We start from the raw sequence: 90,430 nt of genomic DNA on the forward strand, positions 1-90,430 counted from the left end.
TCTAGCCCCAAACAAGAAAGAGGAGGAAACGCGATGGCGGGTGCCGGACGATATCGCCGCTGGTTGCCGGCGCTGCTTGCGATTGCCGCGATGGCGATCGGGCATGGTGCCGCTCGCGCGCAGACCAACGAAAGCGGCGATCTCTCGATCGAATTGATCGATCCCAAGGTCCTGCGCGTCTGTGCCGACCCGCGGAATCTGCCGTTCTCCAACGAGAAGGGCGAAGGCTTTGAGAACAAGCTCGCCGAACTCTTTGCCCAGAAGCTGCAAAAGAAGCTTGAGTTCACCTATTTTCCGCAGGCGACCGGCTTCGTGCGCATGACGCTCGGCTCGCACCGCTGCGACGTCATCATGGGCTTTCCACAGGGCGACGAGCTGGCCCAGGGCACCAATCCTTATTATCGCACGGCCTACGCATTGATCGCGAAGCAAGGCAGCGGCCTCGACGATGTGACTACGCTCGAGGACGAGCGGCTGAAGGGCAAGCATATCGGCGTGGTCGCCGGCACACCGCCCGGCACCAATATGGCCGCGGCCGGCCTGATGGCGAATGCAAAACCGTATCCATTGATGATCGACACGCGCATCGATTCCTCGGCGGAGGCGATGATCAGTGATCTTGCCAAGGGCGAGATCGATGCCGGCGTGTTGTGGGGGCCCATGGCCGGCTTCTATGCCAAAAAAGCCAATCCGCCGCTGCACGTCACGCCGCTGGTGAAGGAAACGACGGGTCCGAAACTCGTCTATCGCATCGGCATGGGCGTGCGCCCGGCGGACCAGAACTGGAAACGCCAGCTCAATCGCCTGATCCAGGAGAATCAGGGCGAGATCAACAAGATCCTGCTCGACTTCGGCGTGCCGCTTCTGGACGAGAACGACCGACCAATCGGCCCGGAGACGGCGGCGAAATCGCCATGAGGCGCTGGCTCACGAGCCTGGTCGTTGTCGCAGCGTCGCTCGCCGTAGCGGCCCATGCGCAGCAGCAGGTCCCCGAGCCGCAAGAATACCGCACCGAGAATTACCGCGCGCTGGTGCCGGCAACGCTTGCCGGCGCCCGCGTGCTCTCGACCGCGGAAGCCGAGGCGATCTGGCGCGACAAGACCGGCGCCTTCGTCGACGTGCTGCCGCGTCCACCTAAGCCCGCCAACCTGCCGGAAGGCACGGTGTGGCGCGACAAGCCGCGACACAACATCCCCGGCAGCATCTGGCTGCCCGACACCGGCTATGGAAAAATCGCCGATGTCACTGAAGACTATCTTCGCCGCGGCCTTGAGCGTGCCTCTGATGGCAACAAGGCGGCGCTGCTCGTGATCTATTGTCAGGAAAATTGCTGGATGTCGTGGAACGCAGCCAAGCGCGCGCTGACCTACGGCTATTCCAACATCGCCTGGTATCCCCTGGGGTCCGATGGATGGGAGCACGCAGGCTTACCACTCGTCGAAGCCAAGCCGGAGCCGCGGACGGGTGAAGAGAAATAAGCCCTGCGACGACTTCACTCAGACGAAGCTGAACCTCGGCCGCGGGGGCCGAGGTTCAGTGTGATCACATTATTGCTTCTTCAGATCGGTGATGGTCTTGGTGCCGCCGCCTTCGGAGGCGGAGAAGTTCACCTTGTCGCCGGCGTGGAAGGGTTCAAGCTTGTTGGTATCAGTCACCTTGAACTCCTGGATCGCGCCACTGCCTGCGCCGACCGTGCCGCTCTGCGTTTGCTGGATCGAGATAGTGCTATTCAGCCGGTCGATCTTGGTGATGGTTCCCGTCATGTTTTGTTGAGCCGAAGCCGCGGTTGCAAAGATTCCGAGGGCCGTCGCGCCCGCCAAGATGATCGTCGTTGTTCTCATCAAAACTCTCCGGGTTTCGAGATGGCTTGAGCGACAAGACGCTGGAATCACATTTGGTTCCGGCATCAAGTCGGCGGAACCGGACATAAAGGTGAGTTATACTGACCTTTTTGCGCCGGAACCGGCGGCGCTACTCCATCTCTTGCTGGATCGTGCGGCCAAGCGCGAACAGGCGCTGGTCGATCGTTGTCGGTACTTCGCAGACAAATCTGACCACACGTTGGCGGTCCTCGAAGATCCGAGTTTCCCACAGGAGGGTGTTGCTGAGTTCGTCGACCTTGGCCTGATCGGGCGAGGACGCGTTCTGCAGCGCTTGCAGCGCGAGCGTGTCGGCGCGGACCTTCTCGGCCGCCTCGCGTTGCTTGCGCGTCACCCGCTCGATGCCGCTCATGACCGAGGAACGCTGGGCATTGAGCGAATCGAACAGGCCGGCGAACAGCAGCTTGCCGGCGGTGGTTTTGTCGGCCGCAGAAGCCGTGAGGAAATCCGTGATCGCCTTTTGGGCATCCTCAAGCGGCGTGCGCCGCGCCGCCAGTTTCTCCACCAGCGCGCTGATCTTGGGGTCCTCCTTCCATTTGTTCTGGACGTCGTCGAGCGGCGGTCCCGCCCACACCGCCGCGAGCGAAATCTCCGGCACCTTGGCCTGCGCGCAGGGCCAGTTCGGATAGCGCGGATCGGCGGCGCGACCGACCCCGGTCGATGCCGCGATGACAAGCAATGCTCCGATCGCAATCCGCCCGATCATGTCTCCCCTCCGGCAGGCCCACGCCGCGCCAATCCGCGCGAGGGATCGTAGGCCAGGATCGCGCCGATCATGAAGACCGCCGTGCAGCCGACGACGACGAAAAACGAAATCCAGTTGATCTGGCCATACAGCGCGAAGCGGATCAATTCGACCGCGTGGGTGAATGGATTGAACTGGCAGACATAGTAAAGCATCGGGCTGCCCTCCTGCACCCGCCACAGCGGATAGAGCGCGGATGAGGCAAAGAACATCGGAAAGATCACGAAGTTCATGACGCCGGCAAAATTCTCGAGCTGCTTGATCCCTGAGGAGATCAGCATGCCGAGCGACCCCAACATCAGCCCTGACAGCACCAGCGCCGGCAGCGCGGTGAGATAGCCGATCGGCGGCGGCGTGATGTCCCAGAGCCATGCGATGACGAGGAAGGCATAGACCTGCAACAGCGAGACCGCGGTGCCCGCCAGCAGTTTGCAAAACAGCAGGTAGCCGCGCGGCAGCGGGCTCACCAACAGCGTGCGCATATTGCCCATCTCGCGGTCATAGACCATCGAGAGCGAGGATTGCATGCCGTTGAAAAGCTGGATCATCGCCATCAGTCCCGGCGCGATATAGACCTCGTAGAGGATGTAGGTCTCGTAGGGCGGGATGATCGAGATGCCGAGCACCTGGCGGAAGCCGGCAGCGAAGATGAACAGCCACACCAGCGGCCTGACCAGTGCCGAGACGAAGCGTTCGCGCTGATGCAGGAAGCGCAGCGCCTCGCGCCATACGATGCCGTTGAGGCAGGTGATGTATTCGCCGAAGGAAAAGCCGCGTCGCGACGGCGTGACGGTGGTGGAGCTCATGATGCCTCGCTCCCGGCTTTGCCCACGGCCCCGGTCAGGCGCATGAAGGCGGTGTTGATGTCCTGCGCGCCTGTGTCCGCGATTACGCGCGAGACCTGGCCGCGCGCCAGCACCTTGCCCTGATGCAGCACCACCAGGTCATCGCTTGCCGTGATCTCGTCGAACAAATGCGTGGCCCAGAGCACGCCGATGCCTTGCTCGGCGACGAGCTGCCGGACGTGGTTAAGGATGTCTGAACGCGCCTTGACGTCGAGGCCGACGGTCGCCTCGTCTAATAGCAACAGGCGCGGCCGGTGCAGCAGCGCACGCGCGATCTCCAGCCGGCGCATCTGGCCGCCGGAGAGGTCGCGCACCTTGCTGCCGGCGCGGTCGGAAAGCGCGATGCGCGCCAGCACCTCGCCCGAGCGCAGCCGCGCCTCGCGCCGGCCGATGCCGTGCAGGGCGGCGTGATAGAGCAGGTTCTGCGTCACCGAGAGATCGAGGTCGAGCGTGCGCGGCTGGAACACGACGCCGAGCAGCCGCAGCGCCTCGCCCGGCGCGCCGCTGATATCGTGGCCGAAAATGCCGATGCGCCCGGCCTGGATGCCGAACAATCGCGTGATCAGCGAGAACAGCGTGCTCTTGCCGGCGCCGTTCAGGCCGAGCAGCGCCGTAAAGCTCGCCGGCGCGACGTCAAAGCTCACATCGATCAGCGCGCGGCGCGCACCATAGGAATGGCTGACGCTTTCGATCGACAAGGCGGCCACGCCGGCGGGATCCTGGCGCATCAAGATGTCAGGCGATGGTTTGTCAGCGATGGGTTTTTGGGTTGCTGTCATTGCGGTGCAATCGTAACGCCCCAGGGAAGTTCGCCAACCTGGATGGTCTTGATCACTTTTTGCGCGGCGACGTCGATGACGGAGACATCGTTGGACACGCCATTGGTCACCAGCAGGTATTTCTCGTCCGGCGTGAACGCCATGTGCCAGACGCGCTGCCCGACCAGGAGATATTTGGTCACCTTGTGACTGACGGCGTCGACCACCGCGATGCGGTTGGCGGGACCGAGTGCGACGAAGGCGGTCTTGTCATCCTTGGTCATGCCGATGCCGACCGGCTGGATCGCTTCGCTGCGCAGGCCGGGAATGCTGAAGGTGACCTTGCCGGTCACGACGTGCTTGACGGGATCGACGATCGACACCGTGCCGCCGATCTCGGAGGATACCCACAACTCGGAGCCGTCATGCTTGAACTCAGCGAAGCGCGGCCGCGCATCGACCAGCACATTGGCGACGATCTGGCGCGTCGACGTGTCGATGAAATGCGCCATGTTGGTGGTCTCGGAAGTGTTGATCAGGATCTTGCCGTCCGGGCTGATCGTCATGCCCTCCGGTTCAACGCCGACCTGGACATCGCCGATGCGGGCGCGCTTTTCGAGATCGATCACGGTCACCGTGTTGTCGTTCTCGTTGGCGACATACATGATCTTGCCCGCGGCATCCTGGGTGAACAGTTCCGGATCGGGCCCGGAGGGCAGGGTGTCCACCACCTCCTGCTTCTTGGCATCGATCACCTGGATGGTGTCGTCGTCGCCGACCGCGACCATCACGAACTTGCCGTCGCGGCTGAACTCGATGCCGCGCGGCCGCTGGCCGACCTTGATGGTTTTTGTCACCGTCCAACTATCGGTGTCGATCACGGAAACTGTGTTGCCCTTCTCGTTCGAGACATAAGCCATGAAGGCGGAAGCGGGGGCGGCGGCCGCGAGCCAAAGGACCGTTCCGGAAAGCAGACAGCGGCGCCACATGCGCGATCTCTCCTTCATTGCAGTTTGCATTTTGTCTCGGGGCGGTCGACGCCGAGCGTGTCGAGCTCGGAGACCTGGTGCAGGAAGCCTTCCTGCGGCGACACCGAGACGACCATGCGCCCGTCGACCAGAAGAATCGGCTGGCGAAGCTGCAGGTTCCAGTCTCGCAGCGTCAGCCGCGTGCCCTTGAACGCCGCCACCGAGAAATCCGGTCCCTTGAGGAAAGCAAAGAGCTTCTTCGGGTCACCGGAGTTCGTGCGCGAGGCGGCTTCGCCGATCATGCGCGCGGCGGTCCAGGCCTGCATGTCGAGTGCGGTCATCCGCCGCGAATTCAGCTTCATGAAGCGGTTCTGGATCTGGACCGCGCCCCATTGATCCTGCGCTGCGTCCCAGCTCGTCGGTACGAGCCCGGCCGAGCCCGCAACCGGCCGCGGGTCCCAGGTGCGGTAAGGCAGATAGGACGCGAAGACCTCGCTTTCATCAGCGGCAACCAGCACGTCATAGGCCGGGATCTGCTGAGTGAAGACCGGCATTTGCCGCTGGATGAGCGTCACGCCGCTGTCGGTGCGGCGGGCGCCGCCGGTGTCTTCGAAAGTCTTCTCCTGCACGACCTTGGCGCCGAATCGCGTCGCGGCGCGTCGCAGGGCATCGGCATAGAGCTTGTCCTTGTCATGTGAGCCGACCACCAGGAACCAGCGCTTCCATTGCTTCCACACCAGATATTGCGCCAGCGCATCCGCCAGCATCGAACGCGTCGGCGCGACGTGGATCACGTTGGCGCGGCAGTCCTGCTCGCGCAACCGGTCGTCGATCGCGCCGGCGTTCAACAGCACCGTACCGCGATCGCGCAACGCATCCGCCGCCTGCAGCAGCGCATCCGGTGGAAGATCGGCGATGATGAAGCCATTGCGATCGGCAAGCGCAGTCGCGGCCTTCGCCACGTCCTCGCCTTCCCTCAGCCGGACCTCTTCCAGGTTGAAACGCTGGTTGAGGAATTTTCCCGTGGTGTTGTTGTCCTCGACCGCAAGCCGTACACCGGCGATGCCGTCATTCTCGGCGGGCTGCTCGACCAGCGACAGCCTCTGCTGAACGCCGGCGCGGCCGAGATAGCCGATGCCGATCTCGATCGGCTCGGCGGCACGCACGGGCGTCGCCATCGCGATCAGACCGATTGCGGCGACCAGCCATCGGACCATGTTTCCTCCCGACGCCTCCTCGCCTTGACCGGCGATGGAGCTGCTCTTGGATTGCAAGATGACTGAATTGTCCTGGCTTGCAACCCCGCATTTTGTCGTTGCGACGCTCTCGATTCCGCCCGATCACGATCATGAGAGCGCGGTTTTCCGTCGCGGCAATGATGTCGAATGCCGGCGTACCCGCAAGCGCAATGGAAAGGGTTCAGGCCGCCAGCCGTGCGGCGTGCCAGCGCAAGTGATCGCCCATGAAGGTAGAGATGAAATAATAACTATGGTCGTAGCCTTCTTGGCGTCGGAGCAGGAGTGGGATCTGCGCCTGCGCGCAGGCCTGTTGCAGTAGTTCCGGGCGAAGCTGTTCAGCCAGGAACGAGTCGGCATCGCCAACGTCCACCAGCAGGTCGGAAAACCGCGCGCCGTCCTCGATCAGCGCCACTGTATCGTGCTTGCGCCATGCGTTTCTGTCGTCGCCGAGATAGCCGCCGAGGGCCTTGATGCCCCAGGGCACCTGTGACGGCGCCACGATCGGCGCAAAAGCGCTCGCCGCGCGATAGCGGTTGGGATGGCGCAGCGCCACCGTCAGCGCACCGTGACCGCCCATGGAATGGCCCATGATGGACTGCCGCACGGGATCGATCGGGAAATTCGCGGCGACGAGCTGCGGCAATTCCTGGGTCACATAGCTCCACATCCGGTAGTTCTCGGCAAACGGCTCCTGCGTGGCGTCGACATAGAAGCCGGCGCCAAGCCCGAAGTCGTAGGCGCCGGCAGGATCGCCGGGCACGCCCTCGCCGCGCGGGCTGGTGTCGGGCGCGACGAAGATCAGGCCGAGATCGGCGCAGGTGTCGCGGTATTCGCCTTTCTCGGTAACATTGGCATGGGTGCAAGTCAGGCCGGAGAGATAGTACACGACCGGCAGCTTCGCGCCCGCCGGATGCGGGGGAACATAGACCGAAAAGGTCATGTCGGTCTTGGTTTCGCGGCTGGCATGCTTGTACACGCCCTGGATGCCGCCATGGGATTTGTTGGTTGAAACGGTTTGAATCGTCATCTCTTGAACTCCGGCGCTGTGCTTTGTTGGCGCATGATCTTTTCGGAAAACCGCTGCCTACATGTCCGGATCATGCGTGCGCGATCTTCAGGCGACGCCGCTCTCGATCGCCAACCGCACCAGTTCGGCTGAGGTGCGCACACCAAGTTTCTGGCGCATGATCGAGGAGGTGTTGGCGACGGTCTTGTAGGAGGAATGAACCAGCCAGGCGATCTCGGAGAGCGTCTTGCCGGCGCTGAGCAGGCGCAGGATCTCCTTCTCGCGCGGATTGAGCTTCGATAGGGGGCTCTGCGCCGCGGCGGGGCCGGCAAAGGCCACGCGCCGCGCGATCGCGGGCGGCAGATAGACGCCGCCATTGCCGACTTCGCGGATCGCCTCGACGAGATCGTTAGGATCGCCGGTCTTCGCCACATAGCCCTTGGCGCCAATCTCGATGGCGCGGGCGGCGAACACCGGATCGTCGTTCATGCTGAACATGATGATGCGCGCGGAATCGTCCCGCGCCAGCATCCGCCGTGCCAGTTCGAAGCCGGAAACGGTCGGCAAGTTGATGTCGACCACGGAGATATCGGGACGTTCGGCGACAAAGACGCGTTCGCCGCTTTCGGCGTCGCATGCTTCAAGCAATTCGATCTCCGGTTCGTCGGCGAACACGGTGCGGCAGCCGGAAGCGACGATCGGATGGTCGTCAACGATCAGCACGCGCATGCTTGAAGCCCTGGATAGCTGCGTCAGTCCGTTGCTGCACCGCATCAGAATACACGAGCGCGGCTCGCCCGCGGGCTCGCTCATGCATCTCCAGCGCGATTGCTGTACCCTTCGATTAGACAGACGCGGTATTTGTCTGTCAACGCTCCTCTTGATTGAGGAACCGAACGCGGGTGATCGTGGGCAAAGGCGATGTGGCAGAAACTTTCCTTGCGCGGGCGGATCAACCTGCTGCTGGCGCTCGTCCTCGCGCTCGGTCTCGCCATCAACATCGCCCGGCTCGTCGTCGAGGCCGGGCCCCGGGTCCAGGCCGAAGACCAGAGCGTCATTCGCCTGGCGCGGGAATTCGTCACCACGATCGTTGCCGGGTTGAACGAGGCGCCGGATCCCGATGCCCGGCTCGACCAGATCGTTCGCGATCTGAGCCGGCTGCGTCACGTCAGCATCGCGCGGCAGGATGGCGCGACCGCAAAGTCCGAGCAGGACGAGGCGATTGACAGCCGCGACGAAGCGCGATCGCCGCCGGCCTGGTTCGTCGCGCTCGTCCATCCGGAGACAACTTCCGTTAGCGTACCGATCTCGATCCGCGGAAAATCGGAATCGCTCGTGATCACATCGCATCCGAATGACGAGATGGCGGAGATCTGGGACGGCATCATCACCCAGCTCGCGGTCGGTTCCGCGATCGTCGTCGTGCTCTTCCTGATCATCAGGAGCGTTGTCGGCCGCGCGCTGGCGCCGCTCGAGTCGCTCTCGCAAGCCATGGCGAAGATCGAGGCCGGGCAATACGATGTTCGGGTGACGCCGGGTGGTGCGCCGGAACTGGCTGCGATCTGCGCCAAGCTCAATCACCTCGCGGCCACGCTGGGCGAGGCGATCGAGGACAAGCGGCAGCTCGCCGAACGCGCGTTTTCGCTGCAGGACCGGGAGCGCAAGGAGATCGCGCGCGAACTGCACGACGAGCTCGGCCCGCATTTGTTCGCGTTGCGGGCGCATGCAAGTGCGTTGATGCGGCTACCTGATGCACGCGAGGCAAGTCCGGACCAGGTGCGAAAGCACGGCGGAGCGATGCTGGAGCAGGTCAATGCGCTGCAGCAGTTCACGCGCCGGATATTGGAGAAGCTACGGCCGGTCGGACTCGCCGAGCTCGGACTTCACGAGGCGCTTTCTGCCCTGTTCCGCCTGTGGAAGGAATCGCATCCGGAGGTGGTGATCGAAACCAGCATTTCGCCTGCACTTGGCGAGACCGGGGAGACCGCCGATCTCACGGTCTACCGCGTCGTCCAGGAGGCGCTAACGAATGCCTTCCGCCACGCTGGCGCGACCGCGGTCAAGGTCAGCGTCGAGCCGGCGGAGCAGCCGGACAGTCTGCGAGGAGATCGCGGCTGCGTGCGGGTGCGGGTCCGCGACAACGGACGCGGCTTGAGCGCCGATCACCAGTTCGGCTTCGGCCTGACCGGCATGCGCGAACGCCTGTTGGCATTGGGTGGCTCGCTGACGGTTTCGTCCGCTGATGGCGTGACGGTGGAAGCGCTGGTCCCTACGGGCGCGCGCTCCTAGAGCGTGATGACTTTTCTTCGAATCGTCATCCCGCTCTAGCTCTTTGTTTGAGCATGATCTTTTTCGGAAAACCGGTCTCCACTTTTCCGGATCATGCTCTACACGACGTGAAAGTTGGACACTGAATCGTTTGCGAGCTGGGCGACAAGGTGCAGTTCCCAATCGATATAGGCCTGCATTGCAGCCGCCGCATTGTCTGTTCCCTCATACGGGCGCTTGTAGACATCCTCAGGTTTCGAGATCCAGGAATGCCGGTCCCGCTCCAGCGGCTGATTGCTGCCGGTCCAGGCGCGCGTTCCGCCTTTCAGCACGACCACTTTGCGCTGGGTCGAGGCGGTCGCATCCGCAAGCGCGAACATCGCTTCGTCGCCGTCGGCGCTGGTGAGAACGATCGCTCTCTCCCCGGGCAGCCGCGGCAAATCCTCGCTGAAGCGCGAGGCCAGTACGAAATGTGCGCCAGGGATATGGCCCGCGGCATAGGCGGGGCTGCGCGCCAGATCGATGACGGTCCAGTTGTCGCGGTTTGCGATCAGCTCCGCCACGTCGATCGCGCCGCCGGAGGTTGGCGGCACTGGACGGCGCGGTGGTCGAGTGCCGGCCTCGGTCGCCTCAATCACGTCCGGCCCGACGACGTGAGCCTCCCAGCCCATCTGGATCAACCAGGATGCGGCCATGCGGGCGCGAACGCCGTCGTCATCGAACAGCACGAGCCGCGATCCGCGTACGGCAATCCATTCATCCGTGGCCTGTACGAGCTGCCCTCCCGGTGCCGAGGCGAAGCCGGGCGGATGTCCGCGCTCGTATTCCTCAGGCGTCCGCACATCGAGCAAATAGAGCGTACGTTCATTTGCTTGCGCGAGAAAGCGATCGAATGTGCTGCGGTCAAGCACCGGAACGCCGACGCGCTCCGCCCATTGCGCCGCGCTGGCTCGTGTCGCGGAATAAGTCGCTTCGGGGCGCTGAAGGAACCGGTCGGTCCGGCCTCGTTCGACCGCGTGCCCGGCCAAGGTCCAGCCGATCGTGCCGTTTCGCAGCGCGAAGATTTTGTTCGGGAGCCCCGCATTGATCAACGACTGCGCGCCGATGATGCTGCGCGTCCGGCCGGCGCAATTGACGATGATGGTGGTGCCCGGCGCGGGCGCGATTTCCCTTGCGCGAAACGCGAGCTCACCGCCGGGAACGCTGACGCCGCGCGGAATGCTCATGGTCCGGTATTCCTCGAACCGGCGGGCGTCGAGCACGACCAGATCGGGCTCCGTCTCGATCAGGGCCTTGACCTCGTTCGCCGACAGGGAAGGCGTGTGGCGGATCGCCTCGACCAGTTCGCCGAACGCCTTGCTCGGCACGTTGACGTCGCGAAAGACTTCACCGACCGTCCGGTAGGCTCCCAGGCCGCCGTCGAGGATCGAGACATCGGTATAGCCGAGTGCCGAAATGCGTTTCGCCGCCCGCTCGGCATATCCTTCGCCGTCGTCGTACACGGCAATGGGGGCGCCGAGCCGGGGGATCAGATCGAGAACACGCAACTCGATCTGCGAAAGCGGCAGGGAGACGGCGAAGAAGGGATGCGCCAGCGAATAGGGGCCTTCCTCGCGCACGTCGAGCAGCGCCACCTCCTCGCCGGCCCGCCAGCGCCGGCGCAATTCCGTGGGCGTAACGAGTGGCGCGGCATCGGACGGCTTCGGCTGGGTGCCGGGGATTGGCTTCATTGGTGCATCCAGAGAGGACTTCGAGAGGATCGGCATATAGCAGATATTGCCGATGGCCGATGGCGCCGGCCGAAGCGGGTCGGGAATTTTCCCGGAACTTTCGGGAACACTTGCAGGTAGCGGACTGCTCGTCCTGCACTCTAGTATCGCTCGAACCGGCGACAACGGCCGGACGGTGGGTGGAACGGGTGGACAAATGGGCGTGCGGGTGCTGCTTGTCGCATCGATTGCGGCAGGTGTTGTCGTTGTCGTCGGGAACGAAACGGGATTCGCCCAGAGCGGGGGGCAGCAAGTCGAGACATTGCCGCCGGTGGAGGTGACGCCTGCGGACCGCGCCAGGCGCGGCCGTCCTCCGGCGGCTCCTGTACGCGCGCGGGCAAGATCGCCAAGAGTTGTGTATGTCCCGACCGCGCCGACGCCGACCTCGGATTCGGCCGCTGCGATCGAAGCGGACAAGATTCCTGCGGCGGTCAATGTCGTCGACACCAAGGAAATCCAACGAACCGATTCGCTCAATATCACAACTGCGCTCGACCAGCGCGTGCCGGGCATCATCGTCAACGAGGTCGCCGGCAATCCCTTCCAGCCGGACGTCCAGTTCCGCGGCTTCGTGGCGTCTCCGGTGGCAGGCACGCCGCAGGGTCTTGCGGTCTACCAGAACGGGGTACGGGTCAATGAAGCCTTCGGTGACACGGTCAACTGGGACCTGATCCCGACCAGCGCGGTCAGGTCCATCGATGTCGTGACCAACAATCCGGCCTTCGGTCTCAACGCGCTGGGCGGCGCGGTCGTCGTACAGATGAAGGATGGTTTTTCCTATCAGGGCGCCGAGATCAACACCATGGGCGGCTCGTTCGGCCGCATCCAGGGGGCGGCGCAATGGGGCAAGCAGATCGACAATTTTGCCGTCTATGGCGCGCTGGAAGGTCTGCACGACAACGGCTTTCGCAACTTCTCTCCTTCCGACGTCCGCCGCTTCTACGGCGATGTCGCCCACAAGAACGACGTCAGCGAATTCCATCTCAATATCGGCCTCGCCGATAACAAGTTCGGCGCGGCGGCAACGGTGCCGGTTGAATTGCTGCAGCGATATTGGGGTGCGACCTACACCACACCGCAAACCTCCACCAACAAGGTCGGCTACTTCAACCTGACGGGAAAGGTGGAGGCGACCCCGACCTGGACCATCGAGGGCGCCGCGCATCTGCGGTTCTACAAACAGAAGACGCAAGACGGCAACCCGACGGAGACGCAGCCCTGCGAGGCCGATGCCGGGCTACTGTGCTTCAACAGCGATGATGTTCCCGCGAACGGATTGAATGGCGCCCAGCTCGCCAATCCGTTTCCAGCGGGCGCGGTGCTTGGCGAGAACGACCGCACCACGACGAAGTCGACCACTGCCGGCATGCAACTGCAGGCGACGAACGCAGATCAACTCTTCGGCCATGACAACCGCTTCACGATCGGTGCCAGCTTCGACACCAGCGTCACGAACTTCACCGCGAGTGCGGAGCTCGGCACCATCGGCCCGAACTACGTCGTCAGCGGCAGCGGCATCTTTCTCGGCCAGTCCGGCGATCCCGTCTCGATCGGCCCGGTCTCGCTGCGCACCACCAATCAATATACCGGCATCTATGCGCTCGACACCTTCGACGTGACGAAGGCATTCTCGATCACCGCGGGCGGCCGCTTCAACGATGCGCGCATCAGGCTTGAAGACCAGATCGGCACCGAGCTGAACGGCTACAGCACCTATGACCGCTTCAATCCGCTCATCGGCGGCACCTACAAGATCACGCCGGAGCTGACCGCCTATGCCGGCTATTCCGAAGCCAACCGCGCGCCGACACCGCTGGAGCTTGGCTGCGCCGATCCCGCGCGCCCCTGCATCGTCGGCGCCTTCCTGGTCTCCGATCCACCGCTGCAGCAGGTGGTGTCACGCACCGTCGAGGCCGGCCTGCGCGGCACCAAGGAATTGAACATCGGCACGCTCTCCTGGAAGGTCGGCGGCTTCCGCACCACCAACAACGACGACATTCTCGCGATCCCGAGCCCGGTGATACAGGGCTTCGGCTACTTCCAGAACGTCGGCTCGACGCGGCGCCAGGGCGTCGAGGCCGAGATCCAGGTGAAATCATCCGCACTGCAGATGTATGCGAGCTATGCCTTCGTCGACGCCCGCTTCCTGGACGCGCTGCAGATCGGCTCCAATAGCCCCTTCGCCGATGAAAACGGCAACGTCCAGATCCTGCCCGGCAACCAGGTTCCCGCAGTTCCCCGCCATCGCATCAAGGCCGGCTTCGACTATGCGCTCACTGATCAGTTCAAGGTCGGCGCCGACGCGATCTACGTCAGTGGCCAGTATTTTGTCGGCGACGACTCCAACCAAGCGCCGAAGCTCGCGTCGTACGCTGTGTTCAATGCCCACGCCTCCTACCAGCTCACTAAGAACGTCCAGATCTATGGCCGCATCGATAATCTGCTCGACAGCCGCTATGCGACCTACGGCACCTTCTTCCAGACCGACAATGTGCCCAATTTCGCCGCTGGCGGCGTAGCGTTTACGGATCCAGCCTCGGTCAGCCCGGCGCGTCCGCGCGCCTTCTATGCGGGAATGCGGGCGACGTTCTAACCCCAATACCTGCAGGCCACCCAACCAAGGGCAAGCGCCGCACTGACCCAGACGAGGATGATGACGGCCATCGCGGTGCGGCTGGCCGGAGGCGAGGCTTCGCTCGCTTTGTCGCGGCACTCGACCATGATCTCCTTCGGAACCAGCGAGATCACGAGCCAGATGCCGAGCGGCACCAGCACGAGATCGTCGAGATAGCCGATTACCGGAATGAAGTCGGGAATGAGGTCGATGGGCGAGAGCGCATATCCGGCGACCGCAACGGCAAGCAGCTTCGCATACCACGGCACCCGCGGGTCGCGGGCGGCGAGATAGACGGCGCGGCTGTCGCGCTTGAGCGTGCGCGCCCAGGTCTTGATACGGTCGAGCATAGGGCCCCGCGGCGGAGTTCGCCGGCACCACCAGCATCGCCAGCATCGCTTGGCGATGCGGCACCTCGCGCCACTAGAGATGGATCACCCCGCGCCGCGCCGCATGCGCCACCGCATCGGTGCGGCCGGTGGCATCGAGCTTGTCGAGCAACGAGCTGACGTGGAATTTGGCGGTGTGCACGGAGATCCCGAGCTGCCGCGCAATCGCCTTGTTCGAGGCGCCCTCGGCCATCAGCGCCAGCACGTCGCGCTCGCGCGGCGTCAGCTCGATCTCGGATCGTTCGCTCGCAGGCTGATCCCGCGAGACCAGCGCGAGGCTCGCCGCTTCGCCCGGCGCGGCAAGGCGCAAGCCTGCGACGCCGCCGAGCAGCGACGCGAGCCGGTCCGCCAGCGCGGGATCGCCGACGTCGATGGCGATGACGAGGGGAGGCGAGGTCTGTTCGCTCACGTCTCCGGCCTTTCCCCGACCGTCAGCTTGACCCGCACCGGCTCGCCGCCACGCTGCACCGCGACGTCGACGGTGGCGCCGACGCTGTCGGGCCCGAGCGCCCTGAGCAGCGCCCGTACGCCGGAAATCTTCTCGTCGTTCCAGCCGACGATCACGTCGCCTTGCCGGATGCCGGCGGCCGCGGAGGGACCAGTCTTGTCGACGCTCATCACCATCGCGCCGATGCCGTCGTCGAGCTTGACCGGCTGCAGGCCGAGCCCGAGATAGCCGCGCGCGATCCGGCCATGGGTCTCCAGCCGGCTCGCCACGCGCTCGATGGTCGCGGCCGGAATGACAAGAACGCGCCGCGCGCCGAGCACGGCCATGCCGATGGCATCGCCGGAGGCATTGAGCGCGAGCCCACCCTCGTGACTGGGCCTCAGGCGAACGTCGAGCTCGATGCGCGCATCGATGTCGCCGCCGCGCAGGCTGCGCCAGGTGCCGCCGACCAGCGATATCAGGCCGAGCGCCGCCGCGGGCACGCCACGCTCAGCGGCGACGACCAACGCCAGCGATCCGAGCGCTGGCACCGCCGATGAAAGCTTGATCGACGCGACGTTGGAGGTCTCGACCCGCAACAGCGCGACATCGGTGGTGTGATCGCGTCCCGCGATGGTCGCAGACCGCTCCGTTCCGTCGGCAAAGCGGACGATGACCTCGCCCTCTTCGGCCAGCGCCTCATCGGCGGTGACGACCAGACCCGCTTTCCAGACAAAGCCCGAGGCGCGCGAGCGGTGCGAGTGCACGGAGACGACTGCAGGTGCGGCGCGTGCGACGACGTCGGCCATCGCGCCGGAGAATGTGGCAAGCACTGAGGGATCGGACATGGCAAACTCCGTTGGCAAAACTCCGTTGGATTTTCCCCAATCTGGGCATGCTCCCGCGCCGTTGGAAACTGCCCGGGTGGGCAGGCGTGAACGGCCGCGCCAGAACGGTATCCTTCTTGCATCAGATGTGCATTGCGGCCCTCGAAACGAGGCCTGGCTTCCCGATTCTCCTTTCTGACTGGAATTCCCGATGACTGACCTGCTGATCCGAAATGCCCGCTTGCTGCGACAGGGCGACGCGCTTGTGGACATCGCGATTTCGGATGGCGTCATTGCCGAGATCGCACCGCGCCTCGGCAGCGATGCCCGCCTGACGCTGGATGTCGGTGGAAACCTGGTCACGCCGCCTTACGTCAACGCGCATCTGCACCTCTGCAAAGTCTGGACGCTGCCGATGATGTCGGAAGCGGCGCTTGAGGCCTATCACGGCGGCGGCATGAGCGAGGCGGCGAAGGCGATCGATCTCGCCGCCGCGGTGAAGGAGAAATACGACGCGTCCTGGATCATTCCGAACGCCAGGCGTGCGGTCGCGCTGGCGGCGCTGCATGGCAATTTGCATATCCGTGCGTTCGCCGATGTCGACACCAAGGCGCGGCTCGAGGGCGTCAAGGCGCTTGTGGCGGTCCGCGAGGAATTCCGTGGCATTGTCGATCTCCAGGTCGTGGCGTTCGCGCAGGACGGGCTTGCGCGCGAGCCGGGTGCCGACCGATTGATGCGGGAGGCGATGGCGATGGGCGCCGACGTCGTCGGCGGCATTCCCTGGATCGAATCCAGCGCAGACGACATGCAGGCCCACATCGATTTCTGTTTCGATCTCGCCGCCGAGTTCAACGCTGATATTTCGATGTTGCTGGACGATGTCGGCGATCCCAACATGAAGACGCTGGAAGCGATGGCGCGCCAGGCGATCGCGCGCGGCTATCAGGGACGCGCGCTGGCGCATCATTGCCGGGCGATGGCGCTCTATCCAGAATCCTATTTCGGCGAATTGACTGAGCTGTTGCGGCAGGCGCGCGTCAGTATCGTTAGCGATCCCCACACCGGTCCATTGCACGCGCGGGTCAAGGAACTCTTGCAACAGGGCGTCAACGTCTGCCTCGGGCAGGACGATATCTCCGATGCCTACTATCCATTCGGCCGGAACAACATGCCCGAAGTGGCGTTCCTCGCCGCGCATCTCCTGTGGATGACGAAGGAACAGGACATCGATACGCTCCATGACATGATCACGTCGCGCCCGGCAGCGGCGGTCAATCTGGCCAAGTATGGCATCGAGGCGGGCTACCCCGCCAACCTCGTCGTGCTTGATCATCCCGATGTCACGAATGTGCTTCGCTTTCACGCGCCTCCGGCCGCAGTCGTCAGCCACGGACGCATGATCGATCTCGCGTACATGCGCGATGTCGCACAGCTCACGAGATGATGTTTCTCGATGCAATCGATGCTTGCATTTTAAGAATCATTCTTGGAACGATTCTTGAAAGTTATAGAGGTGTTCTATTGGCGGCGGCCTCCACTCCTCGCCTAAGCGTGATCGCGCTGGCGCGCCGTGCTCATTGCGGCGCGTAGGGGTCAAGCTGCAGTCGGGGTAGTGGATTGAAGGTTCTTCGTGGGTTGGCTGTCGCCGCGTCGGCGACGGTATCGTCTCTTGCATTGGTGCCCCAGGTAACGTTCGCGCAGTCGAGTTCTTCGCAAACTACGCAGCCGCTACCGCCGGTCGAAGTTCGGGCGCTAGAAACGCGCCGCCGCGCGGCGCCCGTGGCGCAGCGCCGTGTTCAGCGCGCCACGCAGATCACGCCGCCGCGCCAGGTGCAGCCGCCACGTCGCAATGCGACCGTGGTCGAGAATCCGCGCGGGCCGATCGAGGGCTATGTTGCCGGGCGCAGCATGACCGGCACCAAGACCAACACCCCGATCATGCAGACGCCGCAGGCGATCTCGGTGATCGGCAGCGAGCAGATCCGCGACCAGAAGCCGGGCAAGCTCGACGAGATTCTGCGTTACGCGCCGGGAGTTGTGGCCAGTACCTTCGGCGCGGATAACCGCAACGACTGGTTCCTGATCCGCGGCTTCAAGTCCGACGATATCGGCCTGTTCCTCGATGGCTTGCAACTGTTCTACACATCTTACGCGAGCTGGAAGCTGCAGCCGTTCAACCTGGAGCGGGTCGAAGTCCTGCGCGGGCCTTCGGCGGTGCTTTACGGCGGCTCAAGTCCGAGTGGCATCGTGAATGCCGTCAGCAAGATGCCGCCAGCCGAACCGATCCGCTATCTTGAAACCGGCGTCAACAATTTCGGCAACGCCTATGTTGCTTTCGACTTCGGTGGGCCGGTGCAAACGCAGGCCAGTAACGGCCAATTACTCTATCGCGTGGTAGGCCAGGTCCAAAATGGCGGTACGCAGGTCGACTTCACCCCCAACAACAATTACTTCATTGCGCCGTCCGTGACGTGGAGGCCCGATGCCGACACCAGTTTCACCGTGCTCGCATCAGCCTCGTATAACCAGACGCGCAGCCAGAACTTTCTGCCTTACGTCGGCACCGTCGTCGACGCGCCGTTCGGCCGCATTCCGACACAACTGTTCGCTAGCGATCCCAGCATGGATACCTTCAAGCGGGAACAGGAAATGCTCGGCTATCAGTTCGAGCGCAATCTCTCCGACAGCGTCACGTTCCGGCAGAATGCACGCTTCGCCCATGTCGACGTCACTCTGGCGACGCTATACGGCCTCGGCTATGCCACCACGCCTGCCGCAGCCAATCTCGCGCGCGGCAACTTTGTGACCCGGGGCATCGCCAACCAGGCTGATCTCGACAGCCAGCTCGAATATCGTTTCGCCACCGGGCCGCTTCGCCATACTATGCTGTTCGGGCTCGACCTGAAGCATTACAGCCTGGATGATTGGCAGGGCTTTGGCGCCGCGATGCCGCTCAACCTGGTCAACCCGGTCTACACGCCGACTGCACCCTTCAACGGAGCTCCTTACCAGGATGCGGCGCTGACTCAGAAGCAGCTTGGCACCTATATACAGGATCAGATCAAGCTCGACCGCTTTACGCTTGTGCTGAGCGGCCGCAACGATTGGGTTGCAACCAACAACGACAATCATATTGGCCTGGCTCAGAATCGTGACGACAGCCGGTTCAGCGGCCGTGTCGGCTTGATCTATAATTTCGACAGCGGCTTCGCACCCTATGTCGCTTATGCGACCAGCTACAATCCGATTGTCGGCCTCAACGCCGCGAACCAGTTGCTCTTGCCCGAAACGGGCGAGCAGACCGAGATCGGCTTGAAGGTCCAGCCTCTCGGCTTCAACGGCCATTTCGGCGTCGCCTTGTTCGATCTGAAACGCCAGAATGCGCTGACGACAGATCCAAACAACACTCGGCTGCAGACCCAGAATGGTGAGGTCACCTCGCGCGGCGTCGAAGCCGAAGTCGTCGCCAATGTCATGCCGGGCCTCAAGGTGATCGGCTCCTTCACCACCTACAATCTATTCATCAGCAAGGACCTGAACCCCGCTTTGATCGGCAAGGCGCCGACCAATACGCCACAGAATGTGGCGTCGACCTGGGCGGACTATACGTTCCAGGATGGGCCGCTGCGCGGGTTTGGCTTTGGCGGCGGCCTGAGATACATCGGCGAATCCTTTGCCGACACTGCCAACACGCTGACTGTGCCAGCCGTCTTCCTTGGCGATGCGGCGGTTCACTATGAATGGCAGAACTGGCGGGCCGCCTTGAATGTCGTCAATGTCTCCGACAAGATCTACGTTGCAAGCTGCTCGTCGCCGACCGCCTGCTTTTACGGCGACCGGCGTCGGATCACGGCAAGCCTTTCCTACAAATGGTAAAGGAGTACGAAGCTGAAGGCGCGCACCGTCAGGCTCTGGTCGCTCGTCCACACCTGGACCAGCCTGGTCTCGACCCTGTTCCTGCTGCTGTTGTGCCTTACCGGCCTGCCGCTGATCTTTCACCACGAGATCGACGAGGTGCTGGGCTACGCGCCGCAGCCAGAAGCCGCGGCCGGCCTGCGGCCAGTGCCTCCGCAGCGGATCGTTGAGGCTGCACTCGGCGCCGACGCCGGCCGGGTGATGCAGTACGTCTCCTGGGACAAGGATGAGCCCGGGCTCGTGATGGCTTTCACCAACGATGCCGTTGACGGCAAGCCGGACAATGCGACGGTGCGCGCCTTCGACGCGGTCTCGACCAAGCTGCTTGGCCCGGTCGGCACCGGCCCGATGCTGATCGTGCTGAAGCTGCACACCGATATGTTCGCGGGCCAGGCCGGCAAGCTGTTCCTCGGCGGCATGGGGCTGTTGTTCGCGGTCGCGATCATTTCGGGCGTTGTATTGTACTGGCCGTTCACGCGTCGTTTGAGCTTTGCGACCATTCGCAAGAACAGCTCGCGTCGCGTCAGTTGGCTCGACTGGCATAATCTGATCGGCGTCGTCACCATCGCCTGGGCGCTCGTGGTCGGCTTGACCGGCGTCGTCAACACCTGGGCGGAACTGATGCTGGCGCAGTGGAAGTCGACCGAGCTCGCCGCGATGGTGGCGCCCTATGCCGGCAAGCCGCCGCCGGCGCGTCTCGCGTCGTTGGACGATGTCGTTGCGCAGGCGACCAAGGCTGCGCCGGGCATGGAGATCGCGTTCATCGCGTATCCCGGCACGCCCTTCACCTCGTCGCATCATTTTGCGGCCTTCATGCGCGGCGACACGCCGCTGACCTCGCGCCTGTTGAAGCCGGTGCTGCTCGACGGCGAGACCGCAGCGGTTGCCGATACCCGCGCGCTGCCGACCTATCTCCAGGCGCTCTTGGTCTCGCAACCGCTGCATTTCGGCGATTATGGCGGGATGCCGCTGAAGATCATCTGGGCGGTGCTCGACGTGCTGACGATCGTGGTGATCGGCAGCGGTCTCTATCTCTGGCTCGCGCGACGCAGCAGGAAGGCGCATGCCGCTACCGCGCGGGCGGATGGTTCCGTGGCGCTCGCGTCGCGATGACTAGTCGCACTGACCGCTCGCCCCGTTGGCTCAGCGTATTCGGCGCGCCGATCCTTGTCGCCGTGTTGACGTTGATCGGGCTTCTGGCTGCACTGATGTGGGGCGATTTCGGCCGCTACCTCTCATGGGTGACCGTCGCCGTGCCGGTGATCATATGCCTGTGGACGTGGCTGCGCGTCCGCATGTCCTCTCGACCCTCTGATCATTGAATCGACCATGCTCGTTGGCCTCATCAGAACCCGCGCCGGGGCGGCCCATGGCACTGGACCTGAAGAACGCTTAGATAACCCTGACTGAACAGGCGAGGTGAATCGAATGAGCGATTTGCAGGAAGATGCGGCGCCGCGGTCGGCCGGTGGGATCGCGAGCTATCACGCCCATGTCTACTACGATCCGGCGACGACGCGGCCGGAGGCCGAGCGCTTGCGGACATGGATTGGCGAGCGCTTTTCGGTCACGCTCGGCCGATGGCACGACGTCAAGGTCGGGCCGCACGATCAGGCCATGTACCAGGTCGCCTTCGCCACGGAGGTGTTTGCCGAGTTCGTTCCGTGGCTGATGCTCAACCATGGCAGTCTCAGCATCCTCGTGCATCCGAACACGAGCAATCCGCGCCGCGACCATCTGGCTGATCCGCTCTGGATCGGCCGGCCACTCACCGTGCACGGCGAGAAGCTGCCGGAAGAGAGCGAACTCGAGCAGGCACCCGCGCCGAATACGACGCCGCATCTTCGGCCGTGAGTTTTGTAGTTTCGTAGGGTGGGCAAAGCGACTTCTGGCTAAAACCTATCAACACCTGACGGCGGAAGCGTGCCCACCGTTACAAGCGGAGCGCTTGATGGTGGGCACGGCGCTGACGCGCCTTTGCCCACCCTACAAGTTCGCGCATCAATTCGCGCTGTCGATCAGGTTTTCGAGCAGCCGCTTCAACTCGTTGGTGGACTTGTTGCCGTAGTTCTCGACGATATGCGCTTCCTGGCTCATCGCGAGCGAGTTCAATCGCTGGCACAGAATTTTTCCGCGCTCGGAGCAGAACATCAGCACCTTGCGGCGGTCCTTCGGATCCTGGACGCGGTAGACGAGAGCGTCGGACACCATGCGGTCGATGATCTTGGTCAGCGTCGGGTGGTTGAGCAGCACGGCTTCGGCGAGCTCGCCCATCGAACGTCCGTTGCCGTCGAACAGGACTTTCAAAATTCGCCACTGCTCGACCGGCACACCCTCCTTGGCCAGCCGCGATTCAAGCTGCCGGTTGATTTCCCGGTTGGCTTGCGCGAGCAGGTAGGCGAGATGTTCCGTGAGAGGGGTATCTTGGCTTGGCGGTTTGGCCACGATTGAAGACTTTGTTTTGACCCTGATGAGTGAATGACTGGCGCTGATTGCCCGTTCTATATGCATGGCAATTGTTGAAGTTTCAATATTTTCGCCTAGGATATTTGTCGAACGGGTGGAAACCGGCGGCGGGCGCATCGATGCGTCGTGCTCGAAGCATGATCCGGAAAAGTGGATACCGGTTTTCCGACAAGATCATGCTCGAACAAAAGACGGGCGAAGTGTCGGACAGGAGTGGGCGTGCTCTCAACAGTCAGCGTCAACAGCGGCGGCGCCCCCATGCCGCCCTTCGTGTTCAAAGGCCTGTCGGCGCCGACGACCGATCCGTCCTGGCATCCCGCTGATGTCGGCTTCAGCAAGCGAGGTGGCGCGCACAACAAATTGAGGGTCGCGAACTTCCTCACCTTCTCCGGTTCGCCGGGAATCTGGGGGCCGGCCACCACCAACGCGGTGTTGCTCGCAGTCTCCGAGATTAATCGTCGCGGCGGCATTCTGGGCCGCGAGATCGAATTGACGATGTTGGATGCGGGCGGCCCGATCGAGGACGTCGTGCGCCGTGCCGCAGAGGCGGTCGCCTTCGACGAGGTCGATGTGATCATGGGCTCGCATATCAGCGCGGTCCGCGTCGCGCTGCGCAAGGTCACCGGCGGCCGGGTGCCCTATATCTACACGCCGGTCTATGAAGGGGGCGAGCGCACGCCGGGCGTCATGGCGATCGGCGAGACGCCGCGCTGGCAGAGCAGACCCGCGATCCATTGGCTCGCCGACGTCAAGAAGGCCTCGCGCTGGTATCTGATCGGCAGCGACTATGTCTGGCCGTGGCAATCGCATCGCGCGGTCAAGAAATACATTGCCGAGTCCGGCGGGCAGGTGGTCGGCGAGGAGTTCGTCCCCGTTGGCGAGGACAATCATTTCGCCCATCTCGACCGCATCCGTGCCGCGCGTCCGGATGTCGTGCTGATCTCGCTAATCGGAACCGACAGCATCACCTTCAACCGTGCCTTTGCCGAGAGTGGCTTGGCGGCAACGACGCTCAGGCTGGCCGGCGCGATGGATGAGACCGTGCTGCTCGGCATCGGCGCCGACAACACCGAGAACCTGTTCTGCGCTTCCGGCTATTTCATCGGCATCGGCTCGCGCGCCAACGACGACTTCCTCAGTCAGTATCACGCCACCTTCGGCCCCACCGCGCCGCCAATCGGTTCGGTTGCGCAGTCCAATTACGAGGGCCTGCGGTTCCTGCAGACCGCGGCCGAGCGCGCGGGCTCGCTGGCGTTCAAGCCGCTGCTCACCGCGGGGCGCAACATCGTCTATACCGGCGCGCGCGGGCCGGTGACCATTCGGAGCGGCCGCGCCGAGATGCCGATGTATCTCGCCGAAGCCGACGGCCTCGATTTCAAGCTGATCAAGACGATCTGACGCACGGACGGAATTGCGCCCGCGCGCCGCCTTATAAAATAATCCTTGAAAAGGAAAATATTTCCGTCAGTAATACTGCGGCGGCTTCGGGTGGGACCGCATCGTCTTCGCATGCATTCCGTGGCCGCGCGCAACATCAAACTTCCAGGGAGAGTGTCTTGTCCGTCGTGCTTCCGACCCCAACGCAACTTCGCGCGGTCGCCGCGCAATGCGGCCTCGCGCTTTCCGACGAAGACGTCGCTTCGTTCCGCGGGCTGATGCAAAGCTCGGTCGACGCCTACAACCTTGTCGCCGCGATGCCCGACGAGGTGCCGCCTGTGAAATATCCGCGCACGCCCGGCTATCGGCCGAGCCCGGAAGAGAATCCGCGCAACGCCTGGTACCGCAAGGCGACGGTGAAGGGCGCAGACTCCGGCAAGCTCAAGGGCAAGAAGGTCGCGCTGAAGGACAACATCATGCTCGCCGGCGTGCCCATGATGAACGGCTCGGCAACGCTCGAGGGCTATGTCCCCGATTTCGATGCCACGATCGTGACGCGCATGCTGGATGCCGGCGCGGAGATCGCCGGCAAGGTGCATTGCGAATCCTTCTGCATCTCCGGCGGCAGCCACACCAATTCCACCGGGCCGGTGCATAACCCCTACAAGATGGGCTATTCGGCCGGCGGATCGTCGTCAGGCAGCGGCGTCGTGGTGGCGCTTGGCGAGGTCGACATGGCGATCGGCGGCGACCAGGGCGGCTCGATCCGCATGCCGTCCTCGTTCTGCGGCACCTATGGCATGAAGCCGACCTGGGGGCTCGTGCCCTATACGGGCGTGATGCCGATCGAGGTCTTCGTCGATCACACCGGCCCGATGACGGCGACGGTGGAAGACAATGCCTTGTTGCTCGAAGTGCTCGCCGGTGACGACGGCTACGATCCCCGCATCAAGGCGCCGAAGGTCGATGAATATACCAAGGCGCTCGGCCAGGGCGTGAAGGGGTTGAAGATCGGTGTGCTGAAGCAAGGTTTTGAGCAGGCCGGAGCGGAGCCTGCGGTGAACGAAAGCGTCCGCGAGGCGGCGAAGCGCTTCAAGGACCTCGGCGCATCGATCAGCGACGTCTCCATTCCGATGCACCTGCTCGGCCCCGCGATCTGGATGCCGATCGGCACCGAGGGCATGACGCAGACCATGATGTACGGCGACGGCTACGGCCTGAGCCGTCCGGACCTCTACTCGACCTCGCTGATGGATTTCCACCGCGGCTGGCGGCGGCAGGCGGATTCGCTCTCGGAAACCACCAAGCTGTTGCTGCTGTTCGGCACCTACATCAACAACACCTTCGGCCCGCGCTATTACGGCAAGGCGGTCAACATCTCGCGCCGGCTGACGGCCGCCTATGACGCGGTGTTCAAGGACTATGATCTCCTGCTGCTGCCGACCACGCCGATGAAGGCGACGCCGCTGCCGCCGGCGAACGCGAGCCGCGAGGAGTATGTGGCGCGTGCGCTGGAGATGATCTCCAACACCGCGCCGTTCGACATCAGCCACCACCCCGCGATGTCGCTGCCGTGCGGCATGGTCGATGGCCTGCCGGTTGGCTTGATGCTGGTCGGTCGCCACTTCGAGGAATCCACCATCTACCGCGCTGCGCATGCCTTCGAGCAGTCCGGCGACTGGAAGAAGATGTGAGGGAGCTAGCGTTGCACTTCGGCCGGATCGCGATGCATGGGTAGTGCATTCGTCGCCGCTTTCGAAATCCTGAGCTTCGGCGCGATCATCGTCCTGGTCGTGCTGGGGCTCGGGATCATCGCCAGCATGATGGGCATCTTCAACTTTGCGCAGGGCGAGTTCGTCCTGCTGGGTGCCTACATCACCTATCTCGCCTATAGCCATGGCCTCCCGGTCTGGGTCGGCATGGCGGCCGCGCCGTTTCTGGTCGGCGCGCTCGGCTTCGTGCTCGAGGCGCTGATCATCAGACGCTTCTACGCAGCCCCGATCGTCGCGATGCTCGGCACCTATGCGCTCGGCCTGATTATCCGCGAATGCGTGCGCGGCCTGATTGGCGGGCTCTATCTCTCGGTGCCGGAGCCGATCGGTGGCTCGATCGATCTCGGCACCGTCCACATCTCGGCATGGCGCTTCACCATCGTCGTGATCACGATCCTGGTGATGATCGGCTGCTATCTCCTGCTCTCGCGCACCACTTTCGGCCTCCGGGTGCGTGCCACGCTGGAGAATCCGGCGCTGGCGCGAGCCTCCGGCATTTCCACCGCCGCGATGTACGGCACCACCTTTGCCTTCGGTGCGGCGCTTGCAGGGCTCGCCGGCGCGCTGCTGGTGCCGGTGTTCAGCCTGTTCGCCGATCTCGGCATCCGCTTTTTGATCCAGGGCTTTGTCGCGGTCATGGTCGGCGGCGTCGGGTCGTTCATCGGCCCGGTCGCGGGCGCGGCCGTGATCGGCACGCTGAGCGCGGCGCTGCCGTGGGTGATGGCGCCGGTGATCGCCGACATCCTCATCTTCGTGCTTGCCATCGTGTTCATCAAATTCCGGCCGCAAGGCCTGCTTTCGGGAAAAGGGGTCTAGTCTCATGCGTAGCGATTATTTGAAATTAAGCCGGCGTCGTTTCCTGCAAAACTTTGCCTTTGCCTCCACCGCGATCGCGACCGGCGTGGGAAGCTGGGTGATCCGTCCCGAATGGGCCAATGCGGCCGAAGGCCCGATCAAGGTCGGCATCGCCACCGACTTGACCGGACCGATCGCCTATGCCGGCAATGCCGACGCCAATACGGCCAAGATGGTGGTCAAGGAGATCAACGATGCCGGCGGCCTGCTTGGCCGTCCGATCGAGCTCTTCATCGAGGACACCGCGTCGAACGAGTCGGTCGCGGTCGGCAACGTCCGCAAATTGATCCAGCGCGACAAGGTGGATCTCGTGCTCGGCGGCATTACGAGCTCGATGCGCAACGCAATCAAGGACCCGATCGTCGCCCGCGGCAAGACGCTCTACATCTATCCGCAGCTCTATGAGGGCAAGGAGTGCACGCCTTATCTGTTCTGCACCGGCCCGACGCCTGCGCAGCAATGCGACGAGTTCATCCCCTGGCTGATCAAGAACGGCGGCAAGCGCTTCGCACTGCCAAGCGCCAACTACGTCTGGCCGCATACGCTGAACGTCTACGCGCGCAAGGTGATCGAGGCCAATGGCGGCGAGGTGATCTTCGAGGAATATTACCCGCTCGACCAGGTCGATTTCAGCGCCACCGTCAACCGCATCATCTCCAATAAGGTCGACGTCGTTTTCAACACGGTAATCCCGCCCGGCGTCGGTCCGTTCTTCAAGCAGCTCTATGAAGCTGGCTTCCTGAAGAACGGCGGCCGGCTATCCTGCGTCTACTATGACGAGAACACGCTCAACATCAACCAGGCCAACGAGATCGAAGGCCTCGCGAGCTGCCTCGACTATTTCAAGGTGCTGACCAAGGACGATCCGGTCAGCGCCAAGATCCAGGCGACCTACGAGAAGGACTTCCCCGGCAACTTCCTGTTCGCCGCCGGCAGCGCCGCGACAGGCACCTACCGCGGATTGAAGCTATGGGCAGCCGCCGTCAAGGAGGCCGGCAAGGTCGATCGCGATTCCGTTGCGGCTGCGCTGGATCATGCCAAGATCGCGGAAGGGCCGGGCGGTCCCGCCGAGATGGTGCCGGGCAAGCGGCACTGCAAGATGAACATGTACACCGCCGTCGCCAAGGGCGGCGTGTACGAGATCGTGGCCCGCAGCAGCGGGCTCGTCGACCCCAAGGAATGCTGAGTCAAGAATGGGCGCAACCGAGCAGGCGGTTCGTACGGGGATCGACGAACGGCCGGACATCTCGAAGGCTGAACGCGGCGCGACCGCCGCGCTGGCGTCACAGGCCAGAACGCCGCGCAGGGTCCTGCCGATCGTGGAAGTCCTGGCGCTGCTGGTCGCAGTCTTCCTGCCGCTGGTGCTGCAGGATTATCTGACCGTCTTCGCCACCCGCGTCATCATCCTCGCGCTGTTCGCGCTGTCGTTCGACCTCGTCTGGGGCTATGCCGGCATCATGAGCTTTGGCCAGGCGCTGTTCTTCGGCTCGGCGGGCTACGGCGTGGCGCTGCTGGCGCGCGATCTCAACGTCACTTCGATCTTCCTGGTGCTGCCGGCGGCGATGCTGATCGGGTTGATATTCTCGCTCCTGCTCGGCTGCTTCCTGTTGCTCGGCCGGAATCCGTCGAGCATGATCTTCGTCGCGCTCGGCACCCTCACCGGGTCCTATGCCGCCGATCGCCTGGCGCGCGGCTGGTATTATCTCGGCGGGCAGAACGGCATTCCTTCGATCCCGCCGATGTCGCTCGGCAGCTACGATATTACGGAGGGGCCGGTCTATTACTATCTCGCGCTCGGCATTCTGCTCGTCGTCTATCTGCTGTGCCGCTTCCTGGTGCGCTCGCAATTCGGCCTTGCGCTCGCAGGCCTGCGCGAGAACGAGCAGCGCATCGCCTTCTTCGGCTACAAGGCGCAGCATCTGAAGGCGATCGTCTTTACCGTCGGCGGCACCATCGCGGGCCTCGCCGGTGGTCTCTATGCGTTTCACGAGGGGTTCGTCTGGCCCAACATGCTGGGCGTCGTGATCTCGACCCAGGTCGTGCTCTACGTCCTCTTCGGCGGATCGGGCACGCTGATCGGCGCCGTCATCGGTGCCGTGATCATCGAGGGCGTCAGCTTCTGGCTATCAGACAATTACCGCGACATCTGGCCGATCCTCCTCGGCGTGTTGCTGCTCCTGGTGATCCTGTTCCGCCCGCTCGGCCTGATCAGCTTCGTGCTCGGCGAACGCGAGCGCGTCGGCAGCTTCGGCGGAAAGACGAAGGGGAGCAGCCATGCCGCTCCTTGAAGCCACCGGCATCAAGAAGGTGTTCGGCAAATTGACCGCGCTTGACGGCGCGGGGCTGACGGTCTCCGAGAACGAATTTCACGGCCTGATCGGCCCGAACGGTTCGGGCAAGAGCACGCTGATGAAATGCGTCGCCGGCGCCGAAACGCCGACCGAGGGCACCGTGCACTTTGCGGGCAGCGACATCACCGCGCTGTCGCCGACCGAGCGCGCCCGCGCCGGCATGAGCCTGAAATTCCAGATCACCAGCGTGCTGCCGTCGCTGACGCTTTACGACAACATCCTGCTGGCGCTGCAGGCGCAATGCTCGCTGCTCGACCTCGTGCTGTCGCGCACCCGCGGCATATTGCACGACCAGGTCATGGCGATGCTCACTCAGTTCCGCCTCGCCGATCGCGCCCATGACGCGGCGGCGACGCTGTCGCATGGCCAGCAGCAATGGCTGGAGATCGCGATGGCGCTCGCCGGCAAGCCGCGGCTGTTGCTGCTGGACGAGCCGACCGGCGGCATGAGCCTGGAGGAGCGGCGCGTCACCGGCGAATTGCTGCAGCCGATCAAGTCGCATTGCTCGCTCGTGATCGTCGAGCACGACCTCGATTTCATCCGCGACATCTGCGATCGGCTCACCGTGCTCGACCAGGGTCGGGTGCTTGAGAGCGGCACCGTCGCCGAGATCCAGGCGAGCCCGGACGTACAGGAGATCTATCTGCGCCGTGCCTGACAGCCAGTTCCTCGATATCATCAATCTCGACGCCGGCTATGGCCGCAGCCAGGTCCTGTTCGACGTCAATATGGGCATTCCCTGGCGCGGCGGTGTCGCCGTGCTCGGCCGCAACGGTGCCGGCAAGACCACGCTGATGAAGACCATCGTCGGCGAACTGGGCCTGTCCAATGGCGAGCTCAAGTTCGACGGCAAGGATATCGGCCGCCGCCCGACCGAGGAGCGCGTGCGGCTCGGCATCGGCTATGTGCCGCAGGAGTATTCGGTGTTCGCGCGGCTGTCCGTGCGCGATAATCTTGCGGTCGGCGCGCTCTACAATCGGGACGCCGCCGCCATCGATCGGGTGCTGGCGATCTTTCCGAAGTTGGCCCAGCGACTGGACCAGCCCGCCGGCACGCTATCGGGCGGCGAGCGCAAGATGCTGGCGATCGGCCGCGCGATGCTCGGCGACCCGAAACTGCTGCTGCTGGATGAGCCGACCGAGGGCGTCTGGATCGGTGTGATCGAGGAGATCACCGAGCGCCTGATCGAACTGGCGAAGGACATCGCGGTCGTCATCGTCGAGCAGCACCTCGACCTTGCGCTGCGGGTGGCCGACTACGCCTATGTCCTCGATCGCGGCCGCGTCGCGCTGCAGGGCCCGGCCGCCGCCATCAGGGACGACCCGGAACTGCTGCGGTATCTGGCTCCCTAAGCCCGGCTTGCGCGGGCCTTTCCGTCATCACTTTTCGGGGGTGACCGGGTATTTGGTCTCGATTGTGCCCAAGTCTTGTTCCGTGATATCCCCGGTCATTCGGTGAATCCCTTCTGGAGCCCGTCAGAGGCTCCGGTGCGCCGAACCGGGGTTAGATGGGTCATATTGGGACAGGTGCAGCCGAGCGCCCGCGGGGTGGTGCTCGATGGGTGGGCAAGGCGACATTTTCTGTCGCCTCGTTTGCGTTGGCGTCTGCCCTTGCCGTCTGGATCACAGAGATTAACCCCTTGGATTTGCTGCGCGGTTCGGCCTTGGCGAACACGTCCGCGGCGATTTCCTTCAACGATCGGTTCGGGGCGCGCTCGACGCTCGATTCCGCCTTTATCTACTATCCCTCGCGCCCGATGCTTCGTGGCAGCCGTAACGATTTCAATGCGGAATTCGCCCATATCCAGGGTTCGCTGACCGAGCAGCTTCGCGACACCCAGACTGATGAACCCGTGCAAGCCAGCCCGCCCAACCCGGCGCCGTCTTCCACGGTCGCCGCGATTCCGCTGCCGCGGTCGCGCCCGGTCGATGCGAACCTGCAGGTCAAGAACGATCTGCCGCCCGCTCCGGCACCCGTCGCGCAGGCGGAGGAACGCTCCATTTGGCAGAAGATCACCGACTGGGTGCCAGGACGGGTGCAACTGGCGTCCCTCGAGCCGAATGGCGGAATCCTTCCCGGCACCGGGCCGAGCCTGACGACGCTCGGCTATGACAGCACGACCGCTGTCTATGACATCACGGCGCGCACCGTTTACATGCCTGACGGCACCAAGCTCGAGGCGCATTCGGGACTTGGCAGCCTGATGGATGATCCTTCCCGTGTGACTGCCCGCAACGCCGGCGCGACGCCGCCCGGCATCTACGAGATGAAGCCGCGCGAGAAGCTGTTCCATGGCGTGCCGGCGCTGCGCATGACCCCGGTCGATGGCACGGATACGTTCGGCCGCGCCGGCCTGCTGGCCCACCCCTACATGCTCGGCCCGAACGGCGATTCCAACGGCTGCGTCTCGATCAAGAACTACGACCATTTCCTGAAGGCCTACCGCAACGGCGAAATCAAGCGGATCGTCGTCGTGGTCCGGCTCAACGACCGCCCACCGCAGGCCGCAGCCACGCGCTCGGCATCGCAGTCGTAAGGCCCAATCTCTATCCGCCGCCTACGGGCGCAAGCGGCGGATGTGATCGCATCAACCGCCGATCTCTTTCCGCACCAGCGCGGCGGCGTCGCACATCGACTTCAGCTTTCCGAACGCAACGTGGCGCGGCATGTACTTCATGCCGCAGTCGGGCGCGACCACCAGCCGTTCGGCTGGCACTTGCTTCAGGCCATTGCGGATGCGTCCCGCGACCGTCTCCACCGACTCGATCTCCGGATTGCCGAGGTCAAGCACGCCAAGCATGATCTTCTTCGACGAGAGCTCCTTGAGCACGCCGAGATCGAGCTTCGGCTGCGCGGCCTCGATCGAGATCTGGTCGGCCGTGGTGTCGTTGAGCTCGCCGAGGAAGGAATAGCCGGCCGGCTTGTTCGAGCCCGGCACAACCGCGGCATAGCCGAAGCAGAGATGCACGACGGTGGGCACCGTGATGCCTTGAAGGGCGCGGTTGATCGCCTTCACGGCATAGCGCTTGGCGAGGTCCGGATTGTTGCGCACCCAGGGCTCGTCGAGCTGGATCACGTCGGCGCCGGCCTTCTGCAGGTCGAGCGCCTCGGCGTTGACGGCTTCCGCGAAGGCCATCGCGAGTTCCTCATCGTCCTTGTAGAACTCGTTCTTGGCCTGCTGGCTCATGGTGAACGGGCCGGGCAGGGTGATCTTGGCCGCGCGGTCGGTGTTCTGCCGCAGGAACTGCATGTCATGCAGCTCGACGGCGCGCGTCCGCTTCACCGGGCCGACCACGCGCGGCACCGGCGTTTGCGTGCTGCCGGTGCGAGCGGTGATGACAGCGGGATTTTCGTCATCGATGCCTTCGAGCGCGGTCGCAAAGCGGTTGGAATAGCTTTCGCGGCGGATCTCGCCATCGGTCACGATATCGATGCCGGCGCGCTCCATGTCTCTGATGGCGACGATGGTTGCATCGTCCTGCGCTTCTTCCAAGTGCTCGGCCGGCAACCGCCACATCGCATGCAGGCGGGTGCGCGGCACGACCTTTGACAGCATGGCGCGATCGACCAGCCATTCCGGCTGCGGGTAGCTGCCGACCACGGTGGTCGGCAAGAGATGCGTCGGGAGGTTCATGATAGTCTCCTTGTTGTTCTTGGTTCGGCTTCAGGCCGCACGCGTCGCTGCGGCCGCGGCTTCGTCCTTGACGGGATTGCGCAGCACGCCGATGCCGGAAATCTCGACCTCGACCACGTCGCCTTCCTTCATCCAGAGCGGCGGGTTGCGATAGGCGCCGACACCGCCGGTGGTGCCGGTGACGATGACGTCGCCGGGCGCAAGCTCGGTGAAGGTTGAGCAGTAGGCGATCAGGGCAGGGACGTCGAACACGAGGTCCGAGATCGGTGCGGCCTGCACCTCGACGCCGTTGAGGCGGGTGGCGATGCTCTGCTTGCTGATGTCTGATATCTCATCCGTCGTCACCATCCACGGGCCGAAGGCGCCGGTGCCGACGAAATTCTTGCCCGGCGCGAACTGCGAGGTGTGGCGCTGCCAGTCGCGGATGCTGCCGTCATTGTAGCAGGCGTAGCCGGCCACATGCGAAAGCGCAGCCTCGCGCGAAATCCGCCGGCCGGCCTTGCCGATGATGACAGCCATCTCGCCTTCATAGTCGAAACGCTCGGACTCCAGCGGCCGGATCATCGGCTGGCCGGCGCCGACCTGGCTGTTGGCGAAGCGGGTGAAGATCATCGGATGCGGCGGCGTCGGATGGCCGCTCTCGGCAAGGTGCGTGGCGTAGTTGACGCCGATGCAGAGGATCTTGTCGGGATCGGGCACGGTCGGCAGCAACTCGACCTCCTTGAGCGCATAGTCCGCGCGTTCGCCCTGCAGCTTCTTCAGCTCCTCGAGCGAGCCTTTCGCAAGCAGCGCCTTCAGCGTGGGAAAGTCCTTCAGCCACTTGCCGGCGTCGATCACGCCGGCGTCGGTGACGGTGCCGTAGCTTGCGACATTGGCCGCCTTGAAACTTGCGATCTTCATGATTTGACTCTTTCTTCGATGGAGGAAACGTAGGCGTCGATAGGCAGCACGATCTCGCCCGAACGGATCGGGACGCAGTCGGGCGGAAACTCCTGGCGGAAGCGGGCACCAAGGGCGGCGGCGCGATCGAGGAAATCCTCGAGATGCTCCATCGCGCCGGTCGGCAGGTCGTGCACCACCATCAACGTCCAGGGCTGCGAACGGCATTGATCGAGTGCGCGGTCGACCCAGCCGTCCGGATCGTTCCAGTCGCGCGGGATCGCATTCCAGAGCACGCAGCTATGTTTGTTGCGCTTGAGGTAATCGACCACGGACGGCTTGAGCAGCCGGTTGTCGAGATTGCCGCCGCCGCCGAACGGCCGGAACCAGCGCTGCGGATGGGCGAGGGCGCCGATCGCGGCCTGCGTGCGGCCGATCTCGTTCTCCGCCGTATCCGCATCAGGTTGCAGGCCGAGCGGAATGCTGTGGGTGAAGGTGTGGTTGCCGATCCAGTGGCCGTCGTCGTGAGCGCGGACCGCAAGCCTGCGTCGTGCGGGATCGCCAAGCTTTTCGCCGATCACGAAGAACGTCGTCTTGATGTCGCGCTCGCGCAGGATGTCGAGCACGCGCGGCGTGACCTCAGGCTCCGGGCCATTGTCGAAACTCAGTGTCAGGTCGAACACGCTGGCATCCCTTACGTCGCTGGCTGCACGGCACCGGACCCGATGTCGTCGGCGGCGCTCTGGCCGGCGCGGGTGCCGGTCTGCCAGATCGCGGCCTTGCGCTCGATCCACTTGATCAAGGCATTGAAGGCCATCGCCATGAACAGCACCAGCAGCACGCCGGCAAAGACATGCGGGCTGTCCAGGATGGTGCGGTAGCGCGAGATCAGGTAGCCGATGCCGGCGGACGAGATCAGCATCTCCGACACCACCACGCCGACGATGACGAGCGCGCCGCCGACGCGCAGGCCCGACAGCACGGTCGGGATCGCCGCCGGGATGATGACGCGGACGAGGCGCTGGCTCATCGTTGCGCCCATGCTGCGCGCGGCAAGTATGAGCTGCGGGTCGATGGTCTGGATGCCGGCTGCGGTTGCGAGCATCGTCGGCAGGAAACCGTAGATCGAGGCGAAGGCGATCTTGGATTCCGTGCCGATGCCGAGCCACACCGTGAACACGGGATAGAGGATCACCAGCGGCACCGCATAGAGGCTCGAGACCATCGGCATGATCAGCACGCGCGGCCGCGGCACGCTGCCAACGATGGCGCCGAGCAGGATGCCGCCGCCGCAGGCGAACGCCATCGAGATCGCGACCTCGTAGAGCGTCACCGCCAGCGCGTGACCATATTCCGGCGCCTCGTTCCATCCGGCCCTCAGCGTCGAGGAAAGCGACGGCAGGAACAGTTCCGGAATGAGGCCGGTGCGCGGCAGGATTTCCCACAGCGCAACCAGGCCGATCACGATCAGATGCCGCAGCGTCTTGGCGCTCATCGAAGCCTCACGCCGATTTGCGGATATGCCGCCAGATGCGGTCGCGCAGCGTGCCGAAGGCATCGCCGCTCAGCATCTCATAGGTGCGCGGCCGCGGCAGCGGCACCTGCAGATGGTCGACGATGCGGCCGGGCCGCGCCGACATCACGATCACTTCGTCGGCGAGGTAGACCGCCTCGGTCAGGCTGTGGGTGACGAACACGACGGTCTTGCCGGTCGCGGACCAGATGCGGAGCAATTCGTCGCCCATGGTCATGCGGGTCTGCTCGTCGAGCGCGGCGAACGGCTCGTCCATCAACAGCACCGGCGGATCCTGCACCAGGCCGCGGGCGATCGAGACGCGCTGCTTCATGCCGCCGGACAATTCATGCGGATGACGTTTGCCGAAACCATCGAGCCCGACCAGCTTCAGCGCCTCCTGCGCCTTGGCGCGGCGTTCGCTCTTGGCGACGCCGCGCAGCGCCAGCGGAAACTCGACATTCTCCTCCGCGGTCAGCCATGGAAACAGGCTCGCTTCCTGGAACACCACGCCGACGCGGTCCGGGTCGGGCTTGGGGATCGGCGCGCCGTTGATGGTGATGGTGCCCGTGGTCTGCTGGCGCAGGCCGGCCATCATCATCAAAAGCGTCGACTTGCCGCAGCCGCTCGGGCCGACCAGCACGACGAAGCGGCCCGGCTTGATCTCGAGCGAGACATTGTCGAGCGCGACCACGTCCTGCGTCGACGTCTTGAAGACTTGGCCGACATTTTTGACCTCGATCGCGCCGGCGCGCGGCGGCGGCTTTAGCGGTGTCACGTTCGCCAATGGCTGCATCGCGTTTCCACCCATCTGATCAGTTCGTTGAAGGTCATCGCGATCGCCGCGACCATCACCACGCCCGCCAGCAATTGCTTCATCTGGAAGTTCTCGCCCCAGGTCGCGATCTGGTGGCCGATGCCGTCGCGCGAGGCGTACATTTCAGCGAGGATGACGCCGGTCAGGTTGAAGATCATGGAGATCCGCAACGCCTCCAGCAGCACCGGCAGCATGCTCGGCAGATAGACGCGGAACGCGGTCTGCGCGGGCGTCGCGCCATAGGAGCGGGCGACCGTCAAATGCTCCACCTTCACCGACTCCACCGCCGTCGTGGTCGACATGATCACGATGAAGATGGTCGAGAAGAAACCGAACCCGACCTTCTGCGAGAAGCCGACGCCGAACACCAGGATGAACATCGGCAGGAAGATCGATTTCGGGATGCTGAAGGCGAAGAACAAGAGCGGCTTTGCCACTTCCGCAAAGTAGCGGTTTTCCGCGATCAGGAACCCGATCAGCGCGCCTGAGGGGACCGCGAGCGCGAACGCGGCCAGCACTTCGGTCGCCGTCACCATCAGATCCTTGCGCACGGCGGCGCGCTGCAGGAGATCGCCGAGCGTCACCAGCGTGTCGGACGCCGACGGCAGCAGCCGCGGATTGACGATGCCGGTGCGCGACAGCAATTCCCACAGCGCAAAGATCGCGACCACGATCGCGATCCGCGCCAGCTTTATGGCAAGTGTGCCCTGCATCTCAGAACTTCGTCGGCACCGGCTTGAACTTGGTGGAGATGATCTCCTCCACCGGCACGATGTCCTTGAGCCCGCCGAGCTTGGCGAGATCGAGCGAAAGCTGCACGGCGGCGGGCACGTTCGCGGCACCCATGTTGCCGTCGGTCTCCAGCTTCAGAATCGTGTTCTCATATTCCAGCGCGGCGATCTCGGCCGGCATCTCGTAAAGCTCAGAGATCAGCTTCACCGTCGTGTCGCGGTTGGCGCGCATGAATTGCAGCGCGCCGTAGAGCGCGTTGACGGCCTTCTGCACCACCTCGGGCTTGGCATCGGCATATTTGTCGAGCACGATCCAGCCGGCGCTCAGATTCGGCGGCACCGCCGTGGCGTAGTCGAGAATGGTGCGTGCCTCGCCCGATTTCGCAATCTGGAAGCTGAGCGGCGAATAGACCACGGCGGCATCGACATTGCCCGCGAGCAGGTTCGGCACCAGGCCGCCACCGCCGACCGGCACGCGGGTGAATTCGAGCTTCTTGTCCTGCGCGGTCCACAGCGCGAGCAGGTCGGAGCCGGAGCCGGCCGAGGTGATCGCGACTTTCTTGCCGTTCAGATCCTTCACCTCGAGCGTCGACTTGACCGGCACCATCAGTTGCCAGCCGAAGCTGCCCATCGCGGCGTTGGCAACGAGTTTCGACATCACGCCCTTCTTGCGTCCGGCTGACACCAGCGAGGGCGGATCGAGAATGATGTCGGCAGCACCTGCCGCCATCGCCTCGAAGGTCTCCGCACCGCCGCGGTAGATGGTCAGTTCGGCGTTGATGCCTTCCTTTTCGAACAGCTTCTGCCGCACGGCGGTCTCGGCGATCGTCGTCGGCCAATAGGTCTTGGTCGGCAGTCCGACGCGAATCGTCTCGGCCGCGGAGGCGGCGACAGGCGCAGCGAGCACGGTGACGGCGACGAGCGACGCCAGGGCATGGCGGCGGGACATGGGCATAGTTCTGTTTCCTCCGGGATGGCTGTTTGTTTCCGGGAACTGCTCCCGGCCTTCAGTTCGTGCCGTTCACCTCCGAGATCCGGGGCGCGGCGAGCTCGACGAATTCCATGGTGACCGTGAAGTGCTTGGACAGCGCGATGACGGCGGCATCCGCGTCGCGCCTGCGTACGGCTTCGACAATCGCGGCGTGCTCGGCTTCGACATCGCGCGGCTTGCCGACCTCGCGCCGGATCGACAGCCGGCGATAGCGCTCACTCTGCTCGTGCAATTCGTCACGAAAGCCGAGCAGCCACCGCGAGCCGCAGGCATTGACGAGCGCGCGATGAAAAACGCGGTGGCGCACCACCCATTCTTCATAGTGCACGCCCGGCTGATCGGGATAGCGGTAGGGCACCGCCTTCAGCGCCTCCCAGGCGGCCTCGACAGCCGCGAGCCAGGCCGCGTCGCCGCGTTCGATCGAACGCCGCAGCGCCAGTCCTTCGATATCGATCCGCGTCTGCGTGACGTCGGCGAGATCGGCGAGCGAGACCGGGCTGACGCGAAAGCCGCGCTGGTCGGAGGCCTGCACCAACCCATCCGCCACCAGCCGCGACAGCGCCTCGCGCACCGCTGCGAGGCTGACGGAAAACTGTTTGGCGAGACCCGCGATGTGGAGCTTCTGGCCGGGCAAGAGCCGGGTCGAAAGGATGTCCGCGCGCAGCCGCTCCTGCACCGCAACGTCAGGCTGCGCGGCCGCTCTTCGCCAAATCCCTCACGAAAACTCAACTCGATGCCGTTCATGGCGGTGGAGATTGACGGGCTCGACCATTGCCGTCAATCGAAAATCGATTTTTTCCGTTCTAGAGTTCCACGATGTGACGACGTGCCTTGCGGTGTCCGACGTGACTGGCCCTGGTATCGCGGATGCCATTTCGCAGTCGCAAAAGATCTGGCCGCTCTTGAAGACAGAGCAGGGCGACGCGTCAAGCGTCCGCGGCGTCACCATAAATGGACAGGCGGACGGAGCGGCGGGGCAAGTTGGAGCGGGTTGGCGTCCAATCTAGGCCGCGTGGATCGAGCGCTGCATCTTGTCGAGCAGAGCAGGGATCTGTTCGGCCGGAACCGGCCGGCCAATGAAATAGCCCTGGGCTTCGTCGCAGTTCGTCTGGCGCAGATATTCGAGCTGGTCGGCCGTCTCAACGCCTTCCGCCACCACGCCGATGCGCAGCTCCCGCGCAAGCCCGATCACGGATTTGACGATTGCGGCGCAGTCGGGCTGCACCAGCATGTCGCGGATGAAGGATTGGTCGATCTTGATGCGGCTGAAAGGCAGTTTGCGCAAGTATGTCAGGGAGGAGAAGCCGGTGCCGAAATCGTCGAGCGCAACCGTCACTCCCAAATCCAACAGCGAGTTCAGGATCGACAAGGCCGATCCATACTTTGCGATCAGCATCGATTCCGTGATCTCGATCTCGAGCCGATCGGGGCGCACGCCGGCTTGCGCAAGCGCCTGCACGATCGTCTGCAGGATGCCGGCATTGTTGAACTGCACCGCGGAGAAATTCACGGCCACGCGGATGTCGTCGGGCCATTCGGCAAGCGTCAGGCAGGCGCGGCGGACCACCCACTCGCCGATCTGGTGGATCAGCCCGGTCTCTTCCGCGATCGGGATGAAGTCGCTGGGCGAAACCAGTCCGCGCTCGGGATGCCGCCAGCGCAGCAGTGCTTCGAACCCGGTGATGCGGTTCTCGCCGATCTCGATGAATGGCTGATACACCAGGAACAACTCGTCGCGCTCGATTGCCCCTTCCAGATCCCGCCGCAACGCCAGGCGATCGCGCGCCGACTTGTCGTCGCCGGGTTCGAAGAAGCAGATCGTGCCGGGTCCTGCCTTCTTGGCGCGATACAGCGCGATGTCGACATGTTTCATGAGGTCGTGGGGCGTATTGCCGTCGCGCGGCGCCAGCACGATGCCGACGCTGGTTGCCCCGAACGCTTCGCGTCCATCGATCACGAACGGATCGTCGAAGGCGGCAACGAAACATTCGGCGATCTCGAAGGCGTCTTTCGGCCTGGTCAGATTGGCCATGATCAGCGCGAACTCGTCGCCACCGATGCGTGCAACATGTTCGGTGGTGCGGGTGCAGCGTTGCAGTCGCGCAGCCGCCTGGACCAGAAACTCGTCCCCGGCGGGATGGCCGAACTTGTCGTTCACCTCCTTGAAGCGATCGAGATCGAGCAGCAGCACGGCAAACTCCTCGCCGGTGCGTGCCAGCCGGTCAAGCGCGGCTTCCAGGGTTTCGTTGAAGGCAATTCGGTTGGGCAGCCCCGTCAGCAGATCCCGCCGCACGGTCCGCTCCGCCTCGAGCTGGGTGATGATGCGCCGTGTGAATTCGAAGGAATTAACGAACACGGCGCGGAGCAGCACGAAGCCATAGATCGCGAGCAGGATTGCAACCAGCAGGTAGACGAAGTCGCCAATCCTGTACAGGCAGATCGTGGAGCCGATAAAGATCGGCGTGGTAAAGGCGATGGTGGCGATCGGAATGCTGGCGAAGGCGAGCGCGCCGCCCGCAAGCATTCCGGCGCAAAGACAGGTAATCACCAGTTGGCCGCCGTTGGAGGCGTTGGCAAAGAACGCCACTGGAACGATCGCCCACGCGGATCCCAGCACGAGTGCGTTTTGTACCAATCGATGCATGGTGCGGCGAGAGACGAACTGCGGCTTTGCAATTCGTCGCGACGCGCGTGACTGCCATCCGAGCCATATCGCGCCGCCGGCCACGGTCGCGGTCCAGATGGTGGCAGGAAGCCAGTCCGCCGAGTGCCAGAGCGCGATCGCAAGTATGGTCGCGTTGCAGACGTTGGCCAGCATGAAGCCGACGGCATGGCCGAGCACAAGCGACATCTGCTCAGAGCGGATATAGCCGGCGCCCGTCTCGTCCGTTGCCGGTCCGCCGAACGCGGCGAGATCGCCGGCGAACAATTTTGAGAAATATGAGCTCAGATACGTCCGCATCCCTCGCCCTGCAGGCTTGGCCCCAAGGCGGGCGCCGATTGCGGAACCTCGCCGCAAAGCTTTGACAAACTGTGAATTATGGAGGGTGCGGACATCGCAACAAGACGTTGTGATAACCGCGTGCGCGTGCATCGCTAACAAATCGATACAAATGCGCTTGACGGCGATCGGGCGCGGCGCTGCCGGCGGAGCGGCCAATCGAGCGTGGCAGTCAAGGCCCTCAGGCGAAGGCGCATGGCGATAAGTCTTTTCAAATTGTAGCTTTGTCTGTACCACCACAGAAAATAAAAACCTGGGGGAAACAAATGAACAATAACAGCGACAGCTTGGAATTCGATTACGTGATCGTGGGCGCTGGTTCCGCCGGTTGCGTGCTCGCCAATCGCTTGAGCGCCGACGGCAAGAACTCGGTGCTGCTGCTGGAGGCGGGACCCAAGGATACCAACATCTGGATCCATGTGCCGCTCGGCTACGGAAAGCTGTTCAAGGAAAAAACCGTCAACTGGATGTACCAGACCGAGCCCGAGCCGGAACTGCACGGGCGTCAGGTGTTTCAGCCCCGCGGAAAAGTGCTGGGCGGTTCGAGCTCGATCAACGGTCTGCTCTATGTGCGCGGCCAGCACGAGGATTACGACCGCTGGCGCCAGCGCGGCAATGCCGGCTGGGGCTATGACGAGGTGCTGCCCTATTTCAAGCGGGCGGAAGATCAGCAGCGCGGCGCGAACAAGTATCACGGCGCGGGCGGTCCGCTGCCGGTGTCGGACTGGCGGCATCACGATCCGCTGTCGGAAGCCTTTGTGAAGGCGGCGGACGAGGTCGGCATTCCCACCAATCCCGATTTCAATGGCGCGACCCAGGAGGGCGCCGGCTTCTTCCAGACCACGACGCGGCGCGGCCGCCGCGCCAGCAGCGCATTCTCCTATCTGCGCCCCGCGATGAAGCGCGGCAATCTGCATGTCGAGACCTCGGCGCTGGCGCAGCGCATCGTCTTCGAAGGACGCCGTGCGCGCGCCGTCGAATTCAAGCAGGAGGGGCGTGTTCGCACGGCGCGTGCCCGGCGCGAGATCCTGGTCTCCGGCGGCGCCTACAACTCACCGCAATTGCTGCAACTCTCCGGCGTCGGGCCGGCGGAGCTGTTGAGGAAGCACGGCATCGAGGTCGTGCTTGACCAGGCGGGCGTCGGCAATGATCTGCAGGATCATCTGCAGGTGCGGCTGATCACGCGCTGCCTGCAGCGTGTCACGCTCAACGACGTCGTCAATCATCCGCTGCGCCGCCTTTGGGCCGGTGCGCATTATGCGGCCTTGCGGCGCGGACCGCTGACGATCGCCGCCGGCACTTCGGGCGCATTCTTCAAGACCGATCCGCGGCTGGCGACGCCGGACATCCAGATCCACTTCATCCCGTTCTCGACCGACAAGATGGGCGAGAACCTGCACACGTTTTCGGGCTTCACCGCCTCCGTCTGCCAGCTCCGTCCCGAAAGCCGCGGCTCGCTTCGCATCAAAAGCGCGGACCCATCAGTGCCGCCGGAAATCCGCATCAATTATCTTTCGACCGAGACCGACCGCCGCGCCTTCATCGACGGCCTCCGCATCCTGCGCAAGATCCTCGCTGCACCGGCGCTGAAGGCCTATTGTGCGGAAGAGATCGAGCCGGGCCCGAAGACGGTTAGCGACGAGGATCTGCTCGATTTCTGCCGCCGCACCGGCTCAACCGTCTATCACCCGACCTCGACCTGCCGCATGGGCAACGATGCGCTGGCCGTCGTCGACCAGCGGCTCAAAGTGCGCGGCATCGAAGGTTTGCGCGTGGTCGACGCCTCGATCATGCCCGACCTGATGTCGGGTAACACCAACGCGCCGACGATCATGATCGCGGAGAAGGCGTCCGACATGATTTTGGAGGATGCGCGTTAGTTTTGCGTAGCCCGGATGGAGCGAAGCGCAATCCGGGACTCTTCATTGCGGCGCCGAACCCCGGATTACGCTTCGCTCCATCCGGGCTACGGGCTGACGCATCCAGAAATTCCGCTGTCATCATCCGCGAAGGCGGATGATCCAGTACACGCAGGCCTCTCGGTTGTAATGAGTGCTGGCGCTTACTGGATGCCCCGTCGGAGCCTGTCATCGGGCTCGCCGAAGGCGAGACCCGGTGGCGGCGCATGACGGTGGGAGGGGAGTTCAGTCTCTAAACGCCCGCACCCGCTGCACCATCTGCTCGACATGGGCGATCGGTGTCTCCGGCTGGATGCCGTGGCCGAGGTTGAAGATCAGCCGGCCCTTGCCGTAATTCGCCAGCACATCGTCGATTGAGCGATCGAGCGCGTCGCCGCCGGCGATCAGCGCGAGCGGATCGAGATTGCCCTGCACCGCGGCGCGGCTCTGCACGCGTTCGCGGATCATCGCCGGCTCCGCGGTCCAGTCGATGCTGACGGCGTTGACGCCGGTTGCTTCCACATAGGCGGGAAGCATGCCGGCAGCGCCACGGGGAAAGCCGATGATCTTGGCGTCAGGCACCTGCCTACGGACGCCCTCGACGATGCGGCGCGCCGGCTCGATCGACCAGCGTTCGAATTCGCGCGGCGGCAACACTCCGGCCCAGGTGTCGAACAACTGCAGACAGTCGGCGCCGGCTTTCAACTGACCGACGAGATAGTGGATCGAATTCTCCACCAGCACGTCAACAATGGCGGCAAACGCTTGCGGGTGCCGATAGGCCATCATCCGCGCCGGTGCCTGATCGGGCGTGCCCTGGCCTGCGACCATATAGGTCGCGACCGTCCATGGCGCGCCGCAGAAGCCGATCAGCGCGATCCTGTCGTCGAGCTCGCGCCGCACGCGACGCAGCGCTTCATAGACCGGCTCGAGCTTCGTGAAGTCCGCATGCGTCGCTAGCGTCTTCACTTTTTCCGGCGTATCGAGCGGATCGAGCCGCGGGCCTTCGCCGGCCTCGAACCGCACCGAACGTCCCAGCGCATAGGGAATGACGAGGATGTCGGAGAAGATGATGGCCGCATCGAAGTTGAAGCGGCGGATCGGCTGCAGCGTGACTTCGGCGGCATAGTCCGGCGTGAAGCAGAGATCGAGGAAGCTGCCGGCCTTGGCCCGCAACTCGCGATATTCGGGCAGATAGCGGCCGGCCTGCCGCATCATCCAGATCGGCGGGACCGGCTGGCGCTTGCCGGCAAGCACATCAAGGAGCGGCTTGGAAGAAGCTTGGGAATCTTGGGACAAGAAAGGTTCCTGCTGAAACGGCTGACATTTTGACGCTTCTGATACACGGCGCGTCGCTTCCGGCCAAGGCAGATCTGGAACTCCCGGAGAGCACGGTGCGTTGATTGGGCGCAAATGGAGGGAGCATATGGCTGAGAAATTCAATCCGGCGCCGCATGACAAGCATGCCGATGACCCGCGCGAGGCGCTTGCTGCCGATCGCGAGACGCACGAGAAGCTCGAGGCCGGCCTGGAACACACCTTCCCGGCGTCTGACCCCGTGAGCGCGGCCCAGCCCTCGCCGACCAAGCACGATGGCGAGAGCGAAGACCCGTCGCTCTGGGAAAAAGTGAAGGCGGTGTTCCGCTAGCTGTCGTCCTCGCGAACGAGCCTCCGTCGTCCTCGCGAAAGCGAGGACCCATAACCACAGGATCTAGTATTGAACTCGGAACGGCGTCCTGAGTTTTCTTCGAGCACCGGTGGTTATGGGTCCCGGGTCAAGCCCGGCACGACGGCCACATTTCAATAATGCGGCGGCCGCTCGTTGATCGGGGCGGCCGTATTGCTTTCGGCTTCCTGCAACTGCTCGCGCAATTCTGCCACCTGCCGCGTCAGCGCATCGATCTGCTTCCATTGCGCGGTGATGGTCTCGTTCAGCGTCTCGATCGTGTCGTCCTGATAGGCGATCCGCGTTTCCAGCGCATCGATGCGCTCGGCGAGTGTCTTCATATCAGTCGTCTTCGCGTCAGTCATGGGCGGTCTCTTTTCCGCGCTCGCGCAAGCCGTGGCCGAGCGCGACCCGTTCGTCGAATACGAAACATTCACCGCGCCAGCGGCTCTCCTGCTTCGGCATCTCTTCCAGATATTTCAGGATGCCGCCCTTGAGGTGGTACACTTCACCGAACCCGTGCGCGAGCAAAAAGCTGCTCGCCTTTTCGCAGCGGATGCCGCCGGTGCAGAACATCGCGATCTTCCTGTGCCTGGCCGGATCGAGCTCGCGCGCGGCAAAGTCCCTGAACTGTCCGAAACTCTTGATGCCGGGGTCGACCGCGCCCTCGAACGTGCCCAGCGCGACCTCGAAGGCGTTGCGGGTGTCGATCACAAGCGTGTCGGGATCCGCGATCAGCGCATTCCATTCGGCCGGGTCGACATAGATCCCGACCTGCCGCGTCGGATCGACGGAGGCATCGCCGAGCGTGACGATCTCCTTCTTCAGCCGCACCTTCATTCGCTGGAACGGCATCTCGGCGGCCGCTTAGAATTTCAGCTCCAGCCTGTCAAGCCGGCCGCCGAACAGCGCGCCGTGCCCCAGTTCCGCAATAAAGGCGTCGATCGCCTCAGCGCGTCCCGCGATCGTGCCATTGACGCCCTCGCTCGCCAGCAGGATGCTGCCCCTCAACCCGAGACCCGCAGAGATTGCGTGCAAGGGGTCGCGCAGCTCCCGGTAATCGGGCAGGCTGGCGAATTGGTAGAAGGCGGCGACTTTCAGCGGCATGGCGCGGATTTATCAGGCGGTTGGGCCAGCGAAAACCCTTAGTCGGATTTCCCGGCGCAACGCAGCTCTGGCATGCCAGCCATTGCCGAGAACGGCACGAATATGTCATGTAGCTCCCGCCCCGCCGGGAACTCCAATGCAGAACAACCAAGCGAGCTACCTTTAATGAGAAACTTCCATTTCGCCGGCCGCTCCACCGTCCACTCCCTCAACGGAATGGTGGCGACGTCGCATCCGGAGGCCGCGCTGGCGGCGATCGACGTGATGCGCGAGGGCGGCACGGCAGTGGATGCGGCGATCGCCGCATCGGCGCTGCTTGCGGTGATCGAGCCGCAATCGACCGGCATCGGCGGGGACTGCTTTGCGCTGGTGCAGCCGAGAGGCGAGGGCAAGATTACGGCCTATAACGGTTCCGGCCGCGCGCCGATGGCGGCGACCGCAGAATGGTATCTCGAGCGCAAGATCCATTCGGTGCCGCTCACTTCGGCGCATGCGGTGAGCATTCCCGGCGCTGTCGACGCCTGGCAGACGATCCTCAATGATCACGGCAAGTTCGGCCTCGACAAGCTGCTGCAGCCGGCGATCAAGGCCGCGGAAGAGGGGTATGTCGTCGCGCCCCGCATCGCCTTCGACTGGAAGAACCAGTTCGAGAAGCTGAAGAACGGCACCAACACCGAGCGCTATCTGCTGCCGCACGGCAAGCCCGCAGTCGCCGGCGACGTGATCCGCCAGCCCGAGCTCGGCAAGACGCTGCGCGCGATCGCGAAGGACGGTCCGAAGGCTTTCTACACCGGTGAGATCGCCGAGGACATGGTCGCGACGCTGCGCAGCATCGGCGGCCTGCACACGCTGGACGATTTCGCTGACCATTCGACCGAGGTCACCGCGCCGATCGGCACCATCTACAAGGGCTACGACGTCTGGCAGTGCCCGCCGAACGGCCCGGGCATCACGATGCTGGTGATGCTCAACATCCTCTCGCGTTTCGATCTCACAAAATTCCCCGCGCTCAGCGTCGAGCGTTTCCATCTCGAGGCGGAGGCCGCGCGCATCGCCTACATGATGCGCGAGCAGTACATCGGCGATCCCCGGCACGTCCATGTCGACGTCGCCGGCATCCTGGCCAAGGAATTCGCCGACGAATACATCAAGAACATCCGGATGGACCGGCTGCTAGAGCTGCCCAATGTCGCGCCGCCGATGAATCCGTCGACGGTCTACATCACCGTGGTCGACAAGGACCGCAACGTCTGCTCCTTCATCAACTCGATCGCGCATTCCTTCGGCTCGGCGATCGTCTCCAACAAGACCGGCATCCTCTTGCAGAACCGCGCCGGCGGCTTCCGCATCCAGCCCGGCCATCCCAATTGCATCGCGCCGGGCAAGCGTCCCTTGCATACGATCATCCCGAGCCTTGCGACCAAGAACGGCCGCGCGATCATGCCGTTCGGCGTGATGGGCGGGCAGTACCAGCCGGTCGGCCAGACCCGTGTGCTGACCAACATCCTCGACTATGGCTGCGACGTGCAGGAAGCGATCGACATGCCGCGCGGCCTGCATTACGAGGGCGTCTATCAGCTCGAGGACAGCGTGCCGGCCGCGATCGTCGAAGGCCTGAAGAAGATCGGGCACAAGACCACCAGCGTGGTTGCTCCGCTCGGCGGCGGACAGGCGATCTGGATCGACTGGGACAAGGGCACGTTGACGGGCGGTTCCGATCCGCGCAAGGACGGCTGCGCGCTCGGCTATTGATGCTGGGCGCCAATCCGAAAGGTGGTAACATGAACTTCACTCGACGCAGCGTCGTCAAGACCATCGCTGCCGCCGCGGCCGCGATCTCCGTTCCGGCCCTGTCGAAGATGGCATCGGCCCAACCAGCAGGAAAAACCGTGACGACACCTTCAGGATTGCAAATCATCGACACCGTGGTCGGCACCGGTCCTTCACCGAAGCCCGGCCAGATCTGTGTCATGCATTACACCGGCTGGCTCTACGAGAACGGCCAGAAGGGCAAGAAATTCGACTCGTCGGTGGATCGCAACGAGCCGTTCGAATTTCCGATCGGCCAGCGCAAGGTGATCACCGGCTGGGACGAGGGCGTCGGTACGATGAAGGTCGGCGGGAAGCGCACCCTCATCATCCCGCCCAATCTGGGCTATGGCGCGCGCGGCGCCGGCGGCGTGATCCCGCCGAATGCGACGCTGTTATTCGACGTCGAATTACTAGCCGTGAAGTAGAGGCCCAGCTCTCTCCGTCATGGCCGGGACAAAGCCGGTCATGACGGGCAGAAGCGAGTAGAGCATCTGTTTCGTCTGGCCTATGACCGCGAGTTTCTGTAGCGTTACCGCGACAGTCTTTTTGAAGGCAGCAGAGATGAGCGGTACCCACGATCACTCCCATTCCCACGACCATGACGAACGCTGGAAGCACGACGGCGTCCGCGTTATTCCCGGCAACCAGCTCGATCCGAACGTGCCGTCGACGGCCGGCATGGACCGCAAGGCCGCGATCAACTTTGCCCGCGTCGGCGCGCAGAAGCTGTGGGCCGGCACCGTGACCATCAAGCCCGACGCCAAGACCGGCGCGCATCATCACGGCCATCTCGAAAGCATCATCTATGTCGTGAAGGGCAAGGCGCGGATGCGCTGGGGCGAGCATCTGCAATTCACGGCCGAAGCCGGCCCCGGCGATTTCATCTTCGTGCCGCCCTATGTGCCGCATCAGGAGATCAACGCCAGCCCGGACGAAGTGCTCGAATGCGTGCTGGTCCGCAGCGACGGCGAGGCGGTCGCGATCAATCTCGACATCGAGCCGGTGGAGAAGCCGGAGACGGTGCTGTGGGTCGATCCCGTCCACCGCCATCCCGATGAGAAGAAATGACGGCGAAGCCGCGATGTCATTATTGGGACGCTCGCGGCGATGATGGCGTTAGAATTGCCGCGAGCGATACTGCTCGTACTCCAGCCGGCAGGCTGAAGCCATGCAGGAGGTCGATGGCATGGTCTTCGGCCATGCCTCGCAGTTCGACGAAGGTCTTGTCGGGCTCGGTGTAGGTATCGAGGATTCTCTGCGCAACCCGTTCGGCCTCGTCGACGATCCCGGCGGATGACAAGACCCGCATCCGCGAGATCTTGGCATAAATCCCGACCAGATCTGAAATGTCGGGTTTCTCGTGCTGGAGCGCGTCGATGTAGCATTTCGATGCGATCTCGATGAATTCGCGATAGATGTCCTGCCGGCGCAGATTTTCGCCAGCAGACCATTGTGAATGCGCCATGGTGCGCTGGGTGAACCACGCCGCCGTTGCCGAGGTCAGGCCTCCGATGGCGGCACCGGCCAGTGCTGCAAAACCCGAGATCAAGGACGCGTCGGTCATGTGACGATCATGGCTGGACGATGTGCTTCGAAAGATGCTTCCGTCGTTGTCGACGTCGCGGTCGGTTCAGGAAGTCCAGGAAGCGCTGATCTTGGGGGCCTGGGCCGACCCTGCTTCAAGCCCGGTCTTCCAGTGCAGGCACTTGGTGGTTCGCCCGATCCCGGGGTTGAAGGCATTGCAGGGGTCCAGCGCCTTGTAGTGTTCGACCAGCGCAGGCTTCGCATGATAGAGATGGCCGACATTATGCTCGGCTGGATATTCGGCACCGCGCTGATCGAGCAGTTTCCACATCTGCTCCTCGATCGCCAGACAGTCATGTCCTTTCGCCACGATGTAGTCCTGGTGGAAGACGTGGCAGAAGAAGTGGCCGTAATAGAGCTTGTGCATAAGCTTTGCATCGATGTCGGGCGGCAGGCTTTCGCACCACTGCTCATCATTGCGGCGCAGCGCGACATCAAGGGCGACAATGTCTTCGACCTCGCGGGCGTGGACGGCGCGATAGCGCACCGCAGCGCCCGCAGCGGCGAAGCGGTGGAGCATCGCCTTGGCGCCTTCGTCCTTGGTGCAGGTGAAGAAGTCGCCGTTCTCTGAGGGAAACATCGACGTCAGATATTGCTCGGCTTCCTCGATGCCGTCATCGCCCATCTGCAGGATCAGGTGATGTTCGAAGCGGTCGCGATAGTCCATCATTCGCTTCGGCAGGTGACGCGGAAACAGCGAGCTCGCAAATTGCATGATCCTGTCGCTGAGGTGTCCCGGCAGGAAAGCCAGGCGCTCGCAAATGCCGTCAAAGCGTCCCTTGATTGCGAACAGCATCGGCAGCCAGGCAGTGCCGAGATAGTGGATCGCCAGAAACGTGTCCTTGCCGTATTTTTCCGCAATGTCGAAGGCCGTGCGGTGCAGATATTCGCCGGAGATCGGCAACGACTTGAAGCTGGCCAGGACGTGCCGGCGGATCGTCTCGAGTTCGGAAGGATCGTTGGAGCCGATATAGAAGGCACCGGTTCGCGCGGTCTTGGCGAAGGTATCGAGCCGCACCGCCATCAGCATGACCTTGCCGGCGCTGCCTGACGCCTCGAACAGCCGGTGCGGATCGGCGTTGAAGCGGGCGGCGGTCGGCGCATCGATGTCGCGGACATGAGTCGCATAGTCATGGTCGGATGCGAGCCGGTTCGAATCGTTCGCGACGTCGGCCTCGGTGAAGGCTCCGCTTTCGAGCCTTTCCAGCATCGCTTCCGAATCATTGCCGAGGTTGATGCCGAGATGGTTGACAAGGTGAACGTCGCCGGCTTCGTCCATCCGGGCGAACAGGGCGAGTTGTGTGAAGGCGGGGCCGCGGTGGATCAGGGCACCGCCTGAATTGTTGCAGATGCCGCCGAACACGGAGGCGCCGATGCAGGACGAGCCGATCACGGAATGAGGCTCCCGCTCCAGCGGCCGGAGCCGGTCCTCGAGCTGATAGAGCGTCGCGCCCGGCAGGCACACCACCTGCTTGCCGTCGTTGATGAGGTGGATGCCGGCGATCCGCATGGTGCTGATCAATACGATGCCACGGTCATAGTCGTTGCCGTCGGGCGTGGAGCCACCGGTAAGACCGGTATTGGCGGCCTGCATGATCACGATCTTGTTGGCGGCGACGCAGGCCTTCAACACCCGCCACTGCTCGACGAGGGTGCCGGGACGGACCACTGCGAGGACCTGACCATGCCCGAAACGGAAGCCGGTGCAGAATCTGCGGGTGCTCTCCATGCCGGTCAGCACATGGGATCTTCCGACGATACCGGAAAGACGCTTAAGAAGGGCGGCGTCATCCGTGACGCTCTCTTCGCCGTCGTCGGTCGAGTTGGGCAGCAATCGAACAGCAGACTCCATGGCTGAAGGCTCCAGTTATTGTAACGCAGCCGCTGCCTCTATTCGTAAAGCCGCCTTTTCCTGAATGTCAAAAACCAGGGGTGGGATTTCTGCGCCCATGACGCAAGCGTGATGCAAGACTACCGTGCAAACAGAAAAGGCGAGGCGGAGATGCCTACCGAATAGGCGCCGGATCGGCAGCGCAGCACAACGTTACGTGGCGCTGCCGATCCGCAAAGCTCACGCAAAAACGCGGTGGTCAATCGTCCCATTTGGCACCACGTAGCCGTAGCGCATGTTCGATGGCTCCGGCCCGGCCTTCTCGTACTCGGCTCGCATCATCGCGAAGCGGTCGCCCTTCAATTCCAGCATCGCGCGCTTGGGCTGGATGTCGTAGAGGCGGGCATTGTTGTCGCCGAAGATCGCGCGTTTCACTGGTCCGTCCGCAGGACCGAGCGGCGCATAGCCGAATTTCTTCTGCATCGCCTCGGGGATTTCCAGCCTCCTCAGACCTTCGATCTGCCATTGCGGTGCACCGGTCCACAGCGAGTCCGAGCCCCAGCAGACATGGTCGACGCCGAGCCCCTTGATCAGCGTGCCCATCAGCGCGGCACAGACATTCGGCTCCGCCACCAGCGTGGTGGCAAACAATTGTCCGACATCGCCATAGACGTTGTTGACGCCATATTGCGCCGGGATGTCCGCAAGGTCAGAGGTCCAGGCGATGCGGCCGGTGCGCTCGAACTCGGCGAGCGCCACCTTGGGGTCGCCGCCGACATGGCGATAGGCGGAGTGATAGATGATGAAGTTGAGCTGCGGCCAGTCCTTCGCGGCTTGCCCGACATCGGCGACGTCGGCGAAGCCGCGCAGGTTCGGGTATTGCTTCTCGATGCCCGGAGGGAACAGTCCCTTGTGCACGCAGACATTCTTGATGCCCGCCTTCACCATTTTCTCGTAGCCCTTGTAGGCGACCTTCTCGTCGTCCATTCGCCACGGATAACGGCTGATCTCCTTGTGGGTGTTGTCGCCGATCGTGTAGCCCTTGCAGGACTCCGGCTTCAGCGCCAGCGCCGCGTCGAGCTTGTCGAGCCAGCCGGGCTGGCCGGGCGTGAAGATCGCGTGACAGAACACCCGCCGCGAGCCGGCCTCGTCGTTGATCTTCTTGCGCGCGTCCGCCATCTGCTCGTTGGTCAGGAACCAGTCCTGCTCGATGTCAGAGGGCGCCGACGAGATCAGCGCGATCTTGGTGTCAGAGTCGAGAAACATCTCCTTCTTGTAGTTGTTGAACTTCAGATCCTCGATGGTCTGCTCGTGCTCGCTGATCTGCTTGTTCCAACCCGCCTTGCCGACCGCCTTGCGCATCTCGACAAAGCCCATGATGCGGGTGTCGTCGCGCAGGAAATGCGTGTGCATGTCCATGATGAACTGGTCTTTCAGCGCGTCCGCGCGCTCCTGCGCCATCGCAGGCGTTGCGGCTTCGGCCTTGCTCACCGCGAAGATCGGTCCATAGACCTCGTTCATCGCCACGAAGGAGGCCGCCATGCCGGCTGCGGTCTGGAAGAATCTCCGGCGGTCCATGCCTTGCTTGGCGCCGATCTCCTCGGCCATCGCGAGCAGCCGCGCCTCGACCTCGCGTTGCCGTTCGTTCTGCGGGTCGGGATAGAATTCGTCGCTGGAGACGATCTGGGTCGGGATCGGTGTCGGGTATTGGCAAAGTTCCGACGGCATCAAAGCTGCAAGTTCTTCTTCGGTGAGGTTGCTGCTCATGAAGTGCTCCCTGGATTGCGCCGGATTTTCTCCGGTCTCGCGGCAGCAAAGACTAGGCTCAGTTTTGCAAAGCGTCCGCGACTTCTTCCCGCGGCAATGTTCACAAACGCGTGCGCCGGGTTTTGCGACGCGCGCGGACGGCGCGATGATTTCCAGCTCTCTCGCAACGCCGCGCCAACACTGCTAAAGTCGTGACCAACGATCGGACAGAGAATCCGAAACCACCGGGGAGACAAGCGATGGCGCGTTCGGAACATACGGTCCCACGGCGCACGGTCATCAAGGGTATCGGCGCCGGTATGGCCGTCGGCACAATCGGCGCGTCGCCGATGCGGGCCGAGACGCCGGTTCCGCCGCGAGGCGGGGAGATCTGGAGCAGCGAATACTGGGCGAAGAAGGGCGACGTTCCGCTTTGGATGTACCGCAAGCGAATCGGCGCCCCGAAGGCCGGGGAGCCGTCACGGCCGGTCGTGTTCTTCGTTCACGGCTCGTCGGTGACCTCGCGCGTGTTCGACGTCAGCGTGCCCGGCAAGGGCGAATATTCCGTGATGAATGAATTCGCCCGCTATGGGTTCGACTGCTGGACCATGGACCACGAGAATTACGGCAAGTCGGGCCGCACGTCGGGCAATTCCGATATCGCCAGCGGCGTCGAGGACCTGAAAGCCGCGGTCGAGGTCATCGCCGGTGCGACCGGCCGGCAGAAGTATCATTTCGTCGGCGAGTCCTCAGGCGCGCTGCGCGCCGGCGCCTACGCCATGGCCGCGCCCGAGCGGATCGATCGCCTGGTGTTCACGGCATTCACTTACAAGGGCGAGGGATCGCCGACGCTGGCAAAGCGCGGCGAGCAGCTTGACTATTACCGTTCGCACAACATGCGCAAGCGCGACCGCGACATGATCCGCTCGATCGCGACCCGCGACAAGCCCGGCACCTCCGACCCCGCCGTGATGGAAGCGCTGGCGGATGCGGAATTGCAGTTCGGCGACCAGATCCCGACCGGCACCTATCTCGACATGACCGCCAATCTGCCGGTGGTGCATCCCGAAAAGGTGCTGGCGCCGGTGCTCCTGATTCGCGGCGAACATGACGGCATTGCGACGGTCGCCGATCTCGAGGAGTTCTTCAACCGGCTGCCGAACGGCGACCGCCAGTTCGTCATCCTCCCCGGCACAGCCCATTCGGTGGTGCTCGCGATAAACCGGCAATTGTTCTGGCACGTGACGCGGTCGTTCCTGACCATGCCGACGCCGATCGCGACATGAGGCGGTCTTCTTTCCCCGTCATTGCGAGCGCAGCGAAGCAATCCATCTCTCGGCACGCGGAGGCGTGGATTGCTTCGCTGCGCTCGCAATGACGGGTGGGTTCCCGCCGCAGAAATTTTTTCGCCCCCCTTGTCGGACTCCCGCCCGCCCATCCGTCCTTGGGCCGGACCCCATGCAAAGGAGCCCCTGATGTCCAAACTGATCTTCGTGAACCTGCCAGTCACTGACCTCGCCCCCGCGACCGCCTTCTATCAGGCGATCGGCGCGGCCAAGAATCCGCAATTCTCCGACGATACCGCTTCCTGCATGGTGTTCTCCGACACCATTCACGTCATGCTACTCACGCATGACAAGTTCCGGCAATTCACGCCCAAGAAGATCGCAGACGCAAAAACATCGAGCGAGGTCCTGATCTGCCTCTCGGCCGACAGCCGCGACGCCGTCGACGACATCGTCGGCAAGGCCAGCGGCGCCGGCGGCAGTGCCGACCCCGGGCCGAAGCAGGATTTCGGCTTCATGTACGGCCGCAGCTTCGAGGATCTGGACGGTCACATCTGGGAAGTGATGTGGATGGATGTCGAGGCGGCCACCAAGGCCGCAACCGCCGGCGCTTGATCGTCGATCACGTAAAGGAGTTTCTCATGTCCAAGATTACCCCTTGCCTGTGGTTCGACGGCGAAGCCGAGGAAGCCGCCAAGCTCTACGTTTCGCTGTTGCCGGATTCCCAGATCGACACAGTCCAGAAGAACATCATCGATGGTCCCGCCGGCAAAGCCGGTACAGTGCTGTTGGTGGAGTTCACATTGGCCGGTCAGCGCTTCATGGCGCTGAACGGCGGGATGCGAATGGAATATACGCACGCCGTCTCTTTCGTGATCGACTGCGCCGACCAGGCCGAAGTCGACCGGCTCTGGGACGCGCTGCTCGCCAATGGCGGCAAGGCCGAGCAATGCGGCTGGCTGAAGGACCGCTTCGGCGTCTCCTGGCAGATCGTGCCGAGCGTCCTGCCCAAATATATCGGCGGCCCCGACAAGGCCGGCGCACAGCGCGCGATGCAGGCCTTGCTCGGCATGGTCAAGCTGGATATCGAAGGCCTGCGCCGCGCGTATGAGGGCAAGTCAGCGGCGTGACACCAGCGCAAATGCGAAGGGTGGGCAAAGGCGCTCTTCGCGCCGTGCCCACCCTCAGCACTCTATTCGTGATGGTGGGCACGCTTCCGCCTTCGCTCTTCGAGCTACGGCGGACAAGTCGCTTTGCCCAGCCTACGCGTCTCAGTCCTACGACGTCGATTTCTGGTGACGGTCGACGCGAAATAGTTCAATGCGGTGGACAGAAAAATCGGCGGCGCTCACAATTGGCTTTCTTGCTGCACCGCGATCGCCGAAGATATCGTGCCTGAATCACCTTCCGTTTCATTCGCGCGCACTGTTCTCACCGCGGCAAGCATCTTTATCGTCGCGCATCTCCTGCTCCTGATCGGTGTGACCGCGCCGGAAAAATTCTACTTCGACGAGGTGCATTACGTGCCGGCGGCGCGGCAGATGCTGGAGCCGGTGATGCGAGAGCCGATGCTCAACCCGATGCATCCGCCGCTCGCCAAGCAGCTCATCGCGCTGTCGATCAGGATTTTCGGCGACAATCCATTCGGCTGGCGCTATCCCGCCGCACTGTTCGGAGCGCTTGCGCTGGTCGCGGTCTATCTCGGCGGACTGGCGCTGTTCACCCGGCAGTCATCGGCGATCGCGGCAATGCTAATCGCGGCATTCAACCAGATGCTGTTCGTGCAGTCGCGGATCGCGATGCTCGATATTTTCGCGCTCGCCTTCAGCCTGTTCGCGATCGCGGCGTTCGCCTACGGCTTCAGGCGGGCGCGGCCGCAGCTTTACTTTGCGCTTGCCGGGATCGCATCCGGCCTCTCTGCCGCCTGCAAATGGAGCGGCCTGTTCGTGCTCGCAACCTGCATCGCGATCGTCGCCGTGATTCGGCTGATGCAGGGCTGGCGCACGCAGTTCGCCGATCCCAAGCCGGAGGACTGGTACCGGCCCGACCTCTGGCCCGATTTTCGTCCCCGTCACTTTGCCGCATGCTTCGTGCTGTTGCCCGCGATCGTCTATCTCGCCAGCTTTGTTCCGCTCTGCGGATTTTCGTTTCCCGATATCCTGGAGGCGCAGCGCCGCATCTTTGCCGACAACACCACCACCGCGATCGCCGGCCACACCTATATGAGCCCATGGCCGTCCTGGCCGTTCCTGGTGCGCCCGGTCTGGTATCTCTTCGACAAGCTCGGTGACGACCGTATCGCCGCAGTGGTGCTGCTCGGCAATCCCCTGATCCTGTGGCCGGCGCTGGCCGCGCTCACCGTGGCCTTGCGCGACTGGATCGTGGTGCGGCGGGCGGATGCGTTCCTGGTGCTGGCGTTCTATTTTGGTCCCTATCTCGCCTGGGCATTGCTGCCGCGCACGCTCGGCTTCATCTATTACTACCTGCCGGCCGCGACCACCGCGAGCTTTGCCCTGGTCTACGCGCTGATCCGCAGCCGGACTCCGCGCTGGCTGCTATGGGCTTTCGTCGCCATCGGCGCGCTGGGCTTTGCGGTCATGCTGCCGATCTCGGCGGCCTTCATCGGTACCTCGACGGCGACGTTCAACCACCTGATGCTGTTCCGGGGCTGGATCTGAGCTGTCGCGGCGGGCTTGACGTGCCGCACCCCCTCATGGATTTTGGCATGCAAAGGTAGGTCCATCGATCTGCTTCAAGGCAGTGGAACGACCGTCATGCTGGAGCGTCTCTTCGATTCGTCAACGCTTTCCCCGCACGGAATTTGCCTGCTGTGGGAACCTGGACTGATCTGGCTCCACGTCATCTCTGATGCGGTGATCGCGGCGGCCTACTTCTCCATCCCCGTGGCGCTCGCCATCTTCGTGTCGAAGCGGCGCGACGTCGCGTTCGGCTGGGTCTTCTGGGCTTTTGCGCTTTTCATCCTGTTCTGCGGCTTCACCCACGTGCTGTCGATCGTCACGCTCTGGGTGCCGATCTACGGCATCGAGGGCATCGTCAAATTGTTGACGGCGGCCGCGTCCATCGTCACCGCCGCCATGCTGTGGCCGCTGCTGCCGAAGCTCTTGGCGCTGCCCTCGCCGTCGCAGCTCCGCGAGGCCGAGGACTTGCTGCGACAGTCGCAGCAGGTGACTGGCGGCGTGGTGCACGATTTCAACAATCTCTTGACTGTTATCAGCGGCAACCTCGAAATCGCCGCGCGCAGCGTGCAATCGGACGGCGGCGTCAAGCGCGACCGGCTGGCGCGCGTGATCGGCAATGCCTCGACCAGCGCGCAGAGGGCGGCGCTATTGACACAGCAGCTCCTCACCCATGCGCGGGGCGAGCCGCCCGATCTCAAGCCCGCCTACCAGGCGCCTCTAACAACCGCCAACCCGGTCAAGGCGGACAGCGCGCCGGTGGTCGGCAGTGCCGGCAACGAGACGATCCTGGTGGTCGAGGACGAAGACAGCGTGAGGTCCTTCCTTGTGGAGACTCTGCAGGACCTCAACTACAAAGTCCGTGAAGCCGCCAATGGCTCAGCCGCGCTGGCACTGTTCAAGAGCGGGCGGTTCCATGTCGACCTGCTGCTCACCGACATCATCATGCCCGGCCTGAACGGCCGCGAACTGGCCGACGAACTGCACCGTATCCAGCCTAACCTGAAGGTGCTGTTCATGACCGGCTATGCGGGTAACGCCGTCGGCGACCAGGATCGGCCCGACGACGACGTATCGCTGTTGCAGAAGCCGCTGACGCAGACCGTGCTCGCGGCAAGGATCAGGGAAATGCTCGACAAGCCGTAGCCCCGTAGCCCGGATGAAGCGAAGCGTAATCCGGGTCCATCTCGCCGTGTCTCGAACATTTCCCGGATTGCGCTGCGCTTCATCCGGGCTACGGCGACTACATCACTGCGACGCCGTCTTGGCTTCCATGTTGACGACCTGAACCCGGCGGTTGGTCGGATCGAGCGGTGCGTTCGGATCTTTCGGCTTGCTCTTGCCGTAGCCGACGGTGACCAGGTTGGAGCCGTTGATGCCGTAGCGCTCGGCCAGGTATTTCTTGATCGTGTCGGCCCGCCGCTCGCTGAGCTCCTGGTTGTAGGCTTCGCTGCCGACTGCGTCGGTGTGGCCGGCGACCACGAAGGTCGAACCCTTCAGGCTCGGATTCGACAGCGCCTTGCCGAGTTCCTGCACGGCCTGTGCCGAGCTCTTGCTGATCTCGGCCGAATTGAAGTCGAAATGGATTTCGAGGTTGATCTGCGGCTTGGTCGCGGCGAGCTCGGCAATCTCCTCGCGCTCGCCGAGCGAGAGCGAGCGGGTCGGACGGTTGCGCAGGCTGTCGACGAACTTGGTCTCCTTGGCGGTCGCCGCGGTGTCGACCTGCTCTGGGCCGGTCGACAGGCCGCGGGTCAGCGGCTTGGATTTGAGGGCGTTTACGATCTGGTCGGCCCGAACGACACTGTCGCCGGCGAACGCCAGGCCCGCAGTCATCGACAGCGCGGCGCCGATCGTCAGGATGGAAACTCCATGAAAGCGGGTCATCGTCTTAAATCCTCTTTAAGTATGCGCTGGCCGGATTGGCTCTCGCCTGACGCTTTGATGCTGCGACGATAGGTCAGGTTCAAAGCCCGGAATGTGACCCAGATCACGTTGACGATCTATAGGGATACCCCTATATTCAGTTGTCGGGAACAAGACGCCAAGTCAAAAGTCCTGCATCTTTCTCGGTTCCAGTCTGAAGGATCTGAGGCGATTTCCGGCATAGGTGCAAAACCGGGTCGGCTATGCACTACATCAGGTCCGGAACGGAGATGAGCCGTTGGCTGCAAAGGCGCTGAAGGGCTTCGGCGGCCGAACCGTTTTGGAGCTTGTTGACGATTTTGACACCGATACCTATCGGACCGTTTACACGGTCCGGTTCGCGGATACCGTTTATGTGCTTCATGCCTTCCAGAAGAAGGCAAGAAAAGGGATCGCGACGCCGCAGCGAGATATCGAGCTGATCAAAGCGCGTTTGCGTGATGCTGAATCGCACTACCGGACGCATTTCGGCAAAGGGCAAGAACGATGAGCAAGCGGAAGCTGGAAGCCTATCAGAGCAGCGGCAACGTGTTCGCAGACCTCGGTTTGCCGAACGCGGAAGAACGGCTGCTAAAGGCCAATATCGTGAACGAACTGCATCGGCTGATCAAAGATCGCGGGCTTACTCAAGTGAAAGCAGCCAAGCTCATCGGTATCCATCAGCCGGATCTGTCCCGCCTCCTGCGCGGCGATTTCGAGGACTACTCGGCGGGACGTCTCATGAAAATGCTGACGGTGTTCGAGCAGGATGTCGAAATCACCATGAAACCAAGCCGCAAGTCCGGCACGCCAGGACGCATCATCTTCAAATCGGCCGCTGCCTAGTGACGACGCCATCTGCGGTGATCATGCGCTGGCAGGTGCGGAAATAGAAAGGGCGGCCCGAGAAGGCCACCTTTCGGTCATGGACAATAGATCAGCTGACGACCGCGACCGCTGGTCGCAGTTCGCTTCTGCTTCATCCCACTGCAATACAGGAAAAATAACTTTTCGCCGGAAACGCGGCCGCGAGCCAACGCGCATTGTGTTGGCCGGTGTCACGCCGGTTTCATTCCAAGGGAGATTTTTCCGATGCAACGATTGATCCTGGCTGCTGCGTTTTCGGCTGTTGTCTTTGCGCCTGCTTCAGCAAAGCCGATGGCCTGCACGACGGAGAACATGGCCAAGTCGACGGCCTCGATGAACACGATGCCGGAAGGGCCCGGCAAGATGGCGATGGCCAAGAGCATCAGCAAGGCCAATAGCGAAATGAGCAAGGGCAACATGCGCGGCGCCTGCAAGCACTACCTGGAGGCCCGGGCGGGCAAGTAATCCTCGAGACCGGTTTACGGCTTTGGCCGCGCCATCTGGCGCGGCCTTTTCTGTGCCCTGCGACAGAATCCCGCTACATTGCGGGCGATGCCCCGCCCGATTCCATCCCACCCCCTGAGCAGGACCGACGCCCGCCGCATCTGGCTGCGCGCCCAAAGGCTCGACACGCCCGTGCCGTTCGGCGATGGGCCGGCCGCCGTGGCCGCTGCGGTTGAACATCTCGGCTATGTGCAGATCGATACCATCAACGTGATCGAGCGCGCCCATCATCACATCCTCTACAGCCGCATCCCCGATTACCGCCGCGCCGATCTGCGCCACGCCCAGAGCGTCGACAGGAGCGTCTTTGAGTACTGGACACATGCTCTCTCTTATGTGCCGGCCGGGGATATCAGCTTCTTCCTGCCGGCGATGCGGCAGCACAGGCGGGAGGGCCACAAATGGTTCAATTCGGTCACGCCTGCCGACATGCGCAAGGTGATGCGCCTGATCCGCCAGGGACCGCTCACCATCCGCGACATCGACGACGACGTGCTGGTGGAAAAGGAGCATCTCTGGCAGAGCCGCAAGCCGTCGAAGCGCGCGTTGCAGCTCGCCTTTTACACCGGCGTGCTCACGATCAGCGAGCGCAATGGCATGCTGAAGACCTACGACTTGACGGCGCGGCATTTCGGCTGGGACAAGCCGCCGAAGCCGGCCTCGCCGCGCGAGATCACCGCTTATCTGCTCGACCGCGCGCTGCGTTCGCAGGGCGTCGTCAGCCTGGATTCGATCTGCCATCTCGATGCGCCCAGCAAGAAAGCGGTGCGACTCCTGATCGAGACCCGCCTTCGCCGAGGGGAGCTGGTGCCGGTCGCGCTCGAAGGCGCCGGCAAGCAGGAGCATTGGGCGCGTCCGGAGGCCCTGCAGCCGGTGGGCGAGGGCGATCCCGCGCTGGTCCACATCCTCTCGCCGTTCGATCCGCTCATCATCCAGCGCAAGCGCACCGAACTGTTCTTCGGTTACGGCCACCGCTTCGAGGCCTATGTGCCGAAGGACAAGCGCCTGTTCGGCTATTTTGCCCTGCCGGTCCTGGTCGGCGACGAGATCGTCGCCGCCATCGACCTGAAGACAGACCGGCCGAACAAGAAGCTCCTGATGCAGAAATGGAGCTGGGTCGGTAGCGCGGCCAAGCGAGGCGCCCGCAAGGCTCTCAAGCCCCGCATCGAAGAAGAACTACACAGATTCGAGCGCTTCCAATTCGCTAACTGAATTGAGGGTGCGCAGAGCCATTGGCTCGCAATGACGGATGATGTCCGTTCGCCACTTTCTCCGCTGTCATTCCGGGATGCGCCGCAAGGCGCAGGCCCGGAATCCATTGCGCCACGTGCGCCGGCGGAGCCATGGATTCCGGGTTCGATGCTGCGCATCGCCCCGGAATGACGACAGCGAGTGACTAACTCGCCCTACTGAGTTTCGTCTCGGGAACCCGCGGCCTCCCGGCCGGTTAGTTTGTTGCGACTAATTTCAGGGAGGCATTATGGGCAAGGATAAATCGATTCTCGACAAGATCACGGATACGGTGAAGGGCGTCGCCAGCACCGCCAGCGAGGCATTGAAGCCGGACGAGACGGACATGAAAACCGACGAGCGCACGGCGACCTATGTCCCGCTCGCCGCCGACGGCCTCGTCTCCGATCCGATGGTGCCGCCGATGGTAACGGCCCCGCCGCGCAAGCGGCGCGCCGCACCGAAGCCGGCGGCAGCGAGCGCAAGACGGACGGCGGCCGCGGCAAAGAAGGCCGTGAAGAAAAGGTCGGCCAGCAAAGCTGGCAAGAAATCCGCCAAGAAGCGCTCGGCCAAGGCGGCCAAGAAGACGGCGAAGAAGACCAAGGCCGCGAAGAAGACGCGTAAAGTACGGCGGTAGGCTTCAACTGCAGCGGTCATGCACTGTAGCCGTCATGCCCCGCGCAGGCGAGGCATCCAGTAATCACCGGCAGCAGTGATTGAGCTGAGCGGCCGCAGCTTACTGGATCGTCCGCCTTCGCGGACGATGACGGCAGCTATTGGCTCTTGGCGAAAGCTAACACCGCACAACGATCCAACGCCACGCCCAGCAAAATGCCCGCGGCATAGGCGACGATGTTCCATGCCGAGAAGATGCGGCCGAGCAACAGCGCGCCGGCGGTCGTCAGCCTGAACGCGTCGAGCCACGGTGTATGCACCAGCCGAAACAATTCTACGCCCACCGCGATCGCGAGCGCGATCAAGGCCACCGTCCGCCGTGACCATCCCGCTGCGGCAATCGCGACCAGGAGGAACACCATCGTCCCCCACAACAGCGAGCCGCCATACTTCACGACGAACGCCGGAAGCCCCACGCCGAAGCCGAACCGGCGCAGCGCCAGCCCGGCGATGATGATCGAAAGACAAAATAGGATGCGCACAATCATGATCGGGAAAGCCTCGTGGGAGACGGAGCTAAAGCTTAGGCCCCCGCCGGGCGCAAGCTCGCACCCGAGGTCGCTACGCTCCATACGCGCCCCGCGGACGAGCCCTTGTCACAATTCCGATTGACACCGTGCGCCCGATGCTCAAAACCCCAAGGCAATAGCAATAACAGCCCTCGGGGGGACACCCATGAGCCAGACCACCACACTTGCCGCCGCCGCGAGTGCGAAGAGCGAGATCGAGACCTCGACCATCCGCGCCATCTCGGCGCGCCTGATCCCGTTCCTGGTGCTGGCCTACTTCTTCTCCTATCTCGACCGCGTCAATCTCAGCTTCGCCGCGCTGACCATGAACGCGGACCTGAAGTTCTCGCCGCTGGTCTTCGCCTGGGGCGCCGGTATCTTCTTCATCGGCTATTTCATCTTCGAGGTGCCGAGCAACCTCGCGCTGGAGAGATTCGGCGCCAGCCGCTGGATCGCCCGCATCATGGTGACTTGGGGCGTGATCTCGGCGCTAATGGCGACCGTCAGCGGCGAGCGGAGTTTTCTTGTGCTGCGCTTCCTGCTGGGCGTGGCGGAAGCCGGCTTCTTCCCCGGCATCATCCTCTATCTGACCTATTGGTATCCGGCCGAATACCGCGCCCGCTTCATGGCCGCGTTTGCTGTCGCCGTTCCCGTGTCCACCGTGATCGGCGCGCCGATCTCCGGGCTTTTGCTTGGGCTTGACGGCGTGATGGGGCTGAGGGGCTGGCAGTGGCTGTTCATCATCGAGGGCATCCCCTCGGTCCTGCTCGGCATCGTCACCTGGTTCTATCTGACCGATAAGCCGGAGAAGGCGAACTGGCTGACCGCGGAGCAGAAGGCGTGGCTCAAGGCAAAGCTTGACGCCGAGGCCGCGGCCAAACAGGCGGTGCGGCATTTCACGCTCGGCGAGGCGCTGTCCTCGCCCAAGGTGATCACGCTGAGCCTGATCTATTTCGGCTTCGTTGGCGCGCTCTATGGCATGCAGTTCTGGCTGCCGCAGATCGTGAAAGCGTTCGGTCTCACCAACGCGCAGACCGGCTTCGTCACTGCGATCCCCTATCTGTTCGGTACCATCGCAATGGTGTTATGGGCGCGGCACTCCGACGCCAGCCGGGAGCGCGTCGCCCATGTCGGCGGGCCGCTGTTGCTCACGGCGCTCGCGCTCGGCGTCTCCAGCTACCTCACCGATCCCATCATCACCATGGTCGTGCTGACGGTTGCGGCGATCGGCATCTTCTGCACCTTCGCCGTGTTCTGGACCTTGCCGACCGCCTGGCTCTCCGGCACCGCGGCAGCCGGCGCGATCGCGCTGATCAACTCGATCGGCAACCTCGCCGGCTTCGGCGGACCCTATCTGATCGGCTGGGTCAAGGACGCCACCGGCAACACCTCGACCGGCCTGCTGGTGCTGTCGCTGCTGCCGCTCGCCGCCGGCCTCCTCACCTTCCTCGGCGGCCACGAGACCAAGACCGAGTTCGCCAACGCGAAGTAGCACAAAGCATTGGTAGGGTGGGCAAAGCCAACGGGTCGCGCGAACGCGCGCCCGATGACAGGCTCCGCGTGCCCACTATCCACGAGCGGTGCAAGAAGGGTGGGCACGCTGCGCTTTGCCCACCCTACGATTCCTCGCCATCGCGTAGCCCGGATGAAGCGCAAGCGTAATCCGGGGCCGGTCTATCCATACGGCCAGAACCCCGGATTGCGCTGCGCTCCATCCGGGCTACGCGCCATCGCCCCCTTGCCCGCCGTCAATCACGCCCTATCTCACGATTTGGTGTTTACTGACGATTATTGACATTCGTCAGTGATCAATCAATACTCTTCATCAGACATCAGCCCGATGGAGAGACCGATGTTCGCCCATTCTATTTTCGCGAATTATTACAAGCTTTTAGCTGGCACGCTGCTGGCGCTGGCGGCGATTTCGCTGGCCGGCTGTGACGAAACGGTCGCCGAGAAAGCCGATCCCGGGCGTCCGGTCCTGGTCTCCATGGTGCATTATGAGGCCGAAACGCCCGAGCGTAGCTTTGTCGGCACGATCAAGCCGCGCATCGAGAGCGACATGGGCTTTCGGGTGGCCGGCAAGGTCGCAAAGCGCCTCGTTGAAGTCGGCCAGACCGTCGATATCGGCCAGCCGCTCGCCACCCTTGATGAAGTCGACCTGAAACTGCAGGCAGAGCAGGCCGAAGCCGAACTTCGCGCCGCCACCGGCGTGCTGGCGCAGGCGGCCGCCGCCGAGCAGCGCGCCAAGGATCTGCGCGCCAAGGGCTGGACCACGGATGCTCAGATGGACCAGGCGCATGCGGCCGCAGACGAGGCCCGCGCCCGCCTCAACCGCGCCGAACGCTCGGTCGAGCTGACCAAGAACTCTCTTTCTTATGCGACGCTCGTTGCCGATACCCGCGGTGTCGTCACCTCGACCCTGATCGAGCCCGGCCAGGTCGTGGCCGCCGGCCAGACCTCGATCCGCGTGGCGCGGCTCGGCGAAAAGGAGGCGGTGGTCGCGATCCCCGAGACCTTGCTCGGCCGCGCCAAGACCGGCGTCGCCACCGTGACGCTGTGGTCGGAAGCGGGCAAGAAGTACGCCGCGAAGCTGCGCGAGGTCGCCCCCTCGGCCGATCCCGCCACCCGCACCTATCTCGCCAAGTTCTCGCTGCCGGAAGCTGGCGATGACGTCTCGCTCGGCATGACGGCGACGCTGACGCTCGCCGATGCCGAGACCGAGCGCGTGGCGAAGCTGCCGCTGTCGGCGCTGTACAGCCAGGGCGGCGATCCCTCGCTCTACGTCGTCAACGATGCCGGCGAGATCTCGCTGAAGCCGGTCAAGGTGAAGGCCTATGAGAGCAATTGCGTCGTGATCGCCGGCGGCGTCGAGGAGGGCGCGAAGGTGGTGGCGCTCGGGGTGCAGAAGCTCGACCCGGCCCAGAAGGTCCGCGTCGTCGCGTCGCTGTCGTTCTGATCCGTCGGCTGTAAGCGGTTTTGGATATTGGAGGGTGACATGAAGCGCTTCAACCTGTCGGGCTGGGCGGTGAGCCATCCGACCCTGATCCTGTTCCTGATGATCGCGCTCGGCGCCGCCGGCTTCTTCTCCTATCAGAAGCTCGGCCGCGCCGAGGATCCGTTCTTCACGGTGAAGGTGGTCAACGTCTCCGTGATCTGGCCCGGTGCAACCGCGAACGAGATGCAGACCCAGGTCGCCGACCCCATCGAGAAGAAGCTGCAGGAACTGCCGTTCTTCGAGAAGGTGCAGACCTATTCCAAGCCGGCCTTCGTGGCGATGCAGGTGACATTCCGCGATTCGACGCCGCCGAAGGACGTGCCTTATCTCTTCTATCTCCTGCGCAAGAAACTGGTCGACGTGCAGGGCCAGTTGCCGCAAGGCATCCTCGGCCCGGTCGTCAACGACGAATTCTCCGACGTCGATTCCATCCTCTACATGATGACCGGCGAGGGCGCTGACTACGCGCAGTTGAAGAAGGCGGCCGAAGGCTTTCGTCAGCGGCTGCTGCGCGTGCCGGGGGTGACCAAGGTCGACTTCTACGGCACCCAGGACGAGCGCATCTATGTCGAGTTCTCGCACGCCAAGCTCGCCACGCTCGGCATCACCCCGCAAGCGCTGTTCGACTCGCTCGCCAAGCAGAACAACGTAACCCCGGCCGGCACGGTCGAGACGTCCTCGCAGCGCGTCCCGCTGCGCGTCACCGGCGCGCTCGATGGCGCCAAGGCGGTGGCCGAGACGCCGGTCGAGAGCAACGGCCGCGTGTTCCGATTGGGCGATATCGCAACGGTCACCCACGGCTTCGTCGATCCGCCGAGCTTCACCGTGCGCCAGGAAGGCAAGCCCGCGATCGGCATCGGCATCGTGACCGCCAAGGGTGCCAACATTCTCGAGCTCGGCAAGGACGTCGAGAAGGCGACCGCCGAATTCATGAAGGCGGTGCCGCAGGGCATCGACGTCGAGCAGATCGCCGACCAGCCCAAGGTGGTCGAGCATGCCGTCAGCGAGTTCGTGCATTCCTTCATCGAGGCGCTCGCGATCGTGCTGTTCGTTTCCTTCCTCGCGCTCGGCTGGCGCACCGGCATCGTGGTGGCGATGTCGGTGCCGCTGGTGCTCGCGATCGTCTTCATCGTCATGAACGCGATGTCGCTCGACCTGCACCGCATCACTTTGGGTGCGCTGATCATCGCGCTCGGCCTGCTCGTCGACGACGCCATCATCGCGGTCGAGATGATGGTGGTGAAGATGGAGCAGGGCTGGGACCGCTTCCGCGCCGCATCGTTCGCGTGGGAATCCACGGCGTTTCCGATGCTGACGGGCACGCTGGTCACCGCGGCCGGATTCCTGCCGATCGGCTTTGCCAATTCGGCGGTCGGCGAATATGCCGGCGGCATTTTCTGGATCGTCGCGATCGCGCTGGTCGCCTCCTGGTTCGTCGCGGTGATCTTCACGCCCTATATCGGCGTAAAGCTGCTGCCCAACATCAAGGTGCACCACAACCACGATCCGCACGCGATCTACGAGACCCGGCTTTACCGCGGTTTGCGCGCGGTGGTGCAGTGGTGCGTCAATCACCGCGTCACGGTGGTGGCATCAACGGTCGGCGTGTTCGTCGCCTCGATCGTCGCCTTCGGCCACGTCCAGCAGCAGTTCTTCCCGCTCTCTGAGCGCCCCGAGCTGTTCCTGCAGCTTCGCCTGCCGGAAGGCACCGCCTTCAACGTGACCGAGAAGGCCGTCAAGAAGGCCGAGGACCTTTTGAAAGGCGACAAGGATATTGCGACCTACACTGCCTATGTCGGCCAGGGCTCGCCGCGCTTCTGGCTCGGCCTCAACCCGCAACTGCCGAACGAGGCCTTTGCCGAGATCGTGATTCTGTCCAAGGACGTCGAGGCGCGTGAGCGCATCAAGGCCAAGATCGAGAATGCGGCCGCCAACGGCGCGTTGAACGAGGCGCGCGTGCGCGTCGACCGCTTCAATTTCGGCCCGCCGGTCGGCTTCCCCGTTCAGTTCCGCGTGATCGGTCCCGACGCAAGCAAGGTGCGCGATATCGCCTACCAGGTGCGCGACATCATGCGGCAGAACCAGAACGTCAAGGACGTGCAGCTCGACTGGAACGAGCAGTCGCCCTACCTGAAGCTCGTCGTCGACCAGGACCGCGCCCGCGCGCTCGGCCTGACCCCGCAGGAGGTCTCGCAGGCGCTGTCGATGCTGATCTCGGGCGCGCCGGTCACGACCATCCGCGATGGCATCGAGAAGGTCGGCGTGGTCGCCCGCGCCGTGCCGTCCGAGCGGCTCGATCTGGGACGCGTCGGCGATCTCACGATCACCTCACGCAACGGTGTCGCCGTCCCGCTTCAGCAGATTGCAAAAATCGAGTATGCGCATGAGGAGCCGATCCTGTGGCGGCGCAACCGCGACATGGCGATCACCGTGCGCTCCGACGTCGTCGACGGCGTGCAGGCCCCTGATGTGACCAACCAGATCTCGCCCAAGCTCAAGGAGATCCAGAACCATCTCGAGCCGGCCTACCGGATCGAGCCGGGCGGCGCGTTCGAGGAATCGGCCAAGGGCAATGCGTCGATCTTCGTGCTCTTCCCGATGATGGTGCTGGTGATGCTGACGCTGTTGATGATCCAGTTGCAGAGCTTCTCGCGCCTGCTACTGGTCTTCCTGACGGCGCCGCTCGGCATCGTCGGCGCGTCCCTCGGGCTCAACGTCGCCAACCAGCCGTTCGGCTTCGTGGCGCTGCTCGGCCTGATCGCGCTCGCCGGCATGATCATGCGCAACACCGTGATCCTGGTCGACCAGATCGAGACCGATGTCGCCCACGGCCTGACCCGGAAGGAGGCGATCGTGGAGGCCACCGTCCGCCGCGCCCGCCCGGTGGTGTTGACCGCGCTCGCCGCGATCCTGGCGATGATCCCGCTGTCGCGCTCGGCGTTCTGGGGCCCGATGGCAATCACCATCATGGGCGGCCTGTTCGTCGCGACCTTCCTGACGCTGTTATACCTGCCGGGCCTTTATGCCCTGTGGTTCCGCAAGAGCCTGGAGGAGAGCGGCGCGGGCGAGAAAGCCGCTTCGGCGGCGCAGCATGACGGCAATGCGCGCCCGGCAATTCCGCTTGCTGAAGCGGCTGAATAGTTGAACAGTGAAGACATAATTGAGTCCCGACAAATGACGCTGGTTTCGGAACATATCGAGAGTGACACCCGGGAGCGGATTCTCGTGGTGGCCGAACGGCTGTTCCGCCAGATCGGCTACCAGAAGACCACGGTCGCCGACATCGCCAAGGAGCTCCGGATGAGCCCGGCCAACGTGTATCGCTTCTTCGATTCGAAGAAGGCGATCCACGAGGGCGTGGCGCGGACGCTGATGGGCGAGGTCGAAGTCGAGGCGCAGAAGATCGTGCGGGCACAGGGCCCGGCGACTATTCGCCTGCGCGACCTGATGAAGACCGTCAACCGCATGAACACCGAGCGCTATGTCGGCGACTCGAAGCTGCACGAGATGGTCGAGATCGCGATGCAGGAGGACTGGGACGTCTGCGTCGCCCATATGGAGATGATCGCCTCCACCATCGGCCAGGTGATCGGGCAGGGGGCGGCCTCGGGCGAGTTCGATGTTCCGGACGTGCACCTCGCCTCGCTCTGCGCCACCACCGCCATGATGCGCTTCTTCCACCCGCAGATGATCGCCCAATGCGCCACCAAGCCGGGCCCGACCATCGACCAGATGATCGATTTTGTGATCGCGGGCCTCTCGCCGCGTGGTAAATTGACGAACTAACATCATCCTGGTCATTCCGGGGCGATGCGAAGCATCGAGCCCGGAATCTCGAGATTCCGGGTCTGGTCCTTCGGACCATCCCGGAATGACGGCGCATCCTCGAGGAATTCAGCGTGACCGCGAAAGACCTGCATTATTACGAGCCGAAGAACGGCCACGGCCTCAAGCACGATCCCTTCAACGCCATCATCGCCCCGCGCCCGATCGGCTGGATCTCCTCGCGCGACGCCAAGGGTAACGTCAACCTCGCGCCCTACAGCTTCTTCAACGGCTTCTGCTACGTCCCGCCGATCATCGGCTTCTCCTCCACCTCCTGGAAGGACAGCGTCGCCAACATCCAGGAGACCAGAGAGTTCGTCTGGAATCTCGCCACCATGGATTTGGCGAAGCAGATGAACGCAACCGCCGCCCACGTCGCCCACGATATCAGCGAGTTCTCGATCGCGGGATTGACCGCGGCGCCGAGCAAGATCGTCAACGTGCCGCGGGTGGCGGAGAGCCCGGTCTCCTTCGAGTGCAAGCTGACCCAGATCGTCCAGCTCCAGGACGCCAATGGCGAGAAGGCGCAGGCCTGGCTCACGTTAGGGGAAGTCGTCGCCGTCCATATCGACAAGGCCATGATCAAGGACGGCGTCTACCAGACCGCCGCCGCCCGCCCCATCGTCCGCGCCGGCCGCCGCGCGACTATTTCGAGATCCGGCCCGAGGCCATGTTCGAGATGGTCCGCCCGGACTAGCCGCGACCGTGTAGCTGTAGGGTGGGCAAAGCGCAGCGTGCCCACCACCGCGAGCCGAGTGTTGATGGTGGGCACGCTACGCTTTGCCCACCCTACATTTTCTTCGTCCGGAACTGGCACTGTATCCTCGCCGTTATCTCGATCGACCGCGTCAATTCGCGCCAATTTGCCAGCGAAGCGTTCACTTCTGTCGGCCACTTTCCGCTAAAATATGCCGGAACGCGTCGCCGATCTCGAGGATACTGCCATGAGTTTCCGCCGCGATGTCATCACTAAGCCGATCTTCGGGTTCGCCCGCGGCGTGATGCCGGCCATGTCGGACACCGAGCGCGAGGCGCTGGAAGCCGGCGACGTCTGGTGGGACGCCGACCTGTTTTCCGGCAATCCCGACTGGTCGAAGCTGCTGGCCTATCCGCAAGCCGAATTGACGGAAGAGGAAAAGGCCTTCCTCAGCGGCCCCGTCGACGAGCTCTGCAAAATGCTCGACGAATGGAAGATTTTCTGGGAATGGCGCGACCTGCCGCGCGAGGTCTGGGATTTCATCAAGCGCGAGAAATTCTTCGGCATGATCATCCCGAAGGAGTTCGGCGGCCTCGGCTTCTCGCCTTACGCGCATTCCGAGGTGGTGCGAAAACTCTCCTCGCGCTCGCTGACCGCCGCCGTCACCGTGATGGTGCCGAACTCGCTCGGCCCCGGCGAGCTCCTGATGCGCTTCGGCACCAGGGAGCAGCAGGAGAAATGGCTGCCGCGCCTGGCCTCCGGCCGCGACATCCCGTGCTTCGGCCTCACCAGCCCCGAAGCAGGGTCGGATGCGGCCTCGATGGTCGACACCGGGATCATCTGCAAGGGCAATTTCGAGGGCAACGAAGTGATCGGCCTGCGCCTCAACTGGCACAAGCGCTACATCACGCTCGGCCCGGTCGCCACCTTGCTCGGCCTCGCTTTCAAGGCTTACGATCCCGATCATCTCGTCGGCGACCAGGAAGAGCTCGGCATCACCGTTGCACTGATCCCGACCCACCTGCCTGGCGTCGAGATTGGCCACCGCCATCTGCCGGCAATGCAGGTCTTCCAGAACGGCCCGAACTGGGGCCGCGACGTCTTTATCCCGCTCGACTACATCGTCGGCGGCAAGGAGCGGCTCGGTGAGGGCTGGAAGATGCTGATGACGGCGCTCGCCGCCGGCCGCGGCATCTCGCTGCCGTCATTGTCGGCCGCCGGCGCCGCCTATGCCGCGCGCACTACCGGCGCCTATGCCCGTACCCGCGAACAGTTCGGCATCTCGATCTCCAAATTCGAAGGCGTCGAGGAGCCGCTGGCGCGGATCGTCGGCACCACCTATTTGCTCGACGCCGCGCGGCGGCTGACCTGCGCCGCGCTGAACGCCGGCCATCACCCCGCGGTCATCTCCGGCATCATGAAACTGCACGCCACCGAGCGGATGCGGATCGCGATCGACGACGCCATGGACATCCATGGCGGCAAGGCCGTGATCGACGGCCCGCAGAATTATCTCGGCAATCTGCATCGCGCGGTGCCGGTCGGCATCACCGTGGAAGGCGCCAACATACTCACCCGCAATCTCATCGTGTTCGGCCAGGGTGCGATCCGCGCGCATCCGTACCTGCTGGAGGAGATGACAGCGCTCGGCGAAGCCGACCGCACCAAGGGCCTGGATGCCTTCGACAAGGCGTTGTGGAAGCACATCGGCCACACCTTCAAGACCCTGTTCCGCGCCATGGGCCGGAGTTGGACCTTCGGCTTGTTCGCGCCGGCGCCCGATGCGGGCGATGCCACGAAATTCTACCGCCAGCTCTCGCGCTATTCCTCAGCCTTCGCAATTTGCGCCGACATGGCGCTGCTCACGCTCGGCGGCGCGCTCAAGCGCAGGGAGATGCTCTCGGCCCGTTTCGGCGACATCCTCTCCGAGCTCTATCTGCTCTCCGCCGCGCTGAAGCGCTGGCAGGATGAAGGCCGGCAGAAGGAAGATTTCGCCGCGCTCGAATGGTGCATGGCGAGCGGCTTCAAAACCATCGAGAACCGTTTTGCGGAGATTCTCGCCAACCTGCCGAACCGGTTCGTGGCTGTAATCCTGAAGTTCTTGATCCAACCGTTCGGCGCCCGTGTGCTCGGCCCCTCCGACCGCGTCGTGCATCAGTGTGCCGCCCTTGTGCTGGAGCCATCGGACGCGCGCGATCGAGTCACCCCCGATCTCGCCTTCGTCGAGGACGACGGCGGCGTGGCGCGGCTGGAAAAGGCCTTCCGCCTGGTCGCCGCGACCGAGGATATCGCGAAGCAGATGCGCGCCGCGCGCCTGCGCGATCCGGATGAAGCGGTGAAGAAGGGCGTCATCACGCAATCCGATGCCGATAAGCTAGTCGCCGCCCGCGCGGCGGTCGCCGCGGTGATCGAGGTCGACGATTTCGCGCCCGAGGCGCTGTCGCCGATTTACAGGAAGGGTGCCGACGTGCATCAGTTCTTCCAGGAATTGGGAGAGCAGAGGGCTGCGAGCTGATGGCGCGACCGGTCTTTATCGTCGACGGCAGCCGTACGCCGTTCCTGAAGGCGCGCTCCGGTCCAGGGCCGTTCACGCCTGTTGACCTCGCCGTGCAATGCGGCCGGCCGCTGCTGGCGCGGCAGCCGTTCGCGCCCGATAGCTTCGACCAGGTGATCCTCGGCTGCGTCAATGTCATTGCCGACGAGATGAACCCGGCGCGCGTCGCGGCGCTCCGGCTTGGCATGGGCGAGAAGATGGTCGCCTTCACCGTGCAGATCAATTGCGGCTCCGGCATGCAGTCGATCGACACCGGCTATCGCTACATCCGCGAAGGCACAGCCGATCTCATCCTCGCCGGCGGCGCCGAGGCGCTGAGCCATGCGCCATTGGTCTGGCCCAACGCCGGCGTGCGTTGGTTTGCTGGCCTTGCCGGCGCCAAGAGCATGGGTGCGAAGATCGCCGCCTTCTTCAAGCTCCGTCCCGGCTATTTCAAGCCGATCATCGGCCTGGAGCGCGGGCTCACCGATCCCATCACCGAGCTCAACATGGGCCAGACCGCCGAGGTCGTCGGCCATCTCTTCGGCATCACCCGCGCGCAATCGGATGCCTATGCCGCCGAGAGCCACCGCCGCCTGGCAAAAGCGCAGAGCGAAGGCTGGCTGAAGGGCGAAGTCGAGACGTCGTTCTCGCGCGACGGCAAGTTCTACGATCACGATGACGGCGTCCGCCCGGACTCGACGCCGGAGACGTTGGCAAAACTGAAGCCGGTATTCGAGCGGCCGTGGGGACAGGTCACCGCGGGCAATTCCTCGCAGATCACCGACGGCGCCTCCTGGGTGATCCTCGCGTCCGAAGAGGCGGTGGCAAAGCACGGGCTGAAGCCGAAGGCCGTCATCCTCGACAGCCAGTGGGCGGCGCTCGATCCTGCTATCATGGGGCTCGGCCCCGTGCTGTCAGCGACCGCGCTGCTGAAGCGCAACGAACTGACCCTGCAGGATGTCGAGACCTGGGAGTTGAACGAGGCCTTTGCGACACAGGTGCTCGGCTGTCTTGCGGCCTGGAACGATGAAAAATTTTGCCGCGAAATTCTCGGCCTCGAGGGCGCGGCGGGCGAGATCGATCGAGCGAAGCTGAATATCGATGGCGGCGCCATCAGCCTCGGCCATCCCGTCGGCACCAGCGGCAACCGCATCGTGCTGCATCTCGTCAACGCCATGAAGCGGCTCGGCACGCGGCGCGGCATCGCCACCGAATGCATCGGCGGCGGGCAGGGCGGCGCCATGCTGATAGAGACGGTGTGATCATGGATTCGCAGATCATGAACATCCTCGCCGACCGCGTGCTCGAACTCGGGCCCGTGCCGGAAGCCGGTCCCTACAAGCATTTCAGGCTGACGCGTGATGGCGACGGCATCGCCTGGCTCCTGTTCGACCGCGAAGGCGCCAGCGCCAACACGCTGAACGCCGAGGTGCTCGAGGAATTCGATGCGGTGCTGTCTTCGCTCGAAAGCCAGCGTCCGACCGGCCTCGTCATCCGCTCGGCGAAGAAGAGCGGCTTCATCGCCGGTGCCGATGTCAATGAATTCCGCGGCGCCAGCGATGCGCGCTTGGTCGAAGCCGAGATCGGCCGCGCGCATGCGGTCATCAACCGGCTCGAAGCGCTGCGCGTGCCGACGGTCGCCGTGATCCACGGCTTCTGCCTCGGCGGCGGCCTCGAAGTCGCGCTGGCCTGCCAGTCGCGGATCGCCATTGATGGCGCGCGCTTCGGCTTTCCCGAGGTGATGCTCGGCCTGCATCCCGGCTTAGGTGGCACCGTGCGCTTCACGCAGCTCGTCAATCCGATGCAGGCGATGAGCCTGATGCTGACGGGCAAGACCATCGATGCGCGCCGGGCCAAATCGCTCGGCCTAGTCGATGCGGTGACGCAGGAGCGCCATGTCAGGAACGCGGTGAAGGACGCGGTGTTCGGCCGCCTGAAGCGCGCCAGGCCCGGGTCGGTCAACACGCTCCTGAACTTCGGCCCGGTGCGCGGCTTTCTCGCTTCGCGCATGCGCAGCGAGGCCGCCAAGGCCGCGCCGCAGGCGCACTATCCCGCGCCTTACGCGCTGATCGATCTCTGGGAAAAATACGGCAGCGAAAAGTCGGCGATGCTGAATGCGGAAAAGCGTTCCTTCGCCGAATTGATGGTGACGCCGACCGCGCAGAACCTGATCCGCGTCTTCTTCCTGCGCGAGCAGATGAAGAAGCTCGCAGGCAGCGGCAACAGGATCGCGCATGTCCACATCATCGGCGCCGGCGCGATGGGCGGCGATATCGCCGCCTGGTGCGCAGGACAGGATCTGCGCGTTACGCTGTCGGACATGAAGCCGGAGCCGATCGCGGGCGCGATCAAGCGCGCCGACGATCTCTACAGGAAGATCATCCGCAAGCGCACGGACGTGCGCGATGCGCATGATCGGCTGATCCCGGATATGGACGGCGAGGGCGTGCGCAACGCCGACCTCATCATCGAGGCGGTGCCGGAAAAGCTCGAGCTGAAGCAGAAGGTCTATGCCGGCATCGAGCCGAAGATGAAGCCGGGCGCAATCCTTGCGACCAACACCTCCAGCATCCCGCTGCAGGATTTGCGCGCGACGCTGGAAAAGCCGGAGCGCTTGCTCGGCCTGCATTTCTTCAATCCGGTCTCGCGATTGCAGCTCGTCGAGGTCGTCAGCCATGACGGCACCGACGCCGAGCTGTTGAAGCAGGCGCTTGCCTTCGTCGGCGCCATCGACCGCCTGCCGCTATCAGTGAAGAGTTCGCCCGGCTTCCTCGTCAACCGCGCGCTGACGCCCTACATGCTGGAAGCGATGCTGCTGCTGGATGAGAAGGTCGATAAATCAGTCATCGATGCGGCCGCGAAGAAATTCGGCATGCCGATGGGGCCGATCGAGCTTGCCGACCAGGTCGGCCTCGATATCTGCCTCGACGTTGGCGACATGCTGCGCTCGAAATTCGGCGACCTGTTGCCGCCGACGCCAGCCTGGCTGCGCGAAAAGGTGACGAAAGGCGAACTTGGCCGCAAGACGGGCAAGGGTTTTTACGTGTGGAAGGATGGTAAGCCAGACAAGACGTCCGCTGTGACATCGACCGCCGAGCCGACACAGGAGATGATCGACCGCCTGGTGCTGCCGATGTCGAATGTCTGCGTCGCCTGCCTGCGTGAAGGCATCGTCGACAATGCCGACGTGGTCGACGGCGCGATGATCTTCGGCACCGGCTATGCCCCGTTCCGTGGCGGTCCGCTGAATTACGCCCGCACGCGCGGTGTCGAGAATGTAGTGTCCACCTTGCAGGCACTCGAGCAGAAGTTCGGCGGCCGCTTCGCGCCCGATGCCGGCTGGGAGAGTTTCAAGTGACTGACACGACCGTTCCGATGGCGCAAAACGAGCCGCAAGGCGATCTCTGCATCCGCACGCTGGCGATGCCGGCGGATACCAACGCCAATGGCGATATCTTCGGCGGCTGGCTGCTCAGCCAGATGGATCTCGGCGGCGGCGTGTTCGCCTCGAAGGTCGCGCGATCGCGCACGGTGACGGTCGCGATCGAAGCGATGAATTTTCGTAAAGCCGTCTATGTCGGCGATCTCGTCTCCGTGCACGCCAACCTTGTGCGGATCGGCCGCACCTCGATCACCGTCCATCTCGAAGCCTGGGTGCTGCGCCGCAAGGAACGGCAATCGATCCTGGTCACCGATGGCAATTTTACTTACGTCTCGATCGACGACCATGGCCAGCCGCAGCCGATCCAGCGCGACGGCGCCACGCTTGCGACGTAACCAAGACGTCTCCTCGCTTACACACAGTTGTTATCAGCCGCTCGTATCCCACACCTCGTGAGAGCAGGTGATTCGGTGTTCGGGAATGCGGCGATATCAGGACAATTCGCCGCGCTGGCCATCGCTTTTCGCGGGACGCAGCAGTGATGAAAGCGCGGAACGATCAGGCTCCCATCACGTTATAGGCCCGCACTTCAATTGGGACTGGGAAATGTCTGATACCTACATCATCGAAGTCGGCTCCAATCCGGCCGGCATCGTCGTGCGCGATGAGCGTGGCTATCGCTTCTTTGCGGCCAGTCCTGAATTCAACCGATTGGAAGGCCAGCTCTTCCGCAACGCCCGCGAAGCCGAGCGCGCCGCACGCCGCCTCGCCGACGGCGAGCTGAAGCTGGCATCATAGATTCCAGGAAGCCCGTAGCCAGGATGGAGCGCAGCGCAATCCGGGGAGACGCCATGCCGTGCCGTTTCCCGGATTACGCTGCGCTCCATCCGGGCTACAACTAGCGCGTTGACCTTGGCGCCAAACCGCCGCAGCATGCGGCTTTCGATGTCGCAAGGTGCCGCCGTGCCCGTATTGACCCATCGCCAGACCGAGATCCTAAACCTCGCGCGCGCCTTTGGCCGCGTGATGGTGGAGGACCTTGCCAAACGTTTCGAAGTCTCCGCGCAGACCATCCGCAAGGACCTCAATGATCTCTGCGACCGGCGTTCGCTGACGCGCATCCATGGCGGCGCGATCATCGCCTCCGGCGTGGAAAATCTTGCCTATGAGGCGCGGCGGTTCGTCGCCGCCGAAGAGAAGAAGGCGATTGGGGCGGCAGCCGCCGCGCGCATTCCGAACGGCTGCTCGCTGTTCATCAATATCGGCACCACCACGGAGGAGGTCGCGAGCGCGCTGACCTCGCATGAGGGGCTGCTCGTCATTACCAACAACCTCAATGTCGCGATGCTGCTGTACCGCCATCCCCGCATCGAGGTGGTGGTGGCGGGCGGTACCGTGCGGCGCGCCGACGGCGCCGTGGTCGGCTCGACCGCGACGCAACTGATCGGCCAGTTCAAGGTCGACTACGCGATCATCGGCGCGTCGGCGATCGACGAGGAGGGCGCGCTCCTGGATTTCGACTATCGTGAAGTCCAGGTCGCCCAGGCCATCATCGCCAACGCGCGCAACGTGATGCTGGTGGCGGACTCAACAAAACTCCGCCGCAGCGCCCCGGTCCGCATCGCCCATATCAGCCAGATCCAGACCTTCATCACCGACACCGCATTGCCGGCGGGACTGGCGAACATCTGCCACAGCAGAGGCATCGAGGTGGTCGTGGCGATGGACAAGCCAGCGGCCGACATCGACGACACCACACCCGAGCCCGCGCCAGTGACGCTGCGGAGCGTGTAGCAGCGCTGGTGGCCTCGCCCTTCGAGACGCCCGCTTCGCGGCCTCCTCAGGGTGAGGGGATAGATGCGAGCGCGCCGCTCTCTCCTCCACATCATTGCGAGCGCAGCGAAGCAATCCATCCCTCCACTCGCGCAGGCATGGATTGCTTCGTCGCTATCGCTCCTCGCAATGACGGAAAGGATGGCGTGGCCGTCCGCCCCTCATCCTGAGGAGCGCGGAACGCGCGTCTCGGAGGATGAGGCCCGATATCGCCCCGAATCCCGCCTCATCCCCAAGTCGCAGACCCCGGTTCCCCATTTTCGGTTTGCTTTCGTTTTTCGTTGTGATCTAATCGAATCCGAAAGCGAAATCGCCGAAAGCGAACGCGAGCGGCCGGGGAAGCGTCTGTTGGATCGGATTTTCGACCTCGCAATCATTGGGGGCGGCATCAACGGCTGCGGCATCGCGCGCGATGCGGCGGGGCGGGGTAATTCCGTTTTCCTCTGTGAAATGAATGATTTGGCGAGCGGGACGTCGTCCTGGTCGACCAAGCTCGTGCATGGCGGGCTGCGCTATCTCGAATATTACGAGTTCCGCCTGGTCCGTGAGGCCCTGATCGAGCGCGAGATCCTCTGGCAGATCGCGCCCCATATCATCCGCCCTCTGCGTTTCGTTTTGCCGCACCATGCCGGCCTGCGCCCGGCCTGGCTGCTCCGGCTCGGGCTGTTCCTTTATGATCACATCGGCGGCCGGCACCTGCTGCCGCCGACCCGGTCGGTGGACCTCAGTCGCGACGAGGTCGGCAAGCCCCTGATCAAGAATCGCTACGTCAAAGGGTTCGAGTATTCCGATTGCTTCGTCGACGACGCGCGGCTGGTCGTGCTGACCGCGCGCGATGCCGCCGATCGCGGCGCCGAGATCTGCACGCGCACCCGCGCCGTCGAGATCAGGCGGGCTGACGGTCTCTGGAATGTCACGGTCGAGGACGAAGGCAGCGGCGCGCGGCGGACGGTGCGTGCGCGTGCGCTGGTCAATGCCGGCGGTCCATGGGTCGAAGAGGTGCTGACTTCGAGCGCCGGCGTCAACGCGCGCGCAAAAGTGCGGCTCGTGCAAGGCTCGCATATCGTGGTGAGAAAACTCTACGACCACGACCGCGCTTACATCTTCCAGAACGCCGATGGCCGCATCGTCTTCGTGATTCCCTATCAGAATGATTTCTCGCTGATCGGCACCACTGACCGTGACTATGACGGCGACCCCGCCAAGGTGAAGGCGACGGAGGAGGAGATCAGTTATCTCTGCGCTTCCGTCAGCGAGTATCTCGCAAAGCCGGTGAAGCGGGAGGATGTGGTCTGGACCTATTCCGGTGTGCGCCCGCTCTATGATGACGGTGCGAGCGAGGCCAAGGCCGCCACACGCGATTACGTGTTCGAGCTCGATACGCCCGGCGGCGTGCCGCTGCTCTCGATCTATGGCGGCAAGATCACGACCTATCGGCGATTGGCGGAAGAAGCGCTTGAGCGCCTTGCGCCCTATTTGCGCAGCGCGAAAGCCCGCGAGGGCTGGACCGGCAAGTCGCCGCTGCCCGGCGGCGACATGGATGTCTCCGCGGTCGATGCGCTCGCTGCGGAACTCGTGCGCGACTATCCGTTCCTGTCGGCGCCGCATGCGAGCCGGCTCGCACACGCCTACGGCACGCGTGCGACAAAAGTACTCGGCAGCGCGAAATCGATCGGCGATCTCGGAAAGTCCTTCGGCGCCACCTTGACGGAAAGCGAAGTCAGGTACCTGATGGCGAACGAATGGGCGTTGACCGCCGAAGACATCGTCTGGCGCCGCTCCAAACTGGGTTTGAGGATGTCGGCCGCCGAGATATCGGCGCTCGACGAATGGATCGCCGCTCATGGACTGTCCGGCGAACGTCCGCTACGCGAGGCGGGAGGACGGCCATGAGCGTCACGCTCGACCACGTCACGCGCACCGTGGACGGCATCCCGGCCATCCACGATGTCGCGCTGACGCTCGAGCGCGGCACGCTGAGCGTGCTGCTCGGGCCGACGCTATCAGGCAAGACCTCGATCATGCGGTTGCTCGCCGGCCTCGACAAGCCGACGAGCGGCCGCGTGCTGGTCGACGGTGCGGACGTCACCGGCATCGATGTGCGCCAGCGCTCGGTCGCGATGGTCTACCAGCAGTTCATCAACTATCCCTCGCTCTCGGTCTATGAGAACATCGCCTCGCCCTTGCGTGTGCAGGGACGGCCGCGCGAGGAGATCGACAAGCGCGTGGCGGATGCCGCAAAGCTGTTGCGGCTTGAGCCCTTTCTGAAGCGCACGCCGCTGCAGCTCTCCGGTGGTCAGCAGCAGCGCACCGCGATTGCGCGCGCGCTGGTCAAGGGCGCCGATCTCGTGCTGCTCGATGAGCCGCTCGCCAATCTCGACTACAAGCTGCGCGAAGAGCTGCGCACCGAACTGCCGCGCATCTTCGAGGCGTCGGGTGCGATCTTCGTCTACGCGACCACGGAGCCGTCGGAAGCGCTGCTGCTCGGCGGCGACACCATCTGCATGTGGCAGGGACGCGTGCTGCAGGCCGGCGCCAGCTCGCGGGTGTATCGGCAGCCCGAGACGCTGCGCGTCGCCCAGGTCTATTCCGATCCCCCGCTCAACATCGTCAATATCGAGAAGCGGCACAGCACCGTGCATTATGCCGGCGGCACGCGCGCGCCCGCGACCGGCCTTTATGCGAACCTTGCCGATGGCGCTTATCGCGTCGGCTTCCGCGCGCATCAGCTCGAAGTCGCGAAAGGCGCCGCCGGCCGTCACGTGTTTCCGGCCAGCGTCAGCGTGACCGAGATCACCGGCTCCGAGAGCTTCATCCACCTGCAGCGCGATTCCGCCAATTGGGTCGCGGTGCTGCACGGCGTCCATGAGTATGAACCCGGGAAGGCGCTCAACGTCGCGCTCGATCCCGACAACGTCTTCGTGTTCGACCTGGCCGATCGCCTGGTCGCAGCTCCTGGCCGCACTTGAGGGAGATGCCTGATGGCCCGCATTGACCTCGTCGATCTCGCCCACTCCTACAGCGGCGATAACGCGCCGCCGGAATCCTTCGCGCTGAAACCGGTGACGATGACGTGGCGGCAGGGCGGCGCCTATGCGCTGCTCGGCCCCTCCGGCTGCGGCAAGACCACGCTGCTCAATCTCATCTCGGGCATCGTGACGCCGTCGCGCGGAAAGATCCTGTTCGACGGCAAGGACATCACGCCGCTGTCGACGCAGAAGCGCAACATCGCGCAGGTGTTCCAGTTTCCGGTGATCTACGACACCATGACGGTCGGCGAGAATCTGGCTTTCCCGCTGAAGAACCGCGGCGTGCCGAAGGCGGAGATATCAGCGCGCGTGAAGCGGATCGCCGAGCTGCTCGATCTTGCGCCCTACCTCAACCGCAAGGCGACGCGGCTCACCGCCGATGCCAAGCAGAAGATCTCGCTCGGCCGCGGCTTGGTGCGATCCGATGTCGCCGCGATCCTGTTCGACGAGCCGCTGACCGTCATCGATCCCGAATTGAAATGGCAGCTCCGTTCGAAATTGAAGGCGCTGCACCGCGAGCTCGACCTCACCATGATCTATGTCACCCACGACCAGACGGAGGCGCTGACCTTTGCCGATACCGTCGTCGTCATGCATGACGGGCGCGTGGTGCAGAGCGGCACACCGGCTGAACTATTTGATAAGCCCGCGCACACCTTTGTCGGCTATTTCATCGGCTCGCCCGGCATGAACATCGTGCCGGCGCATGTCGATGGGCGCGAGGCGCGGATCGATGGCCACACCATCGGCCTGCACCGCAATTACGGCGTGCTGCCCGCGGGCGCGAAGATCGAGATCGGGGTGCGGCCGGAATTCGTCGACGTTGCGCCGCCCGCCTCGGGTCTGCTGGCGGCGACGATCGAGCGGATCGACGATCTCGGCCGCATCCGCTTTGCGCGGGTGCGCGTCGGCGATTCCAAGTTCGCCGCGCGTGTGCCGCCGGGATTTTCGGTGCCCGACAACATGGCAGGGCTCGTGTTCGATCCCGCGCATGTGCACGTCTATGCCGACAGCCGCCTGGTCGAGGGGGTCGCCTGATGGACAAGACGGTCAATCAGAAAGCCTGGTTCCTGGTGCTGCCGGTGTTCCTGGTGGTCGCGTTCTCCGCGGTGCTGCCGCTGATGACGGTGGTGAACTATTCGATGCAGGACACTTTCGGCAACAACCAGTTCTTCTGGAACGGCGTCGGCTGGTTCAAGGAATTGCTCGATCCCACGACTGACCTCGGCGAACGCTTCTTTGCATCGCTCTGGCGCAACCTGATCTTCTCCGCGATCATCCTCGCGATCGAGATACCGCTCGGTATCGTCGTCGCGTTGTCGATGCCGCGCGAGGGTTGGACCGTCGCCGTCTGCCTCGTGATCCTGGCGCTGCCGCTGTTGATCCCGTTTAACGTGGTCGGCACCATCTGGCAGATCTTCGGCCGTCCAGATATCGGCCTGCTCGGCTACACCCTCAACAGCCTGGGTATCCCTTACAACTACGTCTCCAACGAACTCGACGCCTGGGCGACCGTGATCGTGATGGACGTCTGGCACTGGACCAGTCTCGTGGCGCTGCTCTGCTATGCCGGCCTGAAGTCGATTCCCGATGCGTATTATCAAGCCGCGCAGATCGACGGCGCCTCGCGCTGGGCGGTGTTCCGCGCGATCCAGTTGCCGAAAATGAACCGCGTGCTCCTGATCGCGGTGCTGCTGCGCTTCATGGACAGCTTCATGATCTACACCGAGCCGTTCGTCGTCACCGGCGGCGGGCCGGGCAATTCGACCACTTTCATCTCGATCGAGCTCGTCAAGATCGCGCTCGGTCAGTTCGATCTCGGCAAGGCCGCGGCGCTGTCGCTGGTCTACAACCTCATCATCCTGATCGTCTGCTGGGTGTTCTACACCGTCATGACCAATGCCGGCGCCGAGCGCCCGCAAAAAGAGGGAGCTGTGTGATGGGCACGATTCCCGGGCGCCGCCTCATCATCTCGCTGTTCCTGATCTTCCTGTTGTTGCCGATCTACTGGCTCATCAACATGAGCTTCAAGACCAACAGCGAGATCGTCTCGACCATGACGCTGTGGCCGCACCAGCCGACGATCGAGAACTACAAGCGGATATTCACCGACGAGAGCTGGTATTCCGGCTACATCAACTCGCTGAAATATGTCGTCATCAACACCGTGATCTCGATCTCGGTGGCGCTGCCGGCGGCTTACGGCTTCTCGCGCTACCGCTTCCTCGGCGACAAGCATTTGTTCTTCTGGCTGCTCTCCAACCGCATGGCGCCGGCCGCGGTCTATGCGCTGCCGTTCTTCAACCTCTATTCCGCGATCGGCCTGTTCGATACGCCCTGGGCGGTGGCGCTGGCGCATTGCATCTTCAACGTTCCGCTCGCGGTCTGGATCCTCGAAGGCTTCGTCTCCAGTGTGCCGCGCGAGATCGACGAGACCGCGTTCCTCGACGGCTATTCCTTCCCGCGCTTCTTCATCAAGATCCTGGTGCCGCTGATCGCGAGCGGCATCGGGGTGGCCGCCTTCTTCTGCTTCATGTTCTCCTGGGTCGAGCTGTTGCTCGCGCGCACGCTGACCTCGGTGGATGCCAAGCCGATCTCGGCGGTGATGACGCGCACGGTCTCCGCCGCCGGCATGGATTGGGGCCTGCTCGCCGCGGCCGGCGCGCTCACGATCATCCCGGGCGCGCTCGTGATCTGGTTCGTCCGCAACTATATCGCGCGCGGCTTCGCGCTCGGTCGCGTGTAGGAGGCGCCCCATGGAAAGCATCGCATGGATGGCCTGGACGCTGCCGACGGCGATCTTCTTTGCGCTGCTCGGCATGACGCTGGCGGTGATGACCTGGCTCGCGGTCGCCTATCCCGAAGCCGAGCGGGTCGGCGTGCTCAGGATTCCGACCACGCGCGGCGATCGTCTCTTCATCTCGCTGGTGCTCGCCGCCGTCATCCATCTCGTCTGGATCGGCGTCGTCGGCACCGACTCCATCACCACGCTGCCCATTGGGGAGGAGGGCGTCGAGGCTTCGAGCCTGTGGCTCGCCACACTGATTTCGCTTGCCACGGCCGTTGTGATTTTCCGCACCGTCTGAGGAAGTGAAGAAGAGCAGATCCGGGACCAACCCGGACCTGAATTGTTTTGTCGCTATATCAGGAGGAAACGCCATGCGACATTTGAGAGGAACCACCAGGGGCCGTCTGCTTACGATGACCAGCGCCGCCGCGCTGATCGCGGCCGCCGCCACTGTCAGCGCGCCGGCGCGCGCCGACGACGCCGTCAACCAGAAATGGATCGACAGCGAATTCCAGCCTTCGACCCTGTCGAAGGAAGACCAGATGAAGGAGCTGCAATGGTTCGCGAAGGCGGCCGAGCCCTTCAAGGGCATGGAAATCAACATCGTGTCCGAAACCATCACGACGCATGAGTATGAAGCCAGGACGCTCGCCAAGGCGTTCAGCGAGATCACCGGCATCAAGCTCAAGCACGACACCATCCAGGAAGGCGACGTCGTCGAGAAGCTGCAGACCCAGATGCAGTCCGGCAAGAACGTCTATGACGGCTGGATCAACGATAGCGACCTGATCGGCACGCATTTCCGCTACGGCCAGACCATCGTGCTGTCGGACTACATGACCGGCGAGGGCAAGGACGTCACCGATCCCTATCTCGAAGTCAACGACTTCATCGGCAAGTCGTTCACGACAGCGCCGGACGGCAAGCTTTATCAGTTGCCCGACCAGCAGTTCGCCAACGTCTACTGGTTCCGCTACGACTGGTTCACCAACCCCGACTACAAGGCTAAGTTCAAGGCCAAGTATGGCTACGAGCTCGGCGTGCCCGTGAACTGGTCGGCGTATGAAGATATCGCCGAGTTCTTCACCAACGACATCAAGGAGATCAACGGCGTCAAGGTCTACGGCCATATGGACTATGGCAAGAAGGACCCCTCGCTCGGCTGGCGCTTCACCGACGCCTGGCTGTCGATGGCGGGCAATGGCGACAGGGGCATTCCGAACGGTCTGCCGGTCGACGAGTGGGGCATCCGCATGGAAGGCTGCCGCCCCGTGGGCTCGTCGGTCGAGCGCGGCGGCGACACCAACGGTCCGGCCGCCGTCTACTCGATCACCAAATATCTCGAGTGGTTGAAGAAGTATGCTCCGCCGCAGGCGCAGGGCATGACCTTCTCTGAATCGGGCCCGGTGCCGGCGCAGGGCAACATCGCCCAGCAGATCTTCTGGTACACCGCGTTCACCGCCGACATGGTGAAGCCCGGCATTCCCGTCATGAACGCAGACGGCACGCCGAAATGGCGCATGGCTCCGTCGCCGCACGGCTCCTACTGGCGGGAAGGCATGAAGCTCGGCTATCAGGACGCCGGCTCGCTCACGCTTCTGAAGTCGACGCCGGCGGATCGCCGCAAGGCGGCTTGGCTCTATCTGCAGTTCATCGTCTCCAAGACGGTGTCGTTGAAGAAGAGCCATGTCGGTCTCACCTTCATCCGCGAGTCCGACATCTGGGACAAGTCGTTCACCGAGCGCGCGCCGCAGCTCGGCGGCCTGATCGAGTTCTACCGCTCGCCCGCGCGCGTGCAGTGGACTCCGACCGGCAACAACGTGCCTGATTATCCGAAGCTCGCCCAGCTCTGGTGGCAGAACATCGGCGATGCGTCGTCCGGTGCGAAGACGCCGCAGCAGGCGATGGACGCGCTCGCCGCGGCCCAGGACTCGGTGATGGAGCGGCTCGAGAAATCCGGCGTGCAGGGCGCCTGCGGCCCGAAGCTGAACAAGAAGGAGAAGCCGGAATACTGGTTCGCCAAGGCCGAGAAGGACGGCACCATCGCGCCCCAGCGCAAGCTCGCCAACGAGAAGCCGAAGGGCGAGACAGTCGACTACGACACCCTGATCAAGTCGTGGCCCGCCACCCCGCCGAAGCGTGCGGAAGCGAAGTAAGCTCCCGCAACGCCGTCTTGGCCGGGCTCGTCCCGGCCATCCACGCGTTGCCGCGGGTATGGAAAGACGTGGATGCCCGGGACAAGCCCGGGCATGACGGAGAAAAACAAAAGGCCGGGAGCAATCCCGGCCTTCGTCATTCCGGGGCGCGCGAAGCGCGAGCCCGGAATCCATCGGACAGCAAAGCACGTGGTGGAATTCATTCCGGGTTCAGCCCTGGGCTGCCCCGGAATGACAGTGGGAGAAAGACGTCGTTCTTTCCACCCGTCACTGCGAGCGAAGCGAAGCAATCCATCTCTCCACTTGTGGCAGGCATGGATTGCTTCGTCGCTGTCGCTCCTCGCAATGACGGCGGTATTCGCGGCTACTGCGCCGCTTCCACCGCCTCCAGCGTCGGATAGTCCGTATAACCGTTCGCGCCGCCGCCGTAGAACGTGTTCTTGTCCCACTCGTTCAGTGCTGCGCCCTGCTTCAGGCGCTCGACCAGGTCGGGGTTCGAGATGAACAGCTTGCCGAACGCGATCAGGTCGGCGGCGCCGGATTCCAGCACCTTGTTCGCCAGCGCGAAGTCATAACCGTTGTTGGCCATATACGCCTGCTTGAAGCGCTTGCGCAGTGACGCATAGTCGAACGGCGCGACATCGCGCGGCCCGCCGGTCGCGCCTTCGATGACATGGATGTAGACCAGCTTCAGCGCATTGAGCCCATCGACGATGTGATCGAACAGCGGCTGCGGATTGGAGTCGGAGACGTCATTGGCCGGCGTCACCGGCGAGATGCGGATGCCGGTGCGTTCGGCGCCGACTTCCGCGGCCACCGCCTTGGAGACTTCCAGCATCAGCCGCGCGCGATTCTCGATCGATCCGCCATAGGCATCGGTGCGCTTGTTGGTGCCGTCCTTGGCGAACTGGTCGAGCAGATAGCCGTTGGCGCCATGGATCTCGACGCCGTCAAATCCGGCTTCGATCGCGTTCGCCGCGCCGCGCCGGAAGTCTTCGATGATGCCAGGTATTTCGGAAAACTCGAGCTCCCGCGGTTCGGACACATCGGTAAAGCTGCCGCCCACGAAGGTCTTGGTCTTGGCGCGGACCGCGGATGGCGCAACCGGCGCGCCGCCGTTCGGCTGCAGCAAGGTGTGGGAGATGCGGCCGACATGCCAGAGCTGGATGAAGATGCGTCCGCCGCGCGCATGCACGGCGTCGGTAACCTTGCGCCATCCCGCAATCTGTTCCTTCGAATAGATGCCGGGCGTGTCCTGGTAGCCTTGGCCCTGTTGCGAGACCTGGCTCGCCTCGGTGATCAGGAGGCCGGCGGAGGCGCGCTGCGCGTAATAGTCGACCGCGAGCGGGCTCGGCACCATGCCGGGCGGCACCGCACGGTTGCGCGTCAACGGTGCCATCGCCGCCCGGTTGGGCAGCGTCAGCGGACCAAGCTTGAGGGGCTCGAACAGTTTGGAGGATTGGCTCATGGGAGGCTTTCCGGAAATGAACGATACGCAACATTTGTGCATCGCGGCGATGGGCGCAATGCCCCAGCCATTCTTCTCGTGCAGACTAGCAACGCGCGGTGTTCGGTCGCTTGACTGGCGTCAAAAGCGGCACATGCAGGCGAACATAGTAGGATTTGTTCTAAATCACGATGCGTGCAGCAAAACGACCTCTTGAAGAAGCCTGTCACAGAGGCGTCATTTCCCGAAGCGGGTCTAACGAACGGCCGGCATTGCCGCTTCCGTCGGCTGGGCGCGCCCGCGCATCCGCGCCAGCAGTTCCGCTGATGGCCAGGAATCCGCCGGTAGTCCATATTTGATCTGCATCGCCTTCACGGCGCTGCGGCTCGCCTGTCCGAGTACGCCGTCGACCTTGCCGACATTGAAGCCGGCGCGCACCAAGTGCTGCTGCAATTCCTTGATCTCCTGGAACGGCAACTGCGCCACGGGACCCGAAGGCCGCAGCATCGGCGGGCTGCCTGCGATGCGGCTCGCCAGATACCCGGCGGTGGTCGAATAGATCAGCGAATTGTTCCATTCGGTGTAGGCGGCGAAATTCGCATAGGCCAGGAACGCCGGCCCCATCCGTCCCATCGGCAACAGCAGCGACGCCGGCATGTCGTCATTCGCTAGTGGACGTCCATCCGGATAGGTCACGCCGAGCTGCGCCCATTTCGAGCGCGGCAGTTTTGTCGTGAGATCGGCCTGATCTCACGGAAAGCTGGATGCGGTCACGCGCACTTCCTGCAGCCACGGCTCGCCGCGCCGCCACTTCAATCCGTTGGCGATATAGTTCGCAGTCGAGCCGATCACGTCGGGCCCGCTACGCAAGAGATTGCGATGGCCATCGCCGTCATAGTCGACGGCATAGTTGAAATAGTGCGTCGGCAGGAATTGCGTCTGCCCGAGCTCGCCGGCCCAGGAGCCGACCATCTCATCGGCCGAAAGGTCACCGCGGTCGATGATCTTGAGCGCCGCGATGGTCTCGTTCTGGAACATCTCCGAGCGCCGGCAATCATAGGCAAGCGACACCAGCGAAGGCAGCGTTGGAAGGTTGCCCATGTTGGCGCCGAAGTCGCTCTCCAGTCCCCAGAACGCCGCGATCACCGCCGGCGGCACGCCGTATTCCTTCTCGGCGCGCGAGAATGCCGCCGCATAGGTCTTGATGTGCTGCTGTCCCTGCTGCATCCGGTAGGGCGCGGCCATTCTCCCTGCGAACTCGGTGAAGATCTGTCCGAACACGCGCTGCCCGCGGTCGCGGTTAACGATGCCCTGGTTGTAGACGAGGTACGGCGAGGCTTCCGCGATCGCCTGCTGCGATACGCCTTCGGACACCGCGCGCTGCTTGAGATTGGCAAGGAACCGCTCGAAGCTTTGGCCATTATGGCAGGCCGCCGCGCGCGACGAGGACACCGTCGCAGGCCGCGCGGCCGCCGGTGCCTGACGTGTGGGTGCCGGCAACAATTGCTGCGCGGAGGCCGCAGACGAAAACGCCGCAATCATCGTGACGGCCGCGATCGCAAATCGGGTCTTGAACATCAGAACTCGCCGGTAGGGAATGGGCTTACGAAAGATAGTAATGATCTTACGTGAAGCTTTACGCCCAAGCTATCCCTCACTCCGCCGTCGTCCCGGGCTTGACCCGGGACCCATAACCACAGGAAACTGTTGTGGCGCGAGCAAGTGGTTGCAGCGGAGCACATCACAAAGTCCGGTGGTTATGAGTCCCGGCTTTCGCCGGGACGACGTGGGAGGGAGCCAGCGTATTTTCGCCCGCGTCGCCCCGACGCACCTTTCGCCACTTGCGCTGCCCATAGGCAAATCCCTACCTAAGCTGCGCCTGCAACAGTGGTTTTTCCGCAACGACGCAGGGGAAACGGCGATGAATTATTTCAAGACAGCCCTTCTGCTGGCCGGCCTTACCGCCCTGTTCATGGGGATCGGCTATCTCATCGGCGGCGCCAGTGGCGCGATGATCGCGCTTGTGGTTGCGGCCGCGACCAATCTGTTCACCTACTGGAATTCCGACCGCATGGTGCTCAGGATGTACGGCGCCCATGAGGTCGATGCACGCACCGCGCCCGAACTCGTCGGCCTCGTCGCCGAGCTCGCGAGCCGCGCTGGCCTGCCGATGCCGCGCGTGTTCGTGATGGACGAGGCGCAGCCCAACGCGTTTGCCACCGGCCGCAATCCGCAGAATGCCGCGGTCGCCGTCACCGCCGGCATCATGCAGCAGCTCAGCCGCGAGGAGCTCGCCGGCGTGATCGCGCACGAGCTCGCGCATATCAAGAACCACGACACGCTGTTGATGACGATCACCGCCACCATCGCCGGCGCGATCTCGATGCTGGCGCAATTCGGCATGTTCTTCGGCGGCCACCGCAACAGCAACAGCGGTCCGGGCATCGTCGGTTCGATCGCGCTGATGATCCTGGGGCCGCTGGGCGCCATGCTGGTGCAGACGGCGATCAGCCGCACCCGGGAATATGCCGCCGACAATCTCGGCGCGCGTATCGTCGGCCAGCCGATGTGGCTCGCGTCCGCGCTGATGAAGATCGAGAATGCCGCGCATCAGGTGCCGAACTATGAGGCCGAGCGCAATCCTGCGACCGCCCACATGTTCATCATCAATCCGTTGTCAGGCCACGGCGTCGACAATCTCTTCTCCACCCACCCGTCGACCCAGAACCGCATCGCGGCACTGCAGCAGCTCGCTGCCGAGCTGGGCGGCGGTGGTGCACCTTCCGCCGGAACGCGCTATCCTTCAGGCAGCCCATGGGGCGGCACGACCACCTCGCGCGGACCGTGGGGTTAAGCGATATTCGTGGGGCGGATAAACCGCCCCACGAATTGGAGGTGCCGGATGCAGCGCACGCTGATCATCCTCGGACTGCTCCTCCTCGCCGCTGGTCTGCTCTGGCCGGTGATCGGCAAGCTCGGGCTTGGCCGCCTGCCTGGTGACATCCATGTCGAGGGATCAAATTATTCGTTCTATGTCCCACTGATGACGTCGCTATTGCTCAGCGTCGTGCTGAGCGTGATCATCTGGCTCGTCAACCGCTAGGAGAGCGGGGGTTCCTCCGGAATCCCGCCGGCGCCGTCCCGCCCCTGCCGAAAATACGGCGGATTGGCGCAGTGCAATCGGCCGCGCTGGTGCTACACTCGCAAAACGAGAAGATCACGCCGGAAACAAGCATGGCCTTGTTTGGTTGGGGCAGAGAGGTGCCGTCAGAAGAGGTCCTGGACGCCAGGGCCGGTGCAGATGCCTTGTTGCAGGGGCTGGACAAGGTCGTCGCGACATATCTCGAAAAGGCCGATCATGGCGATCTCGTCTATCCCGCCTGTAAGCGCAAATCGAATGATGCGAGCGCCAGCCCGCGCGAAATCTGGCGCCACACACGGCTGGAAGGGATGCGCTATCTGACCATGATCCCGGGACGCGACTCCGCGCTTCTGACGGAGCCGTCGCGCCAGGCTGAGCTGATCGACGGCTTCCTGCGCCAGCAGCCGCACGAGGACACGGTGATCGATTTCACCGGACGCGCCGTCGACGACGTCGCGATCGCCATCATCGCCGGGCTGAACTGGCTGAACCATTGCGCGCTGCTCGCCAAGGTCGATCGCGCGAAGGCGTCAGGCACCTTGCGCAATTTCCGCAGGGTCGTGACGGTCGCTCAGCAATGGTGGGGCATGGAGGGCGCGGAGGCCCGCTGCAGGAACATGCAGCAGGCGCGCGAACTGCCGCCGCTGATGCTCAATCTGGTCTGGCTCGAATGCACCCATCTCGCCAAGGACATCACCGCCGCCGCGGTGTTTGGTGCGTCCGGTGAAGCAAGCGATGCATCAACGCGCTTCCAGGCCGCACTCGATCCGGATGAACCGGCCGCGTGAGGCGCGCATTGCGCGAGCTTGCAACAACCTCCGTCGTCATTCCGGGGCGCGCGCAGCGCGAGCCCGGAATCCATCGGGCCGCATGCGCAGGTGGAGAAATGGATTCCGGGCTCGATGCTGGCGCATCGCCCCGGAATGACTGAGCGACGCGTTGCGCAATCCTCTCCTCCGTCATGGCCGGGCTTGACTCGGCCATCCACGTTGTCCCGGGCGCGAAGGACGTGGATGCCCGGGACCCGGCTACGCCGAGGCTTCGCCGGGCACTCTAATCTCAGTCCGGCGAAGCGATAGCGAAGACGGGCAAGCCCGGGCATGACGGCGTCGTATCGTTCGCGCGATTTTCCTTAAGCCAATCAACGTGATTTGGCTCGTCCAGCCCTCACACAAAAAACATTCCGCTTTCGCCGTCGGGCAAATCAGTGATTTAACTCCGCGCGTCTCACGGCGAATGAGGGGCGGG

General features: G+C 63.6%; 82 protein-coding genes and 3 pseudogenes. 53 read left to right on the plus strand and 32 right to left on the minus strand.

Annotation, left to right across the window (positions count from 1 at the left end; genetic code table 11):
* The first annotated feature begins 33 nt into the window (after positions 1–33).
* Positions 34–918, plus strand: a complete 885-nt coding sequence (locus tag CWO89_RS00785; protein WP_130576778.1) for a substrate-binding domain-containing protein — start codon at positions 34–36, stop codon at positions 916–918.
* Entirely contained in the window at positions 915–1,478 is a 564-nt protein-coding gene (locus CWO89_RS00790) for a PQQ-dependent catabolism-associated CXXCW motif protein (RefSeq protein ID WP_130576779.1), read from the plus strand. Before CWO89_RS00785 ends, CWO89_RS00790 begins: the two co-directional genes overlap by 4 nt.
* Positions 1,479–1,547: 69 nt before the next feature.
* Here CWO89_RS00790 and CWO89_RS00795 read toward each other — a convergent pair whose 3' ends face one another.
* The 8 genes from CWO89_RS00795 to CWO89_RS00830 all read right to left on the minus strand — a co-directional run bounded on the left by CWO89_RS00795 (position 1,548) and on the right by CWO89_RS00830 (position 8,169).
* Positions 1,548–1,841 (minus strand): copper-binding protein, encoded by a 294-nt coding sequence (locus CWO89_RS00795; protein ID WP_130576780.1) that lies wholly within the window; start codon positions 1,839–1,841, stop codon positions 1,548–1,550.
* 130 nt (positions 1,842–1,971) lie between these two features.
* On the minus strand, positions 1,972–2,586 hold the full coding sequence (locus tag CWO89_RS00800) for a hypothetical protein (RefSeq protein WP_130576781.1): 615 nt from the start codon (positions 2,584–2,586) through the stop codon (positions 1,972–1,974).
* The gene (locus CWO89_RS00805; RefSeq protein WP_130576782.1) at positions 2,583–3,431 is read right to left on the minus strand and encodes a lanthanide ABC transporter permease protein PedC; all 849 of its coding nucleotides are present in this window, start codon (positions 3,429–3,431) and stop codon (positions 2,583–2,585) included. Before CWO89_RS00805 ends, CWO89_RS00800 begins: the two co-directional genes overlap by 4 nt.
* A complete protein-coding gene (locus CWO89_RS00810; RefSeq protein ID WP_130576783.1) occupies positions 3,428–4,198 on the minus strand; it encodes a lanthanide ABC transporter ATP-binding protein PedB/LutE in 771 nt (256 codons plus the stop codon). The genes CWO89_RS00805 and CWO89_RS00810 overlap by 4 nt, the downstream gene beginning before the upstream one ends.
* Before the next feature lie 47 nt (positions 4,199–4,245).
* The gene (locus CWO89_RS00815; RefSeq protein WP_245475620.1) at positions 4,246–5,217 is read right to left on the minus strand and encodes a YVTN family beta-propeller repeat protein; all 972 of its coding nucleotides are present in this window, start codon (positions 5,215–5,217) and stop codon (positions 4,246–4,248) included.
* A 14-nt stretch (positions 5,218–5,231) separates the two neighbouring features.
* Positions 5,232–6,413, minus strand: coding sequence for a lanthanide ABC transporter ABC transporter substrate-binding protein PedA1 (locus CWO89_RS00820; protein WP_130576785.1), 1,182 nt, complete (start codon positions 6,411–6,413; stop codon positions 5,232–5,234).
* 202 nt (positions 6,414–6,615) lie between these two features.
* Positions 6,616–7,461 (minus strand): S-formylglutathione hydrolase, encoded by an 846-nt coding sequence (gene fghA / locus CWO89_RS00825; protein WP_130576786.1) that lies wholly within the window; start codon positions 7,459–7,461, stop codon positions 6,616–6,618.
* Between the two features lie 87 nt (positions 7,462–7,548).
* Positions 7,549–8,169, minus strand: a complete 621-nt coding sequence (locus tag CWO89_RS00830) for a response regulator transcription factor (RefSeq protein ID WP_130576787.1) — start codon at positions 8,167–8,169, stop codon at positions 7,549–7,551.
* A 192-nt stretch (positions 8,170–8,361) separates the two neighbouring features.
* On the opposite strand from CWO89_RS00830, the gene CWO89_RS00835 reads away from it, so the two are divergent.
* The gene (locus CWO89_RS00835; RefSeq protein WP_130576788.1) at positions 8,362–9,729 is read left to right on the plus strand and encodes a histidine kinase; all 1,368 of its coding nucleotides are present in this window, start codon (positions 8,362–8,364) and stop codon (positions 9,727–9,729) included.
* A 98-nt stretch (positions 9,730–9,827) separates the two neighbouring features.
* Here CWO89_RS00835 and CWO89_RS00840 read toward each other — a convergent pair whose 3' ends face one another.
* Positions 9,828–11,438: a rhodanese-like domain-containing protein gene (locus CWO89_RS00840; protein WP_130576789.1), complete on the minus strand. Its 1,611-nt coding sequence runs from the start codon at positions 11,436–11,438 to the stop codon at positions 9,828–9,830.
* Positions 11,439–11,634: 196 nt separating this feature from the next.
* Between CWO89_RS00840 and CWO89_RS00845 the strand changes: the two genes are divergently transcribed.
* Positions 11,635–14,070: a TonB-dependent receptor gene (locus CWO89_RS00845; protein WP_130576849.1), complete on the plus strand. Its 2,436-nt coding sequence runs from the start codon at positions 11,635–11,637 to the stop codon at positions 14,068–14,070.
* On the opposite strand, the gene CWO89_RS00850 is transcribed toward CWO89_RS00845, so the two are convergent.
* From CWO89_RS00850 to CWO89_RS00860, 3 genes are all read right to left on the minus strand, one after another.
* Complete coding sequence (locus CWO89_RS00850; protein WP_130576790.1) at positions 14,067–14,441, minus strand: YkvA family protein; 375 nt, start codon at positions 14,439–14,441, stop codon at positions 14,067–14,069. The two genes, CWO89_RS00845 and CWO89_RS00850, sit on opposite strands and share 4 nt — an antisense overlap.
* A 73-nt stretch (positions 14,442–14,514) precedes the next feature.
* Positions 14,515–14,889, minus strand: a complete 375-nt coding sequence (locus CWO89_RS00855) for a response regulator transcription factor (RefSeq protein WP_130576791.1) — start codon at positions 14,887–14,889, stop codon at positions 14,515–14,517.
* Positions 14,886–15,755, minus strand: a complete 870-nt coding sequence (locus tag CWO89_RS00860) for a S1C family serine protease (RefSeq protein ID WP_130576792.1) — start codon at positions 15,753–15,755, stop codon at positions 14,886–14,888. The genes CWO89_RS00855 and CWO89_RS00860 overlap by 4 nt, the downstream gene beginning before the upstream one ends.
* Positions 15,756–15,945: 190 nt before the next feature.
* Between CWO89_RS00860 and CWO89_RS00865 the strand changes: the two genes are divergently transcribed.
* The 5 genes from CWO89_RS00865 to CWO89_RS00885 all read left to right on the plus strand — a co-directional run bounded on the left by CWO89_RS00865 (position 15,946) and on the right by CWO89_RS00885 (position 21,503).
* Positions 15,946–17,178: an amidohydrolase family protein gene (locus CWO89_RS00865; RefSeq protein ID WP_130576793.1), complete on the plus strand. Its 1,233-nt coding sequence runs from the start codon at positions 15,946–15,948 to the stop codon at positions 17,176–17,178.
* Positions 17,179–17,351: 173 nt separating this feature from the next.
* Positions 17,352–19,610 carry a TonB-dependent siderophore receptor gene (locus CWO89_RS00870; protein WP_463698686.1) on the plus strand — a complete coding sequence of 753 codons (2,259 nt, stop codon included), beginning with the start codon at positions 17,352–17,354 and terminating at the stop codon, positions 19,608–19,610.
* Between the two features lie 12 nt (positions 19,611–19,622).
* The gene (locus CWO89_RS00875; protein ID WP_130576794.1) at positions 19,623–20,762 is read left to right on the plus strand and encodes a PepSY-associated TM helix domain-containing protein; all 1,140 of its coding nucleotides are present in this window, start codon (positions 19,623–19,625) and stop codon (positions 20,760–20,762) included.
* The gene (locus CWO89_RS00880; protein WP_130576795.1) at positions 20,759–20,971 is read left to right on the plus strand and encodes a hypothetical protein; all 213 of its coding nucleotides are present in this window, start codon (positions 20,759–20,761) and stop codon (positions 20,969–20,971) included. The genes CWO89_RS00875 and CWO89_RS00880 overlap by 4 nt, the downstream gene beginning before the upstream one ends.
* Before the next feature lie 106 nt (positions 20,972–21,077).
* Positions 21,078–21,503 carry a DOPA 4,5-dioxygenase family protein gene (locus tag CWO89_RS00885; RefSeq protein ID WP_130576796.1) on the plus strand — a complete coding sequence of 142 codons (426 nt, stop codon included), beginning with the start codon at positions 21,078–21,080 and terminating at the stop codon, positions 21,501–21,503.
* A 147-nt stretch (positions 21,504–21,650) separates the two neighbouring features.
* On the opposite strand, the gene CWO89_RS00890 is transcribed toward CWO89_RS00885, so the two are convergent.
* A complete protein-coding gene (locus CWO89_RS00890) occupies positions 21,651–22,094 on the minus strand; it encodes a MarR family winged helix-turn-helix transcriptional regulator (protein WP_130576851.1) in 444 nt (147 codons plus the stop codon).
* 240 nt (positions 22,095–22,334) lie between these two features.
* On the opposite strand from CWO89_RS00890, the gene CWO89_RS00895 reads away from it, so the two are divergent.
* From CWO89_RS00895 to CWO89_RS00930, 8 genes are all read left to right on the plus strand, one after another.
* Positions 22,335–23,513: a substrate-binding domain-containing protein gene (locus tag CWO89_RS00895; protein ID WP_165420938.1), complete on the plus strand. Its 1,179-nt coding sequence runs from the start codon at positions 22,335–22,337 to the stop codon at positions 23,511–23,513.
* A gap of 158 nt (positions 23,514–23,671) precedes the next feature.
* Positions 23,672–25,186, plus strand: a complete 1,515-nt coding sequence (locus CWO89_RS00900; RefSeq protein ID WP_130576797.1) for an amidase — start codon at positions 23,672–23,674, stop codon at positions 25,184–25,186.
* A gap of 36 nt (positions 25,187–25,222) precedes the next feature.
* Positions 25,223–26,080, plus strand: a complete 858-nt coding sequence (locus tag CWO89_RS00905) for a branched-chain amino acid ABC transporter permease (protein WP_130576798.1) — start codon at positions 25,223–25,225, stop codon at positions 26,078–26,080.
* Positions 26,081–26,084: 4 nt separating this feature from the next.
* Positions 26,085–27,305, plus strand: coding sequence for a substrate-binding protein (locus CWO89_RS00910; RefSeq protein ID WP_130576799.1), 1,221 nt, complete (start codon positions 26,085–26,087; stop codon positions 27,303–27,305).
* A 7-nt stretch (positions 27,306–27,312) separates the two neighbouring features.
* A complete protein-coding gene (locus CWO89_RS00915) occupies positions 27,313–28,407 on the plus strand; it encodes a branched-chain amino acid ABC transporter permease (protein WP_130576800.1) in 1,095 nt (364 codons plus the stop codon).
* On the plus strand, positions 28,394–29,128 hold the full coding sequence (locus tag CWO89_RS00920) for an ABC transporter ATP-binding protein (RefSeq protein ID WP_130576801.1): 735 nt from the start codon (positions 28,394–28,396) through the stop codon (positions 29,126–29,128). Before CWO89_RS00915 ends, CWO89_RS00920 begins: the two co-directional genes overlap by 14 nt.
* The gene (locus CWO89_RS00925) at positions 29,121–29,822 is read left to right on the plus strand and encodes a branched-chain amino acid ABC transporter ATP-binding protein (protein ID WP_130576802.1); all 702 of its coding nucleotides are present in this window, start codon (positions 29,121–29,123) and stop codon (positions 29,820–29,822) included. Before CWO89_RS00920 ends, CWO89_RS00925 begins: the two co-directional genes overlap by 8 nt.
* A 311-nt stretch (positions 29,823–30,133) precedes the next feature.
* Complete coding sequence (locus CWO89_RS00930) at positions 30,134–31,006, plus strand: DUF2778 domain-containing protein (protein ID WP_245475623.1); 873 nt, start codon at positions 30,134–30,136, stop codon at positions 31,004–31,006.
* 51 nt (positions 31,007–31,057) lie between these two features.
* Here CWO89_RS00930 and CWO89_RS00935 read toward each other — a convergent pair whose 3' ends face one another.
* The 9 genes from CWO89_RS00935 to CWO89_RS00975 all read right to left on the minus strand — a co-directional run bounded on the left by CWO89_RS00935 (position 31,058) and on the right by CWO89_RS00975 (position 39,997).
* Positions 31,058–32,104: a uroporphyrinogen decarboxylase family protein gene (locus tag CWO89_RS00935; RefSeq protein ID WP_130576804.1), complete on the minus strand. Its 1,047-nt coding sequence runs from the start codon at positions 32,102–32,104 to the stop codon at positions 31,058–31,060.
* Positions 32,105–32,134: 30 nt separating this feature from the next.
* Complete coding sequence (locus tag CWO89_RS00940; RefSeq protein WP_130576805.1) at positions 32,135–33,004, minus strand: fumarylacetoacetate hydrolase family protein; 870 nt, start codon at positions 33,002–33,004, stop codon at positions 32,135–32,137.
* On the minus strand, positions 33,001–33,666 hold the full coding sequence (locus CWO89_RS00945; protein ID WP_130576806.1) for a polysaccharide deacetylase family protein: 666 nt from the start codon (positions 33,664–33,666) through the stop codon (positions 33,001–33,003). The genes CWO89_RS00940 and CWO89_RS00945 overlap by 4 nt, the downstream gene beginning before the upstream one ends.
* Positions 33,667–33,677: 11 nt before the next feature.
* The gene (locus CWO89_RS00950; RefSeq protein WP_130576807.1) at positions 33,678–34,478 is read right to left on the minus strand and encodes an ABC transporter permease; all 801 of its coding nucleotides are present in this window, start codon (positions 34,476–34,478) and stop codon (positions 33,678–33,680) included.
* Positions 34,479–34,485: 7 nt separating this feature from the next.
* Positions 34,486–35,292: an ABC transporter ATP-binding protein gene (locus CWO89_RS00955; protein WP_245475624.1), complete on the minus strand. Its 807-nt coding sequence runs from the start codon at positions 35,290–35,292 to the stop codon at positions 34,486–34,488.
* Entirely contained in the window at positions 35,271–36,026 is a 756-nt protein-coding gene (locus CWO89_RS00960) for an ABC transporter permease (RefSeq protein WP_130576809.1), read from the minus strand. Before CWO89_RS00960 ends, CWO89_RS00955 begins: the two co-directional genes overlap by 22 nt.
* A 1-nt stretch (position 36,027) precedes the next feature.
* Complete coding sequence (locus CWO89_RS00965; RefSeq protein WP_130576810.1) at positions 36,028–36,999, minus strand: ABC transporter substrate-binding protein; 972 nt, start codon at positions 36,997–36,999, stop codon at positions 36,028–36,030.
* Positions 37,000–37,051: 52 nt separating this feature from the next.
* Entirely contained in the window at positions 37,052–37,711 is a 660-nt protein-coding gene (locus tag CWO89_RS00970; protein WP_245475626.1) for a GntR family transcriptional regulator, read from the minus strand.
* A 327-nt stretch (positions 37,712–38,038) separates the two neighbouring features.
* Positions 38,039–39,997: a putative bifunctional diguanylate cyclase/phosphodiesterase gene (locus CWO89_RS00975; RefSeq protein WP_130576811.1), complete on the minus strand. Its 1,959-nt coding sequence runs from the start codon at positions 39,995–39,997 to the stop codon at positions 38,039–38,041.
* A 305-nt stretch (positions 39,998–40,302) separates the two neighbouring features.
* On the opposite strand from CWO89_RS00975, the gene CWO89_RS00980 reads away from it, so the two are divergent.
* Positions 40,303–41,916: a GMC family oxidoreductase gene (locus tag CWO89_RS00980; RefSeq protein ID WP_130576812.1), complete on the plus strand. Its 1,614-nt coding sequence runs from the start codon at positions 40,303–40,305 to the stop codon at positions 41,914–41,916.
* A gap of 264 nt (positions 41,917–42,180) precedes the next feature.
* Here the strand turns inward: CWO89_RS00980 and hemE are convergent, their stop codons facing one another.
* Positions 42,181–43,233 carry a uroporphyrinogen decarboxylase gene (gene hemE / locus CWO89_RS00985; RefSeq protein ID WP_130576813.1) on the minus strand — a complete coding sequence of 351 codons (1,053 nt, stop codon included), beginning with the start codon at positions 43,231–43,233 and terminating at the stop codon, positions 42,181–42,183.
* Positions 43,234–43,360: 127 nt separating this feature from the next.
* Between hemE and CWO89_RS00990 the strand changes: the two genes are divergently transcribed.
* A complete protein-coding gene (locus CWO89_RS00990) occupies positions 43,361–43,582 on the plus strand; it encodes a hypothetical protein (RefSeq protein ID WP_028162593.1) in 222 nt (73 codons plus the stop codon).
* 152 nt (positions 43,583–43,734) lie between these two features.
* On the opposite strand, the gene CWO89_RS00995 is transcribed toward CWO89_RS00990, so the two are convergent.
* Positions 43,735–43,965: a SlyX family protein gene (locus CWO89_RS00995; RefSeq protein ID WP_130576814.1), complete on the minus strand. Its 231-nt coding sequence runs from the start codon at positions 43,963–43,965 to the stop codon at positions 43,735–43,737.
* Positions 43,958–44,707 (minus strand): annotated as a pseudogene (gene trhO, locus CWO89_RS01000) (oxygen-dependent tRNA uridine(34) hydroxylase TrhO). The gene CWO89_RS00995 and the pseudogene trhO overlap by 8 nt, the downstream one beginning before the upstream one ends.
* A 165-nt stretch (positions 44,708–44,872) precedes the next feature.
* Between trhO and ggt the strand changes: the two are divergent.
* The 3 genes from ggt (at position 44,873) to CWO89_RS01015 (ending at position 47,587) form a co-directional block, all read left to right on the plus strand.
* Entirely contained in the window at positions 44,873–46,459 is a 1,587-nt protein-coding gene (gene ggt, locus CWO89_RS01005; RefSeq protein WP_130576815.1) for a gamma-glutamyltransferase, read from the plus strand.
* 107 nt (positions 46,460–46,566) lie between these two features.
* Positions 46,567–46,944, plus strand: a complete 378-nt coding sequence (locus CWO89_RS01010; protein WP_245475627.1) for an FKBP-type peptidyl-prolyl cis-trans isomerase — start codon at positions 46,567–46,569, stop codon at positions 46,942–46,944.
* A 136-nt stretch (positions 46,945–47,080) separates the two neighbouring features.
* Entirely contained in the window at positions 47,081–47,587 is a 507-nt protein-coding gene (locus tag CWO89_RS01015; RefSeq protein WP_028162586.1) for a cupin domain-containing protein, read from the plus strand.
* A gap of 19 nt (positions 47,588–47,606) precedes the next feature.
* On the opposite strand, the gene CWO89_RS01020 is transcribed toward CWO89_RS01015, so the two are convergent.
* From CWO89_RS01020 to CWO89_RS01030, 3 genes are all read right to left on the minus strand, one after another.
* Positions 47,607–48,083, minus strand: coding sequence for a hypothetical protein (locus tag CWO89_RS01020; RefSeq protein WP_207234371.1), 477 nt, complete (start codon positions 48,081–48,083; stop codon positions 47,607–47,609).
* Between the two features lie 66 nt (positions 48,084–48,149).
* Positions 48,150–49,955: a D-lactate dehydrogenase gene (dld, locus tag CWO89_RS01025; protein WP_130576817.1), complete on the minus strand. Its 1,806-nt coding sequence runs from the start codon at positions 49,953–49,955 to the stop codon at positions 48,150–48,152.
* A 219-nt stretch (positions 49,956–50,174) separates the two neighbouring features.
* Positions 50,175–51,701 carry an amidohydrolase family protein gene (locus CWO89_RS01030; RefSeq protein WP_130576818.1) on the minus strand — a complete coding sequence of 509 codons (1,527 nt, stop codon included), beginning with the start codon at positions 51,699–51,701 and terminating at the stop codon, positions 50,175–50,177.
* A 239-nt stretch (positions 51,702–51,940) separates the two neighbouring features.
* Here CWO89_RS01030 and CWO89_RS01035 point away from each other — a divergent pair, with 239 nt between their 5' ends.
* The 5 genes from CWO89_RS01035 to CWO89_RS01055 all read left to right on the plus strand — a co-directional run bounded on the left by CWO89_RS01035 (position 51,941) and on the right by CWO89_RS01055 (position 56,808).
* Positions 51,941–52,966 carry an alpha/beta hydrolase gene (locus CWO89_RS01035; protein ID WP_130576819.1) on the plus strand — a complete coding sequence of 342 codons (1,026 nt, stop codon included), beginning with the start codon at positions 51,941–51,943 and terminating at the stop codon, positions 52,964–52,966.
* Between the two features lie 189 nt (positions 52,967–53,155).
* Positions 53,156–53,581: a VOC family protein gene (locus tag CWO89_RS01040; RefSeq protein ID WP_130576820.1), complete on the plus strand. Its 426-nt coding sequence runs from the start codon at positions 53,156–53,158 to the stop codon at positions 53,579–53,581.
* Between the two features lie 26 nt (positions 53,582–53,607).
* A complete protein-coding gene (locus CWO89_RS01045) occupies positions 53,608–54,096 on the plus strand; it encodes a VOC family protein (protein ID WP_130576821.1) in 489 nt (162 codons plus the stop codon).
* A gap of 261 nt (positions 54,097–54,357) precedes the next feature.
* Positions 54,358–55,644 (plus strand): phospholipid carrier-dependent glycosyltransferase, encoded by a 1,287-nt coding sequence (locus CWO89_RS01050; protein WP_130576822.1) that lies wholly within the window; start codon positions 54,358–54,360, stop codon positions 55,642–55,644.
* Between the two features lie 96 nt (positions 55,645–55,740).
* The gene (locus CWO89_RS01055; protein WP_130576823.1) at positions 55,741–56,808 is read left to right on the plus strand and encodes a response regulator; all 1,068 of its coding nucleotides are present in this window, start codon (positions 55,741–55,743) and stop codon (positions 56,806–56,808) included.
* Positions 56,809–56,910: 102 nt separating this feature from the next.
* On the opposite strand, the gene CWO89_RS01060 is transcribed toward CWO89_RS01055, so the two are convergent.
* A complete protein-coding gene (locus CWO89_RS01060) occupies positions 56,911–57,546 on the minus strand; it encodes an OmpA family protein (protein WP_130576824.1) in 636 nt (211 codons plus the stop codon).
* Positions 57,547–57,769: 223 nt separating this feature from the next.
* Between CWO89_RS01060 and CWO89_RS01065 the strand changes: the two genes are divergently transcribed.
* The 5 genes from CWO89_RS01065 (at position 57,770) to CWO89_RS01085 (ending at position 60,802) form a co-directional block, all read left to right on the plus strand.
* Complete coding sequence (locus CWO89_RS01065) at positions 57,770–58,075, plus strand: type II toxin-antitoxin system RelE/ParE family toxin (RefSeq protein ID WP_130576825.1); 306 nt, start codon at positions 57,770–57,772, stop codon at positions 58,073–58,075.
* Positions 58,072–58,410 (plus strand): helix-turn-helix domain-containing protein, encoded by a 339-nt coding sequence (locus CWO89_RS01070; RefSeq protein WP_165420939.1) that lies wholly within the window; start codon positions 58,072–58,074, stop codon positions 58,408–58,410. Before CWO89_RS01065 ends, CWO89_RS01070 begins: the two co-directional genes overlap by 4 nt.
* 246 nt (positions 58,411–58,656) lie before the next feature.
* Positions 58,657–58,896, plus strand: coding sequence for a hypothetical protein (locus CWO89_RS01075; RefSeq protein WP_130576826.1), 240 nt, complete (start codon positions 58,657–58,659; stop codon positions 58,894–58,896).
* Positions 58,897–58,983: 87 nt separating this feature from the next.
* Complete coding sequence (locus tag CWO89_RS01080) at positions 58,984–60,147, plus strand: winged helix-turn-helix domain-containing protein (protein ID WP_165420940.1); 1,164 nt, start codon at positions 58,984–58,986, stop codon at positions 60,145–60,147.
* A gap of 268 nt (positions 60,148–60,415) precedes the next feature.
* Complete coding sequence (locus tag CWO89_RS01085) at positions 60,416–60,802, plus strand: hypothetical protein (RefSeq protein WP_207234372.1); 387 nt, start codon at positions 60,416–60,418, stop codon at positions 60,800–60,802.
* 136 nt (positions 60,803–60,938) lie between these two features.
* Here CWO89_RS01085 and CWO89_RS01090 read toward each other — a convergent pair whose 3' ends face one another.
* Positions 60,939–61,328: a ribosomal maturation YjgA family protein gene (locus CWO89_RS01090; protein WP_130576828.1), complete on the minus strand. Its 390-nt coding sequence runs from the start codon at positions 61,326–61,328 to the stop codon at positions 60,939–60,941.
* Between the two features lie 187 nt (positions 61,329–61,515).
* On the opposite strand from CWO89_RS01090, the gene CWO89_RS01095 reads away from it, so the two are divergent.
* The 18 genes and pseudogenes from CWO89_RS01095 (at position 61,516) to CWO89_RS01180 (ending at position 84,593) form a co-directional block, all read left to right on the plus strand.
* Positions 61,516–62,841: an MFS transporter gene (locus CWO89_RS01095; protein WP_130576829.1), complete on the plus strand. Its 1,326-nt coding sequence runs from the start codon at positions 61,516–61,518 to the stop codon at positions 62,839–62,841.
* A gap of 360 nt (positions 62,842–63,201) precedes the next feature.
* On the plus strand, positions 63,202–64,308 hold the full coding sequence (locus CWO89_RS01100; protein WP_130576830.1) for an efflux RND transporter periplasmic adaptor subunit: 1,107 nt from the start codon (positions 63,202–63,204) through the stop codon (positions 64,306–64,308).
* Between the two features lie 39 nt (positions 64,309–64,347).
* A complete protein-coding gene (locus tag CWO89_RS01105; protein WP_130576831.1) occupies positions 64,348–67,488 on the plus strand; it encodes an efflux RND transporter permease subunit in 3,141 nt (1,046 codons plus the stop codon).
* A gap of 33 nt (positions 67,489–67,521) precedes the next feature.
* The gene (locus CWO89_RS01110; RefSeq protein ID WP_130576832.1) at positions 67,522–68,133 is read left to right on the plus strand and encodes a TetR/AcrR family transcriptional regulator; all 612 of its coding nucleotides are present in this window, start codon (positions 67,522–67,524) and stop codon (positions 68,131–68,133) included.
* Between the two features lie 113 nt (positions 68,134–68,246).
* Positions 68,247–68,869 (plus strand): annotated as a pseudogene (locus tag CWO89_RS01115) (flavin reductase family protein).
* A gap of 247 nt (positions 68,870–69,116) precedes the next feature.
* Entirely contained in the window at positions 69,117–71,384 is a 2,268-nt protein-coding gene (locus CWO89_RS01120) for an acyl-CoA dehydrogenase (protein WP_130576833.1), read from the plus strand.
* Entirely contained in the window at positions 71,384–72,667 is a 1,284-nt protein-coding gene (locus CWO89_RS01125) for an acetyl-CoA C-acetyltransferase (protein WP_130576834.1), read from the plus strand. Before CWO89_RS01120 ends, CWO89_RS01125 begins: the two co-directional genes overlap by 1 nt.
* Positions 72,668–72,669: 2 nt before the next feature.
* Entirely contained in the window at positions 72,670–74,763 is a 2,094-nt protein-coding gene (locus tag CWO89_RS01130) for a 3-hydroxyacyl-CoA dehydrogenase NAD-binding domain-containing protein (RefSeq protein WP_165420941.1), read from the plus strand.
* A 17-nt stretch (positions 74,764–74,780) separates the two neighbouring features.
* Positions 74,781–75,182 (plus strand): acyl-CoA thioesterase, encoded by a 402-nt coding sequence (locus CWO89_RS01135; RefSeq protein WP_130576855.1) that lies wholly within the window; start codon positions 74,781–74,783, stop codon positions 75,180–75,182.
* A 211-nt stretch (positions 75,183–75,393) separates the two neighbouring features.
* Positions 75,394–75,585, plus strand: a complete 192-nt coding sequence (locus CWO89_RS01140; protein ID WP_130576836.1) for a hypothetical protein — start codon at positions 75,394–75,396, stop codon at positions 75,583–75,585.
* 147 nt (positions 75,586–75,732) lie between these two features.
* On the plus strand, positions 75,733–76,581 hold the full coding sequence (locus CWO89_RS01145) for a DeoR/GlpR family DNA-binding transcription regulator (RefSeq protein ID WP_463698670.1): 849 nt from the start codon (positions 75,733–75,735) through the stop codon (positions 76,579–76,581).
* A 387-nt stretch (positions 76,582–76,968) separates the two neighbouring features.
* Positions 76,969–78,513: a glycerol-3-phosphate dehydrogenase gene (glpD, locus tag CWO89_RS01150; protein ID WP_130576837.1), complete on the plus strand. Its 1,545-nt coding sequence runs from the start codon at positions 76,969–76,971 to the stop codon at positions 78,511–78,513.
* Positions 78,510–79,589, plus strand: a complete 1,080-nt coding sequence (locus tag CWO89_RS01155; RefSeq protein WP_130576838.1) for an ABC transporter ATP-binding protein — start codon at positions 78,510–78,512, stop codon at positions 79,587–79,589. Before glpD ends, CWO89_RS01155 begins: the two co-directional genes overlap by 4 nt.
* A 12-nt stretch (positions 79,590–79,601) precedes the next feature.
* Positions 79,602–80,687 carry an ABC transporter ATP-binding protein gene (locus CWO89_RS01160; protein WP_130576839.1) on the plus strand — a complete coding sequence of 362 codons (1,086 nt, stop codon included), beginning with the start codon at positions 79,602–79,604 and terminating at the stop codon, positions 80,685–80,687.
* On the plus strand, positions 80,687–81,589 hold the full coding sequence (locus CWO89_RS01165) for a carbohydrate ABC transporter permease (protein ID WP_130576840.1): 903 nt from the start codon (positions 80,687–80,689) through the stop codon (positions 81,587–81,589). The genes CWO89_RS01160 and CWO89_RS01165 overlap by 1 nt, the downstream gene beginning before the upstream one ends.
* Positions 81,589–82,395, plus strand: coding sequence for a carbohydrate ABC transporter permease (locus CWO89_RS01170; RefSeq protein WP_130576841.1), 807 nt, complete (start codon positions 81,589–81,591; stop codon positions 82,393–82,395). The genes CWO89_RS01165 and CWO89_RS01170 overlap by 1 nt, the downstream gene beginning before the upstream one ends.
* A 10-nt stretch (positions 82,396–82,405) precedes the next feature.
* Positions 82,406–82,735 (plus strand): DUF2160 domain-containing protein, encoded by a 330-nt coding sequence (locus CWO89_RS01175; protein ID WP_130576842.1) that lies wholly within the window; start codon positions 82,406–82,408, stop codon positions 82,733–82,735.
* A 115-nt stretch (positions 82,736–82,850) separates the two neighbouring features.
* Complete coding sequence (locus CWO89_RS01180) at positions 82,851–84,593, plus strand: ABC transporter substrate-binding protein (protein WP_130576857.1); 1,743 nt, start codon at positions 82,851–82,853, stop codon at positions 84,591–84,593.
* Between the two features lie 364 nt (positions 84,594–84,957).
* Here the strand turns inward: CWO89_RS01180 and CWO89_RS01190 are convergent, their stop codons facing one another.
* Complete coding sequence (locus tag CWO89_RS01190; protein ID WP_130576844.1) at positions 84,958–86,061, minus strand: alkene reductase; 1,104 nt, start codon at positions 86,059–86,061, stop codon at positions 84,958–84,960.
* Between the two features lie 234 nt (positions 86,062–86,295).
* A pseudogene (locus tag CWO89_RS01195) lies at positions 86,296–87,618 on the minus strand (lytic murein transglycosylase).
* A 343-nt stretch (positions 87,619–87,961) separates the two neighbouring features.
* Here CWO89_RS01195 and htpX point away from each other — a divergent pair.
* From htpX to CWO89_RS45635, 3 genes are all read left to right on the plus strand, one after another.
* Positions 87,962–88,894 (plus strand): zinc metalloprotease HtpX, encoded by a 933-nt coding sequence (htpX, locus tag CWO89_RS01200; protein WP_130576845.1) that lies wholly within the window; start codon positions 87,962–87,964, stop codon positions 88,892–88,894.
* Positions 88,895–88,942: 48 nt separating this feature from the next.
* On the plus strand, positions 88,943–89,143 hold the full coding sequence (locus tag CWO89_RS01205) for a DUF2905 domain-containing protein (RefSeq protein ID WP_130576846.1): 201 nt from the start codon (positions 88,943–88,945) through the stop codon (positions 89,141–89,143).
* Positions 89,144–89,274: 131 nt separating this feature from the next.
* Complete coding sequence (locus CWO89_RS45635; RefSeq protein ID WP_165420942.1) at positions 89,275–89,970, plus strand: hypothetical protein; 696 nt, start codon at positions 89,275–89,277, stop codon at positions 89,968–89,970.
* The last annotated feature ends 460 nt before the right edge of the window (positions 89,971–90,430 follow it).

Origin of the sequence: Bradyrhizobium sp. Leo170 (genome assembly GCF_004296405.1) — a bacterium.
Lineage (GTDB): Bacteria > Pseudomonadota > Alphaproteobacteria > Rhizobiales > Xanthobacteraceae > Bradyrhizobium.

What these genes read in the sequence shown, in the direction of transcription:
- CWO89_RS00785 (WP_130576778.1), top strand. Translation starts at nt 34, where the DNA reads ATGGCGGGTGCCGGACGATATCGCCGCTGGTTGCCGGCGCTGCTTGCG.
- CWO89_RS00790 (WP_130576779.1), top strand. Translation starts at nt 915, where the DNA reads ATGAGGCGCTGGCTCACGAGCCTGGTCGTTGTCGCAGCGTCGCTCGCC.
- CWO89_RS00795 (WP_130576780.1), bottom strand. Translation starts at nt 1,841, where the DNA reads ATGAGAACAACGACGATCATCTTGGCGGGCGCGACGGCCCTCGGAATC.
- CWO89_RS00800 (WP_130576781.1), bottom strand. Translation starts at nt 2,586, where the DNA reads ATGATCGGGCGGATTGCGATCGGAGCATTGCTTGTCATCGCGGCATCG.
- CWO89_RS00805 (WP_130576782.1), bottom strand. Translation starts at nt 3,431, where the DNA reads ATGAGCTCCACCACCGTCACGCCGTCGCGACGCGGCTTTTCCTTCGGC.
- CWO89_RS00810 (WP_130576783.1), bottom strand. Translation starts at nt 4,198, where the DNA reads ATGCGCCAGGATCCCGCCGGCGTGGCCGCCTTGTCGATCGAAAGCGTC.
- CWO89_RS00815 (WP_245475620.1), bottom strand. Translation starts at nt 5,217, where the DNA reads ATGTGGCGCCGCTGTCTGCTTTCCGGAACGGTCCTTTGGCTCGCGGCC.
- CWO89_RS00820 (WP_130576785.1), bottom strand. Translation starts at nt 6,413, where the DNA reads ATGGTCCGATGGCTGGTCGCCGCAATCGGTCTGATCGCGATGGCGACG.
- fghA (WP_130576786.1), bottom strand. Translation starts at nt 7,461, where the DNA reads ATGACGATTCAAACCGTTTCAACCAACAAATCCCATGGCGGCATCCAG.
- CWO89_RS00830 (WP_130576787.1), bottom strand. Translation starts at nt 8,169, where the DNA reads ATGCGCGTGCTGATCGTTGACGACCATCCGATCGTCGCTTCCGGCTGC.
- CWO89_RS00835 (WP_130576788.1), top strand. Translation starts at nt 8,362, where the DNA reads ATGTGGCAGAAACTTTCCTTGCGCGGGCGGATCAACCTGCTGCTGGCG.
- CWO89_RS00840 (WP_130576789.1), bottom strand. Translation starts at nt 11,438, where the DNA reads ATGAAGCCAATCCCCGGCACCCAGCCGAAGCCGTCCGATGCCGCGCCA.
- CWO89_RS00845 (WP_130576849.1), top strand. Translation starts at nt 11,635, where the DNA reads ATGGGCGTGCGGGTGCTGCTTGTCGCATCGATTGCGGCAGGTGTTGTC.
- CWO89_RS00850 (WP_130576790.1), bottom strand. Translation starts at nt 14,441, where the DNA reads ATGCTCGACCGTATCAAGACCTGGGCGCGCACGCTCAAGCGCGACAGC.
- CWO89_RS00860 (WP_130576792.1), bottom strand. Translation starts at nt 15,755, where the DNA reads ATGTCCGATCCCTCAGTGCTTGCCACATTCTCCGGCGCGATGGCCGAC.
- CWO89_RS00865 (WP_130576793.1), top strand. Translation starts at nt 15,946, where the DNA reads ATGACTGACCTGCTGATCCGAAATGCCCGCTTGCTGCGACAGGGCGAC.
- CWO89_RS00880 (WP_130576795.1), top strand. Translation starts at nt 20,759, where the DNA reads ATGACTAGTCGCACTGACCGCTCGCCCCGTTGGCTCAGCGTATTCGGC.
- CWO89_RS00885 (WP_130576796.1), top strand. Translation starts at nt 21,078, where the DNA reads ATGAGCGATTTGCAGGAAGATGCGGCGCCGCGGTCGGCCGGTGGGATC.
- CWO89_RS00905 (WP_130576798.1), top strand. Translation starts at nt 25,223, where the DNA reads ATGGGTAGTGCATTCGTCGCCGCTTTCGAAATCCTGAGCTTCGGCGCG.
- CWO89_RS00910 (WP_130576799.1), top strand. Translation starts at nt 26,085, where the DNA reads ATGCGTAGCGATTATTTGAAATTAAGCCGGCGTCGTTTCCTGCAAAAC.
- CWO89_RS00915 (WP_130576800.1), top strand. Translation starts at nt 27,313, where the DNA reads ATGGGCGCAACCGAGCAGGCGGTTCGTACGGGGATCGACGAACGGCCG.
- CWO89_RS00920 (WP_130576801.1), top strand. Translation starts at nt 28,394, where the DNA reads ATGCCGCTCCTTGAAGCCACCGGCATCAAGAAGGTGTTCGGCAAATTG.
- CWO89_RS00935 (WP_130576804.1), bottom strand. Translation starts at nt 32,104, where the DNA reads ATGAACCTCCCGACGCATCTCTTGCCGACCACCGTGGTCGGCAGCTAC.
- CWO89_RS00940 (WP_130576805.1), bottom strand. Translation starts at nt 33,004, where the DNA reads ATGAAGATCGCAAGTTTCAAGGCGGCCAATGTCGCAAGCTACGGCACC.
- CWO89_RS00950 (WP_130576807.1), bottom strand. Translation starts at nt 34,478, where the DNA reads ATGAGCGCCAAGACGCTGCGGCATCTGATCGTGATCGGCCTGGTTGCG.
- CWO89_RS00955 (WP_245475624.1), bottom strand. Translation starts at nt 35,292, where the DNA reads ATGCAGCCATTGGCGAACGTGACACCGCTAAAGCCGCCGCCGCGCGCC.
- CWO89_RS00960 (WP_130576809.1), bottom strand. Translation starts at nt 36,026, where the DNA reads ATGCAGGGCACACTTGCCATAAAGCTGGCGCGGATCGCGATCGTGGTC.
- CWO89_RS00965 (WP_130576810.1), bottom strand. Translation starts at nt 36,999, where the DNA reads ATGCCCATGTCCCGCCGCCATGCCCTGGCGTCGCTCGTCGCCGTCACC.
- CWO89_RS00975 (WP_130576811.1), bottom strand. Translation starts at nt 39,997, where the DNA reads ATGCGGACGTATCTGAGCTCATATTTCTCAAAATTGTTCGCCGGCGAT.
- CWO89_RS00980 (WP_130576812.1), top strand. Translation starts at nt 40,303, where the DNA reads ATGAACAATAACAGCGACAGCTTGGAATTCGATTACGTGATCGTGGGC.
- CWO89_RS00990 (WP_028162593.1), top strand. Translation starts at nt 43,361, where the DNA reads ATGGCTGAGAAATTCAATCCGGCGCCGCATGACAAGCATGCCGATGAC.
- CWO89_RS00995 (WP_130576814.1), bottom strand. Translation starts at nt 43,965, where the DNA reads ATGACTGACGCGAAGACGACTGATATGAAGACACTCGCCGAGCGCATC.
- ggt (WP_130576815.1), top strand. Translation starts at nt 44,873, where the DNA reads ATGAGAAACTTCCATTTCGCCGGCCGCTCCACCGTCCACTCCCTCAAC.
- CWO89_RS01010 (WP_245475627.1), top strand. Translation starts at nt 46,567, where the DNA reads ATGGCATCGGCCCAACCAGCAGGAAAAACCGTGACGACACCTTCAGGA.
- CWO89_RS01015 (WP_028162586.1), top strand. Translation starts at nt 47,081, where the DNA reads ATGAGCGGTACCCACGATCACTCCCATTCCCACGACCATGACGAACGC.
- CWO89_RS01020 (WP_207234371.1), bottom strand. Translation starts at nt 48,083, where the DNA reads ATGACCGACGCGTCCTTGATCTCGGGTTTTGCAGCACTGGCCGGTGCC.
- dld (WP_130576817.1), bottom strand. Translation starts at nt 49,955, where the DNA reads ATGGAGTCTGCTGTTCGATTGCTGCCCAACTCGACCGACGACGGCGAA.
- CWO89_RS01030 (WP_130576818.1), bottom strand. Translation starts at nt 51,701, where the DNA reads ATGAGCAGCAACCTCACCGAAGAAGAACTTGCAGCTTTGATGCCGTCG.
- CWO89_RS01035 (WP_130576819.1), top strand. Translation starts at nt 51,941, where the DNA reads ATGGCGCGTTCGGAACATACGGTCCCACGGCGCACGGTCATCAAGGGT.
- CWO89_RS01040 (WP_130576820.1), top strand. Translation starts at nt 53,156, where the DNA reads ATGTCCAAACTGATCTTCGTGAACCTGCCAGTCACTGACCTCGCCCCC.
- CWO89_RS01045 (WP_130576821.1), top strand. Translation starts at nt 53,608, where the DNA reads ATGTCCAAGATTACCCCTTGCCTGTGGTTCGACGGCGAAGCCGAGGAA.
- CWO89_RS01055 (WP_130576823.1), top strand. Translation starts at nt 55,741, where the DNA reads ATGCTGGAGCGTCTCTTCGATTCGTCAACGCTTTCCCCGCACGGAATT.
- CWO89_RS01060 (WP_130576824.1), bottom strand. Translation starts at nt 57,546, where the DNA reads ATGACCCGCTTTCATGGAGTTTCCATCCTGACGATCGGCGCCGCGCTG.
- CWO89_RS01070 (WP_165420939.1), top strand. Translation starts at nt 58,072, where the DNA reads ATGAGCAAGCGGAAGCTGGAAGCCTATCAGAGCAGCGGCAACGTGTTC.
- CWO89_RS01075 (WP_130576826.1), top strand. Translation starts at nt 58,657, where the DNA reads ATGCAACGATTGATCCTGGCTGCTGCGTTTTCGGCTGTTGTCTTTGCG.
- CWO89_RS01080 (WP_165420940.1), top strand. Translation starts at nt 58,984, where the DNA reads ATGCCCCGCCCGATTCCATCCCACCCCCTGAGCAGGACCGACGCCCGC.
- CWO89_RS01085 (WP_207234372.1), top strand. Translation starts at nt 60,416, where the DNA reads ATGGGCAAGGATAAATCGATTCTCGACAAGATCACGGATACGGTGAAG.
- CWO89_RS01090 (WP_130576828.1), bottom strand. Translation starts at nt 61,328, where the DNA reads ATGATTGTGCGCATCCTATTTTGTCTTTCGATCATCATCGCCGGGCTG.
- CWO89_RS01095 (WP_130576829.1), top strand. Translation starts at nt 61,516, where the DNA reads ATGAGCCAGACCACCACACTTGCCGCCGCCGCGAGTGCGAAGAGCGAG.
- CWO89_RS01100 (WP_130576830.1), top strand. Translation starts at nt 63,202, where the DNA reads ATGTTCGCCCATTCTATTTTCGCGAATTATTACAAGCTTTTAGCTGGC.
- CWO89_RS01105 (WP_130576831.1), top strand. Translation starts at nt 64,348, where the DNA reads ATGAAGCGCTTCAACCTGTCGGGCTGGGCGGTGAGCCATCCGACCCTG.
- CWO89_RS01110 (WP_130576832.1), top strand. Translation starts at nt 67,522, where the DNA reads ATGACGCTGGTTTCGGAACATATCGAGAGTGACACCCGGGAGCGGATT.
- CWO89_RS01120 (WP_130576833.1), top strand. Translation starts at nt 69,117, where the DNA reads ATGAGTTTCCGCCGCGATGTCATCACTAAGCCGATCTTCGGGTTCGCC.
- CWO89_RS01125 (WP_130576834.1), top strand. Translation starts at nt 71,384, where the DNA reads ATGGCGCGACCGGTCTTTATCGTCGACGGCAGCCGTACGCCGTTCCTG.
- CWO89_RS01130 (WP_165420941.1), top strand. Translation starts at nt 72,670, where the DNA reads ATGGATTCGCAGATCATGAACATCCTCGCCGACCGCGTGCTCGAACTC.
- CWO89_RS01135 (WP_130576855.1), top strand. Translation starts at nt 74,781, where the DNA reads ATGGCGCAAAACGAGCCGCAAGGCGATCTCTGCATCCGCACGCTGGCG.
- CWO89_RS01140 (WP_130576836.1), top strand. Translation starts at nt 75,394, where the DNA reads ATGTCTGATACCTACATCATCGAAGTCGGCTCCAATCCGGCCGGCATC.
- CWO89_RS01145 (WP_463698670.1), top strand. Translation starts at nt 75,733, where the DNA reads ATGTCGCAAGGTGCCGCCGTGCCCGTATTGACCCATCGCCAGACCGAG.
- CWO89_RS01155 (WP_130576838.1), top strand. Translation starts at nt 78,510, where the DNA reads ATGAGCGTCACGCTCGACCACGTCACGCGCACCGTGGACGGCATCCCG.
- CWO89_RS01160 (WP_130576839.1), top strand. Translation starts at nt 79,602, where the DNA reads ATGGCCCGCATTGACCTCGTCGATCTCGCCCACTCCTACAGCGGCGAT.
- CWO89_RS01165 (WP_130576840.1), top strand. Translation starts at nt 80,687, where the DNA reads ATGGACAAGACGGTCAATCAGAAAGCCTGGTTCCTGGTGCTGCCGGTG.
- CWO89_RS01170 (WP_130576841.1), top strand. Translation starts at nt 81,589, where the DNA reads ATGGGCACGATTCCCGGGCGCCGCCTCATCATCTCGCTGTTCCTGATC.
- CWO89_RS01175 (WP_130576842.1), top strand. Translation starts at nt 82,406, where the DNA reads ATGGAAAGCATCGCATGGATGGCCTGGACGCTGCCGACGGCGATCTTC.
- CWO89_RS01180 (WP_130576857.1), top strand. Translation starts at nt 82,851, where the DNA reads ATGACCAGCGCCGCCGCGCTGATCGCGGCCGCCGCCACTGTCAGCGCG.
- CWO89_RS01190 (WP_130576844.1), bottom strand. Translation starts at nt 86,061, where the DNA reads ATGAGCCAATCCTCCAAACTGTTCGAGCCCCTCAAGCTTGGTCCGCTG.
- htpX (WP_130576845.1), top strand. Translation starts at nt 87,962, where the DNA reads ATGAATTATTTCAAGACAGCCCTTCTGCTGGCCGGCCTTACCGCCCTG.
- CWO89_RS01205 (WP_130576846.1), top strand. Translation starts at nt 88,943, where the DNA reads ATGCAGCGCACGCTGATCATCCTCGGACTGCTCCTCCTCGCCGCTGGT.
- CWO89_RS45635 (WP_165420942.1), top strand. Translation starts at nt 89,275, where the DNA reads ATGGCCTTGTTTGGTTGGGGCAGAGAGGTGCCGTCAGAAGAGGTCCTG.